Genomic DNA, 114,073 nt, shown 5'->3' on the forward strand with positions numbered 1-114,073 from the left:
GCGCCAATCTGCGTTCGGATAGCGGCCGGTCCGTCGGAAGGATGATCGAGCAACATCGATTGTCTCCAGGTTGAATGGATGCAACCTCAGTCTGGTCTCAGACCTGCTCGCTATCCACTACCCCATGGAATCTTCGTCGCTTCGCTCCTCGCAATGACGGCGGAAAGAGCTAGGCCTTCTCCACCCCGCACCATTCGGCAATGAACAGTGCCATAGCCTTGGTCGTCTTCTTCAGCGACTCCAGGTCGACGAACTCGTTGAAGCCATGCATCTCGCCTCCGCTGGCCCCGAAACACAGGCTCGGAATGCCGTGATTGAGGCCGTAGAAGCGCGTGTCGGTGAGCGCGGTGAAGACGAGGTCCTCGACCGCGCCGCCATAGACGGCGCTGAAGGCCTTGCCGAACGCAGCTTCCGGCGCGGCGGCGTCGGCCAGTTCATAGCCTTCGGACAGGAAGCCAGACCATTCGATCTCCGGCGGATTATTGGCGAGGAAGCGGTGGTTGCGCGAAGCGGCGGCGACGCAAGCCATGATCTCCTTCTGGTGATCGGCGATCGACCAGCCCGGCAATACCGCAATCCGGCAATCGACGTCGCACCAGGCCGGCACGCTCGAGGCCCAGTCGCCGCCCTTGATGATGCCGGGGTTGAAGTTGATGGGATGGTTGAGCGTCTTGAAGTGACGATCGGCCTTGGCGCGCTCGTTCCATTCGATCTCGAGCTTTTGCAATGCCTGGATCAGGTGATACGCCGCCATGATCGCGTTCGCGCCCGAACCTGCGAAGGCCACGTGGGTCGGATGGCCCTTCACGCGCAGGCGAAACCAGATCACGCCAACCTGCGAGCGCACCATCTTGCCGCCGGTCGGCTCCGGAATGAAGCAGGCGTCCGCGCGATAGCCGCGCTGCAGCGTGGAAAGTGCGCCGACGCCGGTGCTCTCTTCCTCGATCACCGACTGGAAGTGGATCCGCGCCGTCGGCCTGAAGCCGGCGGCCTTGATCGCGTCCAGCGCATAGAGCGCACCGATCGTGCCCGACTTCATGTCGCAGGCGCCGCGGCCGAACATCTTGCCGTCCTTGATGACCGGCGAGAATGGCGGCGTATCCCACAATTCCAGCGGGCCGGCCGGCACCACGTCGCAGTGCCCCTGCAGGATCAGCGATTTACCGCCATTGGTCTGCGGACGGTAAGTGCCCACCACGGAACGTGCCTTCGAAAAATCGTGCTCGATCGGACCGAAGCCGCGCAGATCCTTCAAATCGTCGACATTGATGTGCCAATCGTCGACCTCGTAGCCGCGTTGCCGCAGGAGATCGCCGATCATGTCCTGGCACGGCCCCTCCGCCCCGCGGGTCGAAGGGATCGCAACGAAATCGCGGGTGGTTGCAAGCTGAGCTTCGAAGCCGCTGTCGACGGCGTCAAGAATCCTCTGCTGCATTTCGGCATTCATCAGGGCAACTCCAGGCATCTCGATGGTTCTCAAGGAGTGCGCAAACTAGCCGATTTCAACCGTTCGGGTACTCCACAAAATAAGCATCCCGCAATGCATCTTCGAGCAGCCGGCCTTCGGAATAGCCATTCAGCGTCGCGGGCCGGCTCACACCGTCGAGCAGGCGCGGGCACGGCTCCGGAGCACCGAGCACGGTGCGGACCGGAATGCGCTCCGCGTAGATCGGCAACGCATAGTCCTCGTCGTCGTCAGCGACACCCTTGGCCCGGATCTTGGCCGAAGCTTCCTCGATCTCCATCGCGATGAAGGAGGTTGCCTTGATCTCCTGCGCGGTGCTCTGCCGCAGGCCGGCGGTGCGATCCGGGAAGAAGCGGTCGACCATGGCGATCACCGCCCGCTCCTTCTCCTCGGGGTCGGTGACGAGATAGGCCGTGCCGAAAGCCATGACCGCGCGGTAGTCGGCGGAATGGTTGAAGCCGCAGCGCGCCAGCACGAGGCTGTCGAGATGGGCGACCGTCAGGCAGACGCGCTCGCCCTTGCTCTGGTTGCGCAGCATGCGGCTGGCGCTCGAGCCGTGCCAGTAGAGCCTGGTGCCCTCGCGCCAGAAGAAGGTCGGCGTGCAATAGGGCTGGCCGTCGATCACATAGGAGACGTGGCACAGCATCGTGGCATCGAGGATGCGGTGGACCGTGGCGTGATCGTAGAAGCCTCGATCGTGCCGGCGCTTCACCTGGTTGCGCGCCGACGTCGGATAGGAATTTGAGGTCTCAGTCTGGCTCACGGCCGCTCCCGCTCGGATTGGAAGAATTCCAGCGCAGTTGTAGCGAGGCTTTTGGTCTGCGATAGTTCCAATTCCATGCGAAAAATTCCGACCAATTCCTCCGCGCGAGGCAAGACCGAGTTGCCCCTCGACCTCACGGGGCCGCACATCACGGCGGGCGCGTCCGCCGCGCACCGGCTCTATCAGGCGCTGTGCGAGACGATCGTCTCCGGCCTCGTCAAGCCCGGCGAGCTGCTGCCGCCATCGCGGACGCTGGCCAAGCAGACCGGCTTCCGGCGCAACGCCGTCGTCACCGCGTATGAGCGTCTGATCGCCGACGGCTTTGCCGACGCAACCGTTGGCTCCGGAACGTTCGTCGCCGCACGAATCCCTGCGCGGATGGCCGAGCGGAACAAGCCGAAGGTGGTTGTCGAAACGCCCGGGCAAGGCGCGTTCGCGCTCGGCTGCACCCATATCGACGAGCGCGCGGTGCAGCGTTTTCGCGCCTTCGTCGGCCGCCGCATGCGTGCGTTCGGGGCCGAGCACCTGCATTATGGCGATCCCCGCGGCAGCCGCGAACTCCGCGCGGCGATTGCCGATCATTTGCTGTCGGCCCGCGGCCTGCGCTGCGATCCCGATCAGATCATGCTGACGTCGGGCACGCTGCACGCGCTACGCATCGTGCTGAGCGCGATCCTGAGGCCCAACGACCAGGTGTGGTGCGAGGACCCCGGCTATCCCGCCGCGCGAAAAACCATCGCGCATTGCGGCTATCGCGCGGTACCCGTCCCCGTCGACGAGCACGGGATGCGTGTCGCCAACGGCCGTATCGCGGCGCCGTCCGCGCGCGCAGCCTACGTCACACCGTCGCATCAATTTCCGCTTGGCGTGCAGATGTCGATGCCGCGGCGGCTCGAGCTTCTGGACTGGGCAAGGCAGGCCGGCGCCTTCGTGCTCGAGGACGACTACGACAGCGAGTTCCGCTATGACGGCGCACCGCTGATGTCGCTCGCCGGCATCGATCGCCTCCAGCGCGTGATCTACCTGGGCACGTTTGCCAAGACGCTGTTTCCGGGCCTGCGCATCGGCTATTGCGCCCTGCCCGAACGCCTGATCGCTGACGTGGCGGCAGCTCGCGCGGCGCTCGATCGCTTTCCCGGCACGCTGATGGAAGGCGCGGTGGCGGACATGCTCAATTCCGGCGCCTTCGCCGCGAACCTGAAGCGCGTGCGAAAACTCTATCGCGAGGCGCGTGATACGCTGGCCGAGACGCTGGAGGCTAGGTCCGACGGCGCTCTATCCGTGCCGGTGCCATCCCAGGGCCTGCATCTTGTCGCCCGGTTCGATCCTTCCGTCGACCTGTCGGTGGCAGCGCTGGCCAAACGAGCGGCCGGCGCCGAGGGCTGGCTATTGGCCGACACCTATTCACGGGCGCGTCCGCTGCCCGGCTTCGTGCTGGGATTTTCGGGGCATGCAGTTCCACAACTCGTAGCGTCCGCCGAGCGGCTCGCGCGGGAATCGCGCTCGGCCTTGCGCGCCAAGAGCAGAACTGGCCGGCGGGCTTAACCAAGCTTCACTATCAGAATCGCTGACCGGCCCCTACATTGCAGCTTCAATTCCGGGAGCTTCCGTCATGTCATTTCTTCGCACCGCCTGCTGTTCGCTCCTGATCGCCACCGCGCTTGCCTCGACGGCGTGTGCTGGCAGCGTCGGACGCGAGCAGGACATCGTCGATCTGAAGCTCGGTCAGCGTGTGCTCGTGGATGACGGAACCTGCCCTGCCGGTCAGGTCAAGGAGGTGCGCGGCGCCAAGATGACGGACAAGGGTGTCTCGCGTACGAGCTCCTGCGTGCCGCGGCATGGGCCGAAATCGAGATGATCAGCTGAGAAGCTACTTCGCCGGATCGAACATGCACTGCAAGGTCGGCTTGGCGATCTTGGTGAAGGTCGGGCCGATCTCACCCTGCTTGGATACCGGTACCCAATCGGTCTCGATTGTCGGCACGCCGGTCTCGGTGATGCCGCGCAGCAGCGCCTCGCGCAGATCGCGGTCCTCAACGGCAGCGGCGGCATGGTCGTGGAGGCAGCTGCAAACCGCTTCCGGATGCTCCCAGCGCCCGAGCATGCGCGGCGCGCACTGGCGCACGAATTCGCTACGTGGATCGGGTAGCCGGGAGGGTGTGCGAACCTGCGCCTGAACGGAACCGACCGTCAGAAGGGACACGAACGCCGCGGCGCAGAGACGAAGCAACATGATGGCCTTGCCGGCTGTTGTCTTGTGTGCGGTCAGAAGCGCGCGGCGACCACGATCGGCTGCGCTGGCGTGATGGTGACGGGCGAGCCGCTGTACTGGAAGGTCCCGACACCGGGGAGATTACCGTCAGGCGCCCCCGCGAACGAGGAGCCGGCGAGCACGAAACCGAAAGCAAGGATGAAGCTGAGCGCGCGCATGATCTTTTATCCCAATTCGGTAATCGGCGGTGCGCCGTCGTCGTTGTGACGCTGATAACCATGGGCGGTTTCGCGCGTGATGCGCGAAAAGCTGAAAATGGTTTCGTCGCCGTGAGAATTGTTTCGTCCCGTCCGTAACGACGAAACAATTTTCGGAAAAGGCCAGTCATTTCAGAGAGGTCAGGCTGCAGCTCAAAGTGGCCCGGCAAGTTCCGGCTCCAGCACGGAAACGCACCCTGCCCCGGCGCCGTCATGTTCCCGCCTCAAGCGCTTCATACGCATTTTACGTTTTTCTGCTGAACAGGGCAGCAAACGAGGGCCGGGTCGATCCTATTGAACCGGGCGCGGTTCGTCCGCGACCCAAGCCATCGAAACCGAGACGCCCGCTTCATCGGGCGCATTCACGTGAGGAATGGCCACCATGACGGCGGGAAATCGCGCAGCGCCGCGCGATGCGGATCCACTGAGGGATCGCGGAGATGAACCACCCCTTCGCGGCAGCGCCGGCGAAATGGCGCTGCAATCGAACCGCGGCTTCGAGGCTGTACCGCAGATGTTCGTGCGGCTGACCGGTTCGCATCTCGCGAAACCGGGCGATCGTCTTTGAGCGAACGCAAGCGCGTCACTGAGTGACCGCTCGGGCGTCACTGAGTGAAGAACTCGCCGCACTTCTGGACGTTTGTGTCCGCCGGTCCCCACGGCATGATCGGCACGGTCGAGGTCGAGTTCTTGGGCGACCCCTCGATCAGCCTGTCCGAATAGACCATATAGACCAGCACGTTGCGCTTGGCGTCGCAGCCGCGCACGATCTGCATCTTCTTGAAGAACAGCGAGCGCCGCTGGCGGAACATGTCGTCGCCCTGCTCCATCTTGTGCTTGAACCTGATCGGAGCGACCTGGCGGCAGGCGAGCGAGATGTCCGAGACCTCCTCGGCAAGGCCCAGCCACCCCTTGAAGCCCCCCTTCTCCGGCACCGTGAAATGACAGGCGACGCCCTCGACTTCCGGATCGTCGAGACCATAGGTCGCGAGCTTGTCGTTCGGGCTCATCCATTTGAACACGGTCGAACGGCGGAAGATCAGATCGGGCTCGTCGGCGGCGGATGCCGACGCCATTGGAGCAGTCAGAGCCAGGAGGAATAAAGCGAGGCCTTTCAAGCGGATGCCCGAAAGACCGGGGAAACGAGATGACATGAAGTTCTCCGGTAACAAGTCTCCGCAATGTAGGAACGCGACAGCCCGACAGGAAGACGACAGGCAGCCCCGGCGCGGCCGCCGTTTACCGCTCCGTGAGGCTTTTCTGCTACGGCTTGGACAAAAGTAGCTGATCGCAGAACCACCCTGCTGGTGAACGCGTATCCCCTTTGCGAGACTAACGTCTGATTTGGATTGTGGATTCGAGGATGAACAGCGTGAGTGGGTCGGGTTCTTCCGCCAAGTCGGCGCGGCTTTGGCAGGTCGCCATTTTGACGGCGGCGGGTGCGATTTGCACGACCAGCCACGCTGACGCGGCGTTCTACTATTGGACGGATTATTCCGACGGCTCCTATTACGTCCGGCAGCGTCCCGAGCCACTGCGCCAGAAGCCGCAGAAGCGCCAGACAGTCGGCAAGAAAGAAGTCGCCGAGAAGGAAGCCGGCACCAAACCGCAGGGACCGCTCGTCATCGTCGTATCGATCGACCGGCAGAAGGTGACGGTCTACGACAGCAAAGGCGCGTTCGCGGAATCCCCGGTCTCGACCGGCATGAAGGGCCATTCGACGCCGATGGGTGTGTTCAGCATCATCCAGAAGCACAAATTCCACCGCTCCAACATCTATAGCGGCGCGCCGATGCCGTACATGCAGCGGATCACCTGGTCCGGCGTCGCCATGCATGCCGGCGTGCTGCCGGGTTACCCGGCCTCGCACGGCTGCATCCGCATGCCGATGTCGTTCGCGGTGAAGATGTGGAACTGGACCAGGATGGGCGCGCGCGTCATCGTCGCGCCTGGCGAGATGACGCCGCACAGCTTCTCGCATCCCCTGCTCGCTTCCGTGCGTGTGCCGCCGCAGCCCATGGCGAGCCTCGAGCCGCAGACTACCGTCGACGAGAAGGGCGACAACGGTGCCACCGAAACCAAGCCCGCGGAGATGAAGACCGCAAGCGCCGACAGCGTGCTCGCGTTGCGCGCGTCCCTCGGCCATGCCGCGATGTCGGATGTGACCACGGGCAGCGCGCCCGCGCGCGAGGAAGCCGTCGCACCGGTCGATAAGGCCAAGACGGCCGAGGCATCCGGTACGATCAAGCCAGGTCACGACGACAAGCCCGCCGACAAGGTCGAGGCGGCCAAAGCCGAGCCGGTCAAGACGGAGGCGGTGGACTCTGCGAAGACGCCCAATGCATCGGCCACTGCGCAAATGACTGCTTCGCCCGATGCAAAGAAGGACGAGACCCGCGTTGCCGACCCGGCGCCAGCCGCCAAACCGGAAGCGCCCAAGCGGGCCGGCCAGATTGCCGTCTTCATCAGCCGCAAGGATTCCAAGCTCTATGTGCGGCAGAATTTTGCGCCGCTGTTCGAGGTGCCCGTCACGATCGCCGCGAGCGACCGGCCGCTCGGCACGCATGTCTTCACCGCAGAAGTCGACAAGGCTGATGCCAATTCGCTGCGTTGGTCGGTGGTGTCGCTGCCCGTCTCCGCCCGTTCCGCGGCGCGCGCGGACGACAGCCGCCTCGCGCGCGGCCAGCGCGGCGCCGCCGTGATCCCCGTCGCCGCCAGGCCCGTGGTCACGCCGGACAGCCCGGCCGAGGCCCTCGACCGCATCTCGATCCCCGCGGAGACCATGGCGAGGATCAACGAGATGCTGACGTCCGGTGGCTCGATCATCGTCTCCGACCAGGGCATCAACCAGGGCGAGACCGGCGAAGGCACCGATTTCATCGTCCGCCTGTACTAGGCTTCGTCGCTCCGATAACGCGGTGTTGAGCAGTCCGGTCGTGCCGGCGGGGTAACATGCTGCCCGGATCATTTCGGGGGACGCCGTCATGATGAATCGCAGGACCATGCTCGTCGCAACGGTGGCAGGCGCGATCGCGCCGGCAGCACGCGCTTTCGCCGATGGCGGCATGAGCCGGATCTCGGCCTACGCCTTCTCCTTCCCCGCATTGTCAGGCGATGACATCCGCCTCGCCGCGTTCACCGGCAAACCGCTTCTGGTGGTGAACACTGCCTCGCTCTGTGGCTACACGCCGCAATATGCCGGCCTGCAAGAGCTATGGAACGAATTCCGCCCCCGCGGGCTCACCGTGATCGGCGTACCTTCCAACGACTTCGGGGGCCAGGAGCCCGGCGGCGCGAGCGAGATCACGGACACCGCGCACCACCAATATGGTGTTACCTTCCCGGTTACGGCCAAGGCCGTGGTGGTCGGAGCGAAAGCGCATCCATTCTACAAATGGGCCGCCGAGGCGCGACCGAAGGAGGTTCCGAGGTGGAACTTCCACAAATACCTGATCGGCCGCGACGGCTATATCGCCGACGTCTTTGCGTCCGCGGTCGAACCGGCCGACACGCGAATCAAAACGGCCATTGCCAGGGCACTGGCCGACAGTTGACGCAAGCGCCGCATCCGGCTGGGCACAATTGTGGCCGGGCGTCAAACAGCCGTTGCAATGGCGATGGCCCACCATCTAGGCTAGGATCGTTTGGGCAGGATGGGTTTTGCCGCAGGCGAAAAGCCGCGGCGGGACAACGGGGCCAATCTCGAGGACAACACCATGCGTGTGGCGGCAGGACTGATTCTGGCAGGCGCGATGTCGGTTGCGATGACCGGCGCAGCATGGTCGCAGACACCGGCCGCGAAGCCGGCAGCCGCGGCACAAGCCGCACCGGCGACGACGCCAGTCGCGGCGGCGCCAGCTACGGCTCCGGCCGCGGCTCCCGCAGCAGCTGCTGCGCCAGCCGCTTTCGTCAATCCGCCCCCGCCCAAACAGCCGCCGCAGCCGGCCCGCGCGGCCTGCAACACGCCGGGCGCGCTCGGCGTCGCCCGCACCGTCGAGATCGATACCACGGGCGGTCCCGGCTTCGGCTTCGAGCATTTCAAGGAGCTCGACTTCCTGCGCGACAAGGAGGTGGTGCTGACCTTCGACGACGGCCCCTGGCCGCGCAATACGCCCGCGGTGCTGAAGGCGCTCGCCGACGAGTGCACCACCGGCATCTTCTTCTCCATCGGCAAGCACGCGACCTATGAGCCGGAGATCCTGAAGCAGGTCTACGCGGCCGGCCATACGGTCGGCGCTCACACCTGGTCGCACGCCAACCTCAACAACAAGAAGCTCACCGAAGCGCAGCGCAAGGACGAGATCGAGAAGGGCTTCAGCGCCGTGAGATGGGCGCTCGGCGGCATCTCGCCCTCGCCGTTCTTCCGCTTCCCGGCGCTCCAGCATCCGCCCGAGATGGTCACCTATCTCGGCAACCGCAATGTCGCGATCTTCTCCTGCGACATCGACTCGTTCGACTTCAAGGCCTCCAAGCCCGAGAAGGTGGTCGAGACCGTGATGAAGAAGCTCGATACCAAGGGCAAGGGCATCATCCTGATGCACGACTTCCAGAAGCACACCGCGGAGGCCCTGCCCGAGCTGCTCAAGCGGCTGAAGGCCGGCGGCTATAAGGTGGTGGCGATGCGCGCCAAGTTCCCGGCATCGACGCTGCCGGAATACGACCAGGAGCTGCTCAAGGACGCCAAGCTGCCGACGGTGAGCCAGCGCCCGGTCAATTCCGTGGTGACGACCGTTTCCGAATAGAAGGCCGTTGTCTTTCCGCATCGAGGGCTACGTCATCGTCTCGGCGGACGGCATGCTTGCCGACGCCGATCGCGTCATGCCCGACAGCCTGAAGTTCGAAGCCGACAAGCTGTTCTTCGAGCAGGCGCTCGATCGCGCCGCGCTGATCGTGCATGGCCGGCACTCGCATGAGCAGCAGCCGAATTCGCCGAAGCGCAAGCGGCTGATCCTGACCCGCAAGATAAGGAACCTCACCGTCGACCCGGAGATACCGAACGCGACGCTGTGGAATCCTGAGCATGCGAGCTTCGATGAGGCCTGCGCCTTCGCGGACGTCTCCTCCGGCATGATCGCGATCATCGGCGGTCCGCTCGTATTCGACCTGTTCATGGACCGCTACGACACGTTCTGGCTCTCGGAGGCCCCGCATGTGCGGCTGCCCGGCGGCGAGGGATGCTTCGTCGGCGTACCCCAGCGGACCCCTCACGAGGTGCTGGCTTCGCACGGGATGAAGCCGGGTGCGCCGTATCTCCTCGACGCGGCGCATGAGGTGACCGTGACCCCGTGGCGGCCGGCTTAACCTCTCGACAGCGGCGACGCGGCCCGGCTCCAACTCAAAACTGGAAAAACAACCCCATGCACAGTACCGGCAACAAAATACCATTTGGTATCTTGCTGGTTTCATGAGCTAAAATTGGTCCCGCCGCCGGCCAGCGCAAAGCCGGCTAGCATATTTGCCGAGACCTGATAATCGGCCCCGACGGCGGTCGTGGCGCTATAGCCAACGTCGAAGGCGCGGCGTCAATACGAGCCGGCTATTCCGAAACACCGCATCAACAGACTGAGACAAAAGCGCAAGAGTGGACGGCTTTGGATTCGAGGGGAAAGGCACCAATCGGGTGCCGCCCGCCCGAGCCGACAGGATGAGAGAGCTGGCTCCGGAAATTAGGACAGGGCGATAGGTGGAGTTTCTGCCTGACGGCGGGCAAGATTGTCCCGCGAATCAGGAGAGACGACGAGCAGACGAGCCTGCCGGCAGCACGCACCGGCTTCAAGGCCAAGGTGGCGTTAGCCGCGATCAAGGGCGAGATGACGCTGGTCAGTTGGCTGAGCATTTCGACGTGCACCCGAACCAGATCACGCAGTGGAAGTCCCACTTCAGGAAGCGGCGGCCGAGGTATTTGGACCTGGCGGCGGCAATAGAACGAGCGAGCCCGCGGCGGACGTGAAACCGCTGCACGCCAAGCTCGGAGAGCTGACGCTGGAAAACGATTTTTTAGAAGGCGCGCTCAGCAAAGCCGGCCTGCTGAGCGCAAAGCGATGATCGACCGTGAGCTAGGTCTGGGCAATGGACATCATCTACATCCAGATGGCGCGCGGCTTCGTCTATCTCGCGGCGGTGCTCGACTGGTTCAGCCGCCGGGTGCTGTCGTGGCGCGTCTCGACCACGATGGAAGCCGCATTCTGCGTCGAGACGCTGGAGGACGCTCTCGCTCGCCACGGCAAGCCGGACATCTTCAACACCGACCAGGGCTCGGGAGTTACTTGCTCCAGGCGAAGGCACTGCACACCTTGCAGCTCCAGGACCATTCTTTCCGCGACGACGCCGATGCGCTCGCGGATAAGGCAGGCATCTGCACTAAGCAGCTCCAAGGGAGTCACGCGTATCATCCCCCGCAAGGTTTGGTCGAGAACGGGAGCTCGCGATCCTAAAAATGGCTTAGAGGCTCGTGCGCTCACGCGAAAGACGGACGGCACCGAGATAGATCGAGTGAATGATTCTCACCGGAGCTCTGCAAATCGTCGCAATCACTGCGAAGATGGGGTTCTTGCTCTGCGTTGCTGACGAGTCGCAAGCTTGTTGGCGGGCTCAGGAGCATGAAAGTCTTGAGACACCCTCATTTTTAACGCGAACTTCTTTTCTCTCACAATCTCTATTTACAACCTCCGGTATCCATCTTACGCTTTGAGCTACGATGCTTAGTTTCATAACGAGACGAATGCTTCGAGAAAGACTTCAAATGGCAAATGTCGCGAATGAGTTTGCTGCGTGTTCAAACGCCAAGGCTGAGCGCGCTAGTTCCTCCGTCACCGCAAGGCGTTGCGAACATCTTATCGGGGACACTTGCCTCAGGTCCGGATAGGCCTGCCCTCAGCAATCAACTTGTATTTTCCGCGCCCTTCCGCATCAGCAGTAGCGAGGATACTTGCTGCGCCGTGGAACGGTTGAAAGCTATCCAACGCAAGGAAACGGTCATGCAACAACGCGTCACCTCTGCGGCATTTGTCGCTTTGGCTCTTCTCATTCTTGGTTCAGAACGCGCCCGAGCGCAGTGCGTGCTGCCGTATCAGCTGACGAATGGTCAAGTCGCCGACGCTACGCAGGTTATGGCAAACTACAACGCGCTGATTGCCTGCCTCACTAGCGCAGCGCCGGCCGGCTCCAATAATGCACTACAATACAATGCCGGTAGCGGCACGCTCGGAGCTGTTGGACCACTGACCGATGGGCAGCTTGTCATTGGTTCGACGGGCGCCGCTCCGCAGGCTCATACATTGACGCCTGGCTCCGGCATCGTGATTACCAACGGGCCAGGTAATATTACGATATCGACAGTCCCGGGAGGGGGAAGCGGATTGTATGGCCCCGTGATCTCCGGCAGACCAACGGCTGCAAGTACCGGGCTTGTCAATTGGCTAAACCAGAACGGTGGTACTTCAACAGACAGCGCCGTCGGACTCAGTATCAACGTTCCCTCTTCCAGCGGCGCAGTAAGCGGGCTCTTTGCAGCGGCCCCCCCGACGCCCTACACTATCACCGCCCTCATAGCAGCGACGCGCAACAGTAACAGCTTCAATGGCGTTGGTATCGGCTGGTATGACGGCTCCAGTAAGCTTCATCTTATATCATACGTCACCCAAGGCGGTAACGCTCCGTATTTTGAGATTGAGAAGTGGGACTCGTTCAGCTCATTCAACAACAAAGATATGACGAGTGCATCCAACGCGTTCTCGCAGCCGATATGGCTCCGTATTGCCGACGACGGCGCAAATATCACCTTCGCGTTCAGTCAGGACGGCGCCAATTTTTTACCCCTGTTCTCGTCCGCCAAATCATCCGGTTTCCTCGGCGCCACCGGTTACAGCAACATCATTTTCTTCGCCAACCCGATCAATAGTCGGACAATCGGGACGCTCATGTCCTGGGCACAGAACTAGGGTGTTGGAGGATCAGATGGCCGAAGCTCAGAAGGACGTGCGTGTTGCGGCGCGTGTGCGAGCCACGACAGCGTTGGCGCTGATCGTGCTTGGGTCGCTCACGATCGCGAGCGCAGGGCAGGCCGATAGTTCGGTCTCTTATGGCTACGATCAGGTGGGACGTGTCACATCAGCCGCCTACAATAACGGACTTTGCATCGTCTACACCTACGATGCCAACGGCAACCGGACGGCACAGTCCTACTCGATGTCCAGCGGGCCAGCCTCGCAGAACTGGGGGGCGGGCGTATGGGGCTGTTACCTCAAATGGACGCCACACTGAGGTATCTCCGAGGCTCACTCTGACCTACGTGCAAAAAGAAAGTTAAGGTCTGGAGATTGACGATGACGTCAACGAGATGGCCGGTATGGTTTGTCGGGGCGATGGTTGCGCTGCTGCTGGCGAACCTGGCGCCGGGTGCGGTTGGACCAGCACGGGCAGATTCCGAACAGGCGACCGGCGCGCTCGCCGAGGCCATTCAGCGCGCCTATTTCAGCGAGCCTCTGATCAAGGTCGGTTCGACTTCTGCAGCCGAGGATGACGCTCTGCTGCAAGCTCTCGAGGCGCACGCGCGACGCGCGGAGCGGGAGGATGTGAGCCACTTCGTCGGTTTCCTGTCCCGCTATCCACACTCCGCCTGGGCGCCGGCGCTCTGGACCAATCTGGGCCTCTCTTATCGTCACGGCGGCTATTTTTCGCGCGCCCTCGACGCTTGGCAAAAGGCATGGAGTGAAGGGAAGGATGCGACCGATCCTCAAGCCAAGGCGCTCATCGACAGGGCGGTAGGCGAGCTTGCACAGCTCTATGCGTCCTTCGGCCGCAATGAGGAATTGGCGGCCTTATTCGATGATATCGGCGAGCGTCCGATCACGGGGTCGGCGACCGAGGCGGTGCAATCGGCCAAAGAAGAACTAGTCCTGAGTGAGAAAGACCCCGGCCATCTCTTCACCTGCGGTCCCCTCGCGCTGCAGTCGCTGATGATGGCGGAAGAGGCCAAGCCTGATCAAGTCGCCTTCCTGCAATGGTACCGGGCGGGCCGTAACGGCACGAACCTCAACGAGGTCGGGAAACTGGCCGATAAGGCCAATTTCGCCCATCGCCTGGTCTTCCGAGAAGCCAGCCAGCCGGTGCCGGTCCCGGCTGTCGTTCATTGGAAGGCCGGCCATTTCGCGACGATCGTCGGTGAAGCTGACGGGCGTTTTCACATTCATGATCCGGTGTTTGGACACCAAGATTTCTGGATGAGCCGCGCCGCTCTGGATTCGGAGGCGAGTGGTTACTTCTTAGTACCCATGCGTACGAGCAAGATTGCCGAGTGGCGGAATGCCTCTACGTCCGAGACGGCTAGCGTCTGGGGTAAGGGACCGACAACCGGGACGCCGCCGGGCACACCCGGGCCGCGAGACCCAAAGGCGAATCCGTCCCCGCCACACGGCCCTCCACCCGATGATAATGGACCGCCTTCGGATTGCCCGCTGTGCGCCTACAATATCGGCGAGGCAACAGTCAGTCTTAGCCTTTCCGATACGCCGGTCGGCTATTCGCCGCCGATCGGGCCTTCGGCGAAGGTGCAGATCACATACAATCAGCGCGAAGACAGTCAGCCTGCCATTTTCACCTTCTTCAATGTCAGCCCAAAATGGACGCTGAATTGGCTGAGCTATGTGACGGATGATCCCGCTCATCCCGGTGCCACTGTGTCGCGGTATATCGCCGGCGGCGGCGCATATTTCTACAGCGGCTATCAGAGCCGCACCGGCCAGTTCGCGGCGCAGAATGACGATGGATCTATTCTTGTTCTGGCATCAACGGCGCCAATCAAATATCGCCGCCAGATGGGTGACGGGAGCGTGGAGGTTTATGCGCAATCCAACGGCAGCGCGAGCTATCCAAGGAACATATTTCTTAGCCAAGTCATCGACCCTCAGGGCAACACGCTCACGCTCAACTATGACAGTCAGCAACGACTCATTTCGTTGACCGATGCTACCGGTCGACAGACAACCTTTACCTACGGCCTGACCGCCCGCCCGCTGCTCATCACGAATATTACCGATCCCTTCGGCCGCAGCGCGAGCTTAACCTATGATTCCGCCTATCGGCTAAGCTCCATCACTGACATCATCGGCCTAACGTCGCGCTTTACATATGACGCCTATTCGCTGGTCAATTCACTGACGACGCCTTATGGGACGACGACCTTCGCCTACACTCCTCCGGGGACGAGCTCTCCGCCCCGCTTCGTGCAAGTGACCGATCCGCTCGGAAACAGCGAGCGGGAGGAGTGGCTCGAGCCCGCTCCCATTCCAGACAGCGATCCAACCGCAACCGTACCGGTCGGCATGTCGGTCACGCCGACAAATCAATACCTCACTTACCGGAACAGCTTCCACTGGGACAAGAGCGCCTATGTCGCGGCAGGGTGCACGCCGAGCGGCGGCTGCGACTATGCGAAGGCCCGCATCAAGCATTTTGCTCATGTGGCCGGCAACGCCAACCAGAAATCGACCACGGTCGAAAGCGTCAAATATCCACTCGAAAATCGCATCTGGTTCAACTATCCGGCGCAGACCAACTCAAACAACTCGGGGAGTTACGTCAAGCCGACCGTGACGGCCCGCGTGCTTGACGATGGTACGACGCAGCTCAGCAGCGTCGCGTACGACACGGCGGGCTATTTCAAGGTGACGCAGATTACCGATCCGCTGGGGCGAATCACGTCATACGCCTATTCGAATCATATCGACCTAGCAGCGGTGAGCCAAACAACCGCCTACGGCGTTCAACAGACGATCGCCCAGTACATCTACAACAATCAGCATCGTCCGATCTTCCTTACGGATGCGGCGGGACAGACCACGACCTTCGCCTACAACACCGCTGGTCAGGTGACTTCGATGACCAATGCGCTTGGTCAGACAACGAGTTATCAATACAACGCAACCGGCGATCTCATCACTATCCTCAACGCGAACAACGCCGTCGCGGCCAGTTTCACTTACGATGCTTATGATCGCGTCAGGACCTACACCGACTCGGGAGGATGGACAGCGGCCTACGACTATGACGCGGCCGACCGCATTACGAAGGTCACGTTTCCGGACGGATCAAGCCGAACCTATGCCTATGACAAACTCGATCTCGCCTCCTTCCAGGATCGACAATTCCGCAAATGGATCTTTGCACATAATGCAAACCGACGTTTGACATCGATTACCGATCCTGCTGGCAATCATACCCTGTTCGGGTACACCCCCAGCGGGCGACTAAGCAGTCTAACTGACCCTAAGAGCAACCTCACGTCTTGGTCGTACGACGTGGAAGACCGGATCACGCAGAAGACATATCCGGACACGAGCGTGGTCACCTACACGTATGAGAACACGACAAGCCGACTTAGATCTGTCCTGGATGCGCTGGGACAGACGAAACAATACGGCTACACGCAGGACGACCTCTTAGCGACCATCACGTACCTGAATGCGGTGAACGTAACGCCTAATGTCTCTTTCTCTTATGATCCGTACTTCCAGCGCCGCGTGTCGATGACTGACGGTACTGGCGTCACGACGTATAGTTACGTGCCCACTGGCAGCCCAGGCGCCCTGCGGCTGCAGGCGGAGGGTAGCCCGCTCTCTAACAGCGCGATCGGTTATACCTACGATGCGCTCGGCCGGCTTGCCTCTCGGTCCGTTGCGGGCGCTGGGGCGGAGACGTTCAATTACGACTCGATTGAGCGTCTTGCCAGTCATGCAAGCGATCTCGGTGCGTTCACACTGAGCTATCTCGGACAAACCAGCCAGATCACCCAGCGACAACTGGCCAACTCCACACTCTCGACGGCCTGGAGTTATCTGCCGAACAGCGGAGACCGGCGTCTCGCGGGTATCAGCAATATCGGCCTGACGGCCGGCCAGTTCTCCACCTACGGCTATTCGACGACGTCCGAGAACTTCATCAGCGCGATCAGCGAGACCAGCGATAGCGCAGCCGTCTATCCAAGCACGCTGACACAAACAGCAAGCTTCAACAATCTCAACCAACTTACGAATCTCTCGGGGCAAGCGTTGACGTTCGATGCTAACGGCAATCTGCTAGCAGACGGACAGCGCAACTATAATTGGGACGCCGAGAATCGTCTGGTCGGGATCACCTATCCGGGACAGCCGGGTAAGCAGACCGCGTTCGCGTATGATGGACTAGACCGGCGTACCGCAATCATAAACACGCTCTCGGGAGGCATCGCAACAACGACCTCCTATGTATGGTGTGGGAGCAGCATCTGCCAGGCGCGCAATGCCAGCAACATCCCCACTCGCGCCTACTACGCCGAGGGCGAACTCCTTCCCGGCTCCCCAACTCAGACCTACTACTATGGACCTGATCAGATCGGATCGACGCGGCGCGTCTTCGCGAGCACGGCGAGCGCGCCAGCTCTTGGATACGACCCTTATGGACGTCCACTGCAAGGTACAACGCCGCCCACCGACTTCAACTATGCGGGTATGTTCTACAATGCCGATAGCGGACTCTATTTGACCCAATATCGTGTCTACGATCCGACCGCTGGCCGTTGGCTTTCGCGTGATCCCTTGGGTGAATTGAGCGATTCAGTTGCAAATCTTTACCCTTACGTTGGTGGCAATCCGCTGAGCGGAACCGATCCGACAGGCGAAGTCTACGGCCCCACTAGTCCCAAGTTCTGGGCGATTATCGGAAGAATCTGTGGGCTACTTTTGGGACCGCCAACGGCACCGGTCAATCCTCCGCCCCCTCCGCCGGAGATTCAGTCGCCTTCAAACCCGACGGGGACGAGGGGAGGGTCTCCGCCCCCTCCGCCGGAGGGTCCCGGCGGCTTGCGTCCTCCACCCCCTCCGCCTGAGCCTCCTATCTTCCGCTCACCGCCAAAATTGCGGTAACTTTGGTCGCCAGGGGGCTCTGATAGTAACTCCGTCCTCATCCTGGCTAAGGAGGGGAGCATAGTGAGAACAACGCTTGAACGAGAATATCGCTCGCAAGAAGAATATCGCCGTCGCGCCGCCCTGGGCGACACCGAAGCTTTGTTCCACTTGGCTTGGGATTATTTCAAAGGGCGGCTGGTTTCGAAAGATGTCCCAATGGCCATCGCGTTGCTTCGGCAGTTGGAAGAGAGGTCACCCGAGTGGGCACGCTTCAATATAGCAAAAATGAAGTATCTTGAGGGCGATGCATCCTTAGGAGACGACATCAAAGCCGATTGCGACGCTGGGTATGGTCCTGCCCTCTACCTGATGGCGGCGCATTTGGCCAGGAACGGAGACGAGATAAGCAAGAGAGAAGCCCTTCGCTACTTTCGGGCGGCTGCGCAAAGTGGCCACATACCATCCAAGATTTTGTCATGGAGGCTTTCCGAACTTGGCTTCTGGAGACGCTCTACGACGGTATTCCCGATCTTGTGGGCGTCGCTTCGGTTCGTAGTGATCAGCATGCGCAATTTGAATGACGTACGCATAGTGACGTAAGAGGACTTTCTGGCGATTCGGCAGGACGGACATCTCGTGGCGGCTGCGACTATGCAACGGCCTGCATTCACAGTTCACGCTCTTCGAGTTACTATAAGCTGGAGCGCGTCCTTAGGCGTATAGTGAGCACTTCGCCGCAACTCCTAAGCGCTGCGACATCCCCTGCAACCACCAAGCGCTGCAATCAAACTGGGATAGCCGAAACCCCTCCGTTCCAAACGCGGCCGAACGGCATTGGTCTGTCAAGGCAGGCGCTGACGCCATGGGCCCGGTGCTGATCGGGCTGAGCCGTGCCAGCGGCCAGCGTTTCCGCCGTACCCCCGAAACGATTGCGCGCAGCGGCGTCGACCACATCATTCTCCAGCTCTATCTGAAGGGCGGCTATGACGGCGTCGCCGGCACCCGGCCGATCCGTGTGCGCGCCGGCGACATCTGCCTGTTCGACCTCGCCCAGACCCTGGAGACCAAAGCGACGGCTTTCGAGAATGTCACGCTGGTCGTGCCGCGCCCGATGTTCGGCACCCATCTCTTGCGGGTCGACGACCTGCACGGCCTGGTCCTGGCCGGCAGCAGCGTGATCGCAAGGCTGCTGGCGGGACATCTCTCCGCCCTGGTCGAATTTGCGCCCCGCATGACGCTCGACGAATGTCAATCGGTGGTCGAGGGCACGGTCTCGCTGCTGGCCGCGTGCCTGCGCAACGAGCTCGAACGTGGCGACGCTGACGCCGACCATACCGTCGCCGCGAGCCCGTCCTTGATGCGGATACGGCAATATATCGAGGCTGGCCTTGCCAGCGAGGATCTGTCGGCCAATTCGATCGCGGCCCATTTCGGCCTGTCCCGGGCTTCACTGTACCGGTTGTTCGCGCCTGTCGGCGGCATCGCGGACTACATTCGCAGCCGGAGGCTGCACCGCGCGTTCTTCGATCTCGCCAATTCGGGCTCGCGTGGTCCGCGCATCAGCGAGGTCGCGCGGCGCTGGCGGCTCGGCACCGACGCGCATTTCACGCGCTCGTTCAAGGCAGCCTACGGCATTACGCCCCGCGCAGCGCGCGAGGCCGCATTGCTCGGCCTGCAGCACGGCACCGATGCTACGAGCAGCGCAACGATTTCCCGCTGGATGCGCGAGATCGCGCCCCCGAGGGCGCATTGATCGCTACACGTCGCCATAAGCCGCTTCGGCCGGACGCGTGGTGCGGCCGTATCCCATCAGCATGAACAATGCGCCGATGATCGAGAGGTTCTTCAGAGCATCGACCACCATCTTCGCATTGTCAGGCGGCGCCTGATTCCAGAAGTCGTTGAACAGCACGGTCGCAACCGCGAGGTAGATGATCATCAGCATCGCGAAGAACCGCGCCCCGAAATTCAGCGCGATCATCAGGCCCGCGATGACCTCGAGTCCGCCGACCGCGATCGCCAGCAGCTGCGGCGTGGACATCGCGGTCGCGCTCTCGACCTGCTGGGCGTAAGGCGCGACGACATCGGGCACCACGACCCTGGTTGCGATGAAGTCGGCGGTCGCCTGGATGGCAAAGAGCTTGGTCGCGCCCGTGTATACGAACAGCACGGCGAACAGGATTCGCCCGAAAGTCACGAACGCTGGCATGATCGGCCTCTTGGCAAAGCGCTACAGCACGGAACGCTTGAAGAGATTATGAAGAGTCGTGCGCCGGTTTACAAACGGGGAAATGGAGAACCGTTTTGAAAAGATTGAGATCGAGAGGCTCGGGCGCTGCGCTCCCTCGCCCCGTTCTTACGGGGAGAGGGTTGGGGTGAGGGGCTGCTTCCGCAATCGCGGTGAGAGCTGGATTCGCGGAGACTCCCCCTCACCCGGAATTTGCTGTCGCAAATTCCGGCCTCTCCCCGCGCGCGGGGAGAGGCGAAGCAGCGTCGGCGACCGTCTCAGGTAAACAACGTCGGCTGCCGGGCTGCCCGCTCCTGGGCTTCGACGACGGCAACAGCCGTCATGTTGAGGATGCCGCGCGCGGTCACCGACGGCGTCAGGATATGCGCGGGGTGCGCCGGGCCGACCAGGATCGGGCCGACGGGGAGCGCGTCCGCCAGCGACTTGATCATCTGATAGGCGACGTTGGCGGTGTCGAGGGTCGGCATGATCAGGATGTTGGCCTCGCCCTCCAGCTTGGAGTGCGGCAGCACCATCCTTCGCGCGGCGGCGGAGAGTGCGGTATCGCCCTGCATCTCGCCGTCGGCCTCGATCTCCGGATGCTTCTCCTTCAACAGCTGGGTCGCCCGCCGCATCTTGCGCGAGGATTCGGTGTCGTAGCTGCCGAAATCCGAGTGCGAGACGAAGGCAATCTTCGGCTTGATGTTGAAGCGCTGCACGTGGACCGCGGCGAGCGATGCGATCTCCGCGAGCTCTTCCGCGCTCGGGTTGGGCCGAACCTGCGTGTCGGCGATGAAGAAGGCGCCCTTGCTGGTGATCAGCAGCGCAAGCGCCGCGTAGTCGCTGATATCAGGCGAGAAGCCGATGATCTCGCGGACATGGCGCAGATGGCTCATGTAGCGGCCCTCGACGCCGCAAAGCATGGCATCCGCCTCGCCACGCGTCACCGCGAGCGCGGCGATCACGGTGTTGTTGGTGCGCACCACCGTGCGGGCGGCATCCGGCGTGACGCCGCGGCGCCCGGCGACCTCGACGTAGGACTGCACATAGGAGCGGTAGCGCGGATCGTCCTCGGGATTGACCAGGTCGAAGTCCTTGCCGGCGCGGATCGAGAGCCCGAAGCGCTTGATGCGCGCCTCCACGACCGAAGGACGGCCCACCAGGATCGGCCGGGCCAGGTTCTCCTCCAGCACGACCTGCGTCGCGCGCAGCACGCGCTCGTCCTCGCCTTCGGCATAGATCACCCGCACCGGCTGGGTCTTGGCCTTGGCGAACATCGGCTTCATGACGAGGCCGGAGCGGAAGGCGAAGCGCTCGAGCAGCGCAGTGTACTCGTCGAAATTGGTGATGGGCCGCGTCGCGACACCCGACTCCATCGCCGCCTTGGCCACTGCCGGCGCGATGCGCAGAATCAGGCGCGGGTCGAACGGACTTGGGATCAGCGAGCCCGGGCCGAAGCCCTGGGTCTCGCCCGTGTCAAAACCCTGCGCGACGGCATCCGACGGCGCCTCGCGCGCGAGCTGCGCGATGGCCTCGACGGCGGCATGCTTCATCTCCTCGTTGATCGCGGTGGCGCCGACGTCGAGCGCGCCGCGGAAGATGAAGGGAAAGCAGAGGACGTTGTTGACCTGGTTCGGATAGTCCGAGCGGCCGGTGCAGATCATGGCGTCGGGACGCGCCTTTCGCGCCTCTTCCGGCATGATCTCCGGCACGGGATTGGCAAGGGCCATGATCAGGGGCTTGTCGCCCATCGCCTTGGCCATCTCGGGCTTGAGCACGCCGGGTGCCGAGAGCCCGATGAAGATATCGGCGCCGCCGATGACGTCGGCGAGCGTGCGCTTGTCGGTCTTCTGGGCATAGACCGCCTTCCATCGGTCCATCGAGGTATTGCGCCCCTCATGCACGAGACCGTCGATGTCGCATACCCAGATGTTCTTCCGCTGCGCGCCCATCGAGACGAGCAAGTTCAGCGTGGCGAGCGCGGCGGCCCCTGCCCCCGAGGCCACGATCTTGACCTCCGGCAGCTTCTTGCCGTTAAGCCTGAGACCGTTGGTGATCGCCGCGGCGACGATGATGGCGGTGCCATGCTGGTCGTCATGGAAGACCGGGATCTTCATGCGCTCCTTCAAGCGCGTCTCGATCTCGAAGCATTCCGGTCCGCGGATGTCTTCCAGATTGATGCCGCCGAAGGTCGGCTCGAGCGCCGCCACCGTCTCGACCACACGGTCGATGGTGTCGGCGGCGATCTCGATATCGAACACGTCGATGCCGGCGAATTTCTTGAACAGGACCGCCTTGCCTTCCATCACCGGCTTGGAGGCCAGCGGGCCGATATTGCCGAGGCCGAGCACCGCGGTGCCGTTGGAGACCACCGCGACCAGGTTGGCGCGGGTGGTGAGCGAGGCCGCCTCGGCAGGGTTCTTGGCGATCTCGGTGCAGGCGGCGGCAACGCCCGGAGAATAGGCCAGCGCGAGATCGCGCTGGTTGGCAAGCGGCTTGCTCGCCTGGATCTCGAGCTTTCCGGGGCGCGGCAGACGATGATAGGCCAGCGCCGCCTGGTGGAGATCATCAGAATAGGACGACATGCGGAGTCTCGCCTCACGTTACCGGCATCAAAATGCATGATCCGGAGCTGCCGCCCAAGCGAAACGGTATTTCCGGGTCATGGAAACGGGATGAAGCACGCCGGGTGCCCCGGTGGCAACATCCGATTGCGCCACCATCAACAGGGCGCTCCGTCAAGCATTTGAAAACCATAGCTTTCCCTGGACCGTGCGGCGTTTGCCGAATATGGCAGGTTGCGCGGTGTAGAACGAGCAACTGGAGCCGGGAATGAAGCGAATCCTGATCGGCCTGATCATGGCAGCCGTGCTCGGCGCCGGCGGATGGTTCGGCTTCAATCTCTACGTCCAGCACCGGGCGACCAGCGAGGTTGAGGCGGTGTTCGCGCAGATGCGCTCGGGCGGCGGCAAGGCGAGCCATGGCAAGATCACATTCGCGCTCGCGACCCGGACGCTGACGATCGAGGACATTGCAGTTGAGCCGGGCCAGGCGCAGTTCGCCACCTTGAAGGTCGCCAGGATCACGGCCGTCGGTGTGCGCCAGCCGGACGAGGCCCGTTTCTCGGCCGACAGCGTCGAGGCATCGGGGGTCGAGGTCGGCTTCACATACACCGAGCGGATCACCGTGAAGGCGAACTACAAGATCCCGCAGATCACCGCGCGCGATTTTTCCGGCCCGACCCGCGCAGACGGCACGCCGGTGACCGGCTCGATCATCGACACGTACCGCTTCATCCTCGCGCAATACGCGACCATCTCGGCATCGGAGATCGCGGTGCCGACCCTCGCGGTCAACGTCGATGCGGGCAGTAATCCGGGCGGCGGTGATTATGTCTATTCGGGTCTATCTATCCAGAACCTCAACCGGGGCAAGATCGAGACGGCGAAGATGGACCGCGTCGCCTTTACGGTCGACCTGGGCCAGCCGGGCAGGCCCGCGAAGATGACCGGCGAATTGTCCGGCCTGGCCATCTACGAATTCGACCCAACCGCCGTGAGGGCCGCGCTCGATCCGCAAGGATCGAACGACGACAATTTTCACAGGATTTATCGGCGCATCTCGGTCAACTCCTATGTCGTGACGGCGGCTCCCGGCATGCGCATGCAGGTGGACGGCTTCACCTTCGACGACATTGCCATCCGGCCCTCGAAATTCCGGCCGGCCGAGATCATCGCGCTGATGCCGGCCGACGGCTCGATCCCAACGCCGGCGCAGTCGCGCGACATGATCGCGAAAGTGGCTGATTTCTTCGAAGGCTTTCAGATCGGCAAGGCCGAAATTGGCCGGCAAACGGTCGAGACGCCGCAAGGAACGGGGCGGCTCAACGCGGTCAAATACGATCAGGACAGAATAGCGCTGGAGGGCCTCGACATCCCGATGCCGCAGGGCCAGCTCAAGATGGACCGCTTCGCGTTGAAGTCCTTCAGCGCGGCAAATCTGATGCGCTGGGCGGCGAGTCTCCAAACGCCGGGACGGCCGCCCTCGCCCGATCAGATGGTCGGCTTGTTCCGCGTGCTCCAGGGCGCCGAGATCAAGGGCGTGGTCTCGCCGTACAAGACGACGCGGCAGCTCTTCACCATTGATACGATCAGCCTGAACTGGGGGCAGTTCGTCGGACCGATCCCGAGCACGGCCAATCTGGTCGTGAAGATGGTCGCGCCGACCGATCCCGCCAATCCGGCGCTGCAGCCGCTGATCATGGCGGGCGTGGACAAGCTGGCGATCGATCTGGATCTCGGCGCGGCCTGGACGGAATCGTCGGGCGCGTTCGCGCTGGCGCCGGCCACGCTCGATCTCGGCAGCCTCGCCAGGCTGCAGGCCCGCATCGCGCTCGCCAATGTGCCGCGCGGCCTGTTCACGACCGATCCGGCGCAGGCGATGGGTCAGGCAGCGCAGGTCGAAACCGGCGCGCTCGAGGCCTCGCTGCGTGACGGCGGCGTGGTCGATCTCGTCGTGGCGCAGTTCGCACGCATGCAGAACGTCAGCCGCGATGCCGCCCGCAGCGCCATCGTCGCGATGATCAGGGCGCAAGGCGAGAAGATCGCAGGGACCAACGGCGATGCCAGGGGCGCGGTCGACGCGCTCGCCGGATTCGTGGAAACGCCGGGGCAGACGCTGACCATCAAGCTGACGCCCCGCGCCAAGGTGCCGCTGATGCAATTGGTGCAGCTCTCGCAAACCGACCCGCAGAGCGCGCTGGCGCAGTTCCGGATCGAGGCGTCGACGGGACTGTAGGCCCGCGGCGGCGGTGCGCTCCCTCGCCCCGTTCTTACGGGGAGAGGGTTGGGGTGAGGGGCAGCTTCCGCAATCACGGTCAGAGTTGGACTCGCGGAGAGTCCCCCTCACCCGGATCGCATCTTCGATGCGATCCGGCCTCTCCCCGCACGCGGGGAGAGGCAAGAACATCACTTCTGCGGCAGGTTCACCCGGATGTGCAGCTCGCGGAGCTGCTTGGTAGTGGCTTCCGAGGGCGCGCCCATCAGGAGGTCCATGGCCTGCTGGTTCATCGGGAACAGCGAGATCTCGCGCAGATTCGTGGTGCCGCAGAGCAGCATCACGATGCGGTCGACACCCGCGGCCATGCCGCCATGCGGCGGGGCGCCGTACTGGAAGGCGCGGTACATGCCGCCGAAGCGGTCGACCACTTCCTGCTCGCCGTAACCTGCGATCTCGAACGCCTTTACCATCGCTTCCGGCACGTGGTTGCGAATGCCGCCCGAGGCGATCTCGTAGCCGTTGCAGGTGATGTCGTACTGGAACGCCTTGATGGTCAGCGGGTCCTGGCCCTTCAGCGCCTCCAGGCCGCCTTGCGGCATCGAGAACGGGTTGTGCGAGAAGTCGACCTTCTTGTCGTCCTCGTTGTACTCGTACATCGGGAAGTCGACGATCCAGGCGAGCTCGAACCGCTCCTTGTCGGTGAGGTTCAACTCTTCGCCGACCTTGTTGCGGGCAAGACCCGAAAATTTCCAGAACTTGTCGGGATCGCCGGCGACGAAGAAAGCGGCATCGCCTTCCTTGGTGCCGAGCTGCGCGCGGATCGCGGCAGTGCGCTCGGGCCCGATATTGTTGGCGAGGGGACCTGCGCCCTCGCCGCCCTCGCGCCACATGATGTAGCCGAGGCCGGGCTGGCCCTCGCCCTGCGCCCAGGAGTTCATGCGGTCGCAGAACGCACGAGAGCCGCCGCCCGGCGCCGGGATTGCCCAGACCTGGTTCTTGGGAGCTTCCAGCATGCGCGCGAACACCTTGAAGCCGGAGCCGCGGAAATGCTCGGAGACGTCCTGCATCTCGATCGGGTTGCGCAGGTCCGGCTTGTCGCTGCCGTACTTGCGCAGCGCCTCGGCGAACGGAATGCGGCGCCAGTTCTTGCTCACCGGCTTGCCCTTGGCGAATTCCTCGAACACGCCGGTGATCACCGGCTCCATCGCCGCGAACACGTCTTCCTGCGTGACAAAGCTCATCTCGACGTCGAGCTGGTAGAACTCGCCCGGCAGGCGGTCGGCGCGCGGGTCCTCGTCGCGGAAGCAGGGCGCGATCTGGAAATAGCGATCGAAACCCGACATCATCAAGAGCTGCTTGTACTGCTGCGGCGCCTGCGGCAGTGCGTAGAACTTGCCGGGATGGATGCGCGAGGGCACCAGGAAGTCGCGTGCGCCTTCCGGCGAGGACGCGGTCAGGATCGGCGTGTTGAACTCGAAGAAGCCCTGCCCCTCCATGCGCCGACGCATCGACTTGATGATCTCGACGCGCGTCATGATGTTCTGGTGCAGCTTCTCGCGACGCAGGTCCAGGAACCGATATTTGAGCCTGATGTCTTCGGGATATTCCTGATCGCCGAACACCGGCAGCGGCAGGTCGCCGGCCGGGCCCAGCACCTCGATCTCGCTGACATAGACCTCGACCTTGCCGGTCGGCAGATCGTCATTGTCGGTGCCCTCGGGGCGACGGCGGACCTTGCCGTCCATCTTGACCACGAATTCCGAGCGCAGCTTTTCGGCCAGCGAGAACGCCGGCGAGTCCGGATCGACCACGCACTGGGTCAGGCCGTAATGGTCGCGCAGGTCGATGAACAGCACGCCGCCATGGTCGCGAACGCGATGGACCCAGCCCGAGAGGCGGATCGTCTCGCCGATGTTGCCCTCGCGGAGCGCGCCGCATGTATGTGACCGGTAGCGATGCATGGTCGTCCCAAAATCAATGTCTGAAGGAAGCGAATCGGACCGTCTGTCATGGCCGGTCCGAGATTGCGGCAGGGTTTACCCGACGCGACCCAAGGCGGCAACCAAGGGAAATGCCTGTTTTGGACCCGAACCGCCATTTTTGGCTTATCAGAGGGCAAGGCTTTGCCATCAGGCGTTCCAGCCCTATCTTGAGCCTATGACGGTACATTTCCCCTTCCAGAACTCCTATTCGGCGCTGCCGGACAGCTTCTTTGCCCGCGTCGCACCGACCCCGGTCGCCGCGCCCCGGCTGATCAAGCTGAACCGGCCACTGGCAATTCAGCTTGGGCTCGATCCGGACCTGCTTGAAACCCCTGAGGGTGCCGAGATCCTGGCCGGCAAGTCGGTTCCGGCCGGAGCCGATCCCATCGCCATGGCCTATGCCGGCCACCAGTTCGGGCATTTCGTGCCCCAGCTCGGCGACGGCCGCGCCATCCTGCTCGGCGAGGTCATCGACAAGGACGGCATCCGCCGCGACATCCAGTTGAAGGGCTCCGGCCCGACCCCGTTCTCCCGCCGCGGCGACGGCCGCGCCGCGCTGGGTCCGGTCCTGCGCGAATACATCGTCAGCGAGGCGATGCACGCGCTGGGCATCCCGACCACGCGCTCGCTTGCCGCCGTCGTCACCGGCGAACACGTCATCCGCGAGACCGCGCTGCCCGGCGCGGTGCTGACCCGAGTCGCCTCCAGCCATATCCGCGTCGGCACCTTCCAGTTCTTCGCCGTCCGCCGCGACACCGAGGCGGTGCGCCGGCTCGCCGACCACGTCATCGCCCGGCACTATCCGGAGTTGCTGCAGGCCGCGCGCCCCTATCACGACCTGCTCGCGAGCGTCGTCGCGCGCCAGGCCGAGCTCGTGGCGCGCTGGCTGCTGGTCGGCTTCATCCATGGCGTGATGAACACCGACAACTCATCGATCTCGGGTGAGACCATCGACTACGGTCCCTGTGCCTTCATGGATGCCTACAATCCCGCGCAGGTGTTTTCCTCGATCGACGAGATGGGCCGCTATGCCTATGCCAACCAGCCGCGCATCGGCTTGTGGAATCTGACGCGGCTTGCCGAATGCCTGCTGCCGTTGTTCTCGGACGAGCAGGAGAAGGCGGTTGCAGAAGCCCAGGACATTCTCGGCGCCTTCTCCGACCAGTTCAGCGCGGCCTATCAGGCCGGCCTGCGCAGGAAGGTCGGCCTGTTCACCGAGCGCGACGGCGACGAGGCTCTGATCCAGGACCTGCTCGACGCCATGGCCAAGAACCAGGCCGACTTCACCCTCACCTTCCGCAAGCTCGGTGACGCCGCAGCCGGCGACGCAGCCGACGCGCGCGCGCAGTTCATGGAGCCCGGCGCATTCGACGAGTGGGCCGGACGCTGGCATGCGCGCATCGCGCTCGAACCGCAGACCGCGGCGGAGCGGCAAGCGGCCATGCACGCCGTCAATCCGATGTTCATCCCGCGCAACCACCGCGTCGAGGCGGTGATCCAGGCCGCGGTGAACGATGACGATTACACACCGTTCGAGGAATTGGTGAAGGTGCTGGCGAGGCCGTTCGATGACCAGCCGGACTACGCCGCCTACGCCGATCCGCCGCTGCCGGACCAGCGGGTGCTGCAGACGTTTTGTGGGACGTGAGGCGGGCGCGACCGCGCACCACCATCTCTAATTGGTTCACTGCAGGGATTGCGCCTTCCGCGGTGCATCCTCCTCCCGCGGGCGTTGTGGACACGTCCCGCGCACGGGAACCGCTGTCATCAAACTGAAACACACGCGCTCTAACCGCCTGTCAGGGTCGTCTTGCCGGAGACGTCCATCCTCCAACCGTCCCGACAGCGCGCCATGCCCTTCAAATTCATCCACCTCACCGATACCCATTTGGCGAACCCGGGCGCGACGCTGTACGGCCTCGACCCGCGCGCCCGGCTGGATGCGGCGATCGCCGACATCAACAAGCATCAGTCCGACGCTGCGTTTGCTGTGGTGACCGGCGACCTCACCCATTGGGGCGAGCCTCAGTCCTACGCCAACTTCGCCGAGGCGATGGCCGCGCTGAAGATGCCTTACATCGCCATGGTCGGCAATCACGACAAGCGCGTCACCTGCCTCGACGCGCTGAAGGCCGCGCCGCGCGATTCCAACGGCTACGTGCAGGGCACGCGCACCACCGAGCACGGCCTGTTCGTCTTCCTCGACACCCTGGACGAGACCAGCCACGCCGGCGAGATGTGCGCCAAGCGCCTCGGCTGGCTGGCGAGCACGCTGGCCGCCGCGCCCGCGGACATGCCGCTCGTCGTGTTCATGCACCATCCGCCGTTCCCGGTCGGCGTGCACGCGATGGACGAGATCGGGCTGAAGCAGAGCGCGGAATTCGCCGAGGTGATCGCGCCTTATCGCGCGCGCATCCGCCATCTCTTCTTCGGCCATGTGCACCGGCCGATCTTCGGCAGCTGGGGCAGGATCCCGTTCTCGACCCTGCGCGGCACCAACCACCAGGTCTGGTTCGAGCTTGACCAGAGCGCGCCGCACCTCGCCAGCCACGAGCCGCCGGCCTACGGCGTCGTGCTGATCGACGACGAGAACCTCGTCGTGCACAGCCACGACTTCCTCGACACCAGCCTGCGCTTTCCCTTCGCGCCACCGGCAGGAGTGGACGGCCGCGACTACGCGCTCAATTTCCGGGCGCCATGAGATGAGCCTCGCTGAACCCGCGGCTCTCCCGGTCGCGACTTCGGCGGCACCGCGTCTGCACGTCCTGAAGCGGTTCTCCAACCGCTTCAAAGCCTCGTTGCCCGCCTACCTGCTGCTGCTGCCTTCGCTGGTCTTCCTCGCGCTGTTCACCTATGGCGCGATGGGCCGCGTGCTCATCGATGCGCTCTATCAGCGCGCCACGCCGAAGGTGCCGCTGCGCTTCGTCGGTCTCGACAATATCGCGTCGGTGCTGGCCGATCCTGCCTTTACCGGCGCCGTCGTCAACAACCTGATCTACGCCGTGGGGACGGCGGTGCCGAGCATCGCCCTCGCGCTGCTGTTCGCGCTGGCGCTTGCGCGCACCCATGCCGTGAACAGCGCGCTGCGCGCCGCGCTGTTCCTGCCGGTGTTGATCCCGATGGTCGCGGCATCAGCGCTGTTCCTGTTCATCTTCCTGCCCAATGTCGGCCTGCTCGACTACTACATCGGCCGGCTGCTTCCGGTGCTGCCGAACTGGCTCGGCGACCCCGACATCGCGCTCTATGCGATCATGATCATCACGATCTGGAAGAACGCCGGCTATTACATGCTGTTCTTCCTCGCCGGCCTCCAGGCGGTGCCCGAGGACGTGATGGAAGCCGCGCATCTCGACGGCGCGGGCCCATATCAGCGCCTGCGCCACATCATCCTGCCGGAGCTCAAGCCCACCTTCCTGTTCGTCACCGTCATCGCGATCCTCAACGCGGTGACGCAGGTCGACCACGTCTTCGTCATGACCCAGGGCGGGCCGTCAAATTCGACCAGTCTCGTGCTGTTCTACATCTACCAGCAGGCGGTGGAGCACTACGACATCGGCAAGGCCTCGGCGGCGACGCTGCTGACGCTGGCCGCGCTGATGGGCCTCACCGCGCTCTCCTTCCGGACCATGGCGAACCGCGAGGGCGGGTCATGAAGCTGATCGACCACCTGTTCAGGGACGCCCCGCTCGCCACAAGGGGCGAGATCACGCCGAAGCTCGGCTTTTTGCTGACCGTGCTGCTTGCGATGGTCTGGCTGATCCCGTTTCTGTGGATGGTCGTGGCGACGCTGCGCCCGGCCTCGGACGGCATCAACGCCATGGCCGAACTGATGCCGAGCCTGAAGCCGACGCTCGACAATGTCAGGGATGCCTGGGAGATCGGCGATTTCCCGCGCTACACGCTCAACACCACGATCATCTGCACCGGCATCCTGCTGGTGCAGTTCGTCACGATCACGCTGGCGGGCTTTGCCTTCGCCCGCCTCGACTTCGCCGGCAAGACGCTGATCTTCTACCTGTTCCTGATGCAGCTGATGCTGGTGCCGGTGCTGCTGATCGTGCCGAACCTGTCGCTGGTGGCGCAGCTCGGCCTCTACGACACGCTCGCCGGCGTGATGATGCCGTTCTTCGCCTCCGCCTTCGGCACCTTCCTGATGCGGCAGGCGTTCGAGGCAATCCCGACCGAGCTGGAAGACGCCGCCCTGATCGACGGCGCCAGCCTGCTCCAGCGCATCCGCCACATCTACGTGCCGCTGTCGATGCCGAGCTTCTCGGCCTTCGCCATCATCTCCGTGACCAGCCACTGGAACGACTTCCTGTGGCCGCTGATGGTGATCAATTCGCCCGACAAGCGGCCGCTCACGGTCGGTCTCTCGGTCTTCACCAAGACCGCCGAAGGCACGCAGGCCTGGGGCACCATCGCCGCGGGCACGCTGATGGTGATCGCGCCGCTGCTCGTCACCTTCCTGATCTTTCAGAAACGCTTCATCAGCTCTTTCGTCACCTCAGGCATCAAATAGGAGATTTTCCGATGCTGTTCTCCCGCAGGCTCATGCTCGGCCTTGCCATGGCAGGCACTATGGCAGGCGCCCTCGCCTTCCCGGCGATGGCCGAAGGTCCCACCGAGATCGACCTTTTCTTCCCCGTTCCCGTCGACGGCAAGCTCGCCCGCGACATGGGCACGTTAATCAAGGAGTTCAACGAGACCCATCCCGGCGTCAAGGCGACCGCCGTCTACACCGGCTCCTATGACGACACGCTGATCAAGACGCGCGCCGCGATCAAGGCCGGCAAGCCGCCGGCTGCCGTGATCATGTCAGCGAACTTTCTGCTCGACATGCAGATCGAGAACGAGCTCACCAATCTCGACAGCCTGATCGCTGCGGACGGCACCACCAAGGAGAAGTTCCTGGGCCAGTTCTTCCCGGCGCTGCACGGCAATGCCGTGATCAACCGCTCGGTCTACGGCGTGCCGTTCCACAATTCGACGCCGCTGCTCTACATCAACGCCGACAAGGCCAAGGAAGCCGGCCTTGATCCGAACAAGCCGCCGCAGACCTGGGCCGAGCTCACCGACTGGGCCAAGAAGCTGACTAAGCGCGAGGGCGACAAGGTGACCCAATGGGGCATCGCGATCCCCTGCGCCTACGACTATTGCGGCTGGATGATGGAAACGCTCACCATGAGCAATGGCGGGCGCTACTACAACGAGGAGTTCGGCGGCGAGGTCTATTACGACACGCCCTCGATGCTCGGTGCGCTCACCTGGTGGAACGACCTTGTCTACAAGCACAAGGTCCACGCGCCCGGCGCGACGCCCGGCCCTGCCGTCAGCACCTCCTTCATCTCCGGCAATGCCGCGATGATGATGCTGTCGACGGGCTCGCTCACTTACGTGCGCGACAACGCCAAGTTCAATTACAAGGTCGCCTTCATCCCGCGCAACGTCCGCAACGCCGTGCCGATCGGCGGCGCCTCGCTGATCGTTCCGGCCGGTCTCGAAGCGGAGAAGCAGAAGGCCGCCTGGACGCTGATCAAGTGGATGACCTCGCCGGAGAAGAGCGCCTGGTGGAGCCGCGCCACCGGCTATTTCGCGCCGAACATGGCCGCCTACAAGACGCCCGACATGGTCGAATTCCTCAACAAGAACCCGGACGCCAAGACCGCCGTCGAGCAGCTCGACGTCGCAAAACCCTGGTTCGCGACCTACAAGACCGTGCCGGTCCGCAAGAACCTCGAGGACGAGGTGATGCTGGTCCTGAACGGCAAGAAGCAGCCGAAGGAAGCCCTCGCCGCCGCGCAGAAGGCCGCCGACGAGACGCTCAAGCCGTACAACGCAGAGACCTCGCTGAAGCTGCCGTAAGGACCGCCGACAACGGCAACAAACATCGGCGCTCCGTCATGCGGGGCGCCGAATTCGTTTGGGCGGGTCTGTCCATTAACTCCCCGTCCACCATCCGGCTGCCCACGCCGCCGGTAACCACGAGAATTAACAGACCCTCAACGTGCTCCCGACAAATCTACCAATGTTTCTGGAGGTTTCGCCGTGGATCTGTTGGTTATTGAGTTCCTGGGACTGGCTCTGGTCGCCATGTGCGTCCTCGTGGTGGCGCTGCCCTGCGCGCGAAAATCCACGCAGCGGGTCCGCTACGAATAGGATTTTCATCGGAAAATGGCGCCTCCGGCCCAAAAGCAAGGCTCGAATTCGCATCGAGCCCCTTGACATCACAGCACTTTCGGCAGAACGGCTGATATCACGTGTCATGGGCCGTTCATGGATTTGATTATCACCACCGCTGACCTCGCGGCTGCCTGCAGCCGGCTGGCCAAGCACCCCGTTATCACCGTCGATACCGAGTTCCTCCGCGAGACCACCTATTACCCGCTGCTGTGCGTGGTGCAGATGGCCAGCGCCGAGGAAGCTATTGTCATCGACACCCTGGCCGAGGGGATCGACCTCAAGCCGTTCTTCGAGCTGATGGCCAACGAGGGCGTGCTGAAGGTGTTTCACGCCGCCCGCCAGGACATCGAGATCATCTGGCACCAGGCCAATATCATCCCGCATCCGGTGTTCGACACCCAGGTTGCCGCGATGGTGCTCGGCTACGGCGACAGCATCGCCTATGACGCGCTGGTCGAGAAGGTCACCGGCCACCGCCCGGACAAGACCCACCGCTTCACCGACTGGTCGCGCCGGCCGCTGACCAAGGAGCAGATGCATTACGCGGTGTCCGACGTCACCCATCTGCGCGACGTGTTCGCAGCGCTCGACGCCGACCTGAAGAAGCGCCGCCGCAGCGAATGGGTCTCCATCGAGATGGAAGTCCTGACCTCGCCGAGGACCTACGACTTCCACCCGGAGCGCGCCTGGGAGCGGCTGAAGACGCGGGTGCGCAAGCCCAAGGACCTCGCGGTGCTGATGGAGGTCGCGGCCTGGCGCGAGCAGGAGGCGCAGAGCCGCGACGTGCCGCGCGGCCGCGTGCTGCGCGACGAGGCGATCACCGACATCGCAACCCACGCGCCCACCACGTTGGAGAAGCTCGCGCATCTGCGCTCGGTGCCGAAAGGATTCGAGAAATCCAAATGGGGCGCGGACATCGTCGCGGCGGTCGAGCGCGGGCTGGCGCGGGACTTTGCCAAGCTGCCCAAGCTGGAAAAACCGCGCAACAATTCCAACGGCGCCGCCATCGTCGAGCTGCTGAAGGTGCTGCTGCGGATGACCGCGGAGCGCCATGCGGTCGCAAGCAAGGTCATCGCGACCGTCGACGATCTCGAGGAGATCGCGGCGGACGACGAGGCGGACGTACCGGCCTTGCGCGGCTGGCGCCGCGAGCTGTTCGGCGACGCCGCGCTGAAACTGAAGCGCGGCGAGCTCGCACTGGCGATCGAGAAGGGCCGCGTGATCGGGGTACAGCGGGCGTAGCTGTCGGCTGCTTCCGCAGCGTCATTGCGAGCGAAGCGAAGCAATCCAGAGTCTTTCCGCGGAGACAGTCTGGATTGTTTCGTCGCCAGCGCAAAATCGCTTCGCGATTTCGCGCGGGCTCCTCGCAATGACGGGGAGAGAGCCTTACGCCGGCGTCAGCTTCGCCACCTCGCCCTTCATGTCATTCAGCACGCCCGAGATCGCGGCGACCAGCTCGTCGATCTGGGCCTTGGTCGTGATCAGCGGCGGACAGATGGCGATGGCATCCAGCATGTTGCGCGAGATCACACCGCGCTCCTGGAGCATGCGGCTGGCGATGCCGCCCACGGCGCCCGGCGTGCTGGCGGCGGTCTTGCGGCCCTTGTCGAGCACGAGCTCGAGCGCTGCGATCATGCCGACGCCGCGGACCTCGCCGACCAGCGGGTGGCTCGCCAGCTCCCGCAGCTTGCCCTGCATGTAGCCGCCGAGCTCGGCGGCATGCGCGACCAGGCCGCGCTCCTCGATGATCTTGAGGTTCTCCAGCGCAATCGCCGAGCCGACCGGATGGCCGCCCGCGGTAAAGCCGTGGCCGAGCACGCCGATCTTGTTGCTCTCGTCCGCGATCGGCTCGAACATGCGGTCGTTGAGGATGATCGCCGACAGCGGGAAATAGCTCGAGGTGATCTGCTTGGAGACCACGATCGCGTCCGGCTTGATGCCATAGGTCTCGCAGCCGAACATCTTGCCGGTGCGGCCGAAGCCGCAGATCACCTCGTCGGCGACCAGCAGGATGTCGTACTTCTTCAACACCTTCTGGATCTTGTCCCAATAGGTCGCCGGCGGCACGATGACACCGCCTGCTCCCATCACCGGCTCACCGAAGAAGGCGGCGATCGTGTCAGGCCCCTCCTTCTGGATCAGCGCATCGAGCTCCTCGGCGCGGCGCGTCGCGAAATCCTCCTCGCTCTCGCCGGGGGCGCCGTCCTTGTAGAAATGCGGCGAGCCCGTGTGCAGGATGTTCGGCAGCGGCAGGTCGAACGAGCGGTGGTTGTTCGGAAGGCCGGTGAGGCTCGCGGAGGCGATGGTGACGCCGTGATAGGCACGCAGGCGGCTGATCACCTTCTTGCGCTGGGGCTGACCGAGCGCGTTGGAGCGATAGGCGATCAGCTTCAACACCGTGTCGTTCGCCTCAGAGCCGGAATTGGTGAAGAACACCTTGCTCATCGTAACAGGCGCGAGCGCGACCAGCTTCTCGGCGAGGTCGATCGAGGGCCCGTGCGATTTGGCGGAGAAGGTGTGGTAGAATGGCAGCGCCTGCATCTGCTTGTGCGCCGCCTCGACCAGCCGCTTCTCGTTGAAGCCGAGCCCGACGCTCCAGAGGCCCGCCATCGCTTCGAAATAGCGCTTGCCCGTCGCGTCGAAGACATAAGGCCCCTCGCCGCGCTCGATCACGAGGGGGCCGGCCTGCTGATGCGTGCGCGCGTTGGTGTAGGGATGGAGCTGATAGGCCACATCCCGGGCCTCTTGCGAATTGGGCAGCATGGACATTTGCGAAGATCCTTGAAAGCGTCACGTCGCAGGCAGAGCCGGCGTCATCACTTGATGGCAAGTACCTTGGCTATTGCGACAGCGCAAAACATGCAACGCCAATTCGTCGGCAGCAAACGCTCAGCAGCGATGCACAAAGCCGCATGTCACAAATCCGCACATGACAGAACCGCACATCACAGAGCCGCACGGTGGCAGCTCTCACGCCGCGCCGTCGTCGCCACCATCGTCGGCGACGGCGCCGGCTTCCCTCACCTCCACCAGCGCCATCGAGAGCAAGTAGAGTGTCGTGGGCAGCCCAAGCCTGCGCGCCCTCTCGGCGGCACGCGAAAGATCGCTCGCCAGCTCCTTGAGCTCCTCTCCCCGTGACAATCTCTCACCCCATCCGCCGGTTGCGGACGCCTACACCGCAACGGCGCCGCTGGTTCTGATCAGTTCGGCGCTGGACTGCAGTGTAGCAAAATTTCCGATGACATTCACTACCGCATCCCTGTAGGCGGCGGCATCGTCCGCGCCCGGCTGCCGGCAGGCCGCGGCGTCAGTGACCACCTGGTAGCGATGGCTGCGATGAAACCCGTCGACGGCGGTGGCCAGGATAGTCTCGTCCAGGGAAAAGCCGATCAGAATGCAGCGCGTGGTGCGGATACTGGACATGTAGTCTACAAACCGCGACGAGCTGTAGGCGGACGGCAGCGGGTGCTCGAACGTCATCTCCCCCGGCCGCGGCCTGGTTTCCGCGATCCAATCGGTCAGCCCGGATGCCGGATTGAACCAGGCCGCCTGCGCGATGCGCTTCAGGTGCATGACCGGCCACAAATTGCTGCGCCACAGCGTGAGAAGTTCCAGGCAACGCGCCGTCACCGCATCGCCGTCGAGGACGACATGGCGACGGCCGGGGGTCAGATATTCGACCTGAAGATCCGCACAGACCAGTATCGGCGGATCTTCTTGCATGGAAGCCAGCATCTCGTTGCGCGCAGCTGCACCAGTTTCAACGGTCGGCAAATGCGAGGTCCCGCAGCGGTGAGGTCACCGCCCGCCCCGCGGAGGCATCAAGCACGCCCGGCCGGTCCCAATCGCCCTCGGGACGGATGATCACATAGGGATCGCTCTCCAGCGTGATGGCGTCCGGGCCCGGCTCGATCTCCAGCAACATTTCTGTGTAGGAGAAATCCGAGAACGTGATCTTGCGGTTGTGACCGAGCGGCTTGGCGCCGAAATGGGCCCAGAAATCGACCAGCCGGTCCTGCGCCTGGCCGTAGATCTTGCGAAAGCCCTTGCGCTTCACATAGTCGACGCTGGCCTGCACCAACTTGAACGAGACGCGCGAGCGCCGATATTGGTGACGCACCGCGAGCCGCTCCACCTTGGCGAAATCGCCGAAGAACCGCACCCGCAGGCAGCCCGCAGGCTCGTTGCCGACGAAGCCGATGAAATGCGCGGCGACCATGTCGTTGCCGTCGAACTCCTCCTCGAACGGACAATCCTGCTCGGCGAGATAGACCGCCGAGCGGATGGCGGTCACCAGCATGAGATCGTTCGGATCGCGCGCGAGACGGATGGTGATGGCGCGGGAACAGGGCTTGGCGAGAGGAATCCTAGTACCGTGCATCTGCAAAGCTCCTTGATTGGATGATCGCGCCTGGCATGCGCATCGGCTGCCGATGCCAGGGACGCTCGTAGCACCAAAGGTCGGGTTGGAAGCTCGGGACGGGCGCAAAGCCCGTCGCCTTCATGATGTCGCGTCCGGCCTCCGTTGACGGCTGCGCATAGCAATCCGCGCCGCGAAACCTTATCTGTCGCAGATGAGCCGCGGCCTTGCCGAGACCGGCGATGCCGCGCCCCGTCGCCGCGATCGCCCAGATGTAGATGGCCGCGACGTTTTCGTCCGCGGACGCGAGATGGCGGGTCTCGGGCGCGGTGAGGCAGATCTCGTCGAGCAGCAGCGCATCGTGTCCGCGATCATTGAGAAACAGGAAAGCCATGCCGCCGACGAGGCGGCCCTTCCGGCTGAACGTCAGGATGCTTTGAGGATCGAATGTGAAGTACCTCGCAAGCTCCGCTGCGCCGATCTGCACGCCCGGCACCAGCCGATGCGCCATATCCGAAAGCGCCGCAATTTCGGAGAATTGCGCACAGCGCACGTCGACATCCGGGCTCAGCGGCAAGGCATCGAAATCGTGCCTTGCGGCAAACGAGCCCCTTTCCATACTCATATCACGCCTCTATCGTTCGAGGCTTTCGTGCCCCGCTATGATGATGAGCTTAGCGGTTGGGGATCAGGAGTATGCAGCAGTTATTGCACCGGGGTGCTGCGATGATGCAGCACCGTGAAGAAGCCCTGGATGCGTCCTGGGATGATTTGAAGCTGTTTTTAGCGTGCGCAAAATATAAAAGTTTCCGCAATGCGGCCGAAGAGCTCGGGCTCACCTCCACGACCTTGATGCGCCGCGTCGATCGGCTCGAAGAGAGGATCGGGTGCAAGCTGTTCCTGCGCGACCAGAGCGGACTCACGCTCAGCGATGAAGGCACCGCAATGATCGCCGACGTTGCGCATATGGAGCGTCATGCCTTCAACATCTTCCGCCGCGCCTCGCGATTGTCGAACGACACCTCGGGCACCGTGCGCGTCGCGGTGACGGAAGGCCCCGGGAATTTCTGGATCCTGCCGCGACTGATCGACTTCCAGAAGACCTACCGCAAGATCACGGTCGACCTGCGCTGCGCGATGGAGCAGGCCGACGTCGCGCGGCTCGAATCCGATATCGCGATCCAGCTCGAGCCGCCGACCAATCCCGATCTGATCGTCGCCAAGCTCGGCCGTCTCCACATCTATCCCTTCGTCTCCAAGGAGTACGAGACTCTCTACGGCGTGCCGACAACGCTCGCCGAATTGAAGAACCACCGCATCATCAAGCAGAGCGCGCCGCAGGTCGACGACGGCGCCTATGCCCGTGTGCTCGGGCTGAACTCGCTCGAGGGCATCGTCGGGATCAAGACCAATTCGTCGGTCGGCGTGCTCTATGCCGTCGAACGCGGCGCCGGCATCGGCTTCCTGCCGACGGTGTCGATCGCACTCGGTGCGTCGCTCGTTGCCGTCGATCTCGGCGTCAGCCACCACGCCGATCTCTGGCTCACCTATCACAGGGAGTTCCGCACCTCCGAGCGTCACAAGGTTGTGGTCGACTGGCTGAAGAAGATCTTCGACGCCAGGACCTATCCCTGCTTCCGCGACGAGTTCATCCATCCGAATGCGCTGGTGCCGATGATGACGGCCGCACGCGAGGGGTTTGGATTGGCGGGCTATGTCGCGGCAACACCGACCTGAGCGTGGACGAGCTTCAGCTCACCATTTGTATTCGAAGCCGACAGTACCCTGGTGCAAGGTGAGCTCGTTGCGGAACTTGCCGTCGTAATTGACGTAAAGCCGTGCCACGTTGGTCAGGCTGAACGAAGCCGAGGCACCGGCATCCGCGCCGTAGCGGCTCTCGCCGATGCCGGGGACCACGATGCTCTGGGCGCCCAGGCTGACCTGAATCGATCCCAGGTCCTGGTGGAAATTGTCGACGAGCTTGCCGTAGGCCGAGAGGTCCAGAATCTTCTGGTCGAAGATGAAGTAACGGCCGATCTCGGCGCCGATCATCACGCGTGCACGGGAGAGCACCGTCGAGCCGACGCTGAGCGGATCGAGACCGCCGGATTCCTGGAACGCGGCACTGGTGGCGCGCACATATTCGAGCGCGCCCTTGGGCACGATGCGCATCTGGTCCCTGGTCCAGTAATAGCTGATCTCGGTCAGCGCGCCGTCGACCGCGGCGCGATAGCCGGCGCTCGCAAGGCCAAGGCCGGTATCGCGGCTGGACTGGACCTTGCCGAAGCCGTGCACCACGGCAAAGGCCCAGGTCCATGGACCCTTGTCGACCGAACCATTGAAGCCAAGCTGGGTCAGGTCGAGCGTGGCCGACTGAAGCGCGAGCGGTACGTCGATGTCGGTGTGGCTCTGGTCGATAGAGAAGCCGATGTTGACGCCGGGCGCGAGCCGCGCGCCGAGTCCGGCGACGCCCCCAAACGTCCTGCGCTTGTCGCCGACGAAATCGCCCTGCGCCTCGGTACGGACCGAGATGCCGTAGCCCTCGAACCAGGTACGGTAGCGCGGATCCTCCGTGCTCGCGGAGGCACCGCCGCCGCCGGGATTGGTCCGGAACGACCGGTTGAAACCATTGGCGGCCTGGTTGCCCAGCCGCTCCAGAAATCCCGAGCCGAAATTGAGCATGCTGTTGCCGGCCGACTGATCGTAATTGGTCGCGGTCGGCATCGGGATCGGGGTCGGCGACGGTGTCGGCGTGGGTGTCGGGGTCGGAGTGGGTGTCGGACTTTGCGCCAGGACGGACGTCGCGGCCGACACCGTTACGACCAGCGCAAGCGCGACGGCTGCAAAGGTCTTGGCGACCGCTGCCGCGATCCGGCGGACGCGGTCCAGCCCGATCGTCTGCCGTGTCCCGGACGGCTGCGAGGTGCAGCGCATGACGACAAAATCCCAAAGCAAAAGGCGGCCCGCAAAAATGCAACACGAGCGGCTCGCGCCGTGTGGCGATTTGTGCCGAACTGCAACGAAGGGTCAACCGGTTGGCCCGCTGTCTCCGAGGCTATTGCCCTCGATTGTGGTTCCGCGGCCACAGGTCGCAAATTGCAGGCGATGGTGCCCACCCCGGTCTTGAAATTCGCACTCTGCTTGCTACCGCGCGATTTTCATGTTGCAATATCGGACACAATCGGAATTGGCCGCTCTGCTGTGCGTTTCGCGACATTGAGACTCAAGACTCGAACAGGCTTCCGGAAAACCCGTTTGTGGCGTGGCGCGCGAAAAGCGGCCGCGTCTTTTTTATCTAGTGGAGGAGACTAGCGATGCCGCAAAAGGGCACCGTCAAATGGTTCAACCCGACCAAGGGTTATGGGTTCATCAAGCCGAACGGCAGCGACAAGGACGTATTCGTCCATATCTCCGCCGTCGAGCGTGCTGGACTCTCCACCCTCAACGAGAACCAGGCGGTTGAATTCGACCTCGTGGAGAACCGCGGCAAGACATCCGCGGAAAACCTCAAGGTCTCCTGATTTCTCTCGAGCTTGACAAGCGAGGGATCATGACGTTGCCCCCGGCTCTGCCGGGGGATTTTGTTTGGGAACCAATCTTTTGCGGATGGACCTTACCCGCATTCCCGGTTATATCTCCGGAGATATCCTTAGAAGGCGAGCTGTGGCAACGAAATCCCAGCGAAAGGCCACCCGCACCCATCGCCGCCGCGCCGCGGCGCGCGGTCTGGTACGAGTTGAAGTCCAGGCCGCCAAGAAGGACGCGAGCCTCATCCGCGCCCTGGCGGAAACTCTGCGCGACAAACCGGATAGAGCCGCTGCACTTCGATCGACCCTCGCCAGCGCCCTCCTCGATCCCGACGTCAAGACAGCCTTCGACGTGTTTGGCTCCGAGCTTCCCGATGAAGCCTTCGACGGAGTGTTCGATCAGCCGCGGCGTGACGGCTGGCGAGAGGTCGACTTGTGAAATTTCTGGTCGACACCAACGTCATTTCCGAAATACGAAAACGCGAGCGTGCCGACCCGAACGTCATTCGTTGGGTCAATCAGACGCCGGCCTCGGATATCGGAACCAGCGTTTTGGTCCTGGCCGAAATTCGCCGAGGCATTGAACTGAAAAGGCGAAGCGATCCGCTCCAGGCGAAATCTCTCGACCGATGGTTTTCACAGATGAGGACACGACTCGCCGAACGGGTTCTTCCCATCGATGAAACCGTTGCCGAGACTTGGGCCTTTCTTGGAATTCCTAATCCGCTGCCGCTCGTCGATAGCCTGCTCGCCGCCACAGCCAAGGTCCATGGCCTGACGCTGGTGACGCGCAACATCGCCGATATCGAATCGACCGGAGTAGCTCTGCTCGATCCGTTTGCCACGCCGTGAGCGATAGACGGATGATCGAACGGCGCACCCGACTTGCCGGAGAGGAACGACCGCGAGTTTCCGCGTCTACTGATATGTGCGCAATGGCGAGGCAGCAGGTTACATCGAGTAAGCCTGAGGTGCCCAGCTCAGCGCACCACCGGCGCAACCAGAAAATTCTCCGAGGTTCCGCTGCCCTCCGTCCTGCAGACATCACCTTCGATCCGGACCTTGCCGGTCGCGAGCAGCCGCAGCGCTTCGGGATAGATGCGATGCTCGACTTCGAGGATGCGCTCGGACAGCGTGTCCCCCGTGTCGTGGTCGCTGACGGGCACCGCGCCCTGCATCACGATTGGCCCGGCGTCGGTCTCGGGGATGACGAAATGCACCGTGGCGCCCGACAGCTTGACGCCGGCGCGCAGGGCCTGGCCGTGCGGGTCGAGGCCGGGGAACGACGGCAGCAGCGAGGGATGGATGTTGAGCATCCGCCCGTACCAGGCCCTGGTGAATTCCGCCGTGAACAGGCGCATGAAGCCGCCGAGACAGATCAGCTCGATGCCATGCCGGTCGAGCGCTGCCTGCAGCACCTTTTCGAAGCCGGCGCGGTCCTTGCCGAACGGCTTGCTCTCGATCACCTCGGTCTTCACGCCGCTCGCCCTCGCCTTTTCGAGTCCGAGCGCATCGGGCTTGTTCGAGATGACGAGCGAGATCTCCGCCGGAAAGTCCGCGGCAGCGGCGGCCCTGATCAGCGCGGCCATGTTGGAGCCGCGTCCGGAGATCAGGATGGCAACGCGGCGCTTCATCACAGCGCCAGATCGAGGTGGCCGTTATAGACGACGCGATTCTCGCCTTCGGCCGGGATCACGGTGCCGAGCTGCGCCACGGTTTCGCCGGCGTCGGTGAAGACCTCGACGACCTCATCGACCTTGTCGGGCTCGACGATCGCGATCATGCCGATGCCGCAATTGAAGGTGCGCAACATTTCCAGCTCGGCGATGCCGGCCTGCGCCGCCAGCCATTTGAACACCGGCAGCACCGGCAGGCGTGCCAGATCGATGCCCACGCCGAGATGCTTGGGCAGCACGCGCGGGATGTTGTCGGTGAAGCCGCCGCCGGTGATATGGGCAAGCCCCTTCACCGCGCCGGTCTCGCGGATCGCGCGCAGGCAGGATTTGACGTAGAGCCGCGTCGGCGTCAGCAGCGCGCCGCCGAGCGTCATCACGGGCGCAAACGGCGCCTGTGCCGCGAAGCCGAGACCGGATTGTTCCACGATCTTGCGCACCAGCGAGAAGCCGTTGGAATGCACGCCTGATGAAGCAAGACCGATCACGGCGTCGCCCGCGGCGATGTCCTTGCGCGGCAGCAGCGTACCGCGCTCCGCAGCGCCGACGGCAAAGCCGCCGAGGTCATAATCGCCGTCCTTGTAGAGGCCGGGCATCTCCGCGGTCTCGCCCCCGATCAGGGCGCAGCCGGATTCCCGGCAGCCCTCCGCAACACCCGCGACGATCGCGGCGGTGGCCTCGGGATCGAGCTTGCCGCAGGCGAAATAGTCCAGGAAAAACAGCGGCTCGGCGCCCTGCACCACGAGGTCGTTGACGCTCATGGCAACGAGGTCGATGCCGATGCCGCCATGCAGCCCGGTCTCGATCGCGATCTTGACCTTGGTGCCGACGCCGTCGGTCGCGGCTACGAGGACCGGGTCCTTGAAGCCGGCCGCCTTGAGGTCGAACAGGCCGCCGAAGCCGCCGATCTCGGCGTCGGCACCCGGCCGTGCGGTGGCGCGCACCATCGGCTTGATCAGGTCGACCAGGCGGTTGCCCGCGTCGATATCGACGCCTGAATCGGCGTAAGTGAGGCCGTTTTTGCGGTCGGTCATGCCCGATTTCCAGTGGGTTTGCGGCTGGTTACGTCGAATTCCGGGGACACGCAATGGCTCGCATGGCGCTCCTGCCTATACTATGTAGATATCAACCGGTTCAGCCTCCCGCGGGGGCCGGATTCGAGGTCAGACCGGGTGCCGGGAAGCGCTTTCGTGAGTATTCCGAACATCATTACCCTGGGCCGCATCATGCTGGTCCCGATCATCGTCTGGGCCATCGTGTCGAGCCAAATGGAGGTCGCCTTCGCCGTCTTCCTGATCGCCGGCATCAGCGATGCCGTGGACGGCTTTTTGGCCAAGCGCTTCAACATGACGAGCGAACTCGGCGCCCTGCTCGATCCGCTCGCGGACAAGGCACTGCTGGTCTCGATCTACATGGCGCTCGGCATCTGGGGCGCGATCCCGCGCTGGATCGTGATCCTGGTGGTCTCGCGCGACATCATGATCGTCGCCGCCGTGATCGTATCCTGGTTGTTCGACCGGCCGGTCGAGATGAAGCCGTCGAAGGTATCCAAGCTCAACACCGTGGCACAGGTGGCGTTCGCGGCGCTGGTGCTGGCGGCGCTTGCCTTCGGCTTCAAGCCGGCACCTTATGATATCATCCTGATGGGCCTCGTCACGATCTTCACGCTCTCCTCCGTGTCGCTCTATCTCGTCGAGTGGCTGCGGCACATGAGCACGATCGAGGCCAAATGAGCCGGGATGCGGCCCCGCAAAAGGCCAAGTCTCACAAGATCAAGTCTCGCAAGATCACGTCTCGCACGAACAAGTCCCGCGCGATCAAGTCGAACCTCTCAAACGGGCCGGCGCGCCGGCATGGAGCAAAGCAAGCGTGGCAGGCCGCGTCCATCCCCGACAATTGGCGTTCGCACTTCCGCATGCGGAGAGCCTCAGCCGGGATAACTTTCTCGAAGGCCCCGCCAATGCGGCCGGTCTCGGCCTGATCGACAGCTGGCCGGAATGGCCGAACCGGATCATGTGGCTGGCCGGCCCGGAAGGAAGCGGCAAGAGCCATCTCGCCGCGATCTGGGCCGAGGAAGCCGGCGCCCGTTCGACCACGGCCAATGCGCTGACCGCGGCAGGCGTTCCGGGCGCGCTCGCCACCGGCGCGCTGGTGGTCGAGGATCTCAAGGCCAAGGATTTCGACGAGCGTGCCCTCTTTCACCTGATGAACCTCGCCCGCGAGGACGGCGCCTACGTCCTCCTCACCGGACGCGAGGTGCCGGCCGCTCTGGAGATCGAGCTTCGTGACCTGCGCTCGCGTCTGCGGGCCGTTCCGGTGGTCGCGCTGCTGCCCCCCGACGACCAGCTCTTTCGCGGCCTCATCGTCAAATTCTGCGCCGACCGCCAGCTCAATGTGGACGAGAGCGTCGTCGGCTACCTCGCCACCCGCCTGGAGCGGTCCTCGGCCGCGGCCCGGCAGGCCGTGGAGCTGCTCGACAGCGAAGCCCTCCGGCTCGGCCGTCCCGTGACCCGGGCGCTCGCCGCCGAGCTGCTCCGGGACGCCTGATCGGCCCCGTAGGCCCAACGCCTTCTGCAACGGCTTGACGCGGCGGAACGGCGGAACATCAATGTCATCGAAACGTCATCGCTGTAACACATGCTCCCCCCGGGTTTTGCGCATAAGTCGCAAAGTGAGGCGAGACAGGATGGACCGACTTCTGATGGACTCTGCGCAAGCTGTTGAAATTAAAGAAAAAGCCCCGGAAGCCGAGGGCCTGCCGGCGATCGCATCCAGTCCCGAACGGTTCATCAACCGCGAGCTGTCCTGGCTGCATTTCAACCGCCGCGTCCTGGAGGAATCGGTCAATCCCAGCCACCCCGTGCTGGAGCGGGTGCGATTCCTGTCGATCTCGGCGAATAACCTCGACGAGTTCTTCATGGTCCGCGTCGCCGGCATCAAGGCCCAGGTGCGCGAGGGCATTGCCGAGCGCAGCCCCGACGGCCTGACGCCGTCGGAGCAGCTCGCCCTGATCAACCGCACCGTCTCCCAGCTCGCCTCGGACCAGCAGGCGATCTGGCGCGACCTGCGCAGCGCGCTGGCCGAGGTCGGCATCGTGCTGGTCGACGGCAAGGACGTCTCCAAGTCGGAACGGACCTGGGTCGAGGACTATTTCCTCAACAACGTCTTCCCGCTGCTGACGCCGCTCGCGATCGATCCGGCCCACCCCTTCCCGTTCATTCCGAGCCTCGGCTTCACCATCGCGCTCCAGCTCACGCGCGCCGCCGACGGCAAACAGATGAACGCGCTGATCCGCATGCCCGGCAAGATCGACCGCTTCATCCGCCTGCCCGCCGAGGGCACGGTGCGCCTGATCTCGCTGGAGCAGGCGACCGCTCTGTTCATCAACCGCCTGTTCCCCGGCTACAATCTGCACGGCCAGGGCTCCTTCCGGATCATCCGCGACTCCGAGCTCGAAATCGAGGAAGAGGCGGAGGACCTCGTCCGCCTGTTCGAGACCGCGCTGAAGCGCCGCCGCCGCGGATCCGTGATCCGGCTCGAGATCGACGCCAAGATGCCTGAGGAGCTGCGCAGCTTCGTGCAGCATGCGCTGTCGGCGGCCGATGACGAGGTGTTCCTGGTCGACGGCGTGCTCGCCATGAACGAGCTCTCCCAGCTCACCCGACTCGACCGGCCTGACCTCGAATTCACCCCCTACGTGCCGCGCCATCCCGAGCGCGTGCGCGAGCATGGCGGCGACATCTTTGCCGCGATCCGGCAGAAGGACCTCGTCGTCCATCACCCCTACGAATCCTTCGACGTGGTGGTGCAGTTCCTCCAGCAGGCAGCGCGCGACCCTGATGTCGTCGCGATCAAGCAGACGCTCTACCGTACCTCCAACAACTCGCCGATCGTGCGCGCGCTCGCGGAAGCGGCCGAAGCCGGCAAATCGGTCACGGCGTTGATCGAGCTGAAGGCGCGGTTCGACGAAGAAGCCAACATCCGCTGGGCGCGCGATCTCGAACGCGCCGGCGTGCAGGTCGTCTACGGCTTCCTCGAACTGAAGACGCACGCAAAACTCTCGATGGTGGTGCGCCGCGAGGGCGGCAGTCTCACGACTTACGTCCATACCGGCACCGGCAACTATCATCCGGTCACCGCGCGCATCTACACCGACCTCTCCTACTTTACCTCCGATCCGACCATCGGCCGCGATGCCGCGCGCGTGTTCAATTTCATCACCGGCTATGCCGCGCCCAGCGACCTCGAGAAGATGGCGGTGTCGCCGCTGACGCTGCGCAAGCGCATCATCGAGCACATTCAGGGAGAGACTGCGCATGCGCGGCACGGCCGGACCGGCGCGGTCTGGATGAAGATGAACGCGCTGGTCGACCCCGACATCATCGACGCGCTCTACGAGGCCTCCCAGGCCGGCGTCCAGGTCGAGCTCGTGGTGCGCGGCATCTGCTGCCTCAGGCCCGGCATCCCCGGCCTGTCGGAGAACATCCGCGTCAAGTCGATCATCGGGCGCTTCCTGGAACACGGCCGAATCTACTGCTTCGGCATGGGCCAGGGCCTGCCGAGCGCGAAAGCGGCTGTGTATATCTCGTCCGCCGACATGATGCCGCGCAACCTCGACCGCCGCGTCGAGGTGCTATGCCCGCTGCAAAATCCAACGGTGCATCAGCAGGTTCTCGAACAGATCATGGTCGCCAATCTGAAGGACAATGAGCAGAGCTGGCAGTTGTTGCCGGACGGGTCGTCAACGCGTATGAAGACCGCGAAAGGCGAGGAGCCTTTCAACGTCCACAACTACTTCATGACAAATCCGAGTCTGTCTGGCCGTGGAAAGTCGCTCAAGGAATCCTCGCCGCGTCGTCTCACGCGCCGGAACGAACGTCATCCATCCTGATCGGGGATCCGCGACGTGAAGCGGCCGCGCAAGCGCGGCTCGAGCGTCGCGGTTATCGACATCGGCTCCAACTCGGTCCGTCTCGTCGTCTACGAGGGACTGACGCGGAGCCTCATCCCGATCTTCAACGAGAAGACCCTGTGCGGCCTCGGGCGCGAGGTGCAGAGCACGGGTCTGCTCGCGCCCGACGCCGTCGACAAGGCGCTGACCTCGCTCAAGCGTTTCCGCGCATTGTGCCGCGTGATGCAGGTCGGGCGCGTGTTCGCAATTGCGACCGCGGCCTGCCGCGACGCCTCCAACGGCCCCGACTTCATCGCCAAGGCCGAGCGCATCTGTGCGGTGCAGATCGAGATCCTGTCAGGACCCCGCGAGGCGCGGCTGTCGGCGCTGGGGGTGATCTCCGGCATCCATCTTCCCGACGGCATCGTCGGCGACCTCGGCGGCGGCTCGCTCGAGCTGATCGACGTGCGCAGGAACAGCGTGCGCAGCGGCGTGACGCTGCCGCTCGGCGGTCTCGCACTCCAGGACCTCGCGCACAAATCGCTCAAGCGCGCCGATCGCATCGTGCGCGAGGAGCTCGACGAGTTGCCGCAGCTCACCGCAGGCCGCGGTCGCACTTTCTACGCCGTCGGCGGCACCTGGCGCGCGCTCGCGCGCATCCACATCATCCAGAGCGGCTATCCGCTCCAGGTGATGCACGGCTATTCGATTTCGTCCGCCGAGGCGCTCGACTTCTCCCGCCGTCTCCGTCGCCTCGCTGCCGCCGACATGCTCGCCGACATCGAGATCGTAGCCGATGCGCGGCGCCCGCTGCTCACCTATGCGGCGCTTGTGCTCGAGCACGTCATCCGCGTTGCAAAGCCGAAGAACATCGTGTTCTCGACCTTCGGTGTGCGCGAAGGCCTGCTGCACGAGAAGCTGCCGGAGACCGAACGCAACAAGGACGGGCTGATCTGCGCGGCCGAGGAGCTGAACCAGTTGCTGTCACGCTCGGCGAAGCACGCCCGCGAGCTGATCGCCTGGACCGACCGCCTCGTGCGCGTCGTGAAGCTGCGCGAGACCGAAGAGGACCGCCGCCTGCGCCGCACCGCGTGCCTGCTGTCCGACATCGGCTGGCGTGTGCATCCCGACCATCGCGGCGAGCAGACGCTCAGCCTCGTCGTCAACGCCAATTTCGGCGCGATCACCCACACCGAGCGCGCCTTCGTCGGCCTGTCCGTATTCTATCGCTATGCCGGCCTGAGCGAGGAAAACCAGCCGCCGACCACGATGCAGGAGCTGTTGACGCCAGCCCAGCTCGAACGCGCGCGCCTGCTGGGCGCTGCATTCCGCGTCGCCCACCTGATCTCGGCGGCGCGTCCGGGCGTCCTGCCCGCCACGCATTTCCGCAGCGAGGGCCGTAAATTGATGCTGGTGTTCGAGCACCGGCTCGGAGACCTCGTCGCCGACCGAGTTGGCAGCCGCTTCCGCCAGCTTGCCCGCCTGATCGGCCGTGCCGGCTCGATCGTGAGGCGCTGACAATCAGAAGCAGCGCGACGCTGCCTGGCCGTCGGGGCGCGCAACGAGCGGCTGGTCACGGCTGTCCTCCGGCGCGACAACGGCTTTCAGTCCGCCGAGTTCGGAATCGGCGAGAACAAGCTGCCATCCATAGGCACTGAGCACGTCCTGAACGATCGCAAGGCCGAGGCCGGCGCCGTCGCCGCGCTCATCGAGCCTTACACCGCGTTCGAGCACGCGGGCGCGTTCAGCGGACGCGATTCCCGGCCCGTCGTCCTCGACCGAGATCGCCGGATTCGCGGTGGCATCGGCAGCAATACGTACTTTGCTCTTGGCGTGACGGGCGGCATTTTCCAGGAGATTGCCGAGCACTTCGGCCAGATCGGTGCGATCGAGCGGCACGCTCGGCTCGCCCGTTATGCAGATCTTGAATTCGAGCCGCTGCGCAGTGGGCGTGCGCGCCAGCGTAAGCACCAGGGACTCGACGAGCGGTCTGAGGGGCGTGGAAACTTCGCCGCGCTGTCGTGCCGTCCCCCGCGCCCGGGCGCGTGCCAGCTCGCGGTCGACGTGACGGCTCATCGTGTCGCCGACGGCTTCGATTGCCAGGGCGACGTTCTGCTCACCTCGCTGGCGCAATAGTGCGACATCGGCGGCGAGTGCGGCGAGCGGCGTCTTCAGCCCGTGCGCCAGGTCAGCGGCACGGCTGCGCGAACGCTCGATCTCGCGTTCCTGTGCGTCGATCAGGCTGTTTACCTCTTCCACCAGAGGCGTCACCTCGGCAGGGACATTGGCGGGCAGATGCTTGCGTTGCCCGGAGCGGACCTCCGCGACGCCGCGGCGAAGTGCGTCGAGCGGACGTAAGCCCAGCCCGACCTGGATCGAGGTGGCCGCCGCCAGCACCAGCCCCAGCAGGCCGAGCGCCAGCGTCAGCTCCATGGCGAATTGCGAGCCGGCGGCCGACACGCGAGCGAGATCGGCCGCCACAACGACGCGCACCGGCGTACGGCGGTCGCCGATGGTGAGCAGCACGCGGCGTTCACTGACCAGGAGCCGTGCGTTCGCAGGCCCGGGAACGACATGACGGTGCAGTTCGCTCGGCGACGGCTCGTCCTGCGGCAGATCCAGCGCCGTGTCCCACAGCGAACGCGAACGCAGCACCTGACCACCGTCGTCCGACACCTGCCAGTACAAGCCCGAAAGTGGATCGGAAAAACGCGGATCGGCCGGCGGCCGGCCCACCACCAGCTTGCCCTGCGCATCGGCGTCGATACCCGCGACGAGTTGCTTCAGATAGATGTCGAGGTCATCGCCGATGGTGCGCGTGACGTGGCGCTCGAACAGCAGCGTCAGCCCCGCGCCGGCAATCGTCAGCGCGATCAGGATAGCTACAAGCCCGCCGGCGACCAGTCGCAGCCGCAGCGAGCCCCAGCTCATGGCGACATCTCCGGTACCAGATAGCCGAAGCCGCGCCTGGTCTCGATCAGGTCGGCACCGAGCTTCCTGCGCACTCGACCGACCAGCACCTCGAGCGCGTTCGACTCGTGGTCCTCGCCGTGGCCATAAACGTTCTCGTCGAGTTCTTGCTGCGACACCACGCGGCCGCGGTGGTGCAGGAGAAAGGCGATCAGGCGGTATTCCAACGGCGACAACGCGACGGGTACGCCGCGCAACGTCACCTTCATCTGACGCTCGTCGAGCTCGACATCGCCCGCAACAATCCGTGGCGAGGCATGCCCCGCCGAGCGGCGCACGATCGAGCGCAGCCGCGCCAGCAATTCCTCCATGCGAAACGGTTTGGGCAGGTAGTCGTCGCCGCCCGCGTCGATCCCATCGACGCGCTCGGCCCAGCTGCCCCGCGCCGTCAGGATCAGCACCGGCATCGACCTTCCGTTGGCGCGCCAGCGCTTGAGGACCGCCAGACCGTCCATGCCGGGCAAGCCGAGATCCAGGACGACGGCACCGTAGTCCTCGGTATCACCGCGGAACCACGCTTCCTCGCCGTTGCGAACGGTTTCGACGACATAGCCGGCCGCGCGTAGCGCCTTCTCCACATCGGCGGCGATCCGTCGGTCATCCTCCACAAGCAGCAGCCGCATCACTTCTCCTTGATGCGTTCAATCTCGCCGCTGCGCGCGTCCACATACGCTTCGTAGAGGCGGCCCTTGTCGTCGACGAGGCGAAACTCATAGATCCAGCGGCCGCGCTCACGCTCTATTTCGACGCCGGCAACCTCACCCGGCAGCTTGCCACGGACGGATGCGAGGATGTCGGCGAGTGACTTGATCTCGCCTGCCTCGACCGCGTGGCGCACTGCGTCGGGCGCGCCTCTATCGTGGTCGCTTGCGGCCGCAGGCACCGACGGGAGCAGGACTCCCACCAGCAACGGCACCGCGAGAAATTCCAGAAAGCGAGATGGCTGCATCCATGAAGTATGCCGCAATCGACCTGACAGATCGCTGACGTGGATCAACAGGCGGCGGTCAGGGCGCTTCTGCCAATGTCCACGCATTGCCTTGCCGCATGATGTGGCCGGGCCATGCACACCGGAGAGAACCATGCGCAAGATCACCATCTTCACCGCAGCTGCCGGCGCCCTGCTCGCGGCCGCCGCGACCGCTCATGCCGGCAGCCTCGGGCGTCCCTGCACGGCAGCCCCGACAACCCGCTGGCTGCCGCTCGAAGAACTCCAGGCCAGGATCGAGGCCCAAGGCTACAAGGTTCAGAAGGCCAAGCTCAAGAACGCCTGCGGCGAACTCTATACGATCGACAAGTCCGGCAGCCGGGTCGAACTGTTCGTCGATCCGACCAATGGCCAGATCGTCGGCCAGCTGTAGAGGGCGCCACCATGAGCGCCATCAACGACGGGATCGAGGCCGGCGGCGAAACGCCGCCGGCATCGGTCAAGGTCTGGGACCCCTTCGTGCGCGTGTTCCATTGGTCGCTGGCCGGGCTGTTTCTGCTCGCTTATGCCACGGGTGACGAGATCGAGAACGTCCATATCGCCGCCGGATACACGATTGCCGGATTGCTTGCGCTACGGATCGCGTGGGGCTTCGTGGGGCCGCGCAATGCGCGCTTCAGCGATTTCGTGCGCTCGCCACGCGCGGTGCTCGCCTACATGCGCGACGTGGCGTTGCTCAGGGCGCCGCGTTATCTCGGCCACAATCCAGCCGGCGGCACGATGGTCGTGGCGCTGATCGTCACGCTGATCGTCACCTGCTCCACCGGTTACATGATGACGACCGGTACCTTCTGGGGGGCAAAATGGGTCGAGGAGATGCATGAGGCGTTCGCCAACCTCACGATCGGCCTCGTCGTCGTCCATGTGCTTGGCGTCCTGTTGGCGAGCTTCGAGCACAGCGAGAATCTGGTGAAGGCGATGATCACGGGAAGGAAGCGTCCATCGTGACCGGGGCCGGGGAGCCGATACGACAGGTTCTCGCTATCTCTCGACGAATCGGCTCCCGTTCCACCGCAGCGTCCGGCCCTTGCCGCTCGCGTCCCGAACTTCAAGGAAGGCCTGATCGTGGGAAGAGGACAGCCGAACGTCGTAAGCGCGGACGGCAAGCACACGCCTATAACGACCGCTTTTCAAGACATACACCTCGTGCAGGCAACCTGTGGGCCCGCAATGAACAGCCCTGTTACGGCAATGGAAATCGTCGAAATGAAGAGCCAGGAATTGAGCTCCGGGCACGGTCAGATAGAGAGCAAAGCGTTGGGCGGCAGCGATTGGGCCACCGCACGCCGTGTCCCATTTCCGCACGTCTGCACGGATTTCGGGCGGCAGCATTTCGATGTGCGCAGAACTCCAGGGGTCCCGTATCGTTCCGCTATAGGAGAGCGCTGGTTGCATGAGCCCGACCAGCACAGCAAAGCCGGTCGCCAGGATCGAAGCAAGGTTGGTTGGTCTCACTGCCGCCTCTCCAAACGGTACGACCACAGCCTAGCTTCTGCGGCTGCGAGGGAATTGAGCGACATCAACCGAAACGCTCAATGGACGGCAGGCAGCCTTCCCAATTGGCTGTCTCGCTTGAGCCGCTTGAGCCGCTTGAGGCAGATCAACTCACCAACGCGGTGGTGGAGTAAGCCAAACACGCAATCGAACAGCACTTCGCTCGCCGGTGAGCGTGGGATATTCCTCATGCGAGTCCGTCACGAAACTCTCCTTCCCGCCTCTTCTCGGGGCGAGCTCGCTGGTATGCTCGTTGCGATTGCATTGAGCTTGTTTCCTTCCATGGCGATGGCGGAGGATGAGCTGAAGCTGAGCGATGCTCAGGCGCGCAATCTCGGAGTGCGCGTGACCCACCCGGTCGCGATCCGGACCGATCTGACGCTGCCCTATCCGGTCAAGATCGTGATCCCCACACCGCAAATGTGGGTCGTCAGTGCGCCGGTGGCCGGCATGGTCGCCACTCTCCTCGTCGGGCGCGGTGACCACGCCTCGGCCGGCCAACCGCTCGTCACGCTGGAGAGCCCAAGTTTCGTCTCCCAGCAGCGCGACTACCTGCACGCGATCGCCCAGGAGCATCTCGCCAGCCAGCAGCTGAAGCGGACTGCCGATCTGTTCGAGGGCAAGGCCGTGCCGCAGCGCGTGCTGGAGGCCAGCCAGGCGGAAGCGCGCCAGGCCGCTCTCGTGGTCGCCGAGCGGCGTCAGATGCTGCATCTGAGCGGGATGTCCGACGAAGCCATTTCTCGGCTCGGCCAGCAAGCGGCGATCAGCGCGACGCTCACGGTCAATGCGCCGCAAACCGCATCCGTCGTCGAGGTCGCAGTGTCGCCGGGGCAGCGGCTCGAACAATCCGCGCCGCTCGTCAAGCTGGCGCGGCTCTCACCGCTATGGGCGGAAATCGCAGTTCCTGCAGCCAATATTCGCGCGATCCGCGCCGGCGCGAAAGTCGAGATCGAGGGCTATTCCACCCCCGGCAAGGTCGTGCTGGTCTCCGAGACCATCGACCCTGCAACTCAGACCATTTTGGTTCGTGCAGAAATCCCCAACGACGGAGAGCTGCATCCCGGTCAGACCGCCGCTGCCCGCATCGGCTTTCTCTCCGCCGGCGAAAGCGCGTGGGAGATTCCCTATCATGGGCTGGTCCGGCGGGGCGAACGGACCTCGGTGTTCGTTGCCACAGCCGGTGGCTTCCGGCTGGTCCCGGTCAAGCTTGTTGCGGACGACCAGGACCATGTCGTGGTGTCCGGTCCCATCACGGAGCAGGACGAGATCGCGATCGGCGGCATCTCGGCGCTTCGCGGCATTCTCTCGGGCCTGGGGCAATAGATGCTCCAGCGCCTGGTTGCGTTCGCGCTTTCGCAGCGATTGTTCGTTCTGCTGAGTGTGCTGCTGCTGGTGGGCGCCGGCACCGTCCTCCTGCCCGGCCTGCCGATCGACGCGTTTCCCGATGTCTCTCCGGTTCAGGTGAAGATCATCATGAAGGCGCCGGGCCTGACGCCCGAAGAGGTCGAGCAGCGCATCACGGTCCCCGTCGAGCTCGAACTGCTCGGATTGCCGCACAAGAAGGTCCTTCGTTCGACCACGAAATATGCACTGGCCGACATCACCGTCGACTTCGAGGACGGCACCGACATCTACTGGGCGCGCAACCAGGTATCGGAGCGGCTATCGAACATCGCGCGTGATTTCCCCGACGGAGTGAGCGGAGGTCTTGCGCCGATCACGAGCCCCCTCGGCGAGATGTTCATGTTCACGATCGACAGTCCCGAGCTTTCGCTCGCCGAGCGCCGAACCTTGCTGGATTGGGTGATCCGTCCTGCGCTGCGAACGGTCCCCGGCGTTGCGGACGTCAATGCGCTCGGCGGGTACGTCCGCGCCTTCGAGATCGTCCCGCGCAACGATGCGCTCGCCGCGCGCGGCATCTCCTACGAGCTGTTTCGCCGGGCCATCGAAGCCAATAGTCGCAACGACGGTGCCGGACGGGTCAACCAGGGCGAGGACAGCGCCTTGGTCCGGATCGAGGGCAGCATCCGATCGGTCGAAGACATCAAGGCGATCGTCGTTGACACCCGCGAGGGCGTGCCCATCATGGTCAACGACGTGGCGAGCGTCAAAGTCGGGACGCTGACCCGCTACGGCGCAGTCACGTCGGACGGCCGCGGCGAGACGGTCGAGGGCCTCGTCCTCGGCCTGCGCGGCGCCAACGCCGGTCAGCTCGTCCGCGACGTGCGCGCCCGGCTCGCGGAGCTGCAGCCCTCGCTGCCGAAAAGCGTCTCCATCAACGTGTTTTATGACCGCAGCCACCTGGTCAACCGCGCGGTCGGCACCGTGGTGCGGGCGCTCGGCGAGGCGACCGCCCTCGTCATCGTTCTCCTGCTGCTTTTCCTCGGCAACTGGCGGGCTTCGCTGGTGATCGCTCTCAGCCTGCCGCTCGCCATCGTCTTCGCATTGATCGTCATGCGCGTGGTCGGGATGTCGGCCAACCTGATGAGCCTCGGCGGACTTGCGATCGCGATCGGCATGTTGATCGACGCGCTGGTCGTCGTGGTCGAGAACATCGTCGGCAATCTCGGCAAGCACGAACCGGGCAAAGCTGCTCTGCTGATCCACTTGGTGTACCGGTCGGTTTGCGAAGTCCTGGAGCCGGTGGCCTCGGGCGTCCTCATCATCATCATCGTGTTCATACCCCTGCTGACGCTGCAGGGATTGGAGGGGAAGCTGTTCATCCCCGTCGCGCTCGCCATCATCTTCGCGCTCACCGGTTCACTACTGCTGGCGCTCACCGTGATCCCGGTGATGACCTCCTATGTGCTCAAGTCCGGGTCGCATGGCGATCCCATGCTGGTCCGTGCGGCGCAGCGGGTCTACGCGCCTGCACTGGACTGGGCCCTGAAGAACGAGCGCAAGGTGATGGCTGCGGCGCTGATCTGCCTGGTCGCCACGGGATTCGCCTATACCAAGCTCGGCAAGACCTTCATGCCGACGATGGACGAAGGCGATGTCATCGTCAGCGTGGAGACGCTTCCGTCCGTCAACCTCGACGAGTCGCTTGCGATGAATGTCCGGCTCCAGAAGGCACTTCTGGCCGTGCCCGATATTGCCGGCATCGTCGCGCGGACCGGATCGGACGAACTCGGCCTCGATCCGATGGGGCCCAACCAGACCGACACGTTCCTCGTGCTCAAGCCCGCTGCCGAGAGGCAGACCGATAATCGCGAGGCCCTGCTGCAGAAGCTCCGCGAGGTCCTGTCCGGCTTTCCGGGCATCTCGCTCAGCTTCACCCAACCCATCGACATGCGCGTGCAGGAGATGATCAGCGGCGTGCGTGGCGACGTCGCCGTGAAGATCTTCGGCCCCGACATCGCCAGGCTGAACGAAGCCGCGGCCAAGCTGTCGGCGATCCTGTCCGGCATCGACGGCGCCGAGGACGTCTACACCACGCTGAACGAAGGCGCTCAATACTACACGGTTGCGGTCAATCGCATGGAAGCCGGCCGCCTCGGCCTGACCGTGGATTCCATCGTGAACTCGCTCCGTACCCAGATCGAGGGCCGAACGATCGGGACGGCGCTCGAGGAGGGCCGCCGCACCCCCATTCTCGTCCGCGGCAGCGAGACGACTAGGGAGGCGCCGACGCTGCTGGCGAGCCTGCCGCTGACGCTCGCGTCCGGACAGCATGTCGCGCTGTCGCAGGTCGCGCGAATCCAGCGCGTGGACGGGCCGGTGAAGATCGACCGCGAAGACGGCGCGCGCATGAGCGTCGTTCGCGCCAACGTCCGCGGCCGCGACATGGTCGGCTTCGTCGAAGCGGCCCGCCAGAAGGTTGCGACCGAACTTTCGCTCCCGAGCGGTTACCGGCTGACCTGGGGCGGGCAGTTCGAGAACCAGCAACGCGCCGCCGCGCGCCTGTCCATCGTGGTCCCGGTCGCGATCGGTCTCATCTTCCTGCTGCTCTTCACCACATTCGGCGCCATCCGGCAGGCCTTGCTGGTGCTGGTCAACATTCCCTTTGCCCTGATCGGAGGCGTCTTCGCACTGGTCCTGACGGGCGAGTATCTGTCGGTGCCGGCCTCGGTCGGATTCATCGCGCTGCTCGGCATCGCCGTCCTCAATGGAGTCGTTCTGGTGTCCTACTTCAACCAACTCCGGGCCCATGGCCTGAGCGAGGATCGTATCGTCGTCGAAGGCGCCATGCGCAGGCTTCGGCCGGTGCTGATGACCGCGAGCATCACGGCGCTGGGCTTGATCCCGCTGCTGTTCGCGTCCGGGCCAGGGTCCGAAGTGCAGCGGCCGCTCGCCGTCGTCGTGATCGGAGGGCTGATGTCCTCCACCCTGCTCACCCTGATTCTCCTGCCGATCCTGTATCGCCGCTACGGCGGAACGTCGAAGGTGGCGAAATGATCGATGGACCGGTCTGCCTCACGCTGATCGTACCGCGTCAGCTCCGCGAGGAGGTGTTCGACTATCTCGCCGAACAGACCGACCTCGTTTCGGGATTCACCGCATCGCACGGCGCGGGTCACGGCGCGGACGTTCGATTGCGGACGGCCGCCGAACGCGTCAAGGGGCACGCCGATCAGACGGCGGTGCAGATGATCCTGGCGAGGAGCGATGCCGACAGCTTGCTCGACCGGCTGCGGGTCTCATTTGCCGGAAGCAAGCTCGTCTATTGGACGATGCCCGTCACCGAATTCGGCACGATTGATTGAAACCACCTCAGAAATCCGTCGACATCGACAACAGCAGGGTCCGCGGCGCCCCTTGCGCGAGTGCCGAGTAGCTTGCGACGCCAGCCCAGTAATTGGTGTCGAACACGTTCTGAACCAGGGCCCGCAGCGTCACTGGCCGGTTGTTGATCCGCGTGGCGTAGCGGGCACCAAGGTCGAGCCTGGTCCAGGCCGGAACGACCTGCGTGTTTGCGCCATCCAGATATTGGTGCCCGGTATAGACAGCGTTTGCGACCAGCGTCAGTCCCGGTGCGAACGGGGTGTCCCATTCGGTGGACAGATTGGCCTGCACCTGGGGCACGCCGATCGGCGTCTTGCCGAGATTGGCTGCCGTGCTCGTCTTTGTCAGCTCCGCGTCGATCAGCGTCACGCCGCCGAGCACGCGAATTCCCGGCTGCAATTCTCCGAACACGGTGAATTCCACGCCGCGATTGCGCTGTTCGGCATCCGCCCGGTAAATCTTGTCGAGGCCCAGCTGTCCCGAGGGTTTGGTGATCTCGAACAAGCTGATCGTGGTGGCGAGCATGCCGAGATCGACCTTGACGCCCGCTTCCTTCTGCTTGCTGAAATAAGGCGCCAGGACCTCTCCTTGATTGCTCGCCGTCGTCGGAGCGACGTCGCCCTTGCTGAGCCCTTCGATGTAGTTGGCGTAGAGCGAAACGTGGCTCCAGGGCTTGACGACGACGCCGACCATCGGCGTGTACGCCGTCTGGTCGTAGGCGGAGGTCACGGCTCCCGTGGTGGTGTTGTAGTTGTTCGACTTGACGCCCTGTTGCCTGACGCCGACGGTCAGCTGAAGGCGCTCCTGGAAAACCGACATGGTGTCGGCCAGCGCAAGACCGGTCAGCTCGGTGTCCGACAGCTTCGGCACGGTCGCGGGAGCCGGAACGAGCTGCTGGGGACGAGCGATCGGCGCATAGATGTTGGACAGCACCGGCGTGCCGTTCACCGAGCCGCGCGAAACCTCGTCAATGTAATAGCTGCCCTGGAAGGTCACGGCGTGACTGATCGCTGCGGTGTCGAACCGGGCGCGAAGGCCGGCGTCGGCCACGTTCCTGTCGATGTCGAATTTGAACCGTCCCGGCGTCGACGTGGTGTTGCCCGCCGCGTTCAGGATCGTCGGCGTCCCGAACAGACGATCGACCTGCGTCCTGCCACCGCCGGCATCAGCGAACACCGTCACGGCGTCAGTCACATCGTATTCGGCGCGCGCCAGCAGCGAGTTGTCGTGGACCTTGGCCCATTCCCAGGACTGCGTGACATTGCGCCGCCCGACCGGCGCGGTCGGGACGGCGACGCCGGTTGCCACCAGAAACGGCCTCGTGGGCGAGTCGAACTTTTCCTCCTGATCGATGAAGTCGAGCGAGGCTCTGAATTTCTCGCCGCGATAGTCGAACGCCGCGGAGCCGACATGCGCCTCCCGGCTCTGGTTGTCCAGCGGCGTATCGCCGTTGTGATAGCTGCCGTTGACCCGAATGCCGAATTCGCGGTTCTCGCCGAACCGCCGGCTCACGTCGACATGGGTGCCGAGCTGGGTGCTCGTCGCATAGTCGGTCGTGACCCGCGTGAGGTCGACGTCCCCTGCACGCTTCGGAACGATGTTGATGGTGCCGCCGACGCTGCTGTTTGGCGCCATGCCGTAAAGCAGCGCGGTCGGGCCTTTGATGATTTCGATGCGCTCGACGTAGTCGGTGAACACACGGTAGTTCGGCGCAACGCCATAGACGCCGTTGAAGGCAATCTCTCCGACATTCCCCTCGCCGATCGGAAAGCCGCGGATGAAGAAGGAGTCGAGGATGCCGCCAGCCTGGCCGGTGAAACGGACCGAAGGATCGTTGCTGACGACGTCGGCGACGGTGACGGCCTGTTGATCTTCGATCTTCTTCGCCGTGTAGCTCGTGATGTTGAACGGCGTATCCATGAAATCCTTGTTGCCGAGCAAGCCGACCTGGCCTCCACGTGCCACCTGCCCGCCTGCGTAGGTCGGCGGCAGAGCGCCGGGCCTCGCAGCCGTCGGATTAGCTTCCGCCTGCAGCTTAGCCCGATCATTCGCAGGCGCGCCGCGGCCCGCCCTCCTGACTGGATTGGCCCGTGGACGCACGCGCGGCTTCGGCGCGTCTGCGGTGACGGTCACGGCCGGCAACGTGCTTCCCCCCGCCGCCTTGGGCGCGGCGCTCTGCGCGCTGGTGCCGTGCAGGACGCCGTCGCTGCACACGACAATGGAGACCACGGAAACTGCGAAGGCTCTCGGGCTGGCGCACGTCAGAAGCGTCTTGATGCGAGCGGCAACAACGGCAACAGGACGACAAAGCACTTTCGACGACATCGCACCTTCCGATTTCATGAACATGAACGTCGGGGCGAGGTGCCGTGGGAACCTTCGTCGAGTCAACGAAAGTACCCTTGAATCTCAGTAGTTTATAATAAGACAAGATCTAAATCGCGTGAGGGTTGCACAGGGCGACTCTCCACGCAACGTCCGCGCGCACGACGCGAGCTCCTGCCAAGCGCGATGCATGCCGGTCACACGTCGCAACGATGGAGGGATTCGGGCGCCTGCGCCGAAGAACCTGTGGCCGGTGATCGCTCGCGTCCTGCCGACGCGGCACGCGTCCCGGTGATGTGGTCGCCTCTCATCGCTGGAGAGGAAGGCCGCGCCGATCAGAGCCGCAGCATCACTCCGCCGAGGCCTTGGCGTGGCGCTCGGAGGATTCGAGCGCTGCCAGGGTCAGGCTGCGTCGGCGCCAGATGTAGCCGACCACCAGCACGACCACGACGCCGAGCATGGCACAGAGATATTCGCCGCCTGCCCCGCCATGTCCGAACTGCGGCGGGATGCGCAGCGCGCCGAGCATGCTGTCCAGCGAGGTGCCCAGCGGGCCGTCGAGCAGCGTGTGCAGCTTCGGCGCGACGCCCGGGTCGGTCGCGATAACCTCGCCCGCGACCCAGCCGAGCAGCGCCGCACCGGCCCAGACCAGGACCGGCAGCTTTGCGAGCAGCGCCATGATCAGCGCCGCACCGGCGACGATCAGCGGCACGCTGATGGCGAGGCCGAGGATCAGGAGCGGCACGCTGCCATTAGCCGCGGCGGCGACCGCAATGACGTTGTCGAGACTCATGACGATGTCGGCGACCACGACGATCTGGATGGCGTGCCACAGATGCGAGGCGGACTCGACGTCGTCCTCGTCATCGTTTTCCGGCACCAGCAGCTTGGCCGCGATCACGATCAGCGCGAGACCGCCGATGAGCTTGAGGTACGGCAGCCCCATCAGGGTGGCGACGATGCCGGTGAAGATGATTCGCAGCATCACCGCAGCGCCGGCGCCGAAGATCATGCCCCAGAGCCGGTGGCGCGGCGAGAGACCGCGGCAGGCGAGCGCAATCACCAGCGCGTTGTCGCCGGAGAGCAGGATGTTGATCCAGATGATCTTGCCGACCGCAATCCAGAAGGTCGGTTCGGCCATTTCGTTGCGGAACTGGGTGAAGAATGCCCCGATCGTAGCGGGATCGAAGATCTGCCAAAGCCAGTCCACAATCAGTCCTTTCGCCCGTCGTCCCTAACCTGTCGGCCGATCGATCAGCCGACGATCTCGTTGCCCGAGAAGAACTGCGCGATCTCGATCGCGGCCGTCTCCGGCGCATCCGAACCGTGCACCGAGTTCTCGCCGATCGACTTTGCGTAGAGCTTGCGGACGGTGCCCTCGGCAGCCTTGGCCGGATCCGTCGCGCCCATCACCTCGCGGTACTTGGCGATCGCGCCCTCGCCTTCCAGAACCTGAACCACCACCGGGCCGGAGGTCATGAAGGCGACGAGTTCGCCGAAGAACGGGCGCGCCTTGTGGACGGCGTAGAAGGTCTCGGCCTGCTCCTTGGTCATGCGGATGCGCTTCTGCGCGACGATGCGCAGGCCCGCCTTCTCGATCACGGCGTTGACCGCACCGGTCAGGTTACGCTCGGTCGCGTCGGGCTTGATGATCGAGAAAGTGCGTTCGATGGCCATAATGTTGTCCTTGGGAAGAAGAAAGCGGCGGTTCGGAGTTGCGGGGCTTATATCGGCGCCTTCGCCGGACGGCAAGCGACCCGCCGAAACGGTCCGCACAGGCGCTTGCCGCGGGGGCGGCTGCCAATTCCAGCATGGATGACAACGATTTCACCCAGATGAACCCAATCTGAAACCGCCGTCAGGGATCGGTTCAGCTTCACCGGCGTAAGGTCGGACCCATCGAAACCGAAGCCTGATCATCAGGCGGACCGTTTCGGCGGCCTTTCCATCGGCGCGATAGCCCCGCGCCGGCAGTCTTCAGGAGATCACCATGTGGAGGAAACTTTCGCTTGCCGCCGTCGCCGCGGTCGCGCTGGGTGCCGCGCTGGCACCGACCTCGGCCTCCGCGCACTGGCACGGCGGCCGGGGCTGGCACGGCGGCGGCTGGCACCACGGCCACGGCTGGGGCGGACCGCGCTTCTACGCCGGCGGTCCCGTCTCCTACGGTTATGGCGGCTGCTATGTGCGCCGGCTGGTCCCGACCCCCTGGGGACCCCGCTGGCGGCTGATCAACCGCTGCTACTGAGCCCGTCAGCACCTTCCCGAGAGTACCCAAGCCCCCCAGGTACCCTCCAGGAGAAGCCCCGGCGCCCCCTCGCCGGGGCTTTGCCTTGAGCGGAAAAGGCTTGGTTCATACAATTTTTACGAGAATGCCCGGCATCGGCTGCCGCCGGCGAAACTATTTGGGCGGCAATGACTTGGTACCTTGTCCTTACTTTGAGAGCACGGAACCCCGCGATGGCTGGCCTCCTTGCCAATGATAGCGAACAGATCGACCGGCGGACCAGCCGCTCGATTTGCGATGCCGTGGGCGAGCGGCTGCAGCAGAGCCTCCGGCCCGAACCGCGCCTGCCGACCCATCTCGAGCAGCTCCTGAACGAGCTGCAGCGGCGCGAGCGCGAGACGCACTGACGGAAAAACGGGTTGCGTTCGACGCGCCTTGCGGTGACAAGGCCGCATGCTTGCGATCACCGATCTCTCCATCCGTCTCGCCGGACGCCTTTTGATCGACCAGAGTTCCGTGCAGATCACGCCGGGATCACGCGTCGGCCTGGTCGGGCGCAACGGCACCGGCAAGTCGACGCTGTTCAAGGTGATCCGCGGCGAGCTAGCGGCGGAACACGGCTCGGTGACCCTTCCGCCGCGCTGGCGCATCGGCAGCCTCGCGCAGGAAGCGCCGAACGGTCCCGAAAGCCTGATCACGGTCGTGCTCAAGGCCGATCTCGAACGCGATGCGCTGCTCACTGAGGCCGAGCACGCGACCGATCCGCACCGGATCGCCGAGATCCAGACCCGGCTCGTCGACATCGACGCGCATTCGGCGCCGAGCCGCGCCGCCGCGATCCTCTCCGGCCTCGGCTTCTCGGCTGCCGACCAGCTGCGCCCCTGCGCCGAATTCTCCGGCGGCTGGCGCATGCGCGTCGCGCTCGCCGCCACGCTGTTCGCGGCCCCCGACCTTCTGCTGCTCGACGAGCCCACCAACTATCTCGATCTCGAAGGCACGCTGTGGCTGGAGGACCACCTCGCGCACTATCCGCGCACGGTGATCGTGATCAGCCACGACCGCGACCTGCTGGAAAGCTCGGTCGACCAGATCCTGCATCTCGAGCGCGGCAAGCTCACGCTCTACAAGGGCACCTATTCCTCGTTCGAGGAGCAGCGCGCCGCGCGCGAGCTGCTCGACGCGAAGGCGGTCAGGCGCCAGGAGGCCGAGCGTGCGCGCCTGCAGGCCTTCGTCGATCGCTTCAAGGCCAAGGCCTCCAAGGCGCGCCAGGCGCAATCGCGCGTCAAGATGCTGGAGCGGCTGAAGCCGATCACGGCGCTGGTCACCGAGGATGTGCGCGAGATCAGCTTCCCCGCGCCGGAGAAGATCCTGTCGCCGCCGATCATCGCGGTCGACAACGCCTCGGTCGGTTACGATCCGGCGAGCCCGGTGCTGAACCGCGTCACGCTGCGCATCGACAATGACGACCGCATCGCGCTGCTCGGCGCCAACGGCAACGGCAAATCGACGCTGGTGAAACTGCTCGCCGGACGCCTGGCGCCGTTCTCGGGCAAGGTGACGCGCGCGGACAAGCTGTCGATCGCCTATTTCGCGCAGCACCAGCTCGACGAGCTCAACGAGGACGCCTCCGCCTACGATCACGTCCGCAAGCTGATGGGCGATGCGCCGGAGGCGAAAGTGCGCGCCCGCGCCGGCGCGATCGGCTTCTCCGGCAAGGCCGCCGACACCAAGGCCGGCAAATTGTCGGGCGGCGAGAAGGCGCGGCTGTTGCTGGGTCTTGCGACCTTCTTCGGCCCCAACATGATCATCCTGGACGAGCCGACCAACCATCTCGACATCGACAGCCGCGCCGCGCTTGCCGAAGCGATCAACGAATTCCCCGGCGCCGTCATCATGGTCTCGCACGACCGCTACCTGATCGAGGCCTGCGCCGATCGTCTCTGGATCGTCGCCGACCGCACCGTGACCAATTACGACGGCGACCTCGACGAATACCGCCGCCTGGTGCTGTCGGCGCGCAACGCGGACGCCCCGCGCGAGCACAGCGTGCCGGCTGAGAAGCCGCAGCGTCCAAGGTCGGACAATCGCGGCTCGCTGAAGAAGCGCATCGCGGAAGCCGAGGCCGAGATCGCCCGCGTCAGCGAGATCATCACGAAGATCGACACCGCGCTCGCCCTGCCCGACATTTTTACGCGCGATCCCAAGCAGGCCGCGCAATTGTCGAAGGCCCGCGCCAATGCCGCCGACGCGCTGGCGCGCGCGGAGGAGCAATGGCTCGAAGCGAGCACGCAGTTTGACGAGGCGGCGGGCTAGCGTCGCCCCATCAAAACCTCCCTATGCACAGACGTGCGTCCGCAGCCGGCGTCAGACCGCGAGGAGCGCCTGGTGCTGGCGCAGGTGTTTTCGGAAGCGTTCGGCATAGTCTTCGACCACCGCGCCGCTGACGCTGGGACGCACTGCGAGCGCCGACCGCCACGCCGAGACGCGCGGAAGGTCGCCAAAGATCGCCTGCGACACGGCGGGGTCGATGATGCCGAAATAGCGGAAGAGCGGGGCGTAAACTGCATCGACCATGCCGAAATCGGCATCGGAGAAATACGGCCCTGAGCCCAGCTCGGCCTCGATCCGCTCTAGCCGGTCGCGGAACGCTGCCCGCTTGGCGTCCGCGACCGCAGGGTCGGTGGCGTTGAGGAACTGCCAGGCATCGGCGAGGGTCGGCGTGGCGAACTCGATCCACGCGCGCTGCCGGGCGCGCAGCAGCGCATCGTCGGGATACATCGACGCGCCGCCCTGCGCTTCCTCGAGATACTCGCAGATCACCATGCTTTCGAAGAGGATCGCGTCCTCTCCGTCGGCCTGGCGCACCTTGAGCAGCGGGACCTTGCCGGTCGGAGATAGCGCCAGGAACCAGTCGGGCTTGGCCGAGAGGTCGATGTTGATCCGCTCAAACGGCACGCCCTTTTCCAGAAGAACGATCGCGGCGCGTTGGACGAACGGGCAGAGCGGGTGGCTGACGAGTGTCAGGCTCGGGTCGGGCATGATGGCCTCTCTTTCCAGGTGAAAGAGCGACGCGAAGATCAGATCGCCTGACCACCCGAAATGTCGAAGGTCGTGCCGTTCGCCCAGCCCATGTCGTCGGACAGCATGGCCGCGACCGCGCCGCCGATGTCGTCGGGGTGGCCGACACGGCCGAGCGCGATGGTTTGCGCGACAAACGTGTTCACGTTCGCATCGTCGCGGACGATGCCGCCCAGGAAATCGGTTGCGATGGCGCCCGGTGCGATCGCGTTCACGCGGATTTGCCGCGCGCCGAGCTCGACCGCCATGAACTTGGTCAGCGTCTGAAGCGCCGCCTTCGCCGCCGCGTAGAGGCCGTAGCCCGCCATCGTGACGCGCACGAAGCCCGACGAGACATTGAGGATGCGCCCGCCGTTCGCCATCAGCGGCAGCAGCTTTTGCGTCAGGAAGACCGGACCACGCAGATGCGCGCCGATCAGCGAGTCGAACTGTTCCTCGGTGGCCTCGGCGAAAAGCGCGTGCAGACCGTGGCCGGCGTTGTTGACCAAAAAGTCGAACCGCTCACGGTCGAACTCTGTCTTCAACGCGTCGGCGACCCTTGCGGCAAACGCCGGGAAGCTCGCGGTATCACTGACGTCAAGCGCGATCATCACCGCCTTCCCGCCGAGCGCCTCGATCTCCTGGCGCAGCGTGTCGGCCTCTGCCGCGCCGCTGCGATAGGTGCCAATGATGGCGACACCGCGCCGGGCGAGGTGAAGCGCCATGTTGCGGCCGAGGCCGCGGCTGGCGCCTGTGATGAGTGCGATCTGCTTGGTCATGGTCGGTCCTTCATGGGCTGGTCTCCGGAACGCGACACCGCTGCGGCGCCGTTCCGATGCCAACCAGATAGGCTGCCCGGACAGCGCCCCGCCCGCCCAATGCTCTCAATCTATTGCCTGATTGTCTCAAGGTCTTTGCTCGTTCGAAAAACGATGCCATAGAAGGCTCATGACCGAGCATCTCCAGCCGCATCTCGATCTCGCCCTGCGCCACGCGCGGTCGGGGATGACCGTCACGCCGATTCCGCGACTGGAGATCGGCGTGGGGCAAAAGACCTCCGGCACGTCGCCGTGCCTGTACCGCTCGATGATCTGCTTCATCCTGCAGGGGTCGAAGGATGTGGCGATCCACGACAATCTGTTGCGCTACGACTCCGCGCAATATCTCGTCAGCGCGCTGGATCTGCCGCTGAGCGGCCAGATTCACGATGCCGGTGACGGCCGCCCCTATGTTGCGGTGTCGCTCGTCCTCGACCCCGCATTGCTGGCCGAGGTCGCCTCCACCATGCCGCCGGTGCGCGATGCCGACGCGCCCGGCAGCGGGATCGCCATCAACCCGATGACGTCGCCGCTGCGCGACACGCTGCTGCGCCTATTGGCCTTGCTCGACACGCCGGGCGACATTCCGGTTCTGGCCCCGATGGTGGAGCGGGAATTGCTCTATCGTCTCTTGCAGGGACCGCAGGGGCGCCTGCTGCGCCATATCGCACGCCCCGAGGGGGCGCTTGGCCGGATCCGGCGTGCGGTCGAATGGATTCGCGACCACCACAACACGCGGCTGCGGATCGAGGCCCTGTGCGAGGCAAGCGGCATGAGCCGCGCCAGCCTACACCGCCATTTCGTGGCACTGACGGGGCTAAGCCCGATCCAGTATCAGAAGCAGCTTCGATTGCAGGAAGCGCGGCAACTGCTCCTCTCCGGTGACCGAACCGCTTCAGATGTCGCCTTCGCAGTAGGTTACGAAAGCGCCTCACAATTCAGTCGCGAATATGTCCGGCAGTTTGGTGCGCCGCCGGTCCGAGACGTCCGTCAAATCAGGCGCACAATCGGCAGCGTGTCGGCGAATTGATCGCGCATCTCCTCAATCTGATTTTAATGTCGCACCTCCGGACTCAGTCCGCATACTGCCCCGCCGCCTTGATGATCGGCGCCCAGCGGTCGATCTCACTCGTCAGCATCGCGCCCAGCGCCTCGGGCGTCGCCTTGTCCTGCGGGACCGGCTCGGTGTTGATGTCGTTGAACCGTGCGATCAAGGCGGGATCCTTAAGAGCGGTCTGGAGCGCCGCCGTCAGTTTCTGAACGACCGCCGGCGGTGTGCCCTTGGGCGCATAGATGCCGTGCCAGACGCCGAGCTCGAAACCCTTGAGGCCGGCCTCGTCGGCCGTCGGCAGATCGGGCAGGCTCTTCAGCCGCTCCTTGGTGGTGATCGCGTAGGCCTTGACCTGCTTCGCCGTGATCGGCCCGGTGGTGTTGGTGGCCTGATCGCAGGTGAGATCGATCTGCTTGCCGAGCAGATCGTTCATGATGGGACCGTTGCCCTTGTAGGGCACCGTGGTGAGCTGCTTCTGGATCGCCGTCATGAACAGCATGCCGCACAGATGCGATGCGGCGCCGAGCCCGGCATTGGCGTAAGTCAGCTTGTCGCCCTGCTGCTGGGCGTAGGCGACCAGTTCCTTGAGCGTGTCAGCCGGGAAATCGGGACGCGCGATGATGGTCATCGGCGCGTTGGTCACGAGCCCGATCGGCGCAAAGGCGGTCTTGGTGTCATAGCTCAGATTGCGGTACAGCGTAGCGGCAGTCGAGATGCCGACATGATGGATCAGCAGCGTGTAGCCGTCCGGCTGGGCGCGCGCGGCGCGGGTCGTGCCGATGGTGCCGCCGGCGCCGGTCGCGTTCTCGACGATGACCTGCTGTCCCAGGGATTTCGCCATGCCTGCCGCGGTCAGGCGTGCGATGGTGTCGGTCGGCCCGCCCGCGGCGAATGGAACCAGCATGGTGATGGTTCTCGACGGATAGTCCTGCGCGAATGCCGCGCCAAACGGCAAGAGCAGAGCCGATACGAGGGCAATGAACCGCATAGTCTCCTCCGGATTGTTGTTCACACTATCAAAGCGCATTCCGGGCCATCACGAAAGCGACTTCATCAGCAGTGTGGCGATCACGATCATGATCGCGCCGCCAACGCGCGAAAAGCGGCAGGCTCTGAGCTGCAGGCTCGCGACGAGCTCTCTCTCTGGCACCGTGTCATGCCCCGGTCGGATTGAAGACGGGGCTGGTCCGTTGCCGCGCGATGCGCACGCCGCGCCGGATCAGGTCGCGCAATTGCACGAACATCATGGCGGTCATCAATGCGTCGTTGAAGGCATCATGCTGTCCGAGCGGCGGAATGCAGAGGTCGCGCAGCATCGCAGCGAATGACAGGTCGACCGAGGTGTTTGGCGGCGCGTCGCCGTATTTGCGGTCGTAGTAAAGCCGCGACACTTCGATGCGTTCGTTGGGCAGCTCAATGCCCACCAGCGGCAGGATGTACTTGTTCAGCATGGCGATGTCGAAATCGACATAGTAGCCGATCAACGGGCGCGGCCCGATGAAGTGCAGAAAGCTCGGCAGCACCTTCCAGACGATCGGCGCCGCTTCGACGTCGGACCGGCGCAAGTGGTGAATTCTGATCGCCTCCGCCCCGAGCTCCCTGTCAGGGTGGACGATGGCTTCGAAACGCTCGCTGGTCAAAATCCGACTGCCGCGGATCTTGATCGCGGCGATCGCGACAACGTCGTCCGTTCGCACGTTCAGACCGGTGGTCTCGCAATCGATGACGACGAACTCGTCGTCAGGCGCACGGCCGAACATGAAGCGGTAGGATTGGTCGCTCAGGGTCGCTTGGTGCAACAGCCGCTTGATCGCGCGAGGCAGCATTCTAGAACATGCCCAACTTGAAATGATGACCGACGATCTCGCGAAACTTCTTCACCACCTGGAGCGTATCACGCAGGAGGTGGCGTTCCATGCTGGATAGCTGCGCCGGTCGCACCAGTGTCCCCGATGCGCCGGCGGAGGCGGCCAGCTGGCCGTCGAGCCGAAGCATCAGCAGGAACCGGAAGGCCTGTTTCAGGTCGCGTCCAAAATCCGCTTGCAGCACGCCGAGCTCACATAGCCGCGAGATGCGCTTGTCAGTCGAAGTCTCCTGCAGCCCCTGTTCGAGCGCCAGGCTGCGAACGCCGTGCACGATCGGAAAGATGCCACCTTTCTTGAGGTCGAGCGCGTCTCCCGTCCCCTCGGACGTGATCAAATTGTTGAAGAGACCGATCGGCGTCTCGAACGCGTCGACCGCGCGCGCAAAGTGGGCCATGAACGCCTGCTCGCCCCGGGTCATATCGATCAGCGCCGTCTTGGCGTCGTCCAGGAGTTGCTCATCGCCCGCGATCACCTGGGCATCGTAGATGATAGCCACATTCATGTGCCCGGCCTGGTCCGGAAGCACGATCCAGCGGCGCAGGTCTGCGAGATATTCGGAGAGCGGCCTGGACCATGCCGGATTGCGCACCATGATGTCGCCGGGACAGGGTGGAAAGCCGAAGCTCTCGAGAGCGGCGAAGAAGTCGCGGCGGAACGCCTCCAGGATCTCACCCTGCACCGGGCCGGCCAGGATGAGCCCGTTGTCCTGATCGGTCCGTACGGTCTGCTCCCCCCGCCCCTCGCTTCCCATCACGATCAGACAGCTGCCGGTGCGCAGCTTGGCCGGCGCGAGCATGTCAAACAATCGCGACAGCAGGCGCCGGTTGAGATCGGAGACGATCTCCGCAATGACCTCCACCTTGACGCCTTGCCGCCGTAGCACGCGCGTTTGCGTCTCGATCTCGCGCGCTGCGGTGGCAAGGTCCTGCCGGCTCGAGGCGCGATCGATACGGCCGGCGGTGATCTGGGCACTTCCGGCCAGAAATCCCAGAAGGTCGATCTCCTCCAGAATTCCGACGAATTCCTCATCCTCGCGCACGACAAGTCGCCGCTTGTTGTGCTTGGTCATCAGCAGGAGAGCCGAGGAGACGAAATCGTCACGTCGCAAGGACACGATGTCGTAGTTCGCGAGCGTGCCCACCGGGGTCTGGATCGACAGGCGCCTCAGCACCACCGCCTTGGACAGATTCATGCCTGTGACGATGCCGATGCGCTCGCCGTCCCGGACGAACAGCGCATTGCTGTTGATCTCGCGCATCAGGTGACCGGCGGTCTCGATCGTGTCGCTGGCGGCCAGAAACACCGGCGGATGCAGGAACAATTCACCGACCTTGGCATGCATCAACGAGCCGTAACGTCCCGCCTCCTCGTCGTTGGCGAGCTCGTCCAGCTTCTGGGATATCTCGCGGTAAAAGAACGCGGCAAAGCGCGGATTTACCTTGATCAGATCGAGGGCGACCTTCCTGGGGATCACATAGCAGAGCGTCTCGTCGCGGGCGAAGAACTGGTGGCCGCTGTGATCGTGAACGAGCGCGCGACTGTCGAACGTGTCCTTGGGGCCGAGCAATGCGAGCAGGTCGACATCGCTCCGCTCCTCGACGATGCCCTTGATCACGACATAGAGCGCCTCCGCCGGAGCGTCCCGCCGGATGATCGCTTCTCCCGGACTGAAGTAGGCGATGTCGAGCGCGGCCCGCAACGTCTCGGCCTCGTTCGACGTCAGACGATCGAACGGCGGGTTGCTGATATCGAACGCCTTCGGCATTTCGACCTTTCGAAGATGCGGACGATCCACCCGCCGGTCGACCATCTAACGAGTCGCACCGGCGGGGGCGAGCTGACCCGGCCGGTGCAGAGGCGGTGTCCTTGGACCCTCATTCAGTGAGCCGTCGCTGAGGCAGCTCCGATACCGGTCTGGGACCGGACATATTGCGCATCGAAGCCGTCGCGATCGGCCGCGGCACGCTTGCTGCGATCCAGGATCGAGACCAGCCAGATCCCCGCAAAGGCGATGGCCATCGAGAACAGCGCCGGATTGTCCAGCTTGATGGGCGCGGAGCCCTTGGCGAAGCCAAGCGTCACCTCCCAGACTGCCGGCGAGAGCACCACGCCCACGACCGCGCTAATCAGACCGAGGAAGCCGCCGACCACGGCTCCCCGAGTCGTCAGGCCCTTCCAGAAGATCGACGTCACCAGCACGGGGAAATTGCAGGACGCCGCGATGGCGAAAGCAAGGCCGACCATGAAGGCGACGTTCTGGTTCTCGAACACGATGCCGAGGACGATCGCAAGTACGCCAAGCACCAGTGTCGCGATCTTCGACACGCGGATCTCGTCCTGCTCATTCGCGTTGCCGCCCTTGATCACCATGCCGTAGAGATCGTGGCTGATGGACGATGCCCCCGCCAGAGCCAGCCCTGATACGACGGCCAGGATCGTGGCGAAGGCGACGGCCGAAATGAAGCCAAGGAACAGATTGCCGCCCACGGCATTCGCGAGGTGAATCGCCGCCATGTTGGAGCCGCCCTTGATCGCCGCGATTCCGCTCTTGGTCTTCTCGAGGATGCTCCCGTCCAGGAACATCGCATCGGTCGAAACCAGCGTGATCGCGCCGAAGCCGATGATGAAGGTCAGGATGTAGAAATAGCCGATGAAACCCGTGGCGTAGAAAACCGACTTACGGGCGGCCTGGGCGTCCTTCACGGTGAAGAAGCGCATCAGGATGTGAGGCAGGCCCGCCGTTCCGAACATCAGCGCCAGGCCGAGCGAGACAGCGGAGAGCGGATTGGAGATCAGGGTGCCGGGCTCCATGATCGCGAGCTTCTTGGGATGCACTTCGGTTGCCTTGGCGAACAGCGCTTCCGGACTGAACCCGAACTTGTAGAGAACGGCGCCGGCCATGAACGTCGCTCCCGAGAGCAACAGCACCGCCTTGATGATCTGCACCCACGTCGTCGCCTTCATTCCACCGAACGTCACGTAGATCATCATCAGTCCCCCGACCAGGACGACTGCGATCCAGTAATCAAGACCGAACAACAGCTGGATCAGCTTGCCGGCCCCGACCATCTGCGCGATCAGGTAGAATGCAACGGTCACCAGCGAGCCGCACGCCGCCAGAATCCGGATCTCGGTCTGCCCGAGGCGAAATGAGGTGACGTCGGCAAAGGTGAACTTTCCGAGATTGCGCAACTGCTCGGCGATCAGGAAGGTGACGATCGGCCATCCCACGAGCCAGCCGACGGAGTAGATCAGGCCGTCGTAGCCGGAGGTGTAGACGAGACCCGATATGCCGAGGAACGACGCCGCCGACATGTAGTCGCCTGCGATCGCAAGTCCGTTCTGGAATCCCGTGATTCCGCCGCCGGCCGAGTAGAAATCCGCAGCCGACGCGGTCCGCTTGGCGGCCCAATAGGTGATGACGAGCGTCAGGCCGACGAACCCGACGAACATGCCGATCGCCGCCCAGTTGGTCGCCTGCTTCGAGCCGCCCTCGACCGCGCCGGCCGCGAGCGCGATGGTGGGAATGCTTGCGAGCAGAATGACCGGTAGCCAGGTGAATTTCTTCACGAGCGGTTCTCCTCGACGATTTTGCGGATGAGCACGTCGTAGCTGGAGTTCGCCTGACGGACGTAGATGCCCGTCAGCACGAAGGCGAGCACGATGACGGACAGTCCAATCGGAATACCGATCGTCGTCACGCCGGTGCCCAGCGGTATTCCCAGGAACTTGGGAGCGTAGGCCACCAGCAGGATGAAGCCGAAATAGATGACAAGCATGATCGCCGACAGCAGCCAGCCCAGCGACGAGCGCCGGCGCACGAGCTCCTGGTAATTCGGATCGCGTTCAATCTTTGCGAGGTTGCTCACGTCAATGATCCCTGGAATGTTCCTCTGAAAATTCTGACGGCAGCCCTTCTGTCGGGGAGTTGTCCCAGCCTGCACTGACGGCCGAGCGGGCTCCATGATCCAGATCAAGAGCGATCGATCCCGCTGCGATGTGTCCGCAGGGCCGTCCGTGCGTCCGACGCGAGACAGAGAGGCGATGGCTCGGGAACTATCCGCGCCTGCCGGCCAAATGGCCCGTGTCGCTTCCGCGCATTTGGGATTAGGCTGGACGGAATTTGCATCAGCGCATCGCGGATGACCCGGCTCCACGATCGAGGACGATCGGCATTTTCTGCCCAAGCAATTTCCAGCTCAAGCGATTTCCAGCCCAAGCGATCTGCAAGCAAGGGAATGATGAAGGGATAGCTCAAATGTCGACACCCGAACCGATCAAGTTCACCGACGGCGCAGCTTACGAACGCTTCATGGCGCCCTGGAGCCGATCGGCCGGGGCAATTTTCCTGGATTGGCTGGCGCTGAGACCAAGTCTGTCGTGGGTCGACGTCGGCTGCGGAAACGGCGCGTTCACGGAGATGATCCTCGCCGGAGCTGCTCCCTCGCACGTGAGCGCGATCGATCCGTCCGAAGCTCAGATCGCAGCGGCACAGCAACGGATATCGGCGAAGCAGGTCGAGCTTTCGGTTGGCGATGCATTGGCGCTTCCCTACGACGATGCGCGCTTCGATGCGGCTATCATGGCGCTGGTGCTGTTTTTCGTGCCCGATCCCAAAAAAGGTGCGGCCGAATTGGTGCGCGTGACCAAGCCCGGCGGCATGGTCGCGTCCTACACCTGGGACATCACGCGCGGTGGCACGCCGACACAGCCCTTGTGGGAGGAACTGGATGCCATGGGCCAGCCGACGGCGCGTCCGCCGAGCGCGGATATCTCGCGTTTTGCGGCCTTGAAGGCACTCTGGGTAGAGCTGGGCCTCCGCGATGTCGAAACCCGCGAACTCGTCGTCGAGCGGACGTTTGCGAACTTCGACGATTATTGGCTGTCGATGGTCGTGAGCAGTCCGACCGGCGTCGTGGGAAAGCTGTCCGATGCAGAGAGCGCCGAGTTGAAACGCCGGCTGCAAGACAGACTTCCGGCAAGCGCGACGGGAGCGATCACGGTCCACGCCTGGGCGACGGCGATCAAAGGGCGAAAAGCCGCGTGACGCGCGGCCCTTACGTCGCCGCCTTCTTCGACTTCGGCTTGGCCGCCCTCGGCACCGGTTGCGGCTCGGGATTGCCCTCGATCGAGGACAGGCGGCCGGAGGTGAACGTGTAGATGCCCGCGCGCGGGCCGGTGGTCCAGGTCACGACGGCGACGCGTCGGCCGATGGCGTCGGTGGACAGGTTGACGTTCGAAGGCGCGCCGATGCCGCGCACCACGTCGCACTCGGTATGCCCGAGCGCGACCGTGCCGCCCATCGGTGCGGGGGCCGTCGTCGACGCATTGGCGTCGGCGGGCCCGGGAGGCGGGGCCATGCCCGGACAGGCGCCGTCGGCGCTGACGAGGTCCTCGGCTCCCACCGGCTTGTCAGGCGTGAGCGGCGGCGATTCGATCGAGATGTTCTTGATGAAGAGACGGCCCGGCTTCTGGAACCATTCTGCGTCCTTCGACAGCAGATCGGTCCCCGAGCAGCCCGCGAGCAGCGGTGCTACGGCGGCCAACGCAATCATGAGCGAGCCGGGAAGCTTTTGATGTCGCACGATAAACTAATTCCCCGCCTGAAGGACCAGCCCTAAACGATTGTCCCAACATCCCTTTGCGGCACGAAGGTGGCCGAAGCCAGCATCGTTCACAAACTGCAAATTATCATTAATTGCCGACGGCCGCTAATTCCGCTTCTGCCACCGGCCCCGCTCGTCGGCCTGCCAGTAGGTGACATCAAATCCCCGCGCCTTGCAATCGGTCCAGGCCGCGCGGGCGAGCGCAAGCGCATCCGGATCGTCGCCGTCGAACAGCAGGACCATGCGCTCATAGCCCTGCGAGTCCTCCGGCAGTACGGCATTGTCGATCAGGAAGCGGACATTGGCACCGTTGGGATTGCCCCCCTCGATCGCCAGCACGATCGGCTGATCGGCGACGTCGTTCACCCGCCACGTCGCGTGCGGCAGGAAGGAATCGTCGCGATAGGTCCACAAATGCGAATCGAGCGCATCGGCGCGTTCCTCCGAGTTCGACTGCACCACGACGCGCCAGCCGCGCTCGAGCGATTTCTCGAGAAGCGGCGGCAACACATTCTCCACCGTCATGTTTTGCAGATGGTAGAACAATACTTCAGTCATCTCGGGTCATTTGCGCTCGTAATGATCGGAGACCAGGCGATCGAGCAGGCGGACGCCGTAACCGCTTCCCCAGCTCTGGTTGATGTCGGTCTTCGGCGCGCCCATGGCGGTGCCTGCGATGTCGAGATGCGCCCAGGGCGTGCCGTCGACGAAGCGCTGGAGGAACTGCGCCGCAGTGATCGAGCCGCCATGGCGGCCGCCGGTGTTCTTCATGTCGGCAAACTGGGAATCGATCAGCTTGTCGTATTCGGGGCCGAGCGGCATCCGCCAGACCTTCTCCCCACTCTCGACGCCGGCCACGAGCAGCCGGTCGGCGAGTTCGTCATTGTTGGAGAACATGCCGGCGTGTTCGGTGCCGAGCGCCACCATGATCGCGCCGGTCAGCGTCGCCAGATCCACCATGAATTTCGGCTTCATCTTCTTGGCGACGTACCAGAGCACGTCGGCGAGCACGAGGCGGCCCTCCGCGTCGGTATTGATGATCTCGATGGTCTGACCGGACATCGAGGTGACGATGTCGCCCGGCCGCTGGGCGTTGCCGTCGGGCATGTTCTCGACGAGGCCGATGGCGCCCACGACGTTGACCTTGGCTTTACGCGCAGCGAGCGCATGCATCAGGCCGACGACGCAGGCCGCGCCCCCCATGTCGCCCTTCATGTCCTCCATGCTGCCGGCCGGCTTGATCGAGATGCCGCCGGTGTCGAAACAGACGCCCTTGCCGACGAAAGCGACCGGTGCCTCGCCCTTCCTGGCCCCGTCCCAGCGCATGATCACGGTGCGGCTCGGCCGCGCCGAGCCCTGGCCGACGCCGAGCAGTGCGCCCATGCCGAGCTTCTGCATCGCCTTGACGTCGAGCACCTCGACCTTGACGCCGAGCTTGCGGAGCTGACCGGCGCGGCGCGCGAACTCTTCGGGGAAAAGCACGTTCGGCGGCTCGTTGACGAGGTCGCGCGCGATGATCACGCCGTCGATGACGTGGGCGGCCGAGGCAAACGCCTTCTTCGCAGCACCGGCATCGCCCACCGCAAGCGAGATGTCGGCGCGCGAGCCGCCCTCCTCGCCCTCCTTCTTCTTCGTCTTGTAACGGTCGAACTTGTAGGTGCGTAAGCGAAGGCCCGAGGCGATCGCCACCGCCTGCTCGCTCGTCATCGCGCCGCCGGGCAGCTCGGCCATGATGGTCATGGCGCTGGTGCCGGAGGGCAGCTTGCTCGCGGCCACCCCGCCGAATTTGAGGAAATCGTTCGCCTTCAGGCCGGTCGCTTTGCCGGCGCCGATCACGATCAGCCGGGTCGCCTTCACGCCCTCCGGCGCCAGAATGTCGAGCGCGGCCGCGCTCTTGCCTCTGAAGGCGGCGGCGGCCGCCGCACGCTTCACAAGATCGACAGCGCCGCCCAGCGCCTTGGCCGTCGCGGGACCGAGCTTCAGGCCGTCATCGCAGAACACCACCAGGATGCCACGGGGGGCGGCAGACAAAGGGACAAAGCCGACCTTGATGGCATCGGACATGGGTAACTCCTTTAATGCATGAAACTTTTCGCCCGTTCGGCGGCGCCGGTCCCAGCCGAAGCTGAACGGCGATTCACTGGGGCTTGCCCTACTATGGGCCAGCCGGCTGCCCGATGCCAAGCGCCGCCGTGGCCGCCCGGCCACAACCAGCGAAATATTAACCATATATTGAAGGTGCCACGGGGCAGCCATTTTGTTGACGGATCAAAGGGATGGTAGTGAGAAAGTGAACCACCGGAAGAGCTGATGGCCAACCTTGGGGATCCCCTGATCGGGGATTGGTTGGACAGCCGGAATTCTGGTCGACATCGGGGCTGATGGGGATTCGTGCGGTAGCGCATGGGGTCGATCGATAGGTATATTTTCCGCACGACGCTGGCGTCGTTTGCGCTGGTCCTGGTCAGCCTCACCGGCGTGATCTGGATTACGCAGGCGTTGCGCGGCATCGACCTGATGACGAGCCAGGGTCAGACCATCCTCACCTTCCTCGGCATCACCAGCCTGGTCATCCCGGCCCTGGTCCTGATCATCTCGCCGATCGCGCTGATGATCGCGATCTCGCACACGCTCAACAAGCTCGCGACCGATTCCGAGATCATCGTGATGAATGCCGCCGGCTTCTCGCCGTTCCGGCTGTTCTATCCGTTCTTCTATGCCACCTGCGTGGTGGCGCTGCTGGTTGCCTTCATCGCGGCCTATCTCGCCCCCGACGGCATGCGGCGGATCAAGCAATGGGACGCCGAGATCACCGCGGACGTGCTCACCAACATCCTCCAGCCCGGCCGCTTCGCCCAGCTCGACAAGAACCTCACGATCCGGATCCGCGAGCGCCTGCCCGGCGGCATCCTCGCCGGCATCTTCATCGACGACCGCCGCGATCCCAACGAGCGCGTCTCGATCGTGGCCGAGCATGGCGAGGTCGTGAAGAACGAGACCGGCTCGTTCCTGGTGCTGGAGACCGGCAATCTGCAGCGCTTCGAGGCGGGCAAGCGCGATCCCGCGCTGGTGGCCTTCGGCCGCTACGGCTTCGACATGTCGAAGTTCTCGGGCCAGGGCCGCGACGTCACCCTCGGCATCCGTGAACGCTATCTCTGGGAGCTGTTCTCGCCGTCCGAGGACGATCCAGTCTACAAGCAGATCCCCGGCCAGTTCCGCTCGGCCCTGCACGACAGCATCCTGGCGCCGGTCTATCCCTTCGCCTTTGCGGTACTGACCTTCGCCTTCCTGGGCGCGCCTCGCACCACCCGCCAGAGCCGCAATTTCTCGATCGGATCCTCGATCATCGCGGTGTTCGGCCTGCGCATGGCCGGCTTCGCCTGCTCGGTGATGGCGGTGAAATCTCCGGGCGCGGTGCTGGCCCAATACGCGATGGTCATGGGCGCCATCGGCGTCGGGCTGTGGATGATCGTCGGCGGCTTCGTGGTCGAGCCGCCCCCTGGCCTGATGGAGGCCATCAACAGGTCGAACGCACGGATCGCGCGGCTGTTCGGACGCCCGGCCGCCGCATGAGCATGCTCACCAACACACTCGGGCGCTATTTCGCCGGCCGTTTCGTGGTGGCGGCGCTCGGCGTGTTCGCCAGCATCTTCCTGCTGCTGGTGCTGGTCGACTACATCGAGATGGTGCGCAAGACCTCGGGCCTCGCCTCCGCCTCCGCGATCATGGTGGCCGAGACCTCGCTGTTCCGGGTGCCGCAGCTGCTGGAGAAGCTGACGCCGTTCTGCATGCTGATCGGCGCCATGACCTGCTATCTCGCCCTCTCCCGCCGGCTCGAGCTCGTGGTGGCGCGCGCCGCCGGCATCTCCGCATGGCAGTTCATCTCGCCGGCGCTCGGCAGCGCGCTCTTGATCGGGGTGATCGCCACCGTCGCCTACAATCCGATGTCGGCCAATTTGCGCGAAGCCTCCAAGCGCATGGAAGCCGAGCTGTTCGGCTCGGCGCCCGGCGGCGGCATCCAGGACGCCTCCGGCTTCTGGCTCAACCAGAAGACCAGCGACGGCCAGACCATCATCAATGCCGCGCGCAGCGAGCAGCAGGGCCTCCGGCTGACCGGGCTGACGCTGTTCCGCTTTGACCCCGACCAGCACTTCAAGGAACGGGTCGAGGCGCGCGAGGCGACGCTCGAGGCCGGCCGTTGGCTGTTCAAGGGCGTCCGCCGCTTCTCGCTGGACGCGCCGCCGATCGAGCAGGCCAGCCTGGAGATTCCCACCACGCTGACCGAGGCGCAGGTCCGCAACAGCTTTTCCACACCCGAGACTGTGTCTTTTTGGCAACTACCGAGCTACATCCGCTCCTCCGAGAGCTCGGGCTTCGCGACAGCCGGTTACCGACTCCAGTATCAGAAGCTTCTGGCACAGCCGTTTTTGCTTGCGGCCATGGTGATGCTCGCGGCCTCCGTGTCGTTGCGCTTCTTCCGGATGGGCGGCGTGCAGAAGATGGTTTTGAGTGGCGTGGGCGCAGGCTTTCTGCTCTACGTTCTGTCGAAAGTAACTGAGGATTTGAGCAAGGCTGAGTTGATGCATCCGATCGCTGCGGCGTGGTTGCCCGTTGTGGTGGGCGGCCTCACCGGCTTTTTGGCCTTGCTCTATCAGGAGGACGGATAGTGACTGCCGTCCACCGAGGGCTCGTGTCTCGTTTGACGCGGCGCATGTTGGTGCGTGCGGACGGGTGCGGCTGGTCCATTCGCAGGCTCCTGCTCGCTGTCGCCGCTGCCGCCTCGCTCGGCGGGCTGATCGGCGCTGCCACCGTGGCGCCGGCCAGCGCCCAGAGCTTCACCTACAATCCGCTGCCGCCGCGTCCGAAGCCGCAGAGGGTCGCCAACGACAACCAGATGCTGGTTCAGGCGACCGAGGTCGACTACGACTACAACAATTCGCGCGTCTCCGCGGTTGGTAACGTCCAGCTGTTCTACAACGGCACCAGCGTCGAGGCCGACCGGGTCATCTACGACCAGAAGACCAAGCGGCTTCATGCCGAAGGCAACATCCGCATGACGGATGCCGACGGCAAGATCACCTATGCCGAGATCCTGGACCTCTCCGACGATTACCGCGACGGTTTCGTCGATTCGCTGCGCGTGGACACGGCCGACCAGACCCGCATGGCCGCGAGCCGCGCCGACCGCTCCAGCGGCAACTACACGGTGTTCGAGAACGGCGTCTACACGGCCTGCGCGCCGTGCAAGGACGATCCGAAGAAGCCGCCATTGTGGCAGGTCAAGGGTGCGCGCATCATCCACGACCAGCAGGAGAAGATGCTGTATTTCGAGACCGCACAGCTCGAATTCTTCGGCGTGCCGCTCGCCTACATGCCCTATTTCTCGACGCCCGACCCGACCGTGAAGCGGAAGAGCGGCTTCCTGATCCCGGGTTATATTTCCGGCACGGACAACACGGGCTATGGCGTCGAGGTTCCCTATTATTGGGCGATCGCGCCCGACATGGACGCAACCTTCACCCCGCGCATCCTGTCGCGGCAAGGCGTGCTGCTGCAGGGCGAATTCCGACAGCGCCTGATCGACGGCGCCTACCAGATCCGCGCGTACGGCATCAACCAGCTCGATCCCGGAGCGTTTGCCGGGCTACCCGGCGACCGCGAGTTCCGCGGCGCCGTCGACACCAAGGGTCAGTTCGCATTGAACGACAAATGGGTCTGGGGCTGGGACGGCGTCCTGATGTCCGACTATTATTTCTTCTCGGACTACCGGCTCTATCAGTACCGCGACCCGCTCGGCTCGTTCCTGCTGCTGCCGACGGAAGCGCTGTCGCAGCTCTATTTGACCGGCGTCGGCAACCGCAGCTTCTTCGATGCGCGCACGATGTACTGGCTGAGCTATTCGGGCAACCAGAGCCAGGTGCCGATCGTCTATCCGGTGATCGACTACTCCAACGTGCTCAACTATCCGGTGTTCGGCGGCGAGTTCAGCTACAAGACCAATTTCGTGAACCTGTCGCGTGACGATGCGGTGTTCGATCCGATCACGACGGTCGCCAACACCAGCAGCCTGTGCACCACGGCGTCGGCCGATCCGCTGGCCCGTACGCCCTCGCAGTGCCTGCTGCGCGGCTTCCCCGGCACCTACACCCGCCTCACGGCGGAGGCGCAGTGGCGCAAATCCTTCACCGATCCGCTCGGCCAGATCTGGACGCCGTTCGCCAGCCTGCGCGCCGACGCGATCAACTCCTCGGTCTCCAACCAGCCTGGCGTGTCGAACTACCTGCCCGTCGGCGACACCCAGGCGTTCCGCCTGATGCCGACCGTAGGCCTGGAGTACCGCTATCCGTTCATCAACATCCAGCCCTGGGGCTCGACCACCGTCGAGCCGATCGCTCAGATCATCATCCGCCCGAACGAGACCTATGCCGGCAAGCTGCCGAACGAGGACGCCCAGAGCATGGTGTTCGACGCCTCGAACCTGTTCAGCGTGGACAAGTTCTCCGGCTACGACCGCGTCGAGGGCGGCGGCCGCGCCAATGTCGGCGTGCAGTCCACCACGCAGTTCGACCAGGGCGGCGCCGTCAAGGTGCTGTTCGGCCAGTCCTACCAGCTGTTCGGCCTGAACTCTTTCGCGGTCCAGGACACCATCAATACCGGCCTGGATTCCGGCCTCGACAAGCCGCGGTCCGATTACGTCGCGAGCGCCAGCTATTCGCCCAACAGCACCTACACGTTCAGCGTCCGCTCCCGCATGGACGAGCAGACCTGGAACGTGCAGCGCTTCGAGGCGGAAGGCCGCGCCAACTTCAACCGCTGGTCGGTCAGCATGCTGTACGGAAACTACGCGGCCCAGCCGGAACTCGGCTATCTGACCCGCCGCGAGGGCATCCTGACCACGGGCTCGCTGAAGATCGCGACCAACTGGGTGGTGTCGGGCTCGGCGCGCTGGGACCTCGAGGCCAACAAAATCAACCAGTATGTGGTCGGGGCCGGCTATGTCGACGATTGCTTCGTGCTGGCGGCGAACTATGTAACTTCGTATAGCTATTCGGCGGGCACCGCACCGCCCGTGCTGAGCCACGCGTTCATGTTCCAAATCGGCCTGCGCACGCTGGCGAACTCGTCGACGACCAGCGGTCCCACCGGCCTCCAGTGAACGGTTTGAAGTGCCGGCCGCGTATGCCTCATCACGACGCGGTTGATCTGCGAGCGACATCATGACGATCCCATCGACTTTCTTCCGCCTCCTTCTCGCCCTCGGTGCGGGGCTGATGCTGACCGCCCTGCCCTCGCCGTCGCACGCGCAGAACATCGTCGTCATGGTCAACGGCGATCCGATCACCGATTTCGACATCGAGCAGCGCTCCAAGCTGGACCAGCTGACGACGCAGAAGACCCCAAGCCGGCAGGAGGTCATCAACGAGCTGATCGACGACAAGGTGAAGCTCAAGGAGGGCAAGAAGTACGGTGTCGACCCAGGCGTCTCCGACATCAACCAATCCTATGAAGGCATGGCGCAGCGCATGCGCATCACGCCGGATCAGCTCACCAAGTCCCTCGAATCCAAGGGCGTCCGACCCGAGACCTTGAAAGGCCGCATGAAGGCCGAGATGGTCTGGACCAGCCTCGTGCGCGGCCGCTACAAGGAGCGCCTCCAGGTCGGCGAGCGCGACGTCGCGCAGGCCGTGCAGGCCCAGACCGGCGAGAAGCTTCAGGTCGAGGGCACCGAATACAAGATGCAGCCGATCGTGCTGATCGTGCCCCGCGGCTCGTCCGCTGCGTTCCTGGAAACGCGGAAGAAGGAAGCCGAGACCTATCGCGCGCGCGTCGGGAGCTGCGAGGAGGCCAATTCGCTGTTCCGCTCGACGCCGAACGCCACCATCCGCGACACCGTCACCAAGACCACCGCGGAGCTGCCCGAACCGCTGCGCAAGGTGCTCGACGACACCCCGATCGGCCATCTGACCGCGCCCGAGGTGACCAAGGCGGGCATCGAGATGGTGGTGCTGTGCTCGCGCAAGCCGACCATGATCGACACGCCGAAGAAGCGCGAGGTCCGCGAGAAGATGTATCAGGAGAAGTACGAGAAGACCCAGAAGGCCTATCTCGATGACCTCCGCAAGGCCGCGATGATCGAATATCGCAATCGCTGATGGCCAAGTCCCTCCTAGAGCCTTCCGCCAAATCCGCAGCCGAGTCCGCAGCCAAGCCCCTTGCCCTGACCCTGGGAGAGCCCGCCGGCATCGGCCCCGACATCACGGTCGCGGCTTGGCTCAGGCGCCGTGAGCTGAACCTGCCCGCCTTCTACCTGCTCGGCGACGAGGCGCTGATCGCGCAGCGCGCCAAGGCGCTCGGCGCCGATATCAGGATCGCCGCGGTGAGCCCCAGCGAGGCCGCTTCCGCCTTCACTGATGCCCTGCCCGTGGTCGCGACCGGCGAGCGCGCGACCGCCGAGCCCGGCAAGCCTGACGCATCCAGCGCGCCGGCCGCGCTCGCCTCGATCCGGCAGGCAGTCGTCGATGTGCGCGCGGGTCGCGCCGGCGCCATCGTCACCAACCCGATCGCCAAGAGCGTGCTCTACCGCGCCGGATTCCGCCATCCCGGCCACACCGAATTCCTCGCCGAGCTTGCCGCGGAGAACGGCCGTGTGCCGCAGCCGGTGATGATGCTGTGGTCGCCACAGCTCGCCGTGGTACCCGTGACCATCCACGTCTCGATGCGCGATGCGCTGGGAGAGCTCACCAGCGCGCTGATCGTCTCGACCGTACGGATCCTCACCACCGCACTGAAATCCCGCTTTGGCATCGCAAAGCCGCGCATCGCGGTCTCCGGCCTCAATCCGCATGCCGGCGAAGACGGATCGCTCGGCCACGAGGAACAGACCGTCATCGCCCCCGCGCTGAAAGTACTGCGCAACGAGGGCATCGAGGCCAGGGGCCCGCTGCCCGCCGACACCATGTTCCATGAGGCTGCGCGACAGACCTATGATTGTGCGGTCTGCATGTATCACGACCAGGCGTTGATCCCGATCAAGACGGTCGCCTTCGACGATGCCGTCAACGTCACCCTCGGCCTGCCCTTCATCCGCACCTCGCCCGATCACGGCACCGCCTTCGACATCGCCGGCACGGCCAAGGCCAATCCGGCGAGCCTGATCGCCGCGCTCAAGCTTGCGCGCCGCATGGCCGCTTCCATCAGCTGATGGGCGCGATCGACGACCTCCCGCCGCTGCGCGAGGTCATTCGCGAGCATGCGCTGTCGGCCAGGAAATCGCTCGGTCAGAACTTCCTGCTCGACCTCAACCTGACCGCGCGCATCGCACGCGCGGCCGCGCCGCTGGACGAGGCGACCATCGTCGAGATCGGCCCCGGCCCCGGCGGGCTGACGCGCGCGCTGCTCGCGCTCGGCGCCCGGCGCGTCATCGCCATCGAGCATGACGAGCGCGCGATCCCGGCCTTGCAGGATATTTCGGCGCGCTATCCCGGGCGGCTCGATATCGTGCATGGCGACGCCATGACCTTCGATCCGCGCCCGCTGCTCTCGGGCGAACGTGCGAAAATCGTCGCCAACCTGCCCTACAACATCGCGACCCAGCTTCTCATCAACTGGCTCACCATCGAGCCCTGGCCGCCCTGGTACGAGATGATGGTCCTGATGTTCCAGCGCGAGGTCGGCGAGCGCATCGTGGCGCGCGAGGACGAGGAGGCCTATGGCCGGCTCGGCGTGCTCGCCAACTGGCGCTGCGAGACCAGGATCCTGTTCGACATTGCGCCGTCCGCCTTCGTGCCGCCGCCGAAGGTCACCTCCTCCGTCGTGCGCCTGATACCGCGCGCAGAGCCGCTTCCATGTGACCGAAAACTGCTCGAGCAGGTCGCTGCCGCAGCCTTCGGGCAGCGCCGCAAGATGCTGCGGCAGAGCCTGAAATCACTGGGTGTTGATCCCGCGCGGCTTGCGCAGGCAGCCGGCGTCGATGCGACGCGGCGCGCCGAGACCATCCCGATTCCAGGCTTTGTTGCCATGGCGCGTGAATTGGCCGATATACGCAGCGAAGCCTGACAATCAGAATTTCGGAGGAAGGAATATGGCGTTGATGCGTCGGCAATCCCTGGTCAAGTTCGATGCGCCGCTTTGCGAGACCATCGTGGACACGCCCAAGCCGCAGGGCCGCGAAGTGCTGGTGCGCATCGAGCGCTGCGGCCTCTGCCATTCCGACCTGCACATCCAGGACGGCTATGCCGATCTCGGCGGCGGCAAGAAGCTCGACACCACGCGCGGCATGACACTGCCTTTCACGCTCGGCCACGAGATCGCCGGCGTCGTCGACGAAGTCGGCCCGGACGTCGCGGCCAGCCTCGTCGGTGCCAAGAAAGCCGTTTTCCCGTGGATCGGCTGTGGCCAGTGCCGCGATTGCCTGAACGGCGACGAGAACCTCTGCGTCAAGCAGCGCTTCCTCGGCGTCTCCATCGACGGCGGCTTCGCCACCCACGTGCTTGTGCCCGACGCGAAATATCTGCTCGATTACGATCCCCTTCCCGTCAACCAGGCCGCGACCTTGATGTGCTCCGGCGTCACCGCCTACGGCGCGCTCAAGCGCCTGGTCGACCGCCCGCGCCAGCGCAACCTGCTGCTGATCGGCCTCGGCGGCGTCGGCATGATGGGCCTGTCGTTCGCCCAGGCGATGTTCAAGCAGCCGATCACGGTCGCCGACCTCTCGCCGGCCGCGCGCGAGACCGCGCTCAAGAACGGCGCGGCCTTTGCCTATGACCCGGCCGAGCCTGACGTCATCAAGCGCATCCTCAAGGAGACCGAGGGCGGCTTCGACGAGATCGTGGATTTCGCCGGCAACGAGAAGTCGATGGCGTTCGCGGTTGCGGTCGCCGCGCGCGGCGGCAAGATCGTCGTCTCCGGCCTGATGGGCGGCCAGTTCACGCTGCCCATGGTGCAATGGGTCTACAAGCGCATGACCATCGAGGGTTTCATGGTCGGCACGCTGGCCGAGGCCCACGAGCTGATGGCGCTCGCCCGCGCCGGCAAGATCAAGCCGACGCCGATGCGCGAGGAGCCGATGGGCGACGTCCAGAAATGGATCGACGAACTGCGTGCCGGCAAGGTTGTCGGCCGCATCGTGCTGAAGAACTGACGGAAGCGCGGCGAGCACGACGCAAGTCTGGCCCGCCGCACGGAACGCCTTCGGCTGCGCTGCGTTGGCAGCGCATGTCGATCCGTTGCACCGTTGAAAGCGCATTCTTCATCGCCTGGAGCTGCCTGGAAAAGAGCGGCGAGCTCGGCTCGCCCGACGCGAGCGCGAATTTCCTGCTCGATGCCATCGAAGCCCAGCTTCGAACCGGTGAACGCCGGCAGTTGATGCTCGCGAACAGGGCGATCGATGCCTACCGCGCCGCGGCTGACAATCCTCGCTGCCGTCCAGCCCGCTGAGGCCCAGGGCAATCGCATTTGAACATTGCAGAGGTGGTCATGCCCGGGCTTGACGCTGCGGAGACAGCCGGTGCCCATAGCCACATCTCATATGCGATTGCCCTGCGCTGAAGCCCGCGACGATGTGCTCTAATTTTCCACGTCCGAACGTCCGTTGTGTGCACTTTGGAACCGTCGGTTCCGCCGCGGAAACGTAGGTTTCCCGCTGGCGCCGATTCCCGGCCCGCCAAGAGAACACATTGTGACCGGTCGGCCCCAGAACGATCTGCTCCGGCAGCTCAATCACCAGGATTTCGAACTGCTCGCGCCTTACCTCCAGCCGGTCGAACTCGAGGCGAGCCACATCCTGCATCACGCCGGCGACGACGTCGCAGCGGTTCATTTCCCCTGCGGTCCCGCGCTCGTGTCCTTCGCGGTGCCGGTCGAGGACGATCGCGAGGTCGAAAGCCTGCTGGTGGGACGTGAAGGTGCGGTGGGCATTGCCCCCGGCCGCACGCCTTCGCTCGCCTATTCGCGCATCGTCGTGAAGCTCGGCGGCACCCTGGTCCGGCTGCCGCTGCGCGCGCTCGAGCAGGCGCAGCAGAGGTCGGCTACGCTCCAGGAGGTCTTCTTACGCTATGCCGACTGCCAGTTCGCGCAGCTGCTGCAGACCGCGGCCTGCAACGCTGCGCATTCGATCGAGCAGCGCGCCGCCAAGTGGATCATCTCCGCACAGGAACATATCGGCGGAGCCGAGATCCCTCTCACCCACGAGCAGCTCGCCGGCATGCTCGGCGTCTCCCGCAGCTATGCCAGCCGTGTCATCCAGATGTTCAAGGCGAGGCGCATCCTCGCGACCCGCCGCGGCGCCATCCTGATCCTCGACGCATCGGCACTCGAAGCAAGAGCCTGCTGTTGCAACGACTGGGTGAACAAGTATTTCGACGAGGTGCGGGGCGCAGCGGCAGCCGCCGAGGGCTAAAGCATGATCCGGGAAAGTACGCAGCGGTTTTCCGAAAAGATCGTGCTTAAACAACAACCGAAAGCGCGATGACGATTCATCCTGATCGCATCGCGCTATAGTGCCTCCGGCTCACGCAAGCGGCGGCGACTGCCGCTTCAGGTGCAGATAGACCGGACTAAAATCTCCGAGCCGCTGCAGCTCGCGCCATTTCAGCACGATCAGCTCCCCGTCGCGCAGGTCCATGGCGCCGCTTCGCCTGAGGTCGGCGAGCGTCCGGTTCACCGTCGCGATCGCCATGCCAAGCGTCTCGCCGAGCTGGGCCAAGCTGATCGGCACGCGGCAGCGATTGCCGCGGACCAGATCCGCCGCGCGGGCGCGGTAGAACAGCTCGCAGAACAGGTGCGCCATGCGCGCCTGCATCGGCCTGGCGCTGTTGTTGGTGATGGCCTCGCGAAAGATCGCCGCGTCGAGCAGAGTCTCGCGCCACACGGCCAGCGCAAAGGTTGGCCGCCGCCGGAAGGCGATGAACAATTCGCGATGCGGGATGAAGGCGACTGAGGCCGGCCCCAGCGCGCTCAATCCGTGGTCCATCTGGTCGATGAACAGCCCCTGCGCATCCGGAAGGTCGCCGGTGAGATGGAACGCGAGGTACTGCCGCCGCCCGCTCCCGAGCAGGTGGTAGCGCGCGACCATGCCGGAGACGACCAGCACCGAATGTTCGGGTTCGTCGCCCTGACGGATGAAATCCTCGTTGGGCCCCAGATCGCGCAGCGTGAAGGTGAGCGCCCGGATTTCCGCGATGTCCTCCTCTGCCAGAGCGGTATGTTCGGAAAGGTTGCGGATCAATACGTCGTGGGCTTTTTCCATGGGGCCGCCAAAAATCGCGCCGGTTCTATCAAATGATACGTCCGGCTTGGGTTCAGCGGACTAGAACGCTGGTCGGAAGCATGGGTTGCTAACGGGTTTGCCGCCGCACCAAGTCGCATCCAACCCACCTCCTCGACCGCAAAAGAGCCGTCCCTTCATGAGCCCTACGACCATCCTGGAGCGCATCCGCAGGCTATTCGCGTCAGATGCGAGCGAGCACCTCGACAGCATCCGCGATGCTTTGGTCGCGGGCACGTTGAAAGAGCCGGTCCGGCCAATGTCCGATCAGGAACTCGCCCGCGCCATCCGCGAGTTCCGCTCCGTGCCGGTCTCCGACGGGACCCTCGCAAAACTCTCGCAGCGCTTCGTCGCGGCGTCGGTGCCGCGAGACGTCTGAAGCAGCACGCGAGGCTCATGCCGCATCCGAAGTTCATCGCGCGTCTCCAGGCGATCGAAGGCCTGTCCGAGGACGAACGCCGGCAGATCGCAGGCTTGTCGTCCACGCTGCGCCAGGTCGCGGACGGCGAGATCGTGCTGCGCCAGGGTGAGACCGCTTCACGCTGCGTCTTCGTCGTCAGCGGCTTCCTCTACCAGGCCCGCATCGTCGGCGATCGCAGCCAGATCCTCGCCTTCCACGTTCCCGGCGACATGCCGTGCCTGCACACGCTGCTGGTCTCGCCGCTGGATGCGGACCTCGTCGGGCTCGGCCCGACCATCGTCGGCACCGTCGCGCACAGCCAGCTGCGCCAGCTTCTCGACGGCTCGATCCACCTGACCCGCGCCTTCTGGCGCGAGACGCTGATCGACGCGGCGATCTCGCGACAATGGATCGCGCGCCTCGGCGCGCAGTCAGCGCTGCCCAAGGTGGCGCATCTCATCTGCGAACTTGCCGCGAGGCTGGAGGTCGTCGGCCTTGTCAGGGACGGCAGTTTCCAGATTCCGATGACCCAGCGGCACGTTGCGGACGCCTGCGGGCTCTCGATCGTCCACGTCAATCGTACCATCCAGGAGCTGAGGCATCGCGGGCTGATTGCATGGGAGGGCAGCGAGATCGAGCTGCTGCAGCCCGACGAACTGCGCAAGCTCGCGGATTTCAGGCCCGATTATCTGTGCTGAGCGCGGTGCCACACATGGCGCTAGCTCGTACGTCGAATCTCCTCCCGCTCGGATTCGACCTCCTCGGCGTCTTCGTCGTCGACCTTCATGACATGGTCGCGGCCGGCCACCTTGAGCAGCTCGTCCAGCTTGGCGTGAATCGCCTGGGTGTCGCGGTGCTCGGCGCGCTGGATCACCAGCGTCATGCCCCATGTCGCCAGCGTCGCGAACGAGTGCCATTCGAGTCCGTTGCCCACCGTGATCCAGGCGATGCAATAGACCACATAAACGGCGAACGCGGCCGGGCGCGAGGTGGCGACGCCGATCTCGGTGAGCCAACCCTTTGACTTCGGAAGGGACATGTGCGGCAACTCGCGTAGGCCGCCGGCGTTCCCGCGGAAGCTGAAGATGCGCTGGCCAAGTCGCCCCTCTAAGGTCGCCCTCTAGGATCGCGAGGAATGCGGCCGCCAGTGTCTGAGCAGCGGACCGCCGGCCCCCAGCACAGGATCCGTCTTCGGCTTGCGGACCTTGGCGATGCGCTTGATCGCGTCAGTCCGCTCCCGCGTGTCGGTGCACTCGTCGTACGTGCCGTCCTGCGGGTAGGCTCCGACGACCAGAAAGTCCCGGCCGGACTCGATCAGCCGGTGGCCCGTGCCCGCGGGTAGAACCAGAACGTCACCGGCTTTCACATTGAGGATGCGGCCCTTGATGCCGCCGCACTCGATCCTGGCCGTGCCGCGCGCCACGCCCATCACTTCATGGATCTGCGAATGGTAGTGGACGAAATCGTACACGGTGTCGCGCCACGACCGGGCCCAGCCGTTCGTGGCGAACAGCGTGTCGATGATGACCTCCGGCGGAAAACGCCGGCCCTTCAGCTTCACCGCCCCGCGATAAAGCAGCGCCGGCAGTTTCGGATTGTTCGGCACGATGCCATCGTCGCGAAAATGGATGGCAGTCGGTTTCCGCGCCCGCACCAGCGCGCGCAGCGTCGCCGCGTCGGGATGCTCCTCCACGAGCTTCCTGGCAAAGTTCTTGATCTGATCCTTGACCGGCATGCCTGCTCCTCGGTCGCGATTCAACGACGGCGGAGGCGAGAAGTTTCGAGGTGGAACGGCGCTTGATCGGGAGCAAGGGCTCACTCCCCTCCCACGGGCTGAGCTCCTGGGCGGGCCAGTTTCGCTTGTACGAGAGCGACGTCGTAAGATGCGTCACGCCCATTGGGAGCAGCCGGCAAGAGCGGACGCGGAGGGCAGCCCTCGCGCTTGGTACAGCCAAAATTCACAATCCTGGTACTGTTCTCGTGACGAGGCGCAACGCATCTATTCGCTAGTACCACGACCGGAGCGCTCCCGATCGTCAGTCTTAGTTGGGAGCCCCGGTCAAAGCAGACGAGCAGATCGCAGACACCCGGACAACTCTGCCACGCCGCCTCGGCGTGTGGATAGCCGGCGCATTGGCACTCGCTGCAACAGTTGTACCAGACAAGGACCGAGGAGATAATTCCCATGAAGGCGATCGTCGTAACGGAACAGGCCGCGGGAACGGCCGGCTTGAAGCTGGTGAACCGGCGCGATCCGATGGCATCGATAAACGACGTCGTTGTTCAGGTTCATGCGTCCGGATTTGTTCCGACCGAACTCACGTGGCCCTCGACCTGGACCGATCGCCTCGCGCGTGACCGAACGCCGTCGATCCCAGGACACGATCTGGCTGGAGTGGTTAGCGCTCTCGGATATGGCACGACAGGGCTATCGGTGGGGCAGCGGGTATTCGGCCTCACGGACTGGTATCGCGACGGCACGCTGGCCGAGTACGTGGCGGTTGAGGCACGCAACCTCGCGCCGCTGCCGGGTGACGTCGACTTCACGGTGGGCGCGAGCCTGCCGGTCTCGGGCCTAACCGCATGGCAAGGGCTGTTCCAGCACGGCCGTCTCAAGGCGGGGCAGAGCGTCCTCGCACACGGCGCGGCCGGCGCAGTCGGTTCGATGGTGACGCAACTCGCACGAGAGGCCGGCGCCCACGTCATCGGCACCGGACGCGCCGCCGACCGTCAGACGGTGCTCGACTTCGGCGCTAAGGAGTTCGTCGACCTCGACAACGACGCCCTGAACGACGTCGGCAAGGTCGATCTGGTGTTCGATGTTATCGGCGGTGACATCCAGAAGCGATCCGTCGGCCTGCTTCGATCTGGAGGAACGCTGGTGTCCATCGTGGGGCCGGCCGAGGCACGGCCCGCCGACGGTCTGGCGGTCGACTTTGTCGTCGAGGCCGACCGGGCCCAACTGAGTGAGATCGTCCAACGGGTGCGGGATGGACGACTGCGGACGAACATCGGGAAAGTTTCGACCCTCGACGGCGCCGCTGCCGCCTTGAATCCGACTACGCGACGCAAGGGAAATACGATCATTCGCGTTCGCCCCTGAACGACGCACGCCCGTGGATGCACGCGGCCGGCCGGCCCTGTCCGGCTCGGCCGAACGTTGAGAAAATGTCCGCGAGGGGCCACAAACTGCGGTGATGGAGATACGGAACGCTCTTTGGCAACTCGCGTTGCGCGAGAACTCGCACGGGTGGAAGAACGACGCAATCCAGTACGTCGAAAATCACTTCGATGCTGAGGCTACTGGCCATGCTGCAGCAGTGCCTCCGAGAAGCGTGATGAATTCGCGGCGTTTCATTCGATCACCTCGCCACATTCCGGCTGAGCTGCGGACCGCATTGAAGCACGATCCAGACGACGTGAAACACAGGTTGCTACGAGCTGTCGCGAATGCTTCGCCCAGAAAGCAAGCACCGCCTGATCATAGGCGTCGGCGGCACCGGCGAAAGGTATTGCGAGACGACATTTCTGCCTCCGCGCAATTGCGGTTCGCGACGCCGGATCTCGTCTCGGAGATTGTGCTCAACAACGAACCCTTGCGGTCATCCCGACACGCAACCAGGAGAACAGATCGCGCACTCTTTGTGAATGAACACCGGGGAGGATCTTTTCAGAAAGCACGATTGCCCTCCGAAGAAAATGTCTGCTTCGGGTCACGGGCGGCGGCCGAGGCGAACGCGTCCCCGCGTCCGGGTGACCGCCGATAGCCTATCGTCGCAGGCCAGTGTCCATGTGCCCTTTGGCCTCCATCGGGCCATCGCACGGCATGTCGCGCCGCTTTCCGTCCGCGCGCCGGGCTGGTAGGATGGCGTCGTTGTTTTGAGGCATTTTGATGCGCGCGAGGATTTTCAATCGCGTCCTGGGGTTGGCCGCGCTGGTCGCCGGCATGCTCGCTGCCACGACGCTTCAAGCCTCGGCCGAGAAGCGCATCGCGCTCGTGGTCGGCAACTCCGCCTACAAGAACATCACCCCGCTCGACAACCCGTCGAGGGACGCGAGCCTGATGGCGGAGACGCTCGGCACGCTCGGCTTCTCGCTGGTCGGCGGACGCGCACAGCTCGATCTCGACAAGGGCGCGATGGACCTCGCGGTGCAGAGCTTTGGCCGGCAGGTCCAGGGCGCCGACGTCGCGCTGTTCTATTATGCCGGCCACGGCGTGCAGGTGGCGGGCTCAAACTATCTCGTGCCCGTCGGCGCCAACCCGACCCGCGAGGCCGACGTCGATTTCCAGATGACCGATGTCAACCTCGTGCTGCGCCAGATGCAGGGCTCGGGCACGCGGCTCAACCTCGTGATCCTCGATGCATGTCGCAACAACCCCTTTGGCTCACGCGGCCTGCGCTCCTCCGACGGCGGCCTGGCCCAGATGCGTGCGCCCGAGGGCACGCTGATTTCCTACGCGACCCAGCCCGGCAACGTTGCCCAGGACGGCAGCGACGGCCACAGCCCCTATACCAAGGCGCTGGCCACCACGATCCGGGTCGCTGGCCTCGACGTGTTTCAGACCTTCAACCAGGTCGGTCTTGCCGTGAAACGCGCCACCGCAGGCGCCCAGCAGCCCTGGGTGTCGTCCTCGCCGATCGACGGCACGTTCTATTTCGTGCCGCCGACGCAAACCGCACCGCCGCAGGTCGCGGCGATGCAGCCCGATCCCCTGCCCGCGGAGCGCCTGCGCGCCGACCCCGACCGCGTGCCCTTGCGCGATGCCGCGCTGCTCAGCGAACTGAGCGAGCGGCTCTACGAGCTCAATTTCGATCCTGACACGCCCGACGGCCTGACCCGCGCGATCACGAAACTCCAGCAGCGGATTTCGATGGCCGCGACCGGTGAAGCAACCGAAGGCCTGCTGCTGCGGATGCGCAAGATGGAGGATCTGAAGCCCTGGGGCTCGATCGTCTACGGGCCCGACGGCAGCAAATGGGGCATGTCTTGGAATCACGCCTCGCGGCGTGCCTCGGTCGCGGATGCGCGGGGCAATTGCGCCGGCGCCAAATGCCCGATCGAGCTCTCGTTCTACGGCCGAAGCTGCGGCGCCTTCGCCATCTCCGACAAGTCGTGGTCGCTGGTCCAGCGCGACAGCGTGCAGCACGCCCGGGACGCCGCGCTTGACGAATGCGGCAAGGCTGGCAAAGCTTGCCGCATTATCGGAGCCGTCTGCGCCGACGGCTCCGGCCGCTGATACGTTTTTTTTGGATTTTTCACTCATGCCCAACGCCGTCACCCTTACGACTGCCCTCGCCTTTCTCCTCAACCTCGCCATTGCCTCGTCGGCCGCCTACGCGCAATCCGGCAGCGCCGGCGGCTCGATCGGCAATGACGAGAAGTCGCTGTCGGGCTCGCGTTCGGAGCGCTCGGCCGAACCGGCTCCGTCCGCACGCCGGAGCAAGCCGGCCGAAGAGCCGCGCTCGTCGTCGCGGCGAGGCGGTGGCGGAGGTGGCGGCGGAAGCTTCGACGGCGCCTGGATGGTCACCAGCATCGGCTGCGGCGGCTCGACCACCGGTGCGGTGGTCGTCACGTCCGGCCGCGTCATCGGCGAAGGCGTCAGCGGAACCGTCAGCCCGAGCGGCTCGGTCTCTACGCGCGGACAAGGCCAGGGCGTAACCTTCACCGGCGCGGGCCGCCTCTCCGGCCGCAGCGGGTCCGGGACGTGGCGTCGCTCCGACGGCTGCGGCGGAACCTGGACTTCAGCCAAGCAGTAAGATCGAAAAAGCCCGACATCGCGGCGGAACGATCGCGCCAGAGGCCCGATTCAAGCCACATCCTCTCCGGATTTGCGGCTCATTGCCACCCAACTCTTTGACGAGAAAGGGCTGGTTGAGAGTTGCGTCATGCGTAACCGGGAGACCAGGATGGGCAACCGAACCGCAAAATTCGTATCTGCGCTTATTGGCGGCATCATTGCCGGTGCACCGCTGGCTGCCGTGTCGCAGAGCGCGCCGGCTCCGTCGAGCGCTGCCAGCACGGCTTCCGACTGCCTCGCAGCGCCAAAGGGCCCCGCGCCGCAGGGACAGCACTGGTACTACCGCCTCGAACGCACCACCAAGCGGCAATGCTGGTACCTGCGTGCCGCCGGCGACAAGGACAGCGCGAAAACCGCACAGACCGCGCAGGCTTCGAGCGATACGCCGACGGCCGATGCGCCGGCGCCGCAGCAACACGCTGTGCAGGACGCGCGCGCCGAATATCCGACGCCACGGAGCAGCGCCGCCCCGAAGACGCCGAGCGCCCCCGCGCAAGCCGCCGCCGCAACACCGGTCGAACAAGTCGCGGAGCAGACCGCTGACGGCAACGCGCAGCAACCCGCCGCCACCGCGCCCTGGCCCGATGTCTCCACAGCGTCCGCTCCGCCGGCGCCAAACGTCGTCGCAGCACCCACGCAGCCGGTCGCAAAGCCGTCGAAATCCCCGTCGCCGGTGGCGCTCGCTGCGGCAGACAGCACGACCGACAAGCCGACCGGCTCGCTCCAGACGCTGCTGCTCGTGATCGGTGGCGCGCTGGCGCTCGCCGGAATCCTCGGCAGCGTCATCTACCGCTTCGCCGGCGCGCGCGTCCGCGTCCAGTCCGCCGACCGTCACGGACATTGGCGCGATTGGGAGACACAGGACCAGGACGGAAGCCGCGCGCCCTGGCTCGCTTCAACGCCGGCCGACGCCCAGCCGCAGCACCCCGTCGACTTCGATGCGGTACGTCCGCAGCCGAAACAACGAGGGACAAAACTCGCCGCGATCGGCCGCGAGATCGAGTTGATCGACGCGCGCAGGCAACGGGCCGCCGCCCCGGCCGAACCTGTCGCGATCAGAAGAGACAAGGTCGAGACGAAGGCGGTCGACAAGAAAATCGAGACCGTCGCCCCGGCTCCCCAGCTCACCGCCGCCGAAATCGGCGAGGAGCACGATGACGCGCCGGCAGGCCATGACGCCGATGCCGTCGACATCGATGTCATCACGACGATGCTCGAACAGCTGGCGAAGGAAGGACCGCGCCTGTCCCGGCCTAACCTTGAAGCTGACCTTGCAAACTTCGCACGAAGCCTGCGAGGCCGATCCGCCGCTCGCGCTTGAGGCGTTCGGCCTTCAGGATCGACTGCACCTCGGCGAAGGCCTCGTCGATGTCGTGGTTGATCACGATGTAGTCGTACTCGGCCCAGTGGCTCATTTCGTGGCTAGCGCGGCTCATGCGCTTGCGGATCACCTCGTCGGAATCCTGTGCGCGCGAATGCAGGCGCTTCTCGAGATCGCTGGCCGACGGCGGCAGGATGAAGACGCTGACGACGTCGGCGCGCGCCTTCTCGCGCAGCTGCTGCGTACCTTGCCAGTCGATGTCGAACAGCACGTCCTGCCCGGCCGACAGCGCCGCTTCGACCGGCACGCGCGGCGTGCCGTAGCTGTTGTCGAACACGGTCGCCCATTCCAGCAGCTCGTCGCCCTTCACCATGGCGTCGAACCTGGCCTTGTCGACGAACAGATAGTCGCGCCCGTCGACCTCGCCGGGGCGCTTGGCGCGCGTGGTGGCGGAGACCGACATCCTGAGGCCCGGCATCCGCTCGATCAGGAGCCGGGACAGTGTCGTCTTGCCCGCGCCCGAGGGCGAGGACAGCACGAACATCAATCCGCGCCGCTCGACACCGTCAGTTCCGTGACCGCCCGTCGTCATCGATCACTCCAGATTCTGGACCTGCTCGCGGAACTGCTCGACCACGTTCTTCATGGCCAGCCCCGTGTTGGTCAGCTCGATGTCGTTCGACTTCGAGCAGCAGGTGTTGACCTCGCGGTGAAACTCCTGCGCCAGGAAATCGAGCTTGCGTCCGATCGGGCCGCCCTTGCCGATCAATTCGCGCGCCTGCGCGATGTGGGAAGCGATGCGGTCGAGCTCCTCGCGGATGTCGGCCTTGGTGGCGATCAGGATCGCCTCCTGCATCAGGCGGTCGGAATCGAACCGGTCCGAGGTGTCGAGCAGGGTTGCGATCTGCTCGGCGAGCCTGGCCTTGATCGCCTCGGGCTTGCGGCCCGGCGCAGCTTCCGCCTTGCTCGCAAGCTGCTCGATCTCGTCGACACGCTGGGTCAGGATCTGCCCGAGCGAAATTCCCTCGCGCCTGCGCATCTCGACGAGGTCGGCAAGCGCCTTGTCGAAGGTTTCGGCCGCGGCGGCACGCGCGGCCTTATCCTCCTCCTCGTCGCCCTCGGGCTCGGCGATCTCGACCACGCCCTTGATGGCGAGCAGGCCGTCGATGCTCGGCGCCACCGCGTCGACCTTGCCGGAGATCAGCGCGGCGGCCTTGAGGACCGCATTGAGCACGTCCTCGTTGATGCGGACCGTGGCGGCCGCATTGGTGCGCTTGACGTTGAGATTGGCGTAAACCGTTCCGCGCGACAGCAGCTCGCCAGCGTGCTTCTTGGCATGGGCCTCCAGCTCCTCGAAGCCCTGCGGCAGCCGCACCCTGAGGTCAAACCCCTTGGCGTTGACCGACTTCAATTCCCATTCGAACGTGTACGGCCCGCTCGCGCCGTGGCTTCGGGCAAAGCCGGTCATGGACGACAGCGCCATCGGTTCAGATTCTCCAGGAACACGGGATTCGCGAGGCTATCAAGCCACGCGAATCTTAAGACTATTTTGCCGGAAAGTGGAATCCGCAATGTCCGCAGGCAAGGCCCGCAAGTCTAAAGCGCGATGCGATTGGATGAATCGTCATCGCGCTTTAGGTTGTTGTTTAAGCACGATCTTTTCGGAAAGCCGCTGCGCACTTTTCCGGATCATGCTTTAGCGCTGGACCACCGGCGGAGAGGACTGCACCGCGCTCTGCCGGGCCGGCGCAGGATTGGCGGGACGAGTGGCCGGCGGTTTCTTCTGCTGGCTCGGCCGCGCCGGTGTGGTCGCGGTCGGCGTATCGGCGGCCGCCGGCGCGCTGCCCGCCGGCGGCTGCGCCTCCTCGGCCGGCTCGACCGTGTCGTTCTGGATCTGCTTTTCCATCGCGCGGAGCTTCGCGACGTTCTTCTGATGCGCGTCGTAGGTCTCGGTGAAGGCATGCCCGCCGGTGCCGTCCGCGACGAAATAGAGGTCGCGGGTGCGGGCTGGATTGGCGGCGGCCTCGAGCGAGGCCCGGCCCGGATTGGAGATCGGGCCCGGCGGCAGGCCCTCGATCACATAGGTGTTGTAGGGCGAGGGCTGCGTGATCTCGCTGCGCTTGATCGGCCGCCCCAGCGTGCCCTTGCCGCCGACGAGGCCGTAGATGATCGTCGGATCGGACTGCAGCTTGATCCTCTGCTTCAATCGGTTGACGAACACCGCGGCGACCCGGCTGCGCTCGTCGGGCTTGCCGGTTTCCTTTTCGACGATGGACGCCAGCGTGACCAGCTGCTCCGGCGTCTTGACCGGAATGTCCGGACTGCGGCGCTCCCAGATCTCGGCCAGCACGCGCTTGTGCGCCTGCTGCATGCGCTGGACCACCTGCTCGCGCGGTGTGCCGCGCGGGAACTTGTAGGTCTCCGGCAACAGCGTGCCTTCGCGCGGCAGCTCGCGCACGCTGCCGGTGAAGATGTCGTTGTCGGACAGCCGCGCCACGATCTGCTCGGAGGTAAGACCTTCCGGAATCGTGACGGCATGCTGCACCACCTTGCCCTCGACGATGGTGGCGATGACGTCGCGCAGCGACGCGTTCTTCTGGAACGAATACTCACCCGGCTTGAGGTCCGAGCTCGCCTTCAACGCGGCGACGCTGGCGATGAACACCCAGGGATTGATGTCGGTCACCCCTTCCCTGTTCAGCGTCTCGGCGATGTCACGCTTGCCCGCGCGCTGCGGGATGTTGACGATCTTGTCCTCCGTGAGCGGCCCGGGTGCTTCGAGCAGCTGCCGGCCGTAATAATAGACGCCGCCGGCGCCGAGCATGGTGATCAGCAGAAGGGTGATGATGGCATTGCCAATGATCACGAGAGGATTGCGCGCGCGGTCCGATCGCTTGGGCGGCGGCGGGAGTTGCTCGGGCTCGAGCGCTGCCCGCGGACTCCGGGGTGAAATGGGCGGCCTTTCACTCATAGAGACAACCTGAATCCTGCCGGTTCAATCGCGGCCGACAATCGCTTGCCCAGCCAAAATGCACGCGCCCACGTCCATGACTATCGCCGAATGCGGCAAAACGGTGGTTTCGTCTCAAACGCAAACTAACCGGCCAAGCGGCGGAAGATCACCGACGCATTGGTACCGCCAAAACCAAAAGAGTTCGATAACGTGACGTTGACCTCACGCTCCTTCGACTTGTGCGGCACGAGATCAATCGCAGTCTCGACCGAGGGATTGTCGAGGTTAATCGTCGGCGGCACGACGTTATCGCGAATCGCGAGGATCGCGAAGATCGCTTCGATCGCACCCGCCGCGCCGAGGAGATGGCCGGTCGACGACTTGGTCGAGGACATCGCAACCTTGGAGGCGGCATTGCCGAGCAGACGCTCGACCGCGCCGAGCTCGATCTCGTCGCCGAGCGGCGTCGAGGTACCGTGCGCGTTGATGTAGTCGAGATCGGACGGCGTGAGGCCGGCGCGCTTCAGCGCCGCCAACATGCTGCGGAAGCCGCCATCGCCGTCGGGCGACGGCGAGGTGATGTGATAGGCGTCGCCCGACAGGCCATAGCCGATCACCTCGGCGTAGATCCTGGCGCCGCGGCGCCTGGCGTGATCGAGTTCTTCCAGCACGAGGACGCCGGCGCCCTCGCCCATCACGAAACCATCGCGGTCCTTGTCATAGGGACGCGAGGCCTTCTCGGGCGTCTCGTTGAAACCGGTGGAGAGCGCGCGCGCGGCGTTGAAGCCGGCAATGCCGATGCGGCTGATCGGCGACTCGGCGCCGCCCGCGACCATCACATCGGCATCGCCGAGCGCGATCAGGCGGGCAGCATCGCCGACCGCGTGCGCGCCGGTCGAGCAGGCCGTGACCACGGCATGGTTCGGCCCCTTCAGCCCGTGCGCGATCGACACGTAGCCGGAGGCGAGATTGATCAGGCGGCCCGGAATGAAGAACGGCGACACCCGGCGTGGTCCGCGCTCCTTCAGGAGGATGGCGGTTTCGGCAATGCCGTTGAGACCGCCGATGCCGGACCCGATCATGGTGCCGGTCGCGCACTTGTCCTCTTCAGTCGCGGGATGCCAGTTGGCGTCGTCGAGCGCCTGGCCGGCCGCGGCCATGCCGAAGATGATGAAGTCGTCGACCTTGCGCTGGTCCTTCGGCTCCATCCACTTGTCGGGATTGAAGCTGCCGTTGGTCCCGTCGCCGCGCACGACCGTGCAGGCGATTTTGGTCTGAAGATCGGAGACATCGAAGCTCTCGATCCTGCGCGCACCGCTTTCGCCATTGAGGATGCGCTTCCAGGTCGGTTCGACGCCACAGCCGAGTGGCGAGACCATGCCGAGGCCCGTGACGACAACCCGCCTCATATCCGAAAACTCCGCATCGAAAGACTCACGGCCAATAGCAAGAAACCGGCTGACCGCTGCGAAGCGGCCCGTCCGGTTTCAATGTTGTCCCCGCGAAAATGAAGAGCTTAGCTCTTCGCGTTCTTCTCGAGAAACTTCGTGGCGTCGCCGACGGTGAGAATCGTTTCCGCAGCGTCGTCCGGAATCTCGCAACCGAATTCCTCTTCGAACGCCATCACCAGCTCGACGGTATCCAGACTGTCGGCGCCGAGGTCGTCGATGAAGCTCGCGTTGTCGACAACCTTCTCGGGCTCAACACCAAGGTGTTCGACCACGATCTTCTTAACCCGCTCGCCAATGTCACTCATTGCTTAACCTCGTGTTGTTCCCTGTAGACCCGACCCCCCGGGACGATACGAGCCGTCGTGGTCGTTTGACTGCCTTCGCTTACGAACTTGATTTGGCCCATCCTAACCGATGCAGGCCCGGCGAACGACGGCCAAAGGCTCCGCATCGCCAATATACAGGGTTTCAAAAACCTGCAATGGCGTTCTTTGCCCATCCGTTGAAGGTCCGGTTATCATACTTCAATTGCCTTGACTACAAGCCTCATTTCGCTCCGGAAACGGCCGTTTGCCGCATCCGGCACCGCCTTGACGGCAGTGCGGCACGAAGCGTCAGATCATGGCCATGCCGCCGTTGACGTGGATGGTCTGCCCGGTGACATAGGATGCTTCGTTCGAACTCAGGTAGACCGCGGCTGCCGCAATGTCTTCGGGCGTACCCAGGCGGGCGGCCGGAACCTTGGTTAGAATCGTTTCACGCTGCTTGTCGTTGAGCGCATCCGTCATCGGCGTCTTGATGAAGCCGGGCGCGATGCAGTTCGCGGTGACGCCACGCTTGGCATATTCGGCACCCAGCGTCTTGATCATGCCGATCAGGCCTGCCTTCGACGCAGTATAGTTGCCCTGCCCCGGATTGCCGGTGACACCGACCACCGAGGTGATGGCGATGATGCGGCCGAAGCGCTTGCGCATCATCAGCTTGGTTGCAGCGCGCGCCAGGCGGAAGGTCGCGGTCAGATTGACATTGATGACCTCGTCCCAGTCCTCGTCACGGAGTTGCACGAAGAGGTTGTCGCGCGTGATGCCCGCGTTGGCGACGAGAATGTCGACCTGGCCCATCGCAGCTTCCGCAGCCGGCACCAGCGCCTCGACCTCGTCTGCCTTGGAAAGATTGCAGGGCAGCACATGGGCGCGCTCGCCGAGCTTGCCCGCAAGCTCGTCCAGCACTTCCTTCCGCGTCCCCGATATCGCAACGGTGGCGCCCTGCGCGTGCAGCGCCTGCGCGATCGCGCCGCCGATGCCGCCGGTCGCGCCGGTGACGAGCGCCTTTCGGCCAGTCAGATCGAACATAGATAACTCCTCCAAAGCACGACCCGGAAAAATGCGCAGCGGTTTTCCGGAAAGATCATGCGTCAACTCGAGAACTCAAGCGCGGCGACCATTCATCGCGCTTCAAGCCTGCTTCGCAGCGGCCAATGCATCCCTGGCGGCGGCAATATCGTTCGGACCGCCGACCGCAACGCCCACGGCACCGTCCGCGATGCGCTTGACGAGACCTGTCAGCACCTTGCCGGCGCCGATCTCGAAGAAGCGGGTGACGCCCTGCCCGGCCATGTAAGCGACCGACTCGCGCCAGCGCACCGTGCCGGTGACCTGCTCGACCAGGCGGCGGCGGATCTCGTCAGGATCGGTGATGGCGCTCGCCAGCACGTTCGACACCAGCGGCGCGGCCGGCGCCTTGATCGTCACCTCGGCCAGCGCGGCCGCCATGGCGTCCGCAGCCGGCTGCATCAGCTTGCAATGAAACGGCGCGGACACCGGCAGCAACATCGCGCGCTTGGCGCCCTTGGCCTTGGCGATCTCGACGGCGCGGTCGACCGCGGCCTTGTCGCCCGAGACCACCACCTGCCCGCCGCCATTGTCGTTGGCGGCCTGGCAGACCTGCCCCTGCGCCGCCTCGCCGGCGACCTCCATGGCGGCTTCATAGTCGAGACCGAGCAGCGCAGCCATCGCGCCGGCGCCGACCGGGACGGCCTTTTGCATTGCGAGACCGCGCGTGCGAAGCAGACGGGCGGTATCCGAAACCGTCAGGCTGCCGGCCGCAGCCAGCGCTGAATATTCACCAAGCGAATGACCTGCGACGAAAGCCGCATCTCGTCCCACGGAAAAACCAGCCTCGGCCTCCAGGACGCGCAGCGTGGCGACGGACACCGCCATCAGCGCCGGCTGGGCGTTCTCGGTGAGCTGGAGGGTTTCGGCCGGACCTTCCCAGATGGTGGCCGTCAGCTTCTCGCCAAGCGCGGCATCGACCTCGTCGAACACGGCGCGCGCCACCGGAAAGGCGTCGGCCAGGGCCTTGCCCATGCCGACCGCCTGGGAACCCTGCCCAGGAAATGTGAATGCAGCCGTCATCGGCGCTCCCTGCTTGTCGGGCATGGTCCTATCGAGAACCGGCAGCCGATTGCGCACGGCCTTAGGCCATGGTTCCGGATCATGCTCCAAAGGGGGCCGTAGACACCGTCCGGGGCCGCACTGTCAAGCCGGGATGGGGGCTTCGACCAGCATTCAACGGGGAATGCGCCTTCTCAAAACCCGCCGGCGGTCTGGTTGGCATCGACGTCCGCCCCGGACTGCGCGCGGCGCGCACTGTTGACGAGTTGTCCCGGCCGATCCTCGCGGTTCGGCCTGGCCGTCGCCAGCCGCAGCACCGTCGCGTAATTCGGCTGCACTTCCATGCGGCCGGCGTGCCGGCTCGCACTGAGGAGGCGATGCACCTTCGGCAGATTGTAGCAGGGCACGTAGAACAACAGATGATGCTCGAGGTGATAGTTCACGTAATACGGCGCGATGAACAGGCGCTCGAGAAAATTGGCATGCGTGGTGCGGGTGTTGCGCAGGGGATCGCTGCTATCGGGGACGACGGCGTGCTCTGCAATGTTGCGAATGCGGGTGATGACCATCATCCAGGTCAGGAGCGGCACCAGCCATAGCAGCGGATAGGCCCACCACACGCCAGCCGCAGCGAGCGCCGCAAGCATGATCGCGTTGACGATGCATTGCGGGCCAAGTTTCTCCCAGAAATGCGCCGCACGCTGCCGCCACGGCCAGTCCTTTGGCCCAAGTGCGTTGAGCAGTTGCGCCTTGCGCTGCTGGTAGCCGGTCTGGCCGGTGATGTCGCGGATGAACTTGCGACGGTAGCTCAGCTTCGTGATCGGAAACGGCGCTGACAGCACGAGATCGGGGTCGTCCTCCTGCTGGGTGCGCGCATGGTGCTGAAGGTGATAGCGCCGGTAGCTGCGCGTCTCCGCAAACAGCGGATAGGCGCAGAACCACTGGCTTAGCGCCAGATTGGTCTTCTCGTCGGCGGACAGGCAGCCATGAGCACCGTCATGCATCAGGATCGCAAGGCCGAGCTGGCGCGAGCCGATGATGGCGACGGCGAGTATGTAGGTGATCGGATTGGGCCACCACGCGACCAAGGCGATGGCACCGATGATCAATGTCCAGGCGTGCGCGATCAGCGCCACGCCTTTCCATGTCACGCGCTGGCGCACGTCGGCGAGTTGATCGTCGGTCAGGAAATCGCGGGCACGCATGCGAAGCGCGGTCATGGCCTAACCCTCCTCATTCGAATTGCTGGATGCGCCGGCCTCCTCGACGAGGCGCAGGCGGGCGGTGTCGCCGGTGGATTTCGCCTGCTCGCCCAGCACGCGCAGCATCTCGGCGCAGAGCTCCTCCGGCGAACGGCCCATGGCATAGCCTTCGAGAATGACGCCGATGGCGACGGCCCAGAACCGCCGCGAGGTTTCGTCGGGCGCACGCAGGGAGCGCCAGCCGTGCCGCTCGACCTGCCCCGCATAAGCGCGCGTACCCTCGCTGTGCAGGCGTTCGATGGTGCGCTCCACGAGGGGCGCGAGATCCTGGCGACGACGCGTCAGCGTCAGCGCTTCGGCGAAGAAGGCAACCGAATCGCTCGCCGTCACGGACTTGGCCAGCGCGTGGATGTATTCCCCAGGCGTGCGCGCCTTCAGCGCCGCCTGCTCGGTGGCGCGTGCCAGATACAAGAGATCGCGGCAGGCGCATTCGACGAACAGCGCCTCCTTGGTGCGGAAGTAATAGGTGATCTGGCTCGGGAACGCGTCCGCGGCAGCCGCGATGTCGGTGATTGCCGTGCCGGACAGCCCCCGCTCCCGAAACAGCGGGCTCGCGGCGTCCAGGAGCAGCGACCGCATTTTGCGACCGGCCGAGCGCGTCGCACGCGCGGCGTGCTTGGGGTCGCCCGCCGCCTCGAGCGGCTCATGGGCCAAGGTTTCTACCATGGATATCCTCCACATCGATTTGTTTGTATGTCATACAAACAAACAGATCAAGGAGATATGATGGTATGGGAGGATGGTCCGGCTTCGCCGGCGTGGGATCCGGCCGAAACTTGGCCCCCAAACTTGCAAAGCCGGCCAAAATCCGTATAAGGCGCGCATCCGCAGACCCCGGCCGGGAGCTGAACGGACGGTCTCAGCAAATCATTCGTGATTTTGGTGTGGCAGGGCCAGTCGGTCCGTCGTCCCGTGTTTCCGCCTTCTGAGCTTGATCCCAGAGTCCTTTCCGAAGGTCTCTTAAGGGTTTGACGCCGGGCGATGCGCCAACATGAGGAAAGGACGTCCATGCCTCTTTACGAGCATGTTTTTCTTGCGCGCCAGGACGCGAGCCCGCAGCAGGTCGAAGAGCTGACTGCGCAGATGACCGGTATCGTCGAAGGTCTCGGCGGCAAGATCACCAAGACCGAGAATTGGGGCGTGCGCTCCCTCACCTACCGCATGAACAAGAACCGCAAGGCGCACTTCGTGCTGCTCAACATCGACGCGCCGTCCGCGGCGATCGCCGAGATCGAGCGCCAGGAGCGCATCAGCGAAGACGTGATCCGCTATCTCAGCGTCCGCGTCGAGGAGCTCGAGGAAGGCCCGTCCGCGATGATGCGCAAGGCCGACCGCGACCGCGAGCGTGACGATCGTGGCGGCGGCTTCCGCGGCGAGCGCGAAGGCGGCTTCCGGGGCGACCGCGAGGGCGGTTTCCGCGGCGATCGCGGTCCGCGCCGTCCGCGCGACGAAACTGAAACCACGACGGATGGGGAGTAAGACCAATGGCTGAAGCTGGTGCACGTCGCCCGTTTTTCCGTCGTCGCAAGAGCTGCCCGTTCACGGGCGCCAATGCGCCGAAGATCGACTACAAGGACTCCAAGCTGCTGATGCGTTACGTCTCCGAGCGCGGCAAGATCGTGCCGAGCCGCATCACGGCGGTGTCCGCGAAGAAGCAGCGTGAACTCGCCCGCGCCATCAAGCGCGCGCGCTTCCTGGGCCTCCTGCCCTACGTCATTCGCTGATACGACCAATTCGACCGGCGGCCGCTGGGCCGCCGGTCGTGACTTTTTCGAACTCATAAGGCTTCCGGGTCGTCCGGTCGCCGATGGTTGGGGCAAACGACGCCTCTAACCGCTCGAAGGGAGCGGGACAGCTGATGATGGCTTTTGCACTGATTGCCCTGATCGCCGGCGCCGCGTCGGCCCTGATGTTCGCCTCGATCATCTCGGGCGCGATGATCTCGCTCGTCCTGTTCTATCTCGCACCGCTGCCGCTGATGGTCGCCGCGATCGGCTGGGGACCGCTTTGCGCCAGCCTCGGCGGCATTGCCGCCGCGACCGGCCTCGGCGCCCTGTTCGGCCTGCCCTACTGCATCGCCTTCGCCGTCACCGTCGCGTTGCCGGCCTGGTGGCTCGGCCATCTCGCCCTGCTCGGCCGGCCGGTGGGAAGTCTCGCGCCGGACGCCGCCTCCGCCAAATCGGCGCCAGCCCCCGAGATCGAGTGGTATCCGGTCGGCCGCCTCCTGCTCTGGATCGCAGGCTTCGCCACGCTGACCACGATGGCCGCCCTGCTCACGCTCGGCAGCGACGCCGAGACCATCACCGGCACGCTGCGGCGCGGGCTGATGCGCCTGCTCCGCACCACCGACCCGCAAACCTCGGGCGAAGCCAGCCAGTTCGTCGACGCGCTGGTGCGCATGGTCCCGGCCGGCGCCACGATCATCGCGATGATGACGCTGACTCTCAACCTCTGGCTCAGCGCAAAGGTGACCGCGACGTCGGGCCGGCTGCGCCGTCCCTGGCCGGATCTGATGGCGGCCGAACTGCCGCCAATGACCCTAGTGGCGCTCTGCATCGCGCTGGCCTTCTGCTTCACCGGCGGACTGCTTGCCATCGTCGCGCAGATCGCCACGGCCGCGCTGATGATGGCCTATGCGCTGACCGGTTTCGCCGTGCTGCATACGCTGACGCTCGCGCTGAAGAGCCGCACATTCTGGCTCGGCTCGACCTACGTCGTCGTCGTCGTGTTCGGGTGGCCCGTGCTCGCGATGGTCATCCTCGGTCTTGCGGATGCCGTGTTCGGCTTTCGCGAGCGCTTCCTGCGCGGCCGGCAGCCGCCCCCACTGCCAACGCCTTAAGTCACCCCGAAACTGAAACCTACAGAGCACTTCAAGAGGAGAACGAATATGGAAGTCATTTTGCTGGAACGCGTCAACAAGCTCGGCCAGATGGGCGAAGTCGTGAAGGTTCGCGACGGCTACGCCCGCAATTTCCTGCTCAAGCGCGGCAAGGCGCTGCGCGCCACCGCCGACAACCGCGCCAAGTATGACGGCATGAAGGCCGATCTCGAGGCCCGCAACCTCGCCTCGAAGGCCGAGGCGTCCAAGGTCGCCGAGAAGATCGAAGGCAAGAACATCATCGTGATCCGCCAGGCGTCGGAAGCCGGCCAGCTGTTCGGCTCCGTCAACGTGCGTGACATCGTCATCGCGTTCGAAGCCGATGGCGTTTCGCTGGCTCGCCCGCAGATCCAGCTCGATGCGCCGATCAAGACCATCGGCAAGCATACGATCACCGTCGCCGTTCATCCCGAGGTCGAGGTCGAGATCACCGTAACGGTCGCGCGCAGCCAGGACGAGGCCGAGCGCATCAACCGCGGCGAGGATATCTCGACCCGCAACGAGGACCGCGATGCGGCTGCCGAGGCGATCGCCGCCGCCGGCGAGTTCTTCGATCCGGACGCCCAGCACGAGGACGCCGAGCCGGCCCCGGCTGCGGAAGAGAAGTAAGCGAGGAAAGTCGTTCCGGGGCGGTCAGCAAGACTGAACTATGGTGCGCAATTGCGCACCGGGGAACCTCGAGATTCCGGGTCTGGCGCTTGCGCGCCATCCCGGAATGACGAATTCAATCAGAAGCCCGGTCGCCTCAGGCGGCCGGGCTTTTCGTTTTGCCGGCGACGTCCTCGCTCAGCATTGCGATCGAGGCCAGCGCGGTTGCCGTGTGTTTCTCGACTCCGTCGCTGACGCAGAACACGTCGGCCGCAACCACAGCGACCTGTCGGCCCGGCTTGATCACCTTTGCCCGGCAGATCAGCTTTTCACCGATCGCTGGCGACAACAGGTTGAGCTTGTATTCGGCCGTCAGCGCCGCCTGGCCGCGCGAGGTCGCGGCCGCGATCGTCGTGGCGTTGTCGACCAGGAAGGCGGTCACGCCGCCATGAAAGAAGCCGTGCTGCTGAAGCAGCTCCGGCCGGCGCTCCACGGCGATGGTGCAGGTGCCGCGCGACAATTCGGAGAGCTCGGCGCCCACCAGGTTCATGAAACCCTGCCGGCCGACATTGGCGTGGATACGTTCGGCAACGGCTGCGAATTCCGGATCAGCTTCGGCCCGCATGCGGTCTCTCCCTATTGCCTGTTGATGCGATCGAGCGGCCTCAGCGCACGAATGGCGCAAGCGATCAGCGTGTCGGCCTCACTGCGCGGATCGGTGCGGTCGCGCCCCGACAGAAAGGCACGGCAGAAGATCTGCGCCGGACCGATGAGCTGGCTGACGAACATCACCGGCGTCATCGGCAGCAGCTCGCCGCCTGCAACAAGCGGCGCCCGCCAGCGCTCGATGCCTTCGGCAAGCCGCGCGTTCTGCGCACGCTGGGCATTGCGCACGTCCTCGCCCCATTCGCTGCGTGAGATCTCGAAGAGGTAGCGCGCCTCGCGCCGGCTGGTCACGACCCAGTCGAGATGCGCCCGGATCAGGCGATCGATGCCCTGCTCCGCATCGGGCACGGGATCGAGCGCCGCCAGCACCGCGGCGTGATAGTGCCGCAAGACCTCCAGGAACAGCGCACCGGCGAGCTCCTTCTTCGAACCGAAGGCATGAAAGAAGCTGCCGTTGGAGGCGCGGGCCCGGGTGCGGATCGCGGCCACCGTCGCGGCTTCGAAGCCGACGCGGTCGAACACCAGCAGCCCGGCCGCCAACAGATCGTCTCGCACGCTCGCAGCCATCGACGGGCCTCCTAGAGTATCACTCTAGAGCAATACTCTAGTCGTAGTCAATGCGATGCGGAGGCCGCATTGAAAGCGGCCTCCGCATGTCGGTGAGAAGGTAGCGGATCTAGCGCGAGATCGGAGGTGCCGGCGGGCCGGACGACTGCGCCGGCGGTGCTGCAGCGGTCGCGGGCGGTGCCGGGTCCTGCTGCGGCCTGGCCGCCGGTTCGGGGCTCGCTGCAGGCGCGGCCGGCTTGGAAGCGGCCTCGTCCGCCGGCTTGGACGACGCCGGTTCGGCGGGCCTTGCCGCGGCAGGTGCAGCCGGCGCCACTTGCGGGACCGGGTCGGGTCGCAGTGCCGGAGCTTCGCTGCCGCGCGTCTCGACCTTTGAGCTATCCGGCCTGGCCTCAACGGGCTTCTCGGATGCCTTGTCGGAGGCCTTGACGCTGTCGGGCTCGGCCTTGACGCTGTCGGGCTTGACGGCCTCAGGCTTTGGCTCGCTCTTCTTGTCCTCGGTCGCCGGCGCGGCGGCATCGACCTTGGGGGCTTCCTCAGTGCCCGGCTTGGCGCGCCGCTTGCCTTTGCGCGGCTCGGGCACTGTCTGTCCCTCCGGCGTCGCACCTTCCTCGGCAGGTCGCGCCGCGCGCTTCTGGCGCGCGCCCTCGGGGGCCGGAGCAGCACCCTCGCCCTCCGGCCTGGCGGCCTCTTGCGAGCGGTGGCGGCGGCCCTGATGCTCAGGCGACTGGCCCGGAGCGGTATTGGATTCCTTCTCCCTGGCGCCGTCCTTCTTGCCGTCCTTGGCCTGATAGCGGGTGTCGGTGGCACCGTTGGAGACCAGGTAGGAGGCGAGGACGCCCGCCATGTCCGAGCTCGTTGTGTAGTGCTGGCGCAGGAATCCCGGCAACGAGCTCGGCGTGACGGACTTCAGGAGTCCGCGCGGGCTCTTGTGGCAGGCGTTGCAGGTCTGCGCGAAAAGCTGGGACGGGGTCTTGCCGGCTTCGAGGTTCGTCGCCTGCGCAAGAACGGTATCGGCCGCGCCGAAGCCGGTCAGAAGCAATACCGTCGCGAGGCTGAGCGCTCGGCTCGACATTCCCATCATCTCCATTGAATTCCGCGAATGCAGCCGGCCTCCGGCGCAGCGGCGGTCACCTTTTAACCGATTGAGCTGCGAATGGAAGCAGGCTCCGCGCGCAAGGATGTGATTAAGCCATTTTCGAATATCGGCTTTGAATACAGCGCAATAGCGCAGCCGGAACCGGCTCGCTAGATTTGGATGCAAACGCATAGGAACCGCTGCGGCGCCTGGGCGTCAGATGTGAAGGCCGGGTTAGTCGCATCTTTCGGGTTCGCTCGAGAGGAAATGTCGATGGACCGTTTGTTGCACAGATTCCTGTCTCAATTCATCCGGCGCGGGTCGATGACGGTGACCAGCGCAAACGGATCGAAGTTCACCGTCGGCGACGGCTCCGGCGAGCCGGTCGCGGTGCGCTTCGTCACAGCGGATGCGGAGCGGAAGAGCCTCGTCAATCCCGAGCTCGGGCTCGGCGAGGCCTATATGGACGGCGAGTTCGTGGTCGAGCGCGGCACCATCGCTGATGCCCTCGCGATCCTGCTCGATCAACCCGACCTATTGCCGCACTGGGCTAAACCGTGGTGGCACCTGCGCTACCTCACGCGGCACCTGAAGCAGTTCAATCCCCGCACCCGCGCGCGCCACAACGTCGCCCATCACTACGATCTCGACGGCCGGCTCTATTCGCTCTTTCTCGATGCCGACAAGCAATATAGCTGCGCCTATTTCGAAACGCCGGAGATGCCGCTCGACGACGCGCAGCTTGCCAAGAAACGGCACATTGCGGCGAAGCTCCTGATCAAGGACGGCCAGCGCGTGCTCGACATCGGCTCCGGCTGGGGCGGCCTCGGGCTCTATCTCGCCGAGATCGCGGGCGCCGATCTCACCGGCATCACGCTGTCGACCGAGCAGTTGCAGGTCGCCAATGCACGCGCTGCCGAAAAGGGCCTGACGGACTCGGCCAGATTCCAGCTCCAGGATTATCGCGACATCGACGGTACCTTCGACCGCATCGTCTCGGTCGGCATGTTCGAACATGTCGGGGCAAGGTTCTACGACGCCTATTTTCAGCGCTGCGCCGAATTGCTGAGCGAGGACGGCGTCATGCTGCTGCACGCGATCGGCCGTTCGCAGGGCCCGGACTCGACCAATCCCTGGATCGCCAAATACATCTTCCCCGGCGGCTACATCCCCGCCCTGTCGGAGGTGCTGCCGGCGGTCGAGCGGGCGGGCCTGCTGGTCTGCGACATCGAGATTCTGCGCCTGCACTATGCCGAGACGCTGAAGGCCTGGCGAGAGCGCTTCATGGCGCGGCGCGAGGAGGCGGTGCAGCTCTACGACGAGCGCTTCGCCCTGATGTGGGAGTTCTATCTGGCGGCCTGCGAGATGACGTTCCGCAAGCAAGCCATGATGAACTTCCAGATCCAGCTGACCCGTCGCCAGGGCGTGGTGCCGATGACCCGCGACTACATCCAGCGGGAGGATGCCCGGCTGCGGGCGCGTGAGGCCTCGGCCATGCCCAGGCTCAAGCTGGCTGGTGAATAGACCCCAGGTCCTAGTGACGCAGGGTCGACATCAGGGAGGTCCGGGAAGATGCCGCTAGGGCCAGTTGCGCGCGCAGCTGCCGCAGGATCTCGGGTGCGACCGGCTGGCGACGGACGTCGGGCCGTTGCGCGTGCTCCATGGCCGCGATCAACCCGGACAGCCAAAGCCGGCTGCCAGCCTCGCTTCGCCAGTTCTGGTGCTGCCGTTCTGGCTGCATCGCTCGCCTCGTGTCCCTGTTGGCGGGGGAATGGGACAATCCCCGGCCGGCCTGGCTGTTCCGCATTATCCCCGAAAGAATCCGGGGAGATGTGATCTGTTTCACATAAGTCTGGTCGGGGCTGTCTTAGACCGTCGCCATGAGCAAAGAGACCCGAACCTCATTCGACGTGCCGGACGACCTCCGTACCGATTATGCCCTGATCGTCACCGGCGTCGGGGCCGCCTTGGTTGCGCTGGTCTACCTCCTGCTGGTCTGAACCGAGCCGAACGCGGCCAGCGTGCGTCATTTCGCGCGTTCTCAATACGTCTGCGCGCCGGTCGATAGGGTTCATGGGTTTCAGTATTTTTCGATGGCGCGGCCCCTGCCGCGCCGCGCGAGTTCCGCGGAAATCCGTCAAGCACGGCGCATGCTGCGACTGCTAATCATCCACCATTTTAACTGAGCGGTTGATAGCGATCAGCTTTTGCTTCCGCTTTCGCCTGCGGCGGCGCTTTATCCCGGCCCCGCATCCGCCCAAGAAAATTGCTAAGCACCTCCGACCATGGCCCTGACTGATTCGAACGTTCTCAAACTCGCGCCCGATGCCGGGACTCCGGCCTATCGGAGCGCGCCGCACAATATCGAGGCGGAACAGAGCCTTCTGGGCGCGATCCTGGTCAACAACGACGCCTTCTACCGCGTCTCCGACTTCCTGGAGGCGAAACATTTCTTCGAACCGCTGCACCAGACGATCTTCGAGACCGCCGGCAGCCTGATCCGGATGGGCAAGATCGCGACGCCCGTCACGCTGAAGACGTTCCTGCCAGCCGATACCGATGTCGGCGGCATGACCATCGGACAATATCTGGCGCGGCTTGCCGCCGAAGCCACCACCATCATCAACGCCCAGGACTACGGCCGCACCATCTACGACCTCTCGTTGCGGCGCGACCTGATCGGCATCGGCGAGGACATGGTCAACGTCGCCTACGACGCACCGGTCGATTTCCAGCCACGGGCGCAGATCGAGGACGCCGAGCGCAAGCTCTATGAACTTGCTGAATCCGGCCGCTATGACGGCGGTTTCCAGAAGTTCTCGCAGGCGTTGGCGGTCGCGGTCGATCTCGCGGCAAAGGCGTTCCAGCGCGACGGAAAGCTGTCCGGCATCTCGACGGGCATGCGCGACCTCGACACCAAGATGGGCGGCCTGCAGCACTCCGACCTCATCATCGTCGCGGGCCGTCCCGGCATGGGCAAGACCTCGCTCGCGACCAACATCGCCTACAATGTCGCACGCGCCTACGTTCCGGAACTCCAGGCCGACGGCACCACGAAGGCTGCCAATGGCGGCGTCATCGGCTTCTTCTCCTGCGAAATGTCGGCCGACCAGCTCGCCACGCGTATCGTGGCCGAGCGCACCGGCGTTCCCTCCTCCCACATCCGCCGCGGCGGCATCTCGGAAGCCGATTTCGAGAAGATCCGGGAGGTCTCGATCGAGCTGCAATCGCTGCCGTTCTATGTCGACGCCACCGGCGGTCTGTCGATCGCGCAGCTGATGGCGCGGGCGCGACGGCTGAAGCGCCAGAAGGGCCTCGATCTGCTCGTGATCGACTACATCCAACTGCTCTCGGGTTCGAGCAAGCGCGCCAGTGACAGCCGCGTGCAGGAAATCACGGAGATCACCACCAGCCTGAAAGCGCTCGCCAAGGAGCTCAACGTTCCCGTGATCGCGCTGTCCCAGCTCTCACGCCAGGTCGAATCCCGCGACGACAAGCGACCGCAGCTCTCCGACTTGCGCGAATCCGGATCGATCGAGCAGGACGCCGACGTTGTGCTGTTCGTTTACCGCGAGGAGTATTACCTCGCGATGAAGGAGCCCCGCCCAGGCACGCCTGAACACGAGAAGTGGCAGCTCGACATGAGTCTTGCGCACGGAAAGGCCGAGGTCATCATCGGCAAGCAGCGCCACGGCCCGACCGGCACCGTCGATCTGGCGTTCGAAGCCTCGGTCACGCGGTTCGGCGATCTTGCGCCTGACAGCCAGCTGCCGGCTCGCAGCGACAACGACTACTGAGTTCCTTGAACCGGACCGGCCACTTGCGTAAAACGGCGCCATGACAATGGCGTCCGACCCGAAACCCCTCTCGCAATCCGGCCTTCTCTCCGGGGAGGCCAATCAGGCTGCCGCGCTCGCGGCCTATGGCGGCGTGCTGACCGTCGATCTCGATGCTGTCATCGCCAATTGGCGCAAGCTCGAGAAGACGGCGGTGCCGGCCGAATGCTCGGCGGTGATCAAGGCCGACGCCTATGGCTGCGGCGCCGAGCAGGTGTCACGGGCGCTGAGCAGAGCGGGCTGCAGGACCTTCTTCGTCGCCACCCTCGAGGAGGCGCGCAAAGTGCGCGCCGCCGTGCCGGAGCCCACGATCTACGTGCTCGGCGGTTATTTCCAGAACACCGGCGAGCACTACGCCAAGTTCAATTGCCGTCCGGTGATCGGCGATCTGAACGAGCTCGCCGAATGGGACGTATTCTGCCGCCGCAGCGGCTGGACCGGGGGCGCGGCTGTTCACATCGACACCGGCATGAACCGGCTCGGCCTGACGCTTGCGGACGCGCAGGCCATCATCCCCCGCATCAACGCCGGCGATCACGGCATCACGCTGGTGATGAGCCATCTGGTCTCGGCCGAGCAGCTCAACAGCCCCATGAATGCCAAGCAGCTCGCGACCTTCCGCAACATTGCCAGCGAGTTCACGGGCGTCCCGGCGGCCCTCGCGAATTCCTCCGGCATCTTCCTCGGTGCGCCATTCCAGTTCGACCTGGTCCGACCGGGGGCCGCGCTCTACGGCGTCAACCCGACGCCGGAGGCCGACAATCCGATGCAGCCGGTGGTCGAGCTCAAGGCGCGCATCGTGCAGATCCGCAATATCGAGCGCGGCGAGAGCGTCGGCTATGGCGGCACCTGGACCGCGCGGCGGCCGACGAAACTCGCGATCATCGCGGTCGGTTATGCCGACGGCTATTTCCGTGCCGCCAGCTCCAATGACGGCACCCGCGGCGCCGACGTCATCGTGGCCGGCAAGCGCTGCCCGATCGCGGGCCGCATCTCGATGGACCTCATCGCCATCGACATCACCGACCTGCCGCCGAACGCGGCGCGGCGCGGTCACATGGTAACGCTGCTCGGCGACGGCATCACCGTCGACGAACTCGCACACCATTTCGGCACGATCGGCTACGAGGTGCTGACCAGCCTCGGCCACCGCTATGCGCGCGTCTACAAGGGCGGCGATGTGGTGGAGCCGCTCGCAAGGCCGGAGCCCGAGGCGAGTACCGGCCAGCCGCCTTCCCCACCGCCGATCGAGCAGCCGGCGGCCCCACCGCCGGGCTAAGTGGCGTTCTCGTGCCCCGG

The 114,073-nt window shown here is 64.5% G+C and carries 105 protein-coding genes and 2 pseudogenes; 60 read left to right on the forward strand and 47 right to left on the reverse strand.

Annotated features, from left to right (window positions below; genetic code table 11):
* Positions 1 to 169: 169 nt before the first annotated feature.
* Positions 170 to 1,447 (reverse strand): ArgE/DapE family deacylase, encoded by a 1,278-nt coding sequence (locus tag EDE08_RS24705; RefSeq protein ID WP_131871614.1) that lies wholly within the window; start codon positions 1,445 to 1,447, stop codon positions 170 to 172.
* A 55-nt stretch (positions 1,448 to 1,502) separates the two neighbouring features.
* A complete protein-coding gene (locus EDE08_RS24710) occupies positions 1,503 to 2,228 on the reverse strand; it encodes a pyridoxamine 5'-phosphate oxidase family protein (RefSeq protein WP_131871613.1) in 726 nt (241 codons plus the stop codon).
* Between the two features lie 75 nt (positions 2,229 to 2,303).
* On the opposite strand from EDE08_RS24710, the gene pdxR reads away from it, so the two are divergent.
* Both pdxR and EDE08_RS24720 read left to right on the forward strand, forming a co-directional pair.
* Complete coding sequence (gene pdxR / locus EDE08_RS24715) at positions 2,304 to 3,773, forward strand: MocR-like pyridoxine biosynthesis transcription factor PdxR (protein ID WP_131871612.1); 1,470 nt, start codon at positions 2,304 to 2,306, stop codon at positions 3,771 to 3,773.
* A 67-nt stretch (positions 3,774 to 3,840) separates the two neighbouring features.
* Entirely contained in the window at positions 3,841 to 4,086 is a 246-nt protein-coding gene (locus EDE08_RS24720) for a DUF6719 family protein (protein ID WP_131871611.1), read from the forward strand.
* A gap of 12 nt (positions 4,087 to 4,098) precedes the next feature.
* Here EDE08_RS24720 and EDE08_RS24725 read toward each other — a convergent pair whose 3' ends face one another.
* Both EDE08_RS24725 and EDE08_RS38600 read right to left on the reverse strand, forming a co-directional pair.
* Positions 4,099 to 4,461, reverse strand: coding sequence for a hypothetical protein (locus EDE08_RS24725; RefSeq protein ID WP_061876518.1), 363 nt, complete (start codon positions 4,459 to 4,461; stop codon positions 4,099 to 4,101).
* Between the two features lie 32 nt (positions 4,462 to 4,493).
* Positions 4,494 to 4,658 carry a hypothetical protein gene (locus EDE08_RS38600; RefSeq protein ID WP_165936172.1) on the reverse strand — a complete coding sequence of 55 codons (165 nt, stop codon included), beginning with the start codon at positions 4,656 to 4,658 and terminating at the stop codon, positions 4,494 to 4,496.
* A 412-nt stretch (positions 4,659 to 5,070) separates the two neighbouring features.
* On the opposite strand from EDE08_RS38600, the gene EDE08_RS24730 reads away from it, so the two are divergent.
* On the forward strand, positions 5,071 to 5,265 hold the full coding sequence (locus EDE08_RS24730) for a hypothetical protein (protein ID WP_131871610.1): 195 nt from the start codon (positions 5,071 to 5,073) through the stop codon (positions 5,263 to 5,265).
* A 37-nt stretch (positions 5,266 to 5,302) separates the two neighbouring features.
* On the opposite strand, the gene EDE08_RS24735 is transcribed toward EDE08_RS24730, so the two are convergent.
* Positions 5,303 to 5,851 carry a CreA family protein gene (locus EDE08_RS24735; protein ID WP_028180735.1) on the reverse strand — a complete coding sequence of 183 codons (549 nt, stop codon included), beginning with the start codon at positions 5,849 to 5,851 and terminating at the stop codon, positions 5,303 to 5,305.
* A gap of 209 nt (positions 5,852 to 6,060) precedes the next feature.
* Between EDE08_RS24735 and EDE08_RS24740 the strand changes: the two genes are divergently transcribed.
* The 10 genes and pseudogenes from EDE08_RS24740 to EDE08_RS24785 all read left to right on the forward strand — a co-directional run.
* Positions 6,061 to 7,593, forward strand: a complete 1,533-nt coding sequence (locus tag EDE08_RS24740) for a L,D-transpeptidase (protein ID WP_165936171.1) — start codon at positions 6,061 to 6,063, stop codon at positions 7,591 to 7,593.
* Positions 7,594 to 7,681: 88 nt separating this feature from the next.
* Positions 7,682 to 8,251: a glutathione peroxidase gene (locus tag EDE08_RS24745; protein WP_131871608.1), complete on the forward strand. Its 570-nt coding sequence runs from the start codon at positions 7,682 to 7,684 to the stop codon at positions 8,249 to 8,251.
* Between the two features lie 162 nt (positions 8,252 to 8,413).
* On the forward strand, positions 8,414 to 9,439 hold the full coding sequence (locus tag EDE08_RS24750; protein WP_131871629.1) for a polysaccharide deacetylase family protein: 1,026 nt from the start codon (positions 8,414 to 8,416) through the stop codon (positions 9,437 to 9,439).
* Between the two features lie 7 nt (positions 9,440 to 9,446).
* On the forward strand, positions 9,447 to 9,998 hold the full coding sequence (locus tag EDE08_RS24755; RefSeq protein ID WP_165936170.1) for a dihydrofolate reductase family protein: 552 nt from the start codon (positions 9,447 to 9,449) through the stop codon (positions 9,996 to 9,998).
* A gap of 411 nt (positions 9,999 to 10,409) precedes the next feature.
* A pseudogene (locus tag EDE08_RS24760) lies at positions 10,410 to 10,964 on the forward strand (DDE-type integrase/transposase/recombinase); the annotation flags it as partial.
* Between the two features lie 710 nt (positions 10,965 to 11,674).
* Complete coding sequence (locus tag EDE08_RS24765) at positions 11,675 to 12,637, forward strand: hypothetical protein (protein ID WP_131871607.1); 963 nt, start codon at positions 11,675 to 11,677, stop codon at positions 12,635 to 12,637.
* Positions 12,638 to 12,653: 16 nt separating this feature from the next.
* Positions 12,654 to 12,959, forward strand: coding sequence for an RHS repeat domain-containing protein (locus tag EDE08_RS24770; protein ID WP_131871606.1), 306 nt, complete (start codon positions 12,654 to 12,656; stop codon positions 12,957 to 12,959).
* Between the two features lie 62 nt (positions 12,960 to 13,021).
* Entirely contained in the window at positions 13,022 to 17,596 is a 4,575-nt protein-coding gene (locus tag EDE08_RS24775) for an RHS repeat-associated core domain-containing protein (protein ID WP_131871605.1), read from the forward strand.
* A 63-nt stretch (positions 17,597 to 17,659) separates the two neighbouring features.
* Entirely contained in the window at positions 17,660 to 18,178 is a 519-nt protein-coding gene (locus tag EDE08_RS24780; protein WP_131871604.1) for a tetratricopeptide repeat protein, read from the forward strand.
* Positions 18,179 to 18,437: 259 nt separating this feature from the next.
* Positions 18,438 to 19,331 (forward strand): annotated as a pseudogene (locus EDE08_RS24785) (helix-turn-helix domain-containing protein); the annotation flags it as partial.
* A gap of 3 nt (positions 19,332 to 19,334) precedes the next feature.
* Here EDE08_RS24785 and EDE08_RS24790 read toward each other — a convergent pair.
* Entirely contained in the window at positions 19,335 to 19,787 is a 453-nt protein-coding gene (locus tag EDE08_RS24790) for a DoxX family protein (protein WP_131871602.1), read from the reverse strand.
* A gap of 296 nt (positions 19,788 to 20,083) precedes the next feature.
* Complete coding sequence (locus EDE08_RS24795; RefSeq protein WP_131871601.1) at positions 20,084 to 22,390, reverse strand: NADP-dependent malic enzyme; 2,307 nt, start codon at positions 22,388 to 22,390, stop codon at positions 20,084 to 20,086.
* Positions 22,391 to 22,637: 247 nt separating this feature from the next.
* Between EDE08_RS24795 and EDE08_RS24800 the strand changes: the two genes are divergently transcribed.
* A complete protein-coding gene (locus EDE08_RS24800) occupies positions 22,638 to 24,602 on the forward strand; it encodes an aq_1923 C-terminal domain (protein WP_131871600.1) in 1,965 nt (654 codons plus the stop codon).
* Between the two features lie 170 nt (positions 24,603 to 24,772).
* On the opposite strand, the gene aspS is transcribed toward EDE08_RS24800, so the two are convergent.
* Positions 24,773 to 26,545 (reverse strand): aspartate--tRNA ligase, encoded by a 1,773-nt coding sequence (aspS, locus tag EDE08_RS24805; RefSeq protein WP_131871599.1) that lies wholly within the window; start codon positions 26,543 to 26,545, stop codon positions 24,773 to 24,775.
* 196 nt (positions 26,546 to 26,741) lie between these two features.
* On the opposite strand from aspS, the gene EDE08_RS24810 reads away from it, so the two are divergent.
* From EDE08_RS24810 to rnd, 6 genes are all read left to right on the forward strand, one after another.
* On the forward strand, positions 26,742 to 28,214 hold the full coding sequence (locus tag EDE08_RS24810; protein WP_131871598.1) for a protein adenylyltransferase SelO: 1,473 nt from the start codon (positions 26,742 to 26,744) through the stop codon (positions 28,212 to 28,214).
* A 204-nt stretch (positions 28,215 to 28,418) separates the two neighbouring features.
* The gene (locus EDE08_RS24815) at positions 28,419 to 29,267 is read left to right on the forward strand and encodes a phosphodiesterase (protein WP_131871597.1); all 849 of its coding nucleotides are present in this window, start codon (positions 28,419 to 28,421) and stop codon (positions 29,265 to 29,267) included.
* A gap of 1 nt (position 29,268) precedes the next feature.
* Positions 29,269 to 30,219 carry a carbohydrate ABC transporter permease gene (locus tag EDE08_RS24820; protein ID WP_131871596.1) on the forward strand — a complete coding sequence of 317 codons (951 nt, stop codon included), beginning with the start codon at positions 29,269 to 29,271 and terminating at the stop codon, positions 30,217 to 30,219.
* Complete coding sequence (locus EDE08_RS24825; protein ID WP_131871595.1) at positions 30,216 to 31,085, forward strand: carbohydrate ABC transporter permease; 870 nt, start codon at positions 30,216 to 30,218, stop codon at positions 31,083 to 31,085. The genes EDE08_RS24820 and EDE08_RS24825 overlap by 4 nt, the downstream gene beginning before the upstream one ends.
* An 11-nt stretch (positions 31,086 to 31,096) precedes the next feature.
* Positions 31,097 to 32,428: an ABC transporter substrate-binding protein gene (locus EDE08_RS24830; protein ID WP_131871594.1), complete on the forward strand. Its 1,332-nt coding sequence runs from the start codon at positions 31,097 to 31,099 to the stop codon at positions 32,426 to 32,428.
* A 411-nt stretch (positions 32,429 to 32,839) separates the two neighbouring features.
* Entirely contained in the window at positions 32,840 to 33,988 is a 1,149-nt protein-coding gene (gene rnd, locus EDE08_RS24835) for a ribonuclease D (protein ID WP_131871593.1), read from the forward strand.
* Between the two features lie 144 nt (positions 33,989 to 34,132).
* Here rnd and EDE08_RS24840 read toward each other — a convergent pair whose 3' ends face one another.
* The 5 genes from EDE08_RS24840 to EDE08_RS24855 form a co-directional block, all read right to left on the reverse strand.
* Positions 34,133 to 35,515 (reverse strand): aspartate aminotransferase family protein, encoded by a 1,383-nt coding sequence (locus tag EDE08_RS24840; RefSeq protein WP_131871592.1) that lies wholly within the window; start codon positions 35,513 to 35,515, stop codon positions 34,133 to 34,135.
* Between the two features lie 201 nt (positions 35,516 to 35,716).
* A complete protein-coding gene (locus EDE08_RS38605) occupies positions 35,717 to 35,887 on the reverse strand; it encodes a hypothetical protein (protein WP_165936169.1) in 171 nt (56 codons plus the stop codon).
* A 30-nt stretch (positions 35,888 to 35,917) separates the two neighbouring features.
* Complete coding sequence (locus EDE08_RS24845) at positions 35,918 to 36,481, reverse strand: isochorismatase family protein (RefSeq protein ID WP_131871627.1); 564 nt, start codon at positions 36,479 to 36,481, stop codon at positions 35,918 to 35,920.
* Between the two features lie 25 nt (positions 36,482 to 36,506).
* Entirely contained in the window at positions 36,507 to 37,127 is a 621-nt protein-coding gene (locus tag EDE08_RS24850) for a GNAT family N-acetyltransferase (protein ID WP_061876495.1), read from the reverse strand.
* Positions 37,114 to 37,731: a hypothetical protein gene (locus EDE08_RS24855; RefSeq protein WP_165936168.1), complete on the reverse strand. Its 618-nt coding sequence runs from the start codon at positions 37,729 to 37,731 to the stop codon at positions 37,114 to 37,116. Before EDE08_RS24855 ends, EDE08_RS24850 begins: the two co-directional genes overlap by 14 nt.
* Positions 37,732 to 37,802: 71 nt before the next feature.
* Here EDE08_RS24855 and EDE08_RS24860 point away from each other — a divergent pair, with 71 nt between their 5' ends.
* On the forward strand, positions 37,803 to 38,843 hold the full coding sequence (locus EDE08_RS24860; protein WP_131871591.1) for a LysR family transcriptional regulator: 1,041 nt from the start codon (positions 37,803 to 37,805) through the stop codon (positions 38,841 to 38,843).
* A gap of 18 nt (positions 38,844 to 38,861) precedes the next feature.
* Here EDE08_RS24860 and EDE08_RS24865 read toward each other — a convergent pair whose 3' ends face one another.
* Positions 38,862 to 40,040: an autotransporter outer membrane beta-barrel domain-containing protein gene (locus EDE08_RS24865; protein ID WP_131871590.1), complete on the reverse strand. Its 1,179-nt coding sequence runs from the start codon at positions 40,038 to 40,040 to the stop codon at positions 38,862 to 38,864.
* A gap of 380 nt (positions 40,041 to 40,420) precedes the next feature.
* On the opposite strand from EDE08_RS24865, the gene EDE08_RS24875 reads away from it, so the two are divergent.
* From EDE08_RS24875 to EDE08_RS24885, 3 genes are all read left to right on the forward strand, one after another.
* Positions 40,421 to 40,627, forward strand: a complete 207-nt coding sequence (locus tag EDE08_RS24875; RefSeq protein ID WP_028180514.1) for a cold-shock protein — start codon at positions 40,421 to 40,423, stop codon at positions 40,625 to 40,627.
* 64 nt (positions 40,628 to 40,691) lie between these two features.
* Positions 40,692 to 41,072, forward strand: a complete 381-nt coding sequence (locus EDE08_RS24880; protein WP_131871589.1) for a hypothetical protein — start codon at positions 40,692 to 40,694, stop codon at positions 41,070 to 41,072.
* Positions 41,069 to 41,485 (forward strand): type II toxin-antitoxin system VapC family toxin, encoded by a 417-nt coding sequence (locus EDE08_RS24885; RefSeq protein WP_131871588.1) that lies wholly within the window; start codon positions 41,069 to 41,071, stop codon positions 41,483 to 41,485. The genes EDE08_RS24880 and EDE08_RS24885 overlap by 4 nt, the downstream gene beginning before the upstream one ends.
* A gap of 128 nt (positions 41,486 to 41,613) precedes the next feature.
* Here the strand turns inward: EDE08_RS24885 and purN are convergent, their stop codons facing one another.
* Together purN and purM are read right to left on the reverse strand one after the other, a co-directional pair.
* Positions 41,614 to 42,267 (reverse strand): phosphoribosylglycinamide formyltransferase, encoded by a 654-nt coding sequence (gene purN, locus EDE08_RS24890; protein WP_165936167.1) that lies wholly within the window; start codon positions 42,265 to 42,267, stop codon positions 41,614 to 41,616.
* On the reverse strand, positions 42,267 to 43,340 hold the full coding sequence (gene purM, locus EDE08_RS24895; protein WP_131871586.1) for a phosphoribosylformylglycinamidine cyclo-ligase: 1,074 nt from the start codon (positions 43,338 to 43,340) through the stop codon (positions 42,267 to 42,269). The genes purN and purM overlap by 1 nt, the downstream gene beginning before the upstream one ends.
* Before the next feature lie 156 nt (positions 43,341 to 43,496).
* Here purM and EDE08_RS24900 point away from each other — a divergent pair, with 156 nt between their 5' ends.
* The 4 genes from EDE08_RS24900 to ppx all read left to right on the forward strand — a co-directional run bounded on the left by EDE08_RS24900 (position 43,497) and on the right by ppx (position 48,715).
* Entirely contained in the window at positions 43,497 to 44,039 is a 543-nt protein-coding gene (locus tag EDE08_RS24900; RefSeq protein ID WP_028180509.1) for a CDP-alcohol phosphatidyltransferase family protein, read from the forward strand.
* Positions 44,040 to 44,175: 136 nt separating this feature from the next.
* Complete coding sequence (locus EDE08_RS24905) at positions 44,176 to 44,853, forward strand: P-loop NTPase family protein (protein WP_131871585.1); 678 nt, start codon at positions 44,176 to 44,178, stop codon at positions 44,851 to 44,853.
* A gap of 154 nt (positions 44,854 to 45,007) precedes the next feature.
* On the forward strand, positions 45,008 to 47,197 hold the full coding sequence (locus EDE08_RS24910; RefSeq protein ID WP_165936180.1) for an RNA degradosome polyphosphate kinase: 2,190 nt from the start codon (positions 45,008 to 45,010) through the stop codon (positions 47,195 to 47,197).
* 15 nt (positions 47,198 to 47,212) lie between these two features.
* The gene (ppx, locus tag EDE08_RS24915; protein ID WP_131871584.1) at positions 47,213 to 48,715 is read left to right on the forward strand and encodes an exopolyphosphatase; all 1,503 of its coding nucleotides are present in this window, start codon (positions 47,213 to 47,215) and stop codon (positions 48,713 to 48,715) included.
* Positions 48,716 to 48,718: 3 nt separating this feature from the next.
* Here the strand turns inward: ppx and EDE08_RS24920 are convergent, their stop codons facing one another.
* Genes EDE08_RS24920 through EDE08_RS24930 form a run of 3 tightly spaced genes read right to left on the reverse strand, consistent with a single transcriptional unit; the run spans position 48,719 to position 51,116 of the window.
* A complete protein-coding gene (locus EDE08_RS24920; RefSeq protein ID WP_131871583.1) occupies positions 48,719 to 50,128 on the reverse strand; it encodes a sensor histidine kinase in 1,410 nt (469 codons plus the stop codon).
* Positions 50,125 to 50,790, reverse strand: a complete 666-nt coding sequence (locus EDE08_RS24925; protein WP_131871582.1) for a response regulator transcription factor — start codon at positions 50,788 to 50,790, stop codon at positions 50,125 to 50,127. The genes EDE08_RS24920 and EDE08_RS24925 overlap by 4 nt, the downstream gene beginning before the upstream one ends.
* Complete coding sequence (locus tag EDE08_RS24930) at positions 50,790 to 51,116, reverse strand: PepSY domain-containing protein (protein WP_131871625.1); 327 nt, start codon at positions 51,114 to 51,116, stop codon at positions 50,790 to 50,792. Before EDE08_RS24930 ends, EDE08_RS24925 begins: the two co-directional genes overlap by 1 nt.
* A 133-nt stretch (positions 51,117 to 51,249) precedes the next feature.
* Here EDE08_RS24930 and EDE08_RS24935 point away from each other — a divergent pair, with 133 nt between their 5' ends.
* The 5 genes from EDE08_RS24935 (at position 51,250) to EDE08_RS24955 (ending at position 57,355) form a co-directional block, all read left to right on the forward strand.
* Positions 51,250 to 51,528, forward strand: coding sequence for a PepSY domain-containing protein (locus EDE08_RS24935; protein ID WP_131871581.1), 279 nt, complete (start codon positions 51,250 to 51,252; stop codon positions 51,526 to 51,528).
* 11 nt (positions 51,529 to 51,539) lie between these two features.
* A complete protein-coding gene (locus tag EDE08_RS24940; protein WP_131871580.1) occupies positions 51,540 to 52,103 on the forward strand; it encodes a cytochrome b/b6 domain-containing protein in 564 nt (187 codons plus the stop codon).
* Positions 52,104 to 52,895: 792 nt separating this feature from the next.
* On the forward strand, positions 52,896 to 53,972 hold the full coding sequence (locus tag EDE08_RS24945; protein WP_245524889.1) for an efflux RND transporter periplasmic adaptor subunit: 1,077 nt from the start codon (positions 52,896 to 52,898) through the stop codon (positions 53,970 to 53,972).
* A complete protein-coding gene (locus EDE08_RS24950; RefSeq protein WP_131871579.1) occupies positions 53,973 to 57,047 on the forward strand; it encodes an efflux RND transporter permease subunit in 3,075 nt (1,024 codons plus the stop codon).
* The gene (locus EDE08_RS24955) at positions 57,044 to 57,355 is read left to right on the forward strand and encodes a DUF3240 family protein (protein WP_131871578.1); all 312 of its coding nucleotides are present in this window, start codon (positions 57,044 to 57,046) and stop codon (positions 57,353 to 57,355) included. Before EDE08_RS24950 ends, EDE08_RS24955 begins: the two co-directional genes overlap by 4 nt.
* Positions 57,356 to 57,362: 7 nt before the next feature.
* On the opposite strand, the gene EDE08_RS24960 is transcribed toward EDE08_RS24955, so the two are convergent.
* The 3 genes from EDE08_RS24960 to ndk all read right to left on the reverse strand — a co-directional run bounded on the left by EDE08_RS24960 (position 57,363) and on the right by ndk (position 61,376).
* Positions 57,363 to 59,603 carry a TonB-dependent receptor gene (locus EDE08_RS24960; RefSeq protein WP_502700636.1) on the reverse strand — a complete coding sequence of 747 codons (2,241 nt, stop codon included), beginning with the start codon at positions 59,601 to 59,603 and terminating at the stop codon, positions 57,363 to 57,365.
* 445 nt (positions 59,604 to 60,048) lie between these two features.
* On the reverse strand, positions 60,049 to 60,909 hold the full coding sequence (locus tag EDE08_RS24965; protein ID WP_131871577.1) for a TerC family protein: 861 nt from the start codon (positions 60,907 to 60,909) through the stop codon (positions 60,049 to 60,051).
* A gap of 44 nt (positions 60,910 to 60,953) precedes the next feature.
* Complete coding sequence (gene ndk, locus EDE08_RS24970) at positions 60,954 to 61,376, reverse strand: nucleoside-diphosphate kinase (protein WP_035670008.1); 423 nt, start codon at positions 61,374 to 61,376, stop codon at positions 60,954 to 60,956.
* A gap of 313 nt (positions 61,377 to 61,689) precedes the next feature.
* On the opposite strand from ndk, the gene EDE08_RS24975 reads away from it, so the two are divergent.
* From EDE08_RS24975 to EDE08_RS24980, 3 genes are all read left to right on the forward strand, one after another.
* Entirely contained in the window at positions 61,690 to 61,944 is a 255-nt protein-coding gene (locus EDE08_RS24975) for a hypothetical protein (protein ID WP_028178706.1), read from the forward strand.
* A gap of 212 nt (positions 61,945 to 62,156) precedes the next feature.
* On the forward strand, positions 62,157 to 62,330 hold the full coding sequence (locus EDE08_RS38610; protein WP_165936166.1) for a hypothetical protein: 174 nt from the start codon (positions 62,157 to 62,159) through the stop codon (positions 62,328 to 62,330).
* 46 nt (positions 62,331 to 62,376) lie between these two features.
* Positions 62,377 to 64,236, forward strand: a complete 1,860-nt coding sequence (locus EDE08_RS24980; protein WP_131871576.1) for an ABC-F family ATP-binding cassette domain-containing protein — start codon at positions 62,377 to 62,379, stop codon at positions 64,234 to 64,236.
* A gap of 51 nt (positions 64,237 to 64,287) precedes the next feature.
* Here the strand turns inward: EDE08_RS24980 and EDE08_RS24985 are convergent, their stop codons facing one another.
* Both EDE08_RS24985 and EDE08_RS24990 read right to left on the reverse strand, forming a co-directional pair.
* The gene (locus tag EDE08_RS24985; RefSeq protein ID WP_131871575.1) at positions 64,288 to 64,962 is read right to left on the reverse strand and encodes a glutathione S-transferase family protein; all 675 of its coding nucleotides are present in this window, start codon (positions 64,960 to 64,962) and stop codon (positions 64,288 to 64,290) included.
* A 38-nt stretch (positions 64,963 to 65,000) separates the two neighbouring features.
* The gene (locus tag EDE08_RS24990) at positions 65,001 to 65,759 is read right to left on the reverse strand and encodes an SDR family NAD(P)-dependent oxidoreductase (protein WP_131871574.1); all 759 of its coding nucleotides are present in this window, start codon (positions 65,757 to 65,759) and stop codon (positions 65,001 to 65,003) included.
* A 169-nt stretch (positions 65,760 to 65,928) separates the two neighbouring features.
* Here EDE08_RS24990 and EDE08_RS24995 point away from each other — a divergent pair, with 169 nt between their 5' ends.
* Positions 65,929 to 66,828, forward strand: a complete 900-nt coding sequence (locus tag EDE08_RS24995) for an AraC family transcriptional regulator (RefSeq protein WP_131871573.1) — start codon at positions 65,929 to 65,931, stop codon at positions 66,826 to 66,828.
* 43 nt (positions 66,829 to 66,871) lie between these two features.
* Here EDE08_RS24995 and EDE08_RS25000 read toward each other — a convergent pair whose 3' ends face one another.
* The 5 genes from EDE08_RS25000 to EDE08_RS25020 all read right to left on the reverse strand — a co-directional run bounded on the left by EDE08_RS25000 (position 66,872) and on the right by EDE08_RS25020 (position 72,583).
* Entirely contained in the window at positions 66,872 to 67,837 is a 966-nt protein-coding gene (locus EDE08_RS25000; protein ID WP_131871572.1) for a tripartite tricarboxylate transporter substrate-binding protein, read from the reverse strand.
* A 166-nt stretch (positions 67,838 to 68,003) separates the two neighbouring features.
* A complete protein-coding gene (locus EDE08_RS25005) occupies positions 68,004 to 68,675 on the reverse strand; it encodes a 3'-5' exonuclease (RefSeq protein WP_131871571.1) in 672 nt (223 codons plus the stop codon).
* Position 68,676: 1 nt separating this feature from the next.
* The gene (locus tag EDE08_RS25010) at positions 68,677 to 70,479 is read right to left on the reverse strand and encodes a putative nucleotidyltransferase substrate binding domain-containing protein (RefSeq protein WP_131871570.1); all 1,803 of its coding nucleotides are present in this window, start codon (positions 70,477 to 70,479) and stop codon (positions 68,677 to 68,679) included.
* Positions 70,480 to 70,592: 113 nt separating this feature from the next.
* On the reverse strand, positions 70,593 to 72,284 hold the full coding sequence (locus EDE08_RS25015; protein WP_131871569.1) for a cation acetate symporter: 1,692 nt from the start codon (positions 72,282 to 72,284) through the stop codon (positions 70,593 to 70,595).
* Positions 72,281 to 72,583 (reverse strand): DUF485 domain-containing protein, encoded by a 303-nt coding sequence (locus EDE08_RS25020; RefSeq protein ID WP_131871568.1) that lies wholly within the window; start codon positions 72,581 to 72,583, stop codon positions 72,281 to 72,283. The genes EDE08_RS25015 and EDE08_RS25020 overlap by 4 nt, the downstream gene beginning before the upstream one ends.
* A 254-nt stretch (positions 72,584 to 72,837) precedes the next feature.
* Between EDE08_RS25020 and EDE08_RS25025 the strand changes: the two genes are divergently transcribed.
* Positions 72,838 to 73,761, forward strand: a complete 924-nt coding sequence (locus tag EDE08_RS25025) for a class I SAM-dependent methyltransferase (RefSeq protein ID WP_245524883.1) — start codon at positions 72,838 to 72,840, stop codon at positions 73,759 to 73,761.
* Positions 73,762 to 73,771: 10 nt separating this feature from the next.
* On the opposite strand, the gene EDE08_RS25030 is transcribed toward EDE08_RS25025, so the two are convergent.
* From EDE08_RS25030 to EDE08_RS25040, 3 genes are all read right to left on the reverse strand, one after another.
* Positions 73,772 to 74,260 carry a hypothetical protein gene (locus tag EDE08_RS25030; protein ID WP_165936178.1) on the reverse strand — a complete coding sequence of 163 codons (489 nt, stop codon included), beginning with the start codon at positions 74,258 to 74,260 and terminating at the stop codon, positions 73,772 to 73,774.
* Positions 74,261 to 74,425: 165 nt separating this feature from the next.
* Positions 74,426 to 74,878, reverse strand: a complete 453-nt coding sequence (locus tag EDE08_RS25035; protein ID WP_131871566.1) for a DNA polymerase III subunit chi — start codon at positions 74,876 to 74,878, stop codon at positions 74,426 to 74,428.
* Positions 74,879 to 74,884: 6 nt separating this feature from the next.
* Positions 74,885 to 76,384, reverse strand: a complete 1,500-nt coding sequence (locus tag EDE08_RS25040; RefSeq protein ID WP_131871565.1) for a leucyl aminopeptidase — start codon at positions 76,382 to 76,384, stop codon at positions 74,885 to 74,887.
* Positions 76,385 to 76,723: 339 nt separating this feature from the next.
* Between EDE08_RS25040 and lptF the strand changes: the two genes are divergently transcribed.
* The 9 genes from lptF to EDE08_RS25085 all read left to right on the forward strand — a co-directional run bounded on the left by lptF (position 76,724) and on the right by EDE08_RS25085 (position 86,717).
* Positions 76,724 to 77,893: an LPS export ABC transporter permease LptF gene (gene lptF / locus EDE08_RS25045; protein ID WP_131871564.1), complete on the forward strand. Its 1,170-nt coding sequence runs from the start codon at positions 76,724 to 76,726 to the stop codon at positions 77,891 to 77,893.
* Positions 77,890 to 78,987: an LPS export ABC transporter permease LptG gene (lptG, locus tag EDE08_RS25050; RefSeq protein WP_131871563.1), complete on the forward strand. Its 1,098-nt coding sequence runs from the start codon at positions 77,890 to 77,892 to the stop codon at positions 78,985 to 78,987. Before lptF ends, lptG begins: the two co-directional genes overlap by 4 nt.
* Positions 78,988 to 79,031: 44 nt before the next feature.
* The gene (locus EDE08_RS25055) at positions 79,032 to 81,476 is read left to right on the forward strand and encodes an LPS-assembly protein LptD (RefSeq protein WP_245524884.1); all 2,445 of its coding nucleotides are present in this window, start codon (positions 79,032 to 79,034) and stop codon (positions 81,474 to 81,476) included.
* A gap of 61 nt (positions 81,477 to 81,537) precedes the next feature.
* Positions 81,538 to 82,473 (forward strand): SurA N-terminal domain-containing protein, encoded by a 936-nt coding sequence (locus tag EDE08_RS25060; RefSeq protein WP_131871561.1) that lies wholly within the window; start codon positions 81,538 to 81,540, stop codon positions 82,471 to 82,473.
* Entirely contained in the window at positions 82,473 to 83,522 is a 1,050-nt protein-coding gene (gene pdxA / locus EDE08_RS25065) for a 4-hydroxythreonine-4-phosphate dehydrogenase PdxA (RefSeq protein ID WP_131871560.1), read from the forward strand. Before EDE08_RS25060 ends, pdxA begins: the two co-directional genes overlap by 1 nt.
* Positions 83,522 to 84,376, forward strand: coding sequence for a 16S rRNA (adenine(1518)-N(6)/adenine(1519)-N(6))-dimethyltransferase RsmA (gene rsmA, locus EDE08_RS25070; RefSeq protein ID WP_131871559.1), 855 nt, complete (start codon positions 83,522 to 83,524; stop codon positions 84,374 to 84,376). Before pdxA ends, rsmA begins: the two co-directional genes overlap by 1 nt.
* A gap of 25 nt (positions 84,377 to 84,401) precedes the next feature.
* The gene (locus EDE08_RS25075; RefSeq protein WP_131871558.1) at positions 84,402 to 85,460 is read left to right on the forward strand and encodes an alcohol dehydrogenase; all 1,059 of its coding nucleotides are present in this window, start codon (positions 84,402 to 84,404) and stop codon (positions 85,458 to 85,460) included.
* A 74-nt stretch (positions 85,461 to 85,534) separates the two neighbouring features.
* On the forward strand, positions 85,535 to 85,756 hold the full coding sequence (locus EDE08_RS25080; RefSeq protein WP_131871621.1) for a hypothetical protein: 222 nt from the start codon (positions 85,535 to 85,537) through the stop codon (positions 85,754 to 85,756).
* A gap of 241 nt (positions 85,757 to 85,997) precedes the next feature.
* Positions 85,998 to 86,717, forward strand: coding sequence for a Crp/Fnr family transcriptional regulator (locus EDE08_RS25085; protein ID WP_131871557.1), 720 nt, complete (start codon positions 85,998 to 86,000; stop codon positions 86,715 to 86,717).
* A gap of 111 nt (positions 86,718 to 86,828) precedes the next feature.
* Here EDE08_RS25085 and EDE08_RS25090 read toward each other — a convergent pair whose 3' ends face one another.
* Entirely contained in the window at positions 86,829 to 87,566 is a 738-nt protein-coding gene (locus EDE08_RS25090) for a Crp/Fnr family transcriptional regulator (protein WP_131871556.1), read from the reverse strand.
* Between the two features lie 157 nt (positions 87,567 to 87,723).
* Here EDE08_RS25090 and EDE08_RS25095 point away from each other — a divergent pair, with 157 nt between their 5' ends.
* A complete protein-coding gene (locus EDE08_RS25095) occupies positions 87,724 to 87,963 on the forward strand; it encodes a hypothetical protein (protein ID WP_131871555.1) in 240 nt (79 codons plus the stop codon).
* A gap of 17 nt (positions 87,964 to 87,980) precedes the next feature.
* Positions 87,981 to 88,682: a Crp/Fnr family transcriptional regulator gene (locus EDE08_RS25100; RefSeq protein ID WP_131871554.1), complete on the forward strand. Its 702-nt coding sequence runs from the start codon at positions 87,981 to 87,983 to the stop codon at positions 88,680 to 88,682.
* A gap of 20 nt (positions 88,683 to 88,702) precedes the next feature.
* Here the strand turns inward: EDE08_RS25100 and EDE08_RS25105 are convergent, their stop codons facing one another.
* Positions 88,703 to 89,023, reverse strand: a complete 321-nt coding sequence (locus EDE08_RS25105; RefSeq protein ID WP_131871553.1) for a low affinity iron permease family protein — start codon at positions 89,021 to 89,023, stop codon at positions 88,703 to 88,705.
* Between the two features lie 81 nt (positions 89,024 to 89,104).
* Positions 89,105 to 89,719, reverse strand: a complete 615-nt coding sequence (locus EDE08_RS25110) for a cupin (protein WP_061876673.1) — start codon at positions 89,717 to 89,719, stop codon at positions 89,105 to 89,107.
* Positions 89,720 to 90,169: 450 nt separating this feature from the next.
* Between EDE08_RS25110 and EDE08_RS25115 the strand changes: the two genes are divergently transcribed.
* The 4 genes from EDE08_RS25115 to EDE08_RS25130 all read left to right on the forward strand — a co-directional run bounded on the left by EDE08_RS25115 (position 90,170) and on the right by EDE08_RS25130 (position 95,105).
* A complete protein-coding gene (locus tag EDE08_RS25115) occupies positions 90,170 to 91,087 on the forward strand; it encodes an NADP-dependent oxidoreductase (protein WP_131871552.1) in 918 nt (305 codons plus the stop codon).
* A gap of 789 nt (positions 91,088 to 91,876) precedes the next feature.
* The gene (locus tag EDE08_RS25120; RefSeq protein ID WP_131871551.1) at positions 91,877 to 93,223 is read left to right on the forward strand and encodes a caspase family protein; all 1,347 of its coding nucleotides are present in this window, start codon (positions 91,877 to 91,879) and stop codon (positions 93,221 to 93,223) included.
* Between the two features lie 25 nt (positions 93,224 to 93,248).
* A complete protein-coding gene (locus EDE08_RS25125) occupies positions 93,249 to 93,743 on the forward strand; it encodes a hypothetical protein (RefSeq protein ID WP_131871550.1) in 495 nt (164 codons plus the stop codon).
* Between the two features lie 150 nt (positions 93,744 to 93,893).
* Complete coding sequence (locus EDE08_RS25130) at positions 93,894 to 95,105, forward strand: hypothetical protein (protein WP_165936164.1); 1,212 nt, start codon at positions 93,894 to 93,896, stop codon at positions 95,103 to 95,105.
* Here EDE08_RS25130 and gmk read toward each other — a convergent pair.
* The 9 genes from gmk to EDE08_RS25175 form a co-directional block, all read right to left on the reverse strand.
* The gene (gene gmk, locus EDE08_RS25135) at positions 95,038 to 95,697 is read right to left on the reverse strand and encodes a guanylate kinase (protein ID WP_131871548.1); all 660 of its coding nucleotides are present in this window, start codon (positions 95,695 to 95,697) and stop codon (positions 95,038 to 95,040) included. The genes EDE08_RS25130 and gmk overlap by 68 nt on opposite strands.
* 3 nt (positions 95,698 to 95,700) lie before the next feature.
* Entirely contained in the window at positions 95,701 to 96,588 is an 888-nt protein-coding gene (locus tag EDE08_RS25140) for a YicC/YloC family endoribonuclease (protein WP_131871547.1), read from the reverse strand.
* 213 nt (positions 96,589 to 96,801) lie between these two features.
* Complete coding sequence (gene mltG, locus EDE08_RS25145; protein WP_131871546.1) at positions 96,802 to 98,076, reverse strand: endolytic transglycosylase MltG; 1,275 nt, start codon at positions 98,074 to 98,076, stop codon at positions 96,802 to 96,804.
* Positions 98,077 to 98,201: 125 nt separating this feature from the next.
* Positions 98,202 to 99,467 (reverse strand): beta-ketoacyl-ACP synthase II, encoded by a 1,266-nt coding sequence (fabF, locus tag EDE08_RS25150; protein ID WP_131871545.1) that lies wholly within the window; start codon positions 99,465 to 99,467, stop codon positions 98,202 to 98,204.
* Between the two features lie 107 nt (positions 99,468 to 99,574).
* Complete coding sequence (locus EDE08_RS25155) at positions 99,575 to 99,814, reverse strand: acyl carrier protein (protein WP_008551805.1); 240 nt, start codon at positions 99,812 to 99,814, stop codon at positions 99,575 to 99,577.
* Between the two features lie 309 nt (positions 99,815 to 100,123).
* Positions 100,124 to 100,861 (reverse strand): 3-oxoacyl-[acyl-carrier-protein] reductase, encoded by a 738-nt coding sequence (fabG, locus tag EDE08_RS25160; RefSeq protein WP_027574176.1) that lies wholly within the window; start codon positions 100,859 to 100,861, stop codon positions 100,124 to 100,126.
* Positions 100,862 to 100,963: 102 nt separating this feature from the next.
* The gene (gene fabD, locus EDE08_RS25165; protein ID WP_131871544.1) at positions 100,964 to 101,923 is read right to left on the reverse strand and encodes an ACP S-malonyltransferase; all 960 of its coding nucleotides are present in this window, start codon (positions 101,921 to 101,923) and stop codon (positions 100,964 to 100,966) included.
* Between the two features lie 173 nt (positions 101,924 to 102,096).
* Complete coding sequence (locus tag EDE08_RS25170) at positions 102,097 to 103,122, reverse strand: fatty acid desaturase family protein (protein ID WP_131871543.1); 1,026 nt, start codon at positions 103,120 to 103,122, stop codon at positions 102,097 to 102,099.
* A gap of 3 nt (positions 103,123 to 103,125) precedes the next feature.
* The gene (locus EDE08_RS25175; protein WP_131871542.1) at positions 103,126 to 103,830 is read right to left on the reverse strand and encodes a TetR/AcrR family transcriptional regulator C-terminal domain-containing protein; all 705 of its coding nucleotides are present in this window, start codon (positions 103,828 to 103,830) and stop codon (positions 103,126 to 103,128) included.
* A gap of 342 nt (positions 103,831 to 104,172) precedes the next feature.
* Here EDE08_RS25175 and rpsF point away from each other — a divergent pair, with 342 nt between their 5' ends.
* From rpsF to rplI, 4 genes are all read left to right on the forward strand, one after another.
* Positions 104,173 to 104,643, forward strand: a complete 471-nt coding sequence (rpsF, locus tag EDE08_RS25180) for a 30S ribosomal protein S6 (RefSeq protein ID WP_131871541.1) — start codon at positions 104,173 to 104,175, stop codon at positions 104,641 to 104,643.
* Positions 104,644 to 104,648: 5 nt separating this feature from the next.
* On the forward strand, positions 104,649 to 104,888 hold the full coding sequence (gene rpsR / locus EDE08_RS25185; RefSeq protein WP_007592020.1) for a 30S ribosomal protein S18: 240 nt from the start codon (positions 104,649 to 104,651) through the stop codon (positions 104,886 to 104,888).
* Positions 104,889 to 105,022: 134 nt separating this feature from the next.
* On the forward strand, positions 105,023 to 106,003 hold the full coding sequence (locus EDE08_RS25190; RefSeq protein ID WP_131871540.1) for a DUF2232 domain-containing protein: 981 nt from the start codon (positions 105,023 to 105,025) through the stop codon (positions 106,001 to 106,003).
* 48 nt (positions 106,004 to 106,051) lie between these two features.
* The gene (rplI, locus tag EDE08_RS25195) at positions 106,052 to 106,651 is read left to right on the forward strand and encodes a 50S ribosomal protein L9 (protein WP_131871539.1); all 600 of its coding nucleotides are present in this window, start codon (positions 106,052 to 106,054) and stop codon (positions 106,649 to 106,651) included.
* A 136-nt stretch (positions 106,652 to 106,787) separates the two neighbouring features.
* Here the strand turns inward: rplI and EDE08_RS25200 are convergent, their stop codons facing one another.
* The 3 genes from EDE08_RS25200 to EDE08_RS25210 all read right to left on the reverse strand — a co-directional run bounded on the left by EDE08_RS25200 (position 106,788) and on the right by EDE08_RS25210 (position 108,935).
* Positions 106,788 to 107,255 (reverse strand): PaaI family thioesterase, encoded by a 468-nt coding sequence (locus EDE08_RS25200; RefSeq protein WP_131871538.1) that lies wholly within the window; start codon positions 107,253 to 107,255, stop codon positions 106,788 to 106,790.
* Between the two features lie 11 nt (positions 107,256 to 107,266).
* A complete protein-coding gene (locus EDE08_RS25205) occupies positions 107,267 to 107,863 on the reverse strand; it encodes a TetR/AcrR family transcriptional regulator (RefSeq protein WP_131871537.1) in 597 nt (198 codons plus the stop codon).
* 109 nt (positions 107,864 to 107,972) lie between these two features.
* Complete coding sequence (locus EDE08_RS25210; protein WP_165936163.1) at positions 107,973 to 108,935, reverse strand: hypothetical protein; 963 nt, start codon at positions 108,933 to 108,935, stop codon at positions 107,973 to 107,975.
* A gap of 276 nt (positions 108,936 to 109,211) precedes the next feature.
* Between EDE08_RS25210 and EDE08_RS25215 the strand changes: the two genes are divergently transcribed.
* The 3 genes from EDE08_RS25215 (at position 109,212) to alr (ending at position 114,053) form a co-directional block, all read left to right on the forward strand.
* Positions 109,212 to 110,462 (forward strand): cyclopropane fatty acid synthase, encoded by a 1,251-nt coding sequence (locus EDE08_RS25215; RefSeq protein WP_165936162.1) that lies wholly within the window; start codon positions 109,212 to 109,214, stop codon positions 110,460 to 110,462.
* 761 nt (positions 110,463 to 111,223) lie between these two features.
* Positions 111,224 to 112,735: a replicative DNA helicase gene (locus tag EDE08_RS25225; protein ID WP_061876691.1), complete on the forward strand. Its 1,512-nt coding sequence runs from the start codon at positions 111,224 to 111,226 to the stop codon at positions 112,733 to 112,735.
* A gap of 46 nt (positions 112,736 to 112,781) precedes the next feature.
* Positions 112,782 to 114,053 carry an alanine racemase gene (gene alr, locus EDE08_RS25230; protein WP_165936177.1) on the forward strand — a complete coding sequence of 424 codons (1,272 nt, stop codon included), beginning with the start codon at positions 112,782 to 112,784 and terminating at the stop codon, positions 114,051 to 114,053.
* Positions 114,054 to 114,073: the final 20 nt, after the last annotated feature.

The organism is Bradyrhizobium sp. R2.2-H, assembly GCF_004346455.1.
Classification (GTDB): Bacteria; Pseudomonadota; Alphaproteobacteria; order Rhizobiales; family Xanthobacteraceae; genus Bradyrhizobium; species Bradyrhizobium diversitatis.

Coding starts and splice junctions, on each gene's coding strand:
- EDE08_RS24770 (WP_131871606.1), top strand. CDS start 12,654: ATGGCCGAAGCTCAGAAGGACGTGCGTGTTGCGGCGCGTGTGCGAGCC.
- alr (WP_165936177.1), top strand. CDS start 112,782: ATGGCGTCCGACCCGAAACCCCTCTCGCAATCCGGCCTTCTCTCCGGG.
- EDE08_RS25035 (WP_131871566.1), bottom strand. CDS start 74,878: ATGACTGAAGTATTGTTCTACCATCTGCAAAACATGACGGTGGAGAAT.
- EDE08_RS24720 (WP_131871611.1), top strand. CDS start 3,841: ATGTCATTTCTTCGCACCGCCTGCTGTTCGCTCCTGATCGCCACCGCG.
- EDE08_RS24860 (WP_131871591.1), top strand. CDS start 37,803: ATGCAGCAGTTATTGCACCGGGGTGCTGCGATGATGCAGCACCGTGAA.
- EDE08_RS25140 (WP_131871547.1), bottom strand. CDS start 96,588: ATGGCGCTGTCGTCCATGACCGGCTTTGCCCGAAGCCACGGCGCGAGC.
- gmk (WP_131871548.1), bottom strand. CDS start 95,697: ATGACGACGGGCGGTCACGGAACTGACGGTGTCGAGCGGCGCGGATTG.
- EDE08_RS24800 (WP_131871600.1), top strand. CDS start 22,638: ATGAAGCGAATCCTGATCGGCCTGATCATGGCAGCCGTGCTCGGCGCC.
- EDE08_RS25040 (WP_131871565.1), bottom strand. CDS start 76,384: ATGTCCGATGCCATCAAGGTCGGCTTTGTCCCTTTGTCTGCCGCCCCC.
- EDE08_RS25000 (WP_131871572.1), bottom strand. CDS start 67,837: ATGCGGTTCATTGCCCTCGTATCGGCTCTGCTCTTGCCGTTTGGCGCG.
- EDE08_RS24725 (WP_061876518.1), bottom strand. CDS start 4,461: ATGTTGCTTCGTCTCTGCGCCGCGGCGTTCGTGTCCCTTCTGACGGTC.
- fabF (WP_131871545.1), bottom strand. CDS start 99,467: ATGAGGCGGGTTGTCGTCACGGGCCTCGGCATGGTCTCGCCACTCGGC.
- EDE08_RS24840 (WP_131871592.1), bottom strand. CDS start 35,515: ATGTCCATGCTGCCCAATTCGCAAGAGGCCCGGGATGTGGCCTATCAG.
- pdxR (WP_131871612.1), top strand. CDS start 2,304: ATGCGAAAAATTCCGACCAATTCCTCCGCGCGAGGCAAGACCGAGTTG.
- EDE08_RS25210 (WP_165936163.1), bottom strand. CDS start 108,935: ATGTCGAGCCGAGCGCTCAGCCTCGCGACGGTATTGCTTCTGACCGGC.
- EDE08_RS24925 (WP_131871582.1), bottom strand. CDS start 50,790: ATGCGGCTGCTGCTTGTGGAGGATGACCGACGGATCGCCGCCGATGTG.
- EDE08_RS25225 (WP_061876691.1), top strand. CDS start 111,224: ATGGCCCTGACTGATTCGAACGTTCTCAAACTCGCGCCCGATGCCGGG.
- EDE08_RS24825 (WP_131871595.1), top strand. CDS start 30,216: ATGAAGCTGATCGACCACCTGTTCAGGGACGCCCCGCTCGCCACAAGG.
- EDE08_RS24795 (WP_131871601.1), bottom strand. CDS start 22,390: ATGTCGTCCTATTCTGATGATCTCCACCAGGCGGCGCTGGCCTATCAT.
- EDE08_RS25120 (WP_131871551.1), top strand. CDS start 91,877: ATGCGCGCGAGGATTTTCAATCGCGTCCTGGGGTTGGCCGCGCTGGTC.
- EDE08_RS25095 (WP_131871555.1), top strand. CDS start 87,724: ATGAGCCCTACGACCATCCTGGAGCGCATCCGCAGGCTATTCGCGTCA.
- lptF (WP_131871564.1), top strand. CDS start 76,724: ATGGGGTCGATCGATAGGTATATTTTCCGCACGACGCTGGCGTCGTTT.
- rnd (WP_131871593.1), top strand. CDS start 32,840: ATGGATTTGATTATCACCACCGCTGACCTCGCGGCTGCCTGCAGCCGG.
- EDE08_RS24855 (WP_165936168.1), bottom strand. CDS start 37,731: ATGAGTATGGAAAGGGGCTCGTTTGCCGCAAGGCACGATTTCGATGCC.
- EDE08_RS25105 (WP_131871553.1), bottom strand. CDS start 89,023: ATGTCCCTTCCGAAGTCAAAGGGTTGGCTCACCGAGATCGGCGTCGCC.
- EDE08_RS25155 (WP_008551805.1), bottom strand. CDS start 99,814: ATGAGTGACATTGGCGAGCGGGTTAAGAAGATCGTGGTCGAACACCTT.
- EDE08_RS25115 (WP_131871552.1), top strand. CDS start 90,170: ATGAAGGCGATCGTCGTAACGGAACAGGCCGCGGGAACGGCCGGCTTG.
- EDE08_RS24810 (WP_131871598.1), top strand. CDS start 26,742: ATGACGGTACATTTCCCCTTCCAGAACTCCTATTCGGCGCTGCCGGAC.
- EDE08_RS24740 (WP_165936171.1), top strand. CDS start 6,061: ATGAACAGCGTGAGTGGGTCGGGTTCTTCCGCCAAGTCGGCGCGGCTT.
- EDE08_RS25170 (WP_131871543.1), bottom strand. CDS start 103,122: ATGACCGCGCTTCGCATGCGTGCCCGCGATTTCCTGACCGACGATCAA.
- EDE08_RS24980 (WP_131871576.1), top strand. CDS start 62,377: ATGCTTGCGATCACCGATCTCTCCATCCGTCTCGCCGGACGCCTTTTG.
- EDE08_RS24735 (WP_028180735.1), bottom strand. CDS start 5,851: ATGTCATCTCGTTTCCCCGGTCTTTCGGGCATCCGCTTGAAAGGCCTC.
- rsmA (WP_131871559.1), top strand. CDS start 83,522: ATGGGCGCGATCGACGACCTCCCGCCGCTGCGCGAGGTCATTCGCGAG.
- EDE08_RS38600 (WP_165936172.1), bottom strand. CDS start 4,658: ATGCGCGCGCTCAGCTTCATCCTTGCTTTCGGTTTCGTGCTCGCCGGC.
- EDE08_RS25205 (WP_131871537.1), bottom strand. CDS start 107,863: ATGGCTGCGAGCGTGCGAGACGATCTGTTGGCGGCCGGGCTGCTGGTG.
- fabD (WP_131871544.1), bottom strand. CDS start 101,923: ATGACGGCTGCATTCACATTTCCTGGGCAGGGTTCCCAGGCGGTCGGC.
- EDE08_RS24730 (WP_131871610.1), top strand. CDS start 5,071: ATGGCCACCATGACGGCGGGAAATCGCGCAGCGCCGCGCGATGCGGAT.
- EDE08_RS25125 (WP_131871550.1), top strand. CDS start 93,249: ATGCCCAACGCCGTCACCCTTACGACTGCCCTCGCCTTTCTCCTCAAC.
- EDE08_RS24930 (WP_131871625.1), bottom strand. CDS start 51,116: ATGCAGCCATCTCGCTTTCTGGAATTTCTCGCGGTGCCGTTGCTGGTG.
- EDE08_RS24830 (WP_131871594.1), top strand. CDS start 31,097: ATGCTGTTCTCCCGCAGGCTCATGCTCGGCCTTGCCATGGCAGGCACT.
- EDE08_RS24815 (WP_131871597.1), top strand. CDS start 28,419: ATGCCCTTCAAATTCATCCACCTCACCGATACCCATTTGGCGAACCCG.
- EDE08_RS24765 (WP_131871607.1), top strand. CDS start 11,675: ATGCAACAACGCGTCACCTCTGCGGCATTTGTCGCTTTGGCTCTTCTC.
- purN (WP_165936167.1), bottom strand. CDS start 42,267: ATGAAGCGCCGCGTTGCCATCCTGATCTCCGGACGCGGCTCCAACATG.
- EDE08_RS25200 (WP_131871538.1), bottom strand. CDS start 107,255: ATGCGGGCCGAAGCTGATCCGGAATTCGCAGCCGTTGCCGAACGTATC.
- mltG (WP_131871546.1), bottom strand. CDS start 98,076: ATGAGTGAAAGGCCGCCCATTTCACCCCGGAGTCCGCGGGCAGCGCTC.
- EDE08_RS25055 (WP_245524884.1), top strand. CDS start 79,032: ATGTTGGTGCGTGCGGACGGGTGCGGCTGGTCCATTCGCAGGCTCCTG.
- purM (WP_131871586.1), bottom strand. CDS start 43,340: ATGACCGACCGCAAAAACGGCCTCACTTACGCCGATTCAGGCGTCGAT.
- EDE08_RS24790 (WP_131871602.1), bottom strand. CDS start 19,787: ATGCCAGCGTTCGTGACTTTCGGGCGAATCCTGTTCGCCGTGCTGTTC.
- EDE08_RS25130 (WP_165936164.1), top strand. CDS start 93,894: ATGGGCAACCGAACCGCAAAATTCGTATCTGCGCTTATTGGCGGCATC.
- EDE08_RS24845 (WP_131871627.1), bottom strand. CDS start 36,481: ATGCTGGCTTCCATGCAAGAAGATCCGCCGATACTGGTCTGTGCGGAT.
- rpsF (WP_131871541.1), top strand. CDS start 104,173: ATGCCTCTTTACGAGCATGTTTTTCTTGCGCGCCAGGACGCGAGCCCG.
- EDE08_RS25100 (WP_131871554.1), top strand. CDS start 87,981: ATGCCGCATCCGAAGTTCATCGCGCGTCTCCAGGCGATCGAAGGCCTG.
- EDE08_RS24910 (WP_165936180.1), top strand. CDS start 45,008: ATGGACTCTGCGCAAGCTGTTGAAATTAAAGAAAAAGCCCCGGAAGCC.
- EDE08_RS24935 (WP_131871581.1), top strand. CDS start 51,250: ATGCGCAAGATCACCATCTTCACCGCAGCTGCCGGCGCCCTGCTCGCG.
- EDE08_RS25060 (WP_131871561.1), top strand. CDS start 81,538: ATGACGATCCCATCGACTTTCTTCCGCCTCCTTCTCGCCCTCGGTGCG.
- EDE08_RS25080 (WP_131871621.1), top strand. CDS start 85,535: ATGTCGATCCGTTGCACCGTTGAAAGCGCATTCTTCATCGCCTGGAGC.
- EDE08_RS24985 (WP_131871575.1), bottom strand. CDS start 64,962: ATGCCCGACCCGAGCCTGACACTCGTCAGCCACCCGCTCTGCCCGTTC.
- EDE08_RS25190 (WP_131871540.1), top strand. CDS start 105,023: ATGATGGCTTTTGCACTGATTGCCCTGATCGCCGGCGCCGCGTCGGCC.
- EDE08_RS24705 (WP_131871614.1), bottom strand. CDS start 1,447: ATGAATGCCGAAATGCAGCAGAGGATTCTTGACGCCGTCGACAGCGGC.
- EDE08_RS24975 (WP_028178706.1), top strand. CDS start 61,690: ATGTGGAGGAAACTTTCGCTTGCCGCCGTCGCCGCGGTCGCGCTGGGT.
- EDE08_RS24875 (WP_028180514.1), top strand. CDS start 40,421: ATGCCGCAAAAGGGCACCGTCAAATGGTTCAACCCGACCAAGGGTTAT.
- fabG (WP_027574176.1), bottom strand. CDS start 100,861: ATGTTCGATCTGACTGGCCGAAAGGCGCTCGTCACCGGCGCGACCGGC.
- EDE08_RS25090 (WP_131871556.1), bottom strand. CDS start 87,566: ATGGAAAAAGCCCACGACGTATTGATCCGCAACCTTTCCGAACATACC.
- pdxA (WP_131871560.1), top strand. CDS start 82,473: ATGGCCAAGTCCCTCCTAGAGCCTTCCGCCAAATCCGCAGCCGAGTCC.
- EDE08_RS24775 (WP_131871605.1), top strand. CDS start 13,022: ATGACGTCAACGAGATGGCCGGTATGGTTTGTCGGGGCGATGGTTGCG.
- EDE08_RS24850 (WP_061876495.1), bottom strand. CDS start 37,127: ATGCACGGTACTAGGATTCCTCTCGCCAAGCCCTGTTCCCGCGCCATC.
- EDE08_RS25215 (WP_165936162.1), top strand. CDS start 109,212: ATGGACCGTTTGTTGCACAGATTCCTGTCTCAATTCATCCGGCGCGGG.
- EDE08_RS24820 (WP_131871596.1), top strand. CDS start 29,269: ATGAGCCTCGCTGAACCCGCGGCTCTCCCGGTCGCGACTTCGGCGGCA.
- lptG (WP_131871563.1), top strand. CDS start 77,890: ATGAGCATGCTCACCAACACACTCGGGCGCTATTTCGCCGGCCGTTTC.
- EDE08_RS25110 (WP_061876673.1), bottom strand. CDS start 89,719: ATGCCGGTCAAGGATCAGATCAAGAACTTTGCCAGGAAGCTCGTGGAG.
- EDE08_RS24955 (WP_131871578.1), top strand. CDS start 57,044: ATGATCGATGGACCGGTCTGCCTCACGCTGATCGTACCGCGTCAGCTC.
- EDE08_RS24745 (WP_131871608.1), top strand. CDS start 7,682: ATGATGAATCGCAGGACCATGCTCGTCGCAACGGTGGCAGGCGCGATC.
- EDE08_RS24750 (WP_131871629.1), top strand. CDS start 8,414: ATGCGTGTGGCGGCAGGACTGATTCTGGCAGGCGCGATGTCGGTTGCG.
- EDE08_RS24950 (WP_131871579.1), top strand. CDS start 53,973: ATGCTCCAGCGCCTGGTTGCGTTCGCGCTTTCGCAGCGATTGTTCGTT.
- EDE08_RS38610 (WP_165936166.1), top strand. CDS start 62,157: ATGGCTGGCCTCCTTGCCAATGATAGCGAACAGATCGACCGGCGGACC.
- EDE08_RS24920 (WP_131871583.1), bottom strand. CDS start 50,128: ATGAGCTGGGGCTCGCTGCGGCTGCGACTGGTCGCCGGCGGGCTTGTA.
- rpsR (WP_007592020.1), top strand. CDS start 104,649: ATGGCTGAAGCTGGTGCACGTCGCCCGTTTTTCCGTCGTCGCAAGAGC.
- EDE08_RS24995 (WP_131871573.1), top strand. CDS start 65,929: ATGACCGAGCATCTCCAGCCGCATCTCGATCTCGCCCTGCGCCACGCG.
- ndk (WP_035670008.1), bottom strand. CDS start 61,376: ATGGCCATCGAACGCACTTTCTCGATCATCAAGCCCGACGCGACCGAG.
- EDE08_RS24945 (WP_245524889.1), top strand. CDS start 52,896: ATGCTCGTTGCGATTGCATTGAGCTTGTTTCCTTCCATGGCGATGGCG.
- EDE08_RS24990 (WP_131871574.1), bottom strand. CDS start 65,759: ATGACCAAGCAGATCGCACTCATCACAGGCGCCAGCCGCGGCCTCGGC.
- EDE08_RS24940 (WP_131871580.1), top strand. CDS start 51,540: ATGAGCGCCATCAACGACGGGATCGAGGCCGGCGGCGAAACGCCGCCG.
- EDE08_RS25075 (WP_131871558.1), top strand. CDS start 84,402: ATGGCGTTGATGCGTCGGCAATCCCTGGTCAAGTTCGATGCGCCGCTT.
- EDE08_RS25005 (WP_131871571.1), bottom strand. CDS start 68,675: ATGCTGCCTCGCGCGATCAAGCGGCTGTTGCACCAAGCGACCCTGAGC.
- rplI (WP_131871539.1), top strand. CDS start 106,052: ATGGAAGTCATTTTGCTGGAACGCGTCAACAAGCTCGGCCAGATGGGC.
- EDE08_RS25010 (WP_131871570.1), bottom strand. CDS start 70,479: ATGCCGAAGGCGTTCGATATCAGCAACCCGCCGTTCGATCGTCTGACG.
- aspS (WP_131871599.1), bottom strand. CDS start 26,545: ATGCATCGCTACCGGTCACATACATGCGGCGCGCTCCGCGAGGGCAAC.
- EDE08_RS25175 (WP_131871542.1), bottom strand. CDS start 103,830: ATGGTAGAAACCTTGGCCCATGAGCCGCTCGAGGCGGCGGGCGACCCC.
- EDE08_RS24865 (WP_131871590.1), bottom strand. CDS start 40,040: ATGCGCTGCACCTCGCAGCCGTCCGGGACACGGCAGACGATCGGGCTG.